Here is a 111,204-nt window from a genome sequence, read left to right on the forward strand (position 1 = left end):
TCCGGCTCGGCGGGGTCTGGCCGCTCGGCGACAGCCCGCCGGTGCTGGTCACCGCACTGGACGACGCGTCGAGCACGTGGACGGAGACCACGGCCGCGCCGGGCGGCGGGGCGCGGCGGGTCTACACCGACGTCGACACGCGGCTGCTGTTCGGCGACCTGCTGGCCCGCCTCCGCCTGCACGAGCGCCGGCGGTCCGCGCTCTCCTGACCGAGCGCTCCCGACCGCGCTCTCCCGACCGCGCCCTCCCGCCGCGCCGTCAGGGGCGGTCGGTCGAGGCGGGGGCAGGGCCGGGCGCGGGCACCGCCCGGGTCGCCGCCCAGCTGGCCAGCAGCGCGAGCGCGTCCGCCGACGGGGTGCCGGGCTCGGCGGTGTAGATCGTCATGCGCAGGTCCGCGGCGTCCTCGGCCGGCAGGTCGAACGTGTGGTAGCTCAGGTCGAGCGTGCCGACCACCGGGTGGCGGAACTGCTTGGCCCCGTTGTGGTGGATGCGCACGTCGTGCGCGGCCCAGCGGACGCGGAACTCCTCGCTGACCGTGGACAGCTCCCCGACCAGCTCCCGCAGGTGCGCGTCGTGCGGGCGGCGCCCGGCCTCCCCCCGCAGCAGCGCCACGGTGGTGCTGGCCGCGCCGGCCCAGTCGGTGTAGAAGTCGCCCGATCGCGGATCGAGGAACTGGAACCGGGCGAAGTTCGCCGGTCCGCGGGCGCTGTCGAACAGCGGGGCGTGCAGCGCCCAGCCGAGGGCGTTGGTCGCCAGGACGTCCAGCCGGCCGTTCGCGACGAGCGCGGCCGAGCCCGTCATCGCGTCGAGCATCCACTGCACCCGGGGGGCGATCCGCGGCCGGGAGCGGCGCTGCGGCGTGGGGGGGGGGGGGGGGGGGGGGGGGGGGGGGGGGGGGGGGGGGGGGGGGGGGGGGGCCCCCCCCCGCCCCCCGCGGCGGCGCGCGCCAGGTTGAACAGGTGGGTGCGCTCGGCCGCGTCGAGCTGCAGCGCGCGGGCGACGGCCTCCAGGACGTCCTCCGAGACGCCGGCGATGTGGCCCTTCTCCAGCCGGGTGTACCAGTCGGTGCTCACCCCGGCGAGGACGGCGACCTCCTCGCGGCGCAGCCCGGGCACCCGCCGCCGCCCGCCGCCGGGCAGCAGGCCGGCCCGCTCGGGCGTGATCCGGGCGCGCCGGGTGGCGAGGAACTCGCGGATGTCGGAGCGGTTGTCCACGCCCGTCGACGGTAGGCCGCGCGGCCCGCGGAGGGAGGTCGAGCCTCTACCCCCGACAGATCCGACCTCCCACGTCTGCGCGGGACGGCGTTCCGTGGTGGGCGTTCCCGACGAGGACCACACCCCCACCCCCGCCGGCGACCGACCCACCCGCACACCCCGAGGAGCACTCCACCCATGCGCGTCAACGCCTACGCCGCCCCCGCCGCCGGGCAGCCCCTGGCCCCGACCACGATCGAGCGCCGCGATGTCGGCGCGAACGACGTCCTCATCGCCATCGAGTACGCCGGCATCTGCCACTCCGACATCCACACCGTCAACGGCGACTGGGGCCCGCAGCCGTTCCCGGTCGTCCCGGGCCACGAGATCGTCGGTGTCGTCGCCGAGGTCGGGGCCGGCGTGACCGGCCACCGCGTCGGCGACCGGGTCGGCGTCGGGTGCATGGTCGACAGTTGCGGCGAGTGCGCGAACTGCCGCGCCGGCGACGAGCAGTACTGCCGGCAGGGCATGGTCCCCACCTACGCCGGCACCGACCGCGACGGCACCACGACCCAGGGCGGCTACTCCACCCACGTCGTCGTCGACGCCGGCTACGTGCTGCGCGTGCCCGACGGTCTCGACCCCGCGGCCGCGGCGCCGCTGCTGTGCGCCGGCATCACCACCTGGTCGCCGCTGCGCCGCTGGGGCGCCGGCCCGGGCCGGCGGGTCGCCGTCGTCGGCCTCGGCGGGCTGGGCCACATGGCCGTCAAGCTCGCGCACGCCCTGGGTGCGGAGGTGACCGTGCTGTCGCAGTCGCTGAAGAAGCAGGAGGACGGCCTGCGCCTGGGCGCCGACGCCTACTACGCCACGAGCGACCCGGAGACCTTCAGCCACCTGGCCGGGCGGTTCGACCTGGTCCTGAACACCGTCAGCGCCGCCGTCGACGTCGACGCGTACCTCTCCCTGCTCGCCGTCGACGGCGCGCTGGTCAACGTCGGCGCGCCCGCCGACCCGCTGAGCCTGAACGCGATGTCGCTGATCGGCGGCCGGCGCACCTTCGCGGGCTCCATGATCGGCGGCATCGCCGCCACCCAGGAGATGCTCGACTTCTGCGCCGAGCACGGCATCGGCGCCGAGGTGGAGGTCGTCCCCGCCGACCGGGTCAACGAGGCCTACGCACGGGTGCTGGCCTCCGACGTCCGGTACCGCTTCGTCATCGACGCCGCCACGCTGGCCTGACCGCCGGCACGTCCGCACCCCGGCCGGTGCCCGCCCGGCCGGTCCCCGAGCCGGGGACCGGCAGGGCGTGGACACCGCTCCCGGCACGGCTGAGGATCACCGCGGACGCCGAGCAGCCGACGCACACGAGGAGAACGCGATGACCGAGCAGGCAGTGGCGAACATCGGGGTGGTCGGCCTCGCCGTGATGGGGTCGAACCTGGCCCGCAACCTCGCCTCGCGCGAGGGCAACACCGTGGCGGTCTACAACCGCACCACCGCCCGCACCGACCAGCTGCTCAGCGAGCACGAGGACCTCGGGTTCGTCGCGGCGCACGACATGGACGCCTTCGTGGCCTCCCTCGCGCGGCCGCGCACGGCGATCGTCATGGTGCAGGCCGGCCGCGGCACCGACGCCGTCATCGAGCAGCTGGCGCAGCGGTTCGAGCCCGGCGACATCATCGTCGACGGCGGCAACGCCGACTTCCACGACACCATCCGCCGCGAGCACGCCCTGCGGGAGCGGGGACTGCACTTCGTCGGCACCGGCATCTCCGGCGGCGAGGAGGGCGCCCTGAACGGGCCGTCGATCATGCCGGGCGGCTCCGACGAGGCGTGGGAGACGCTGGGGCCGATCCTCCGGTCCATCGCCGCCGTCGCCGAGGGCGAGCCGTGCGTGACCCACGTCGGCACCGACGGCGCCGGGCACTTCGTGAAGATGGTCCACAACGGCATCGAGTACGCCGACATGCAGCTCATCGCCGAGTCCTACGACCTGCTGCGCCGGATCGGCGGGCACGAGCCCGACGCGCTCGTCGGCGTCTTCGAGGAGTGGAACCGCGGCGACCTCGAGTCCTACCTGATCGAGATCACCGCCGAGGTGCTCAAGCAGCGGGACGCCGACACCGGCCGCCCGCTGGTCGACGTCATCCGCGACGAGGCCGGCTCCAAGGGCACCGGCGTGTGGACCGTGCAGAACGCCGTCGGCCTCGGGGTCCCCGTCTCCGGCATCGGCGAGGCGGTCTTCGCGCGGGCCGTGTCGTCCAAGCCGGCGCAGCGGGCCGCGGTGCAGCGCAGCGTCGGCGAGCGCCCGGCCCCGGCCCCGGCGCCGGAGGGCTTCGAGGACGACGTCCGCGCGGCGCTGTACGCGTCGAAGGTGGTCGCCTACGCGCAGGGCTTCGACCTCATCGTGGCCGGCGGCCTCGCCTACGACTGGGACATCGACCTCGGCGCGATCGCCCGCATCTGGCGCGGCGGCTGCATCATCCGCGCGCAGTTCCTCAACCGGATCGTCGAGGCCTACCAGCGCGACCCGCAGCTGCCGACGCTGCTGGTCGACCCGTACTTCGCCGACGCGGTGGCGCGGGGCGAGGCCGCCTGGCGGCGGATCGTCGGGATCGCCGCCGCCTCCGGCGTCCCCGCCCCGGGCTTCTCCTCCGCCCTCGCCTACTTCGACTCGCTCGCCTCCGACCGGCTCCCGGCGTCGCTCATCCAGGGGCAGCGGGACTTCTTCGGCGCGCACACCTACCGGCGCATCGACCGGGAAGGCACCTTCCACACGCTGTGGTCGCAGGACCGCCGCGAGGTCGCGCAGGAGCCCTCCACCCACTGACCGGGCGGGGCGGCGGTCACCAGGCGGCGGTCACCAGGCGGCGGTCACCGGGCGGCGGTCGTCAGCCGGCGGTCGTCAGCCGGCGATCGCCGCCCGGGCCGGCGCGGGCACCGGCAGGGACGCCGCGACGACGGTCCCGCCGGCCGCGGGCGTCTCCACCCGCAGCGTCCCGCCGGCGGCCAGCACCGCCCCGGCCGAGCGCAGCAGGTCGGCCGCGGTCACGGGCTCCGCGCCCGACGGGTCGGCGGAGGGCCCGAGCACGAGGAGCACGTCCAGGTGCGCCGTCGACCAGGTGAGCGCCACCGACAGCGAGCCGGCCGCGTCGACGCCCGCAGCCAGCACCTCCTCGACCAGTGCGCGCACCGCGGCCGCGCCGTCCGGCGTCAGCCGCCGCTCCGGGCCGGTGGCGGCGAGGTGCACCGACCCGCCGGCGGCGCGGAAGGCGCCGAGCAGGTCGGTGACGACCACCGCGCCGGTCCGTGGCGCGGGCGCGCCGGTGCGCAGCGCGTCCCACACCGCGCCGCTGGAGACGGTCAGCCCGCGCAGCGCCCGCGCGGCCGCCACCGGGTCCTCGCGCACCAGGTACTCGGCGGCGCGCGCCCGGGCGTGCACCAGGGCCACCTCGCGGACCAGCGCGTCGTGGCCCTGCGGGGTGGACGCGGTGCGGACGTCGGCGGGCTCGGCGGTGGACAGGTCGACCGGCATGGTGCTCCGTTCTCCGTCGGGTCCCCCGGACGGCCGCCCGGAGGGGCCGGGGGACGCGAGCGGCGGGGCCCCCGCGCCCGCGCCGGCGCACCCCGGCACCCGGACAACGGGCCCGGCGGCGGCGAGGGTTCCGCGACGCGCCGGGCGACCCGACAGGATGTGCCCGAGCCCGCCGACCTGGAGGACGCCGTGCCCGACCCCGCCGCCCTGCACGACCTCGACGCCGAGGAGACGGCGGTGGTGGAGGTGGTCCGCCGGTTCGTCGACCGGGAGGTGCGCCCCGTCGTCCGCGAGCTCGAGCACTCCGACACCTACCCGGAGGCGCTGATCGGGCGGATGCGGGAGCTCGGCGTCTTCGGGCTGCTCGTCCCGGAGGAGCACGGCGGGTCCGACGTGTCGGTGCCGTGCTTCGCGGCGGTCACCGAGGAGCTCGCCCGCGGGTGGATGAGCCTGGCCGGCGCGATGGGCGGGCACACCGTCGTCGCCCGGCTGCTGCTCGCGCACGGCACCGACGAGCAGCGGGCGCGGTACCTGCCGCGGATGGCGACCGGCGAGCTGCGGGCCACGATGGCGCTCACCGAGCCCGGCGGCGGCTCGGACCTGCAGGCGATGCGCACCACCGCGCGGCCCGACGGCGACGAGTGGGTGGTCACCGGGTCGAAGACGTGGATCACCAACGCCCGCCGGTCCGGGCTGGTCGCGCTGCTGTGCCGCACCGACCCGGACGCGCGCCCGGCGCACCGCGGCATCAGCGTGCTGCTGGTGGAGAAGGGCCCGGGGTTCACCGTCTCCCGCGACCTGCCCAAGCTCGGCTACAAGGGCGTCGAGAGCTGCGAGCTGTCCTTCGACGGCATGCGGGTGCCCCGCGACGCGGTCCTCGGCGGCGAGCCCGGCCGCGGGTTCGCCCAGATGATGCGCGGGCTGGAGATCGGCCGGATCCAGGTGGCCGCCCGCGCGCTCGGGGTGGGCCGCGCCGCGCTGGAGGACTCGGTGCGCTACGCGCAGGAGCGGGAGAGCTTCGGCCGGCCGATCTGGGAGCACCAGTCGGTGGGCAACCTGCTCGCCGACATGGTCACCCGGCTCACCGCCGCCCGGCAGCTGGTGCTCCACGCCGCCCGCCGCTACGAGGCCGGCGAGCGCGCCGACATGGAGGCCGGGATGGCCAAGCTGTTCGCGTCGGAGACCGCGATGCAGGTGGCGCTCGACGCCGTCCGGGTGCACGGCGGCTACGGCTACTCCACCGAGTTCGACGTCGAGCGCTACTTCCGCGACGCCCCGCTGATGATCGTCGGCGAGGGCACCAACGAGATCCAGCGGACCGTCATCGCCCGCGAGCTGGTCCGCCGCTCCCCGCTGCGCTGACCGCCGGACCCGGGCGCCCGGCGAGCAGCGCCATCGCCGCCGCGCACCCCCAGCCGGTCACGACGACGGGCGTCTCGAGCGGGTCCAGGCCGCCCGGGCGGACGCGGGCGCGCACGGACCGCTCGCTCAGGTAGCCGACCGTCAGGCCGGCGCCGATGCGGCGCAGCACCCAGCGCGCCCGGTCGTCCGGCCCGCGCAGCAGCCGGGCGAGCGCCCACGCCTGCGGCACGAGCAGGTACGGCGGCGCGCTGTAGGCGGTGCCGAACCACAGCCAGTCGTGCACCAGGTGCCCGGGGCTGCCGGTCAGGAACGGGACGTCGAAAGCGCGCCCGCGCCGCAGCGCGACGGCGTGCCCGGCCGCCTGGGCGGCGAGCTGCACCGCGGTGACCACGAGGAGCGGGACCGGCTGCGCCATGCCGCCGGACCGTAGGGCCTCCCGGCCGGTCAGGCGCCGCCCTGCGCCGCGAGCACCCGCGCCGCCTCGCGGGCGGCCTCCGGGTTGGCCACGCCGGCCCGCGAGCCGGCCAGCTTGGCGCGGATGTGCTCGCCGACCGTGATCGGCGGGTAGGGAGACCCGTCGCCGACGCAGGTGGGCAGCGTCTCGATGACCGCGTCGACGTCGCCGTCGTGGAAGAAGGCGGCGCTGCGCCGGCGGGCGATCGTGCCGTCGACGATCGGCGGCTTGACCCGGTGCAGGGTGGACATCCAGCGGTCGTTGGTCCAGCGCGCCATGAGGTCGCCGAGGTTGATCAGCAGGGCGCCGTCGGCGGGCATGACGTCGTGCCAGCCGCCGTCGCGCCCGAGCACCTGCAGGCCGGCCACCTGGTCGGCCCACAGCACCGTGACGATGCCGTAGTCGGTGTGCTCCCCCATGCCGGTCAGGTCGCCGTCGAGCTCGAGCGCGCCGGGCTCCAGGGCGTAGTTGTTCATCCGCAGGACGTCGAGGCTGTGGCCGGTGTAGCCGGCGAAGAAGCCGGCCGGCAGGCCGAGGGCGTCGGCGAACAGCGTGGTGAGCGTGCGGGCCACCCGGGCGGCCTCGGCGCAGTACGCCTCCACCGCCGGGCGGAACGACGGCGCCTCGGCGGGCCACACGTTCTCCGGGTAGTCGGCCTCGGGCAGGTCCAGCCCCGGGAAGTCGGAGACGGCGGCGCCCACGTTGAACGCCTCGAAGAAGTCGTGCATCCGGTTGGCGGGTGCCAGGCCCAGGCTCAGGCTCAGCGACTCCGTCTTGGGCGGGGCGTAGCCGCGGTTGACCTCCGGCGGCGTCCGGTGGCGCTTCTTCACCTCCAGCGGCAGGCCGAAGAACTCGTCGAGCGCGGCGGCGAAGGCGTCGGTGACCGCCTCGGGCACGCCGTGGCCGACCACCTGCACGAAGCCCACGGTGCGGGCGGCCTCGTCGAAGGCGGCGGCCGCGGCGGCGCGCTCCTCCGGGGTGCCGCCGCGCACGTAGGGCGAGACGTCGACGGTCGGGACGGTGAACGGCGTGCTCATGCGGGGTCCTCCTGGGGTGCCGGGGGCGCGTCGGGGGTGACCGCCACCTGCGCCTCGACGCGGGCGAGGAGGGCGGCCTTGTCGGTGTCGTCGAGCCAGCAGGCCTCGACGGCGTTGCGGGTGAGGTCGGCCAGCCGGTCGCGGCGCCAGCCGAGCGCGTGCGCGAGGACGCGGTGGTCGTGCGTCGGGTCGGTGCCGAACATCGGCGGGTCGTCGCTGTCGATGGTCACCAGCAGCCCGGCGTCGACCATCTCGGCGATCCGGCGGTGGCTGCCGTCGCCGCTGCCGGAGTAGCGGCCGATGTCGGAGCTGACGGGGGTGCAGGTGAAGGGCACCCGCTCCTCGACGCAGCGGGCGGTGAGCTCCGGGTCGTCGACGACGTGGTAGCCGTGGTCGACCCGGCTGCAGCCGAGCTCGTCGAGCAGCACCCGGACGTGGTCCGGCGGCCCGGACTCCGAGTGCGCGGTGCGCCGCAGGCCCGAGCGCGCGGCGAGCCGGTAGGCCTCGACGAACCGCCCGGGCGGCCCGTTCACCTCCGCGTAGTCCAGGCCGATGCCGAGCACCTCGTCCACGCGGTGCGCGACCACCTGCTCGACCAGTTCCACGGCCGCCGCACCCGACCGCTCCCGGCAGATGCCGACCAGGAAGCGGGCCTGGATGCCGGTGTCGGCCTCGGCGTCGCGGGCGCCGGCGAGGACGCCCTCGAGGATCGTCGGGTAGGGCACGCCGGGGTGGCCGGGCGGGCTCAGGTGCACCTCGCGGTGGAGGACGCCGTGCGCGGCGCCGCCGGCGGTGAGCGACTCGTAGGTCACCCGGGCGAAGTCGTCGGGGTCACGGATGAGCGAGCCGACGACGTCGAGGACGCGGAGGAACTCCCCGAGGTCCTCGTAGCTGCCGTGCTCGTAGAGCTCCTCGGCCGAGCGGCCGAGCCGCACGCCGTGCTTCCGGGCGAGGTCGAGCACGGTGCCCGGCGCCACGCTGCCGATGAGGTGGCAGTGCAGGCTGACCTTGGGCAGCGCGGCCACCATGGCGTCGATCGCCGGGTCGGCGGGCGTCGGGGTGGAGTGCACGGTCAGGGTCACCGGACGGCCTCCGCGCGGCCGAACCGGCTGAGCACGGCGGCCTCCACGAGCTGCGCGAGCAGGTAGAGCACCAGCGCGGTGACCGTGACGACGACGACCAGCGCCCACACCCGGGCGTTCTGCGAGCGGCCGGCCGCCGAGACGACGGCGTAGCCGATGCCCTTGCCGGTGGCCAGCCACTCGGCGAGCAGGGCGCCGGTGAGCGCGCCGGGCACGGCGATCCGCACCGAGGCGAACAGCGCCGGCAGCGCGGAGGGGAAGCCGACCCGGCGCAGCACCGTCGACGGCGACCCGCCGTAGACCAGCACCAGGTCGCGCATCTGCGGGGTGACCGAGCGCAGGCCCAGCACGATGTTCACCAGCGCCGGGAACAGCACCACGATCGCGCTCATCGTGGCGACGAGGACGTACCCGCGGCCCACGGCGAGGATGAGGATCGGCGCCAGCGCGATGAGCGGGACGGTCTGCAGCACCAGCGCCACCGGCATGACCGCGCCCTCCAGCAGCCGGTAGCGCACCACGACCGCGGCCAGCACGACGGCGGACAGCAGCCCCGCCACGAAGCCGACGCCGGCGTCGAGCAGGGTCTGCCCGAGCAGGGCGCCGATCTCGGCGCGCAGCTCAGCGGAGTCGTCCTCGCCGAACAACGTCGTCCACACCTCCGCCGGCGTCTTGCCGACGTAGGGCGAGACGTCGAAGACCCGCAGCAGCACCGTCCACAGCAGCACGACGACGGCGAGCACCAGCACCGCGGTGCCCACCTGGCGCAGCACCGCGCGCAGCAGCGAGCCGGCCCGCCCGGGCGCGGGCGCCTGGCCGGCGCCGGGCAGCACCGCGGTCACGCCGCCGCCCCGCGCGACCACGGGGTGACCAGCCGGCCGACCAGCCCGAAGGCGGCGTAGAAGGCGCCGGCCACCAGCGCGCAGCCGATGCCCACCGCCCACGCCTGCTCGACGTCGACGTTCTGCTGGGCGATCTTGAGCACCAGCGCGACGCCCCGCTGCACGCCCCCGACGTACTCGCCGAGGATCGCGCCGAGGAAGGCCGCCGGCGCCCCGATCCGCAGCGCGGCCAGCAGCGAGGGCAGCGCGGCGACCGCCTGGACCTTCACCAGCTGGCGCACCCGCCCGCCGCCGAACACGCGGACCACGTCGAGGCTGGCGCGGTCGGCCGAGCGCAGGCCGAGCACCGCCCCCACCACGGTGGTGAAGAAGACCGAGAGGGCCGCGAGCGCGGTGGCCGTGCCCGAGCGCTGCCCCTCGTCGGGGTTGCCGATGACGATGAACAGCACCGGCGCCACCGCCACCAGCGGCACGCAGTAGCTCATGACGGCGACCTGCATGAGCACCGGCTCGGCGACCGGCAGCAGCAGCACGAGCGAGGCGACGACGAGGCCGGCGAGCGTGCCGTAGCCGAAGCCGACCGCGGCCTCCTGCAGCGTCATGCCGAAGTGCAGCGACCAGAACCGCCAGCCGCCGTCGACCGCCGCGCCGGCCACCCCGCCGGGCGTGGGCACGCGGGCGCCCGACAGCACGGTGACCGCCGCCAGCCACCAGACCGCGAGCAGCGCGGCGATGCCGGCCGCCCCGGTCAGCAGGGAGCGCGCCGGCCCGCGGGCGAGGCTCACGCTCACTCGCCCGCCGCCGCGGCGCCGCCGAACAGCAGCTCCGAGGCCCGGTCGTGCAGGGCGTGGAACTCCGGCGTGCGCATCATGTCCGGCGTCCGCGGGCGCGGCAGGTCGACGTCGATGACCTCCTGGACCCGGCCGGGCCGCGCGCTCATCACCGCGACCCGGTCGGACAGGAAGACCGCCTCGGAGATGCCGTGGGTGACCATGAGCGTGGTCGCCGGTTTCTCCGTCCAGATCCGCAGCAGCTCGACGTTCAGCCGCTGCCGGGTCATGTCGTCCAGCGCCCCGAACGGCTCGTCGAGCAGCAGCACCGACGGCCGGACCACCAGCGCGCGGGCGATCGACACCCGCTGCCGCATGCCGCCGGACAGCTGCGCGGGCTTGGCCTTCTCGAACCCCTCGAGGCCGACCAGCCGGATCAGCTCGGCGACGAGCGCGTCGTCGGGCCGCTGCCCCGAGACCTCGAACGGCAGCCGGATGTTGGACACCACCGACCGCCAGGGCAGCAGCGCGGAGTCCTGGAAGGCGATGCCCAGGTCGTGGTCGCGGCGCAGCTGCTGCGGCGTGCGGCCGTCGACCAGCGCCGAGCCCGACGTCGGCTCCTCCAGGCCGGCGAGGATCCGCAGGATCGTGGACTTGCCGCAGCCCGACGGGCCGAGCAGGGACAGGAAGCTGCCCCGGTCGGTCCACAGCGTGGCGTCCTCCAGGGCCTGCACCGTGCGGCGGCCGGTCCGGAACGTCTTGGTCAGGTGGTCGATCCGCACGCCGGTGCCGGTGGAGCCCGCGGCCCCACCGGCACCGGCGCCCGTCGACGTCGTGACGACGTCGGTCATGTCGGGTCTCCCGGACGGGTCGGTCAGGCGGGCAGCTCGGTGAGCTCGGGCTTCTCCTCGAGCAGCTGCTCCAGGAGCGAGAGGTCGAAGAGGTCCTCGGCCGCGATGTCGATGCCGGCGGCCTCGAGCGTGGCCATGTTCTGCTCGATGAGCTCGTCGGTGATCGTGAACAGGCCGTTGGCCTCGACGTCGGGCGTGACGATCAGCCCCGCCTGGACCTCGGACTGCTCGAGCTCCTTGGCCATGTCCAGCTGCAGGTCCGCGCCATACTCCTCGACCGCCAGACGGGCGCCCTCGGCCGGGTCGGCCAGCGCGTCCTGCCAGCCGCGGATCTCCGCCTCCAGGAAGGCCATCACCCGCTCCGGCTCCTCGGCGATCATCCGGTCGGTGGTGATGACCGACTCGGCGACGAAGGGCAGCCCGTTGTCGGCGAAGGGCAGGTTGGTGACCTCGATGCCCTGCGACTGCACGGTGATCGACTCGTTGGTCAGGTAGGCGAGGAAGCCGTCGACCTCGCCGTCGATGAGCGGGGCCGGGTCGTACTCGACCGGCACCTTCTCGACGTCGGCTGGGTCGATGCCGTTGACCTCGAGCAGGGCGTCGAACAGCGTCTCGTTGCCGCCGGCCTGCACGCCGATCCGCTTGCCGACGAGGTCCTGCGGCGTCGCGATGTTCCCCCCGTCGGCCAGCGACAGGATGGTGAACGGGTTCTTCTGGAACTTCGTGCCGACGATCTTGAGCGGCGCGTCCTCTTCCGCGATCACCTGCGCGGTGGAGACGGCGTTGCTCAGGCCGAAGTCGGCGTCCTCGGTGGCCACCAGGGTCTCGATCGCGCCGGGGCCGGGGTCCATCGTCACCGAGGTGAACCCCGCGTCGGTGTAGTGGCCGTTGGTGTCGGCGAAGAACTCGCCGGCGAACTCGGCGTTCTTGATCCAGGACAGCTGCAGGGTCAGCTCGCCGAGGTCCCCGCCTCCCTCGCCGGCGGCCGCGGCGGGCTCGTCGCCGGACCCGCAGGCGGTGAGCGCCAGGACGGCGGCGGTCAGCAGGGCTCCGGCGCGCGCGGCGCGGCGGGGAAGGGGCATGCGGCTCTCCGTCTCTCGGCGGGGCGCCGGTCCGGCGCCCGCTCGGGACGGACGCTAGGAACGGGTCGTTTCGCGGCCGGGCGCGGAGCGTTTCGAGACGGTTAAGACGCGCACCACCCTGCCTGCGGCGCCGTCCCGGCCGACCGGCCACCGTCCGGCGGCGGTGCGGTCACGCCCCGTGACACGCGCCGGGCGGACGCCGCGAACCACGGGGGGACCGGGTGCCGGGCGGGAGCGGCCGTCGCTAGCGTCCGGGCCGCACCGTCGCCGTCCGGGGTCGCGGGGGCCCCCGGCTCTCCCGGAGGGGTCCCCGTGGGCAGGTCGTTCGCGTCCCGTGTCAGCCACCCGCGCCTCAAGTGGGTCGTGCTCGTCGTCTGGCTGGTCCTCGCCGCCGTCGCGGCACCGCTGGCCGGGCGGCTCGCCGACCAGCAGGAGAACGACGTCGCGGCCTGGCTGCCCGCCGAGGCGGAGTCGACCCGGGCGCTGGAGCTGCAGACCGAGCTCGGCTCGGACCCCGACCTCATCCCGGCCGTCGTCGTCTACGAGCGGGCCGCGGGGCTCACCGCCGAGGACGCCGCCGCCGTGCAGGCCGACGTCGAGGCCCTCGGCGGGCTCGAGGCGCTCGACGGCGAGGTGCTCGGCCCGATCCCGTCCGAGGACGGCCAGGCGCTGCAGCTGGTCGTGCCGCTGGACGTCGGGCCCGACGGCTGGGAGGCGATCGCGCCGGTCGTCGACGGCATCCGCGCCGAGGTCTCCGACGGCCCGTCCGGGCTCGACGCCTACGTCACCGGCCCCGCCGGCAGCGCGGCCGACTCGTCGGAGGCCTTCGCCGGCATCGACGGGACGCTGCTGTTCGCGGCCCTCGGCGTCGTCGTCCTGATCCTGTTGCTCACCTACCGCAGCCCGGTGCTGTGGGTGCTGCCGATCTTCTCCGCGGTGATCGCGCTGTTCTGCTCGCAGGCCGTGGTCTACCTGCTCGCCCGGTACGCCGACCTGACGGTCAACGCGCAGAGCGCGAGCATCCTCACCGTCCTGGTGGTCGGCGCGGGCACCGACTACGCGCTGCTGCTGGTCGCCCGCTACCGCGAGGAGCTGCGGCTGCACACCGACCGGCACGAGGCGATGACCGAGGCCGTGCACCGGGCCGGCCCGGCGGTGCTGGCCAGCGGCGGGACCGTCGTCCTCGGGATGCTGTGCCTGGTCGCGGCGGAGATGAACTCCACCGCGGGCCTCGGCCCGGTGGCGGCCATCGGCGTCGCGGTCACCCTCGTGGTGCTCATGACGCTGCTGCCGGCGCTCCTGGTCATCTGCGGGCGGTGGGTGTTCTGGCCGGTGCGGCCCACCTTCGGCAGTGCCGAGCCGAGCGCGACCGGGTTCTGGGCGCGGGTGGGCGCGGCGATCCGGCCGCGGCCGCGGGTCACCTGGGTGGTCACGAGCCTGCTGCTCCTGCTCGCCTGCACCGCCGTCTTCCGCCTGGACCCCAGCGGCCTCACCCAGGCCGAGGGCTTCCGCGGCGAGCCGGAGTCGGTGCAGGGCGACGCGGCGGCCGCCCGCCACTTCCCCGCCGTCGCGGGCAACTCCGTCTACGTCGTGACGACGGCGGACTCCGCCCCGGAGGTCGCGGAGACCGTCGCGGCCGACGACGGCATCGCCGAGGTGCGCGAGCCGCAGGTCGTCGGGGACGACGCACTGGTCGAGGCGTCGCTCGCCGATCCGTTCGACAGCCCGGCGGCCGCGGACACCGTCGAGCGGCTGCGGGTGTCCCTGGACGACGCCGGCGACGGGCAGGCTGTCGTCGGCGGCAACACCGCGCTCAACCTCGACGTGCAGACCGCCTCCCAGCGGGACAACCGGGTGGTCATCCCGCTGATCATGCTCGTGGTGCTCGCCGTGCTCGGGGTGCTGCTGCGGGCGGTCGTGGCGCCGCTGCTGCTCATCGCCACCGTGGTGCTGAGCTTCGGCGCGGCCCTCGGCCTGAGCGCGCTGCTGTTCGACGCGGTCCTCGGCGTCACCGACACCGACAGCTCGTTCCCGCTGTTCGTGTTCGTGTTCCTCGTGGCGCTCGGGATCGACTACAACATCTTCCTGATGACCCGGGTGCGGGAGGAGGCCGTCGACCACGGCACCCGGCGCGCCGCGCTCGTCGGCCTGGCGGCCACCGGCGGGGTGATCACCTCGGCCGGGCTGGTGCTGGCGGCGACGTTCGCGGTGCTCGGCACCCTGCCGCTGACGTTCCTCACCCAGCTGGGCATCGCCGTCGCGCTGGGCGTGCTGCTGGACACGATCATCGTGCGCTCGGTGCTGGTCACGGCGCTCACGCTCGACGTCGGCCGGTGGATGTGGTGGCCCTCCCGGCTGGCCCGGCGGCCCGACGAGCACCCGGACGGGGCCGACGTGCCGCCCGGCGGTGCGGCGGTGCCGGCCGAGCCGGGCACGCCGGTGCGCACCTGACGCCCGCGCGGCCGGCGGAACTCCCCCGCCGGCCGGTCAGCGGCCGGTGTCCTCGGCCGCCGAGGTGGTGGTGATCCAGGCGTCGATCGTCTCCCACCAGCGGTAGAGCCAGTCGGTGAGCTCGGCCTCCCCGCGCGGCACCTCGGCGGCCGGGACGAACCACCAGCGCAGGTGCAGCGTCTTGTCCATGGGCAGCTCGCGCCAGACGTCGCGGACGCTGTCGAGGTGCTCCAGGCCGGTGTGCGCGACCAGGACGACGTCGGCGTGCGGTGCCGCCTGCAGCGCCGCGACGACGCCGCCGGGACGCGGCGGCAGCACGTGCCGCAGGGCCTCCGCGCGGCGCGCCGCCGCCACCAGCCCGCGGTCGCGCAGCCGCTGGATGGCCCGCAGCCGCCGCCCCGGGGTGGCGTTGGCGCCCTCCGGGAAGATCAGCAGCGCGTCCTCCTCGCCCAGGTCGCGGGCGAGGTCGGCGATCGCCCGCTCCGCGCGCTCGCCGGCCCCCGGTCCCGCGGAGACGAAGGAGTTGGGCAGCCGGTTGAGGAAGGTGTCGATGAGCGGGTCGAGCTGGAGGGTGTCCTTGAGGACGATCCGCGGCTGGCGCAGGTGGTCGCGGTTCATCAGTGTGTTGACCAGCAGGAACGAGTCGCCCGGCCCGGCGTGACGGGACAGCACGACCATGGCGTTGGTGGAGCCGGGCACACCGTCGTCGAGGGGTGACCAGGACTCGCCGTCGGTGACCAGCCGCAGGGCGAACAGCCGCTGCGCGGCGCGCATGACGACGTCGAGGAGGATCCTCAGCACGGTGTAGTGCGCCGCCCGCCACCGCCGGGCGCGCACGGCCCGGCCGGCGCCACCGGCCACCCACAGCACCGCGGCGGCGGCCAGGCCGGCCACCTCCATCGCCAGGTAGACCAGCGCGAACGCGAGCAGCCGCAGCGCCCGCAGCCGGCCGGGCAGGAAGAACGAGGCCACCAGCGCGACGACGGCGAGCACCGGCAGCAGGACGACGCCGGCGACGAGCAGGCCGAGCAGGACCGGGCCGGCCACCCGGCGCACGGGGCGCGGCGGCAGCACGTCAGGCCTGCCCGGGGGTGGCGCGCGCCAGGGACCCGGCCGCGGCGGCGCGGGCCCGCTCGATGCGCTCGGGCACCGCCGAGAAGTCGCGGTAGCGCAGGTTGGCCGCGCCGGGCGGGGCGTCGTCGCCGGCGGGCAGCACGTGCACCGTCACCCCGGGCGGCAGGGCGGCGAGGTCGGCGGAGTAGCGGTGCCGGCGGGCGATCTCGAAGGCCACCGTGGCCACCTCCCAGGGCCGTGTGGGCGGGCGCAGCGGGCGGTCGACCCGGCCGACGTGCAGCACGTAGACCGTCCGCGCGCCCAGGGCGACGGCCCGGCCGACGGGGATGCTGTGCACCAGCCCGCCGTCGAGGTGGTGCTCGCCGTCGATCTCCACCGGCGGCAGCAGGCCGGGCACGGCGCAGGAGGCGAGGACGGCGTCGACCAGCGGGCCGTCGGTGAACCACCGCTCGGCGGCCCGCTCGATGCTGGCCGCGACGCACTGGAACGGCACCCGCAGCGCGGCGAAGTCGGCCGGCAGGGAGGACTCGAGCAGCTCGCGCAGCGGCTCGCGCGGGTGCAGGTGGGTGCGGGTGCGCACCAGCGTGCCGACGCGGGCGACCACCGACCCGGCGAACACCCGCTTCGAGGCCAGCTCCTCCCAGACGGCGCGCAGCCGGCCGACGGCGTCCGGCGTGGGGTCGGCGGCGACGAACGCGCCGTTGACCGCGCCCACCGAGGTGCCGACGACGAGGTCGGGCCGGATGCCGGCGTCGAACAGGGCCTGCAGCATGCCGACCTCGGCGGCGCCGAGCACTCCCCCGCCGCCCAGCACGAACGCGGTGCCGCCCCGCTCGTCCGGGCGCTCGGACGGGCGCTCGGACGGGCGCTCGGACGGCGACTCGGGAGGGGGCACGGCCGCATGCTGCCACCGGCGCCGGACGCGCGAGGGGGCGGCCCCGGGAGACCCGGGACCGCCCCCGACGAGCGGTCGTGCGGTGTGTCAGTAGGTGGTGCAGGTGAGGTGAGCCAGGCCCTCCTCGGCCGCCTCGAACGGGTCGAAGGTCGGGTCACCGAAGCGCGGGTCGTGCTCGACGACGAAGTAGCGGGTGCTGCCGCCGCCCGCCGCGAAGATCGACGGGAAGTCGATGTCCCCGCGCCCGACGATCTCGATCCGCCGGTTCAGCTCGGCGTTGAGGTCCTTGACGTGGAACAGCTGGATCCGGTTGCCGTACTCCTCGACCACGTCGACCGGGTCGAGCCCCGCGTAGGCCACCCAGTACAGGTCGAGCTGCGAGACGACGTTCTTCTTCTGCGTGTACTGCATCAGGATGTCGAAGGCGGTGCGCTCGCCGAAGACCCGCGTGAACTCGAAGTCGTGGTTGTGGATCATCAGCGTCTGGCCGGCCTTGCGCGCCTGCTCGCCCACGGCGTCGAGGTACCGCGCGTAGGCGACCCAGTCGGCCTCGGTCGGCAGCGGCTGCATCCACGGGGCACCCGCGCTGCTGCCGGACCCGAAGTACTTGATGCCCAGGACGCGGTTCTCCTCGATGATCCGCGCGATGTCGGCCGGGGCGGTGTGCGTGCCGACGTCGACGTGCCGGGCCGACGCCTTGAGCCCGTACTCGTCGAGCAGGGCCCGGTACTCCTCGGCGGACCAGCCGCTGAGCGTGAACGGCTCGACGTTGCGGTAGCCCATCTCGGCCAGCTGCCGCAGGACCTCCTCGTGCCGCGCCTGCTCACCGGCGCCCCCGCCGATGTAGCCGGCGAAGGTGTAGAGCTGGACGGAGATCTTGCTCAGCGGCACGCCGCGGCCGGCGCACTCGGACGCGCCGGGCGACGTCGTCGGTGGCGCGGCGGTGGCGGTGCCGGCCAGGCCGATGAACAGCACGGCGGACAGGGCGGCCAGGAGCACGGCGCGGGCCGTGGACCGGAGACTTCTCTTCACCTCGGGTGGATCCCTCTCGACGGGTGCAACGGTGCACGTCGTCGCTCGCGGAGCCGACGTCCCGCGCACCCGGGCACCTCGGCCGAGGCGCCCGGGCGGCGGGGTGTCGTCCCCGTCCGCGAGTGGGGCTGTACCCCACGTCACCGAACCTAGCGACACTTGTGCGCTCGCGAAAGCAGAAGTCCGTCATAGCTGCGCACAACCAGGCTCTGCCGATGAGTCCGGGGCCCTGGCGGGGTCGTTCCCGGCGTCGATCCGCGACGAGAGGAGGCCCCGTGTGGGCGAGCGCGCGCCGGCCAGCGCCGGGGAGTTCCTGGCGGCGGTCCACCGGGCCGCCGCACCGGCCGAGCTGCCCGTCCTCCGGCGGCGGCTGGGCCCGGACGACGACGCCGTCGGCATCCGGATGCGCGACCTCTTCGACCTGGCCCGGGCGGCGGCGGACATGCCGCTCGACGAGGTGGCCGTCCTGCTGGGCTCCCCGCTGTACGAGGCCCGGATGGGCGCCCTCTGCGTGCTCGACGTCCGCGCACGCAGGCGGGACACGGACGACGCGCAGCGCCGGCGGCTGTACGACCTCTATCTCGGCCACCACGACCGGATCACGACCTGGGACATGGTCGACCGGGCCGCGCCGAGCGTCGTGGGCCGGTACCTGCTCGGCCGGTCCCCCGCGCCGCTGCACGAGCTGGCGGCCGCGCCCGACCCGCTGCGCCGGCGGACCGCCGTGACCGCGCCGCTCGCCTTCGTCCGCTGGGGCGACGACGCCGCGCTGGCCGAGGTGTTCCCGCTGGCGGCCGTGCTCGCCGGTGATCCCGACCCGCTCGTGCACAAGGCGGTGGGCATCCTGCTCGAGCACGCCGGCGGGCGCGATCCGGAGGCCGTGGCCGCGTTCGTCGCCGAGCACCGCGGGTCGATGCCGCGGCACGCGCTGCGCACCGCCGTCGCGAAGCTCGACGCCGCCGAGCGGGGGCGGCTGCTCGGCTGACGGCGGCCCCCCGGATGATCGGCGGGCCGACCGCCGCACCCCGAGGAGCCGCCGATGTCCGCCGCCACCGAGACCGGCGCCGCCCCCACCTGGTTCGCCGCCGCGCTCGCGCAGGCACCCGAGCGGCGGGAGGTCGAGGTCGACGGCACGCCCGTGCGCTACCGGGCGTGGGGCGAGGCCGGGCGTCCCGGGCTGGTGCTGGTGCACGGCGGCGCGGCCCACTCGGGCTGGTGGGACCACGTCGCCCCGCAGCTGCACTCGCACCGGGTGGTGGCCCTGGACCTCAGCGGCCACGGCGACAGCGGCCGCCGCGCCGCGTACGACATGGGCACGTGGGCGCGGGAGGTCGTGGCCGTGGCGGACGCCGAGCGCCTCGCCCGGCCCGTCGTCCTCGGGCACAGCATGGGTGGCTGGGTGTCCCTCGTGGTCGGCGTGGAGCACCCGGACGCCGTCGCCGGCGTCGCGGTCATCGACTCACCCCTGGTGCGCCGGCCGCCGGAGGAGGAGCAGCTGCGCGACCGGCGCCGGCCGCACCGCACCTACCCGACCGTCGAGGAGGCCGTCGGGCGGTTCCGCACCGTCCCGGCGCAGGACGTGCTGCTCCCCTACGTGCGCGAGCACGTCGCGGCCGACTCGCTGCGCCGGGACGGCGACGGGTGGACCTGGAAGTTCGACCCGCAGCTGTGGGGCTCCCCGCCGCTGCTCACCGAGCTGCTGCCGCGGCTGACGGTCCCGGCGGCGCTGTTCCGCTGCGAGAAGGGGCTCGTGGACCCGCGGATGGCCGCCGAGATGGCGGCCCTGGTGCCCGGCGGCCTGCCGGTCGTCGACCTGCCCGACGCCGGGCACCACCCGATGCTCGACCGCCCGCTCGCGCTGGTCACCGGGATCCGCACCCTGCTCGCGTTCTGGCCGCACCCCGCCTGAGCGCTCAGTCCAGGCAGTACGTGGTGACCTGCGCCGAGCCGACGTCCTGGCGGTCGTAGACGGCGACGAACTCCTGCGCGCGGGTGGCGCTGTCGAAGTAGACGGCCACCCGGGAGTCGGCGGGGTCGAACCCGAGCTGCTCGGCAGCCCCCTGGTCGCAGGACACCGAACCCACGCCGGACCCGGTGTAGCCGAGGAACCCGGCGTACGACGCGGTCTCACCGAGCATGTGCAGGTCCCACGGGGAGTCCGGCGAGCCGACCGCCAGGTACACCGCCCAGACGCTGCTGCCGTGCACCGGCACGACCTCGTCGGGCCAGACGACGCTGGCCGGCATCTCAGCCGGCAACTCCTCTGCTGGCGCCTCCTCGGTCGGCGGCTGCTCCTCGGCGGTCGGCTTCTCCTCCGCCGGCGGTTCGCCCTCCCCGGCGGGTGGCTCCTGCGCCGAGGGGTCGGCGGCCGGCTCTGTCGTCGGCGGAGTCGTCGGGTGAGTCGTCGGGTCAGTCGTCGGGTCGGCGGAGGCCACCGGGCGGTCGTCGGCGGCGGGGACGACGTCGCCCGTGCCGGCGCCCCCACAGCCGGCGAGCAGCACGGCGGCGATCAGGAGCGAGGACGCGAGGGCTGAACGGGACGCGAGGGCGGAGCGGGACACGGCTGGGCCTCCTGGGTCGGTGGGAGGCACGAGGGTCCGGGGACACGTCGGGAGCCGCCATGCCCCGACGGGCGCAGGACTGACGAGCGCGTCCGGCCGCCGTGGGCGACGACTGCCGGAAACGCCGACCCTGCGGGCGGCGACACGGTCCGGGCTGCCGGTGCGCGAGCGTCCCGCGACGGCCGGTCACCGGCCGGACGACGCCTCCTCCGGCGCGCCCACGAGCTCGACCGGCGCCGCGGTCGCGGTGGCCCGGCCGTCGGGGAACGGCGAGTTGCGGCCCAGCAGGCCGAACAGGACGCCGTGCGGCAGCGTCCGAAGGGCCATCGCGGAGGTCCGGTACAGCGGTGAGGGGACGACGACGCGCCGGTTGCGCGCCAGCGCGTCCAGGCCCCGCTCGGCCACCTCCGCGGCGTCGTCGAGTGCCCACGCGGGCATCCGGGCGACGCCCTCGGCCAGCCCGGCGAGCTCCATGAACTCGGTCGGCACGGCACCGGGGCACAGCGCGGTCACCGCCACGTTCGAGGACCGCACCTCGGCGTGGAGTGCCTCGCTGAACGACAGCAGCGCCGCCTTCGTCGCCGCATAGACGGCCATGCGCGGCATCGGGGCGAGGCTGACCAGCGAGCAGACGGTCAGCACCGCCCCGCTGCGCCGCCGCACCATGTCCGGGACGAACCGGGCGCACAGGTCGACGGTGGCCTCGAGGTTCACCCGCACCACGGCGGCGGCGCGCTCGGGCGGCACGGTGACGAGGTCCCCCGTCAGGCCGACACCCGCACTCGTGCACAGGACCGAGATCCGCAGCCCGAGGTCGGCCACCGCGTCCGGCAGCCGGCCGCGGGCGTCCTCGTCGGTGAGGTCGCACGGCAGCGCGTGTACCCGGATACCCGGCCGGGCGAGCCGCTCGGCGAGGTCCTCGAGCCGGTCCCGGCGACGGGCGACGAGCACCACGTCGTGGCCCCGCCCGGCCAGCGCGGTGGCCAGCGCGGCACCGATGCCCGACGACGCCCCCGTGACGAGCGCGGCCGACGGCGGAGGGGCGGACGCCAGGACGCGGCTCATGACCGCGACGGTGCTCCGGGCGCCGGGACCGCGGGAGGGCCCTTCGGCCCGGGACCGGCGTGTCCCCGTCGGCGCGCCGGACGCCGCGGAGGTCAGCCCTCGCGGTGCCCGAAGGTGGTCAGCCGCACGCTCTCGGGGAGCGCCTCGAGGGCCTTGACGAGCTCCTCGGGCAGTTGCGCGCTGACGTCGGTGACCGCGTAGCCGAGTTCGCCGCGCGTGGCCAGCACCTGCCCGTCGACGTTGAGCCCGTGCTCGCCGACGAGCGCGTCGACCCGCGCCAGCACGCCGGGCACGTTGCGGTGCAGCAGCGCGAACCGGTCGGCCGAGGAACCGTGCAGGGCCACGGTGGGCAGGTTGACGCTCAGCGTCGTCGTGCCGGCTCCGGTGTAGTCGACGAGCTTGCCGGCCACGAACCGCCCGATGTCGTGCTGCGCCTCCTGGGTCGACCCGCCGACGTGCGGCGTGAGGATCACGTTGGGCAGCCCGCGCAGCACCGAGGTGAACGGGTCGCCCTGCTCGCGGGGCTCGTCGGGGAAGACGTCGACGGCGGCGCCGGCGATGTGGCCGGACAGGATGTGCTCGCGCAGCGCCTCGTGGTCGACGACGAAGCCGCGGGACAGGTTGAGGAACAGGCTCCGCCGGCGCATGCGCGCGAACTGCTCGGCGCCGAACATGCCGGCGTTCCCGGCCCGCCCGTCGACGTGCAGCGTCACGGTCTCGGCCCGCTCGAGAAGCTCCTCGAGGGTGTCGCAGCGCTCGGCGTTGCCCAGCGCCAGCTTGTCCTCGAGGTCGTAGAACAGCACCCGCATGCCCAGCGCCTCGGCGAGCACCGACAGCTGGCTGCCGATGTTGCCGTAGCCGACGATGCCGAGCGTCCGGCCGCGCACCTCGTGGCTGCCCGACGCCGACTTGTCCCAGGAGCCGGCGTGCAGCGCGCGGTCCCGGTCGACCAGCCGGCGGGCCAGGATGATGATCTCCGCGATCGCCATCTCCACCACGCTGCGGGTGTTGGAGTAGGGCGCGTTGAACACCGCCACCCCGGCGCCGGCGGCGGCGCGCAGGTCGATCTGGTTGGTGCCGATGCAGAAGGCCCCCAGGCCGACCAGGCCCGGGCGGGCGGCGAACACGCGCGCGGTCACCTGCGTCTTCGAGCGGATGCCGAGGAGGTCCACGCCGTCGAGAGCGGCGACGAGGTCGTCCTCGTCCAGCGCGCCGCGCAGCGACTCGACCTCGTACCCGGCCGCGCCGAGCAGGTCGGCCGCCACCGGGTCGATGTTCTCCAGCAGCAGGGCTCTCGGCACGTGCAGGGACCTCCTCGACGCGGGGCCGCCGGCGGACTCCGTCGGCACGAGTATCCCGCCGTCGCCGCGGGGGCCGGGTCGGCGGGGTCGGGCGGGCGGGGTCAGAGGCCGAGGGAGCCCGAGGCCGGCTCGGCCCACCGGCTGGAGGCGTCGTAGGAGCGGACGACGAGCGACCGCCACCGCCCGGTCCGGCTGATCTCCTTCTCCGGCACGCCCTGCGCGTAGGCGGTGGTGGCGAAGCCGCGGCGCAGCGAGTGCGGCGACAGACCCTCGACGGGGACGCCGGCCCGCTCGGCGGCGCGCCGCAGGACGAGGTCGACGCTGCGCGTGGTCAGCGGCGCCTCCCCCAGCCGCGGCGCGCGCCCCTTGCCCACCGACCGGAACAGCGGCCCGGACGTGATGCCCTGCCCCGCGAGGGCGGCCAGCCAGGCCCGCACGGCGCGCACGGGGCAGGTGGTCGCGCGGACCCCCTCGGCCAGCGCGAGGGTCTCCCCGGCGCCCTCCTGGTCGGTCTTGGAGTACCGGATCAGGACGTCGAGGCCGCCGTGCCCGGCCGGGACGACGTCCTCGACGCGCAGGCCGCACAGGTCTGATGCCCGCAGCCCCAGGGCGAAGCCGACCAGCACCAGGGCGCGGTCGCGGGTGCCGGCGAGGGTGTCCGGCAGGTCCTCGACGAGCGCGCGGACGGTGGCGGTGTCGACCGCCCGCGCCCGCCGCGGTCGGTACCCGCTGCGGACGGCGGTGCGGCGGATGCCGGTGAGCGTCCGGCGCACGCCCTCGCTGTCCCCCGGCGGGGTCAGCCCGGCGCGGCGGTGCAGGTCGTTGAGCGCGGACAGCCGGCGGGCGACGTAGCGCGGGCTACGCCCCTCGTCGGCCATCCCGGCCAGCCAGGCCGCGACCGCCAGCGGATCGGCGGGCGGCGCCACGGGCAGCGAGCGGCCCCGGCACCACGCCTCCCAGGCGGCGACGTCGCGCGCGTAGGCGTCGCGCGTCGAGTCGGCGTGCGACGCGTCGACGTACGCGCCGACCGCCGTGAGGTCGCCCGGCAGCAGCGGTCCCCCGCCCGTCCAAGGGGTCACCGCTCGCGTCGTCGGGTCCTCCGTCATCACTTCGCAGAGTAGGTGCTTCTCGGAAGCGATCGCCCGTCGAATCGTCCGTCAATCCGCACGGATGGATGTCCGGCCCATACATCCGTCTATCGTCGTCCGGCATGACGGAGCAGGACGACGCGCAGAACGGAACCCGGTGCGCCTTCCCGGGCTGTCCCGCTCCCCCGCGGCCGCGCGTCCCCGGGCGCAGCGGACCGTCGCCCCGGTTCTGCGACCGGCCCGACCACAACCCCGAGACGGCGCGCACCGCGCGCGCCCGCGCCGCCGGGCGGCGGAACGGCCGGCTCACCGCGACCGCCACGGCGCTGGCCGAGGAGCTGCCGCCCGAGGGCCGGGTCCGGCACCTCGTGGGCCGGTGGGCCGAGGCGACCCGCGAGGCCGCCGAGGCCGCGGAGGCGCAGGCCGCGCTGCTCACCGCCGCCGCCGAGGCCCTCGCGCAGTACCGGGACGAGGCCACCGTCGAGGCGCGGCTCGCCCAGGCGCGGGCCGACGTCGACGGCGCGCACGCGGCCCGGCTGCGCGCCGAAGAGCAGGCCCGCCGCGACGAGCAGCTGCGGGCGGAGGCCGAGGAGGGCCGCCGCGCAGCCGAGAGCGCGGCCGAGGCCGCCCGGGTCGCCGCCGAGGAGGCGGTCACCGCCGCCCGCGAGGACGCCGCCGGCCGGGTCGCCGCCGCCGACGCCGCCCGCGAGGCGGCCGAGGAGCAGCGGGACCGGGCGGAGGCCGCGCGCCGGGCGGCCGAGGAGGAGCGGACGGCGGCGGAGCAGCGCGCCGAGGACGCCGGGTCGGCTGCCCGGGACGCCGAGCGGGAGACGGCGCGGGCGCGGCGGGACGCCGAGGAGGCCCGGGCGCAGGCCGCCCGGGAGCACGACGAGCTGGTCGAGGCCCGCGCCCGGTGGGGCGTCACCGAGCAGACCCTCACCTCCGCCCTGCGGGAGCGGACGGGCGAGCGGGACGAGGCGGCCGCCGCCCGCGACGCGGCACTCGCCGACGCGGCCCGCGCGGGCGAGCGGGCCCGCGACGCGGAGCGCGAGCGGGACGCCGCCCGGCGCGGGGAGCGCGAGGCCCGCGACCGCGCGGCGGAGGCGACGACGCGGGCGGCCGCCGCCGAGCGCGACCTCCGTGACGCGCTGGCGGAGGCCGCCGCGGCCGCGCGGCGCGCCGAGGACGCCGCCCGCCGGGCCACCGACGCCGAGGCGGGCGCCCGGCGGGCGGGCGAGCGGGCCGCCGCGCTCACCGCCGAGGTCGAGGGCCTCCGCGCGCGGCCGGCGGAGCCGGACCCGCCGGACGGCGAGCCGGCCGACTGAGGCGGGTCAGGCCTCCCCGGCGCCCGCTCCCCGCGCCGACCTCCGGGCCGCGGCCAGGTGCCCGGCCGCCGCCGCGCCGAGCACCGCGACGTCGACGGCGACCGTGACGATCGTGGCGCCCTCCGCCGCGTACCCGGCCGCCTCCTCGCCGCTGTAGGCGTGCACGCCCACCGGCACCCCGGCGGCCACGGCCCGCGCGACGATCGACGACAGCACCCCGCGCAGCTCCGCCCGGTGCTCCTCCCCCGCCAGGCCGAGCGAGAGCCCGAGGTCGCCCGGTCCCACGTAGACCCCGTCGAGGCCGTCGACGGCGAGCAGCGCGTCGAGGTCGTCGAGGGCGCTCGCCACCTCCACCATGACGACGACCAGCGGCTCGTCGGCCCCGCCGGACAGCCGCCCGATCGACCGGCCCCCGGCCGGGGCGTACCGGCAGGCGGCGACCACCTCGCGCGCGTGGGCCGCGTCGCGGACGTTGGGGACGATCACCCCGCGTGCGCCGAGGTCGAGCGGGCGGCCGACGTCGGCGAAGTGCGGGCTGCGGGTGCGCACCAGCGGCACGGCGCCCGCCGCCGTCACGGCCGCGGTCACTCCGGGCAGGTCGGCCTCGGTGCCGGCGCCGTGCTGGAGGTCGACGACGACGTGGTCGGCGCCGGTGCGCGCCAGCACCTCGCCGGTCACCGCGCCGGGCAGCAGGCTCCACAGCCCGTGGCTGGCCCGGCCCTCCGCCCACCGCGCCCGCAGGTCCGCCTCGCTCGCCATCCCGGTCCTCCCGTCGTGCCGCGTACGCCGGGGCCGATCCTGCCCGCCGCTCAGAGCAGCCGCGGGTCCACGTGCACCTTGGGCCCCGGCCCGGCACCGGGCGGCCGCTCCCCCGCCAGCACCGCGCCCACCTGCGACAGCCCGACGGTCGCGGCCACCAGCGGGCGCGGGTCGACCTCGCCCACCGCGTAGGCGGCGACGGTGGCGGCCAGCCCCGGAGAGGCCGACAGCACGCCGACGGCGGTGACGTCCCCGAGCGCCAGGTCGCGGGTGTCGATCCGGCTCGGCGTCCCGGCCAGGCCGATGTACACCACGCGGCCTGCGGGCTCCACCCGCTCGAGGGCGAGGGCCGGCAGCGCGGCGGCGGTCGAGGCGTCGACCACGGCGTCGAACGGCAGGTCCGGCAGCGTGCCCGCCGTCCAGGTGTGCGGGAAGCCGAGCGCGCGGGCGAAGGCCAGCGACGCGGGGTCCACCCCGAGCAGGTGCACCTCGGCGCCGGCGGCGCGCAGGAACATCGCGGTGAGCAGCCCGATCGTCCCCGGCCCGAGGACCAGCGCCCGGTCCCCCGGCCCGGCGGCCGCCGCCCGCGCCGCGCGCAGCGCGTTGCCGCCGGGCTCCACGAGCGCGCCGAGGACGGGGTCGACGGCGTCGGGCAAGGGGTGCAGCGAGGACGCCGGGACGGCGAGCTGCTCGGCCAGCGCGCCGGGCCGCCCGCCGCGGATGCCGACCTCCTGGCGCCGCTCGCACACGTGCTGCTGCCCGCGCCGGCAGCGGCGGCAGGTGCCGTCGCCGAGCATCGTGTCGCCGGTGACCCGGCGGCCGAGCCAGGCCGGGTCCACGCCCGCGCCGACCGCCGTCACCCGGCCGCACCACTCGTGGCCCAGCCGCATCGGGTAGGCGGCGTGCCCCTGGTGCAGGTAGGCCATCTCACCGGTGGCGAACTCGACGTCGGTGCCGCAGACGCCGACCCGCTCGACGTCGACCACCACCTCGCCGGGCACGGCGACCGGCACCGGCACCTCCCGCACCGCGCTCTCGCCGGGCCCGGTGAGCACGTGCGCCCGCATGGTCGGACCGGTCACGGCACCACGGTGACCGGCCAGCCGCAGCTGCGGACCAGGCGGGCGGCCAGCGAGCCGGCCAGCCGGTGCGCCGGGCGGGTGGAGGCGCCCACGACGACGACGTCGGCGTGCTGCTGGTCGGCGACGGCGGACAGCTCGCGCATCGGCTCGCCCACCCGCAGCACGAAGGTCACCTCGACGTCGCCCTGCTCGGCGATCCGCCGCGCCTCGGCGCGCAGGTCGTCCTCCGTCGCCTGCCGCGCCTCGAGCGCCGCCTGCACGGCGACGGGGGCGAGCGCGTCCAGGCCGGGGCCGACCGGGCGCAGCGAGCGGACGTGGACGACGACGAGCCGGCCGGACTGGCGGCGGGCGAGGCCGGCGGCGTAGTCGAGCGCGCGCAGCGAGGTCGGCGACTCGTCGACGCCGACCACCACCGCCCCGGGCCCGTCCCCGCGCATCCCGTCCCCCTCCTGCCGGCGGTCAGCCTCCCACCGGGTGCGGACCGGGCGTCAGCCCGGCCCGAGGACGAAGGCGAGCGCGAGCAGCCCCGTGAGCACGCCGGCGGCGGCGAGCGCCGCGACCGGGAGCCCGCCGCCGGGCACGCCGGAGAGGTCGCCGCGGGTGAGCAGCGAGGCGCGGACCTCGCGGTGGCGGCGCCGCGCCCCGGCCCCGGCCGCCACCGCCTGCAGCAGGCCGGCCCCGGCCAGCACGAGGGCGAGCGCGCCTAGCACGGGGGCGGCCAGGCGCCCGGCGCCGACCGCGGCCACCGCCATCGCCAGCGCCGTCCGCCGCCAGGCCAGCGCCGTGCGCTCGGCCTGCAGCCCGCCGTCGGGCACGGGCCCGGGGACGGTGCTCACCGCAGCAGCAGGCCCAGCACGAGCAGCACGCCGGCCGCCGCGGTCCCCGCCGCGAGCACCGGGGTGACCACGGGGGACGGCAGCGGCCGGCCCAGCCGCATCGCCCGCTCGGTCGCCGCCCACCCCCACCACGCCTGCACCGGCGCGAGGACGCCGAGGCCGACGAGCAGCAGCGCGCAGGCCAGCCGCAGCCCCTCGGCGATCGGCACGTCGAGGGCCTCCAGCGCGACGCCCGCCGCCGACAGCGCCAGCGACGTCCGGATCCAGGCCAGTGCCGTGCGCTCGTTGGCCAGGCTGAACCGCGCGTCCGGCTCCTCCCCCACGCCGTAGACCGAGCGCGGGCGCCGGGGCGCGGGGGCGGTCACCGGGTCAGGGTGCCAGCGAGCGGCTGATCACCAGGCGCTGGATCTGGTTGGTGCCCTCGAAGATCTGCATGATCTTCGCCTCCCGCATGTACCGCTCGACCGGGAAGTCGCGGGTGTAGCCGTAGCCGCCGAGCACCTGGACGGCGTCGGTGGTCACCTTCATCGCCGCGTCGGTGGCGACGAGCTTGGCCACGCTGGCCTGCCGGCCGTAGGGGCGGCCGAGGTCGCGGCGGCGGGCGGCGTCGAGGTAGGTGGCGCGGGCGGAGTCGACGGCGGCGGCCATGTCGGCGAGCAGGAAGCCCAGCCCCTGGTGGTCGGCGATCTTGCGCCCGAACGTCGTCCGCTCCTGCGCGTAGCCGACGGCGGCGTCCAGGGCGGCCTGCGCGAGGCCGGTGGCGACGGCGGCGATGCCCAGGCGGCCGGAGTCCAGCGCGGAGAAGGCGATCGACAGGCCCTGGCCCTCGGCGCCGAGCAGCCGGTCGGCCTCCAGCAGGGCGCCGTCCCAGTGCGCCGAGGTGGTCGGGATGGCGGTGAGGCCCATCTTCTCCTCGGGCCGGCCGAAGCTCAGGCCCTCCACCTGCCCGGGCGCGAGGAAGCAGGAGATGCCGCGGGAGCCCTCGCCGGTGCGGGCGAACAGCGCGTAGAAGTCCGCCTTCCCGCCGTGGGTGATCCACGCCTTGGTGCCGGTGACCCGGTAGCCCTGCTCGGTGCGCTCCGCCCGGCAGGCGAGCGCGGCCGCGTCGGAGCCGGCCTGGGGCTCGGACAGCGAGTAGCCGCCGATCTGCTCGCCGGCCAGCATCGCCGGCAGCCACCGCTCGCGCTGGGCGTCGGTGCCGAAGGTGGCCAGCGGGTGGCAGGACAGCCCGTGCACCGAGACGGCGACGGCGACGGCGGCCCAGCGGGCACCGAGCTCCTCGAGCACCTGCAGGTAGACCTCGTAGGGCTGGCCGCCCCCGCCCATCTCCTCCGGGTAGGGCAGGCCGAGCAGCCCCAGCCCGCCGAGGGTGGCGAACAGTCCCTCGGGATAGGTCTCGGCGCGCTCGTGCTCGGTGACCCGCGTCGCGAGCTCCTTGTCGGCGACGTCCCGGACGAGCTCGATCAGGTCCTGCGCCTCGTCGGTGGGCAGCAGACGGTCGACGGCCACGGCGATCCCCTCATCGGTACTGGCGGCGGTGTCCACGGTACCGCTGCGGGGCCGTTCCGGGCGTGCGGGAGGATCGGGGCATGTCGGTGGAGGCGCGGGTGCCGGTGCGCCGCGGCGCCGCGCGGCACGAGGAGCTCCTCGGCCAGCTCGTGCAGGTGCTGCTCGCCGAGGGCTTCGCCTCGCTCACCCTCGACGACCTCGCCGCCCGGCTGCACTGCTCCAAGCGCACCCTCTACGCGCTGGCCGGCAGCAGGGACGAGCTGGTCCGGGTGGCGGTCGTGCACTTCTTCCGCGCCGCGACCGCCCGGGTGGAGGCCGCGCTGGCGCCCCCGCGCCCGCCCGCCGACCGGCTGGTCGCCTACCTCCGGGCGGTGGCCGAGGAGCTCGCGCCGGCGTCGGCCCGCTTCTACGACGACGTCGCCGCCTTCCCGCCGGCCCGGGAGATCTACGAGCGCAACACCCGGGCGGCCGCCGCGCGCGTGCAGGGGATCATCCGCGACGGCGTGGCCGAGGGCGCCTTCCGCGAGGTCGACGCCGCCTTCGCCGCCGACGTCGTCACCGCCGTCATGGTGCGCATCCAGCAGCGGCAGGTGGCCGCGAGCACCGGCCTCGACGACGCCGCCGCCTACGAGCAGCTCACCGGCCTCCTGCTGCGCGGGCTGGCGAAGGAGCCGGGCGCCCGCTGAGTGGCAGCCGCGTTGCGGTCCGCGGCGGTCGCGGGGCTGTCACCGCGCCGCGCGGGGGCCCACCGTGGGGCATGGACCTCGCACGAGTCCCCCGGGCGTTGGGCGCGTACTGGCGCGCGCAGGTGCACCTGTGGGAGGTGTACCTGTCGGCGGACCCGTGGCCGCCCCGGCACCCCGGCGGGGAGCCGCTGCACTGGGCGGGCCGGCGCCTGCGCGGGTCGGTCCTCCCCGGCCCCTGACCGCTCAGCCGGTGAGCTCGGCCAGCTCGACGACGGCGCCCACCAGCTCCTCCCCGTCGAGCAGCACGCGGTCGTTGTGGTCGGCGCCCGGCACCTCGACCCGGCGGTGCAGCGACGCGGCGGCGTCGGCCACCGCCCGGCTCTGCGCCGGCGGCACGACCGTGTCGGCGGCGCCCCAGACCACCGTCGTCGGCACCCGGACGCGGGCCACCTGCCCGGCCACCGGGTAGCGGTCGCGCAGCAGGAGCCGCACCGGCAGGAACGGGTAGTGGTGGGCGCCGGCCGCGGCCAGGTCGGCGAAGGGCGAGCGCAGCACCAGCCCGGCCGGCGGGTGCTCCAGCGCCAGCCCCGTGACCACCCCGCAGCCCAGGCTCTCGCCGTAGTAGAGGAGCCGGTCCCCGCGGACGCCGGCCTCCTCGACCAGCCAGGCCCGCGCCGCCCGCACGTCCAGCGCCAGACCCTCCTCGCTCGGGCTGCCGGGGTTGCCGCCGTAGCCGCGGTAGTCGAACAGCAGCACCGCGAGGCCCGCCGAGGACAGCGCCCGGGCCAGCGGCGCGCGCATGCCGCGGTGCCCGCCGTTGCCGCTGGCCACCAGCACGGTGGCCGCGCCCGCCGGGCCCGGTACGAACCAGGCGCCCAGCGTCAGCCCGTCGGCGGTGGTCAGCTCGACGTCGCGGCCGCCGGGGACCTCGCCGGCCGCCGCGGGCACCGGGCCGTCGTCGGGCAGGTACACCAGCCGGCGCTGGAACGCCCAGAGCAGCCCCACGACCAGAGCACACACGACGGCGACGGCCAGCGCCGCCCGGAGCGCCCGCGGCACTCGCAGCGCCCGGCGCACGCTCAGCCGGCGAGGTCCCGGCTGCGCTGCTCCGTGCCGACCTCGCCGTAGGGGTAGTCGGGCTCGGCGGGGTCGCTGACGGCGTCCAGGCGCGCCGTCTCCTCCGCCGACAGCGCGAGGCCGGCGGCGCCGAGGTTCCCGCGCAGCTGGTCGGTCGTGCGCGCGCCCAGGATCACCGAGCTCACGGCCGGTCGGGCGAGCAGCCAGGCCAGCGCCACCTGCGGCATGGTCGCCCCGCGCGCCTCGGCGACGTCCTGCACCGCCTCGAGCACGTCCCAGGTGCGCGCCCTCGCCGCCACCCGGTCGTAGGCCTCCATGCCGCGGCCGGGGTCCTCGCCGAGCCGGGTCGCGCCCTCGGGCCTCTGGTCGCGGGTGTACTTGCCCGAGAGCCAGCCGCCGCCCAGCGGTCCCCACGGCAGCAGACCCAGCCCGTTGTAGCGGCAGGCCGGCACGATCTCGGCCTCGATGCCGCGCACCAGCAGGCTGTAGGAGGGCTGCAGGGTGACCGGGACGGCGAGGTGCTCGCGCTCGGCGACGTCGACGGCGCGCTGCACCTGCCAGCCGGTGAAGTTCGACAGCCCCGGGTAGCCGACCTTCCCCGCGCGCACCGCGTCGTCGAGGAAGCGCAGCGTCTCCTCCAGCGGCGTGAGCGGGTCCCAGGCGTGCAGCTGGTAGAGGTCGACGTGCTCGACGCCGAGCCGGCGCAGCGAGTCGTCGAGCGCGCGGCGCAGGTGCCGGCGGGAGGTGCCGAGCGCGTTGGCGTCCTCGCCCATCGGGAAGCGGCCCTTGGTGGCGAGCACGACCCGGTCCCGGACGTCGGCGGGCCGGGCGGCCAGCCAGCGCCCGACGATCTCCTCCGAGGCGCCGGCCGAGTAGACGTCGGCGGTGTCGACGAGCGTGCCGCCGGCCTCGGTGAAGACGTCGAGCTGCTCGTGGGCGCCGGCCTCGTCGGTCTCGGCGCCGAAGGTCATCGTGCCCAGGGCGAGGGCCGAGACGGCACAGCCGCTGCGGCCGAGGGTGCGCAGTTCCACCTCCCCAGCAAGCCACACGCGGGCGGGCGCCGCACCTCGCCGCCGGGGCCCCTCGGGGGAGTCCCCCACCGCGCCGCCGCACAGACGGGGGCCGGTTCGGGGGTTCCACCTGATGTCCGCCGGCGGGCGCCGTCGGGAGGCTCGGGTCCCCGAGAGACGCGGACCCGAGAGAAGGCGGAATGAGCACTGCCGAGCTGGTCCTCCCCGAGTGCCCCCGTCCCGAGGACCGGGCGCCCGTACCGCCTCCGCCGCGGCCCCGGCGGGTGCGCCGGTGGCTGGCCGCGCTGCTGGCCCGCCGGGTGCGCCGGCGCGGCATCGACCTGGCCACCCTGCGGGTGCTGCCCCGCGCGGCGACCGTGCCCCTGCGCCGCGACGGCGTCGGCCCGGCGTCCGCTCTCACCGCCCTGGCGGCGCGCGGGCCGGTGCACCGGCTCGAGCTGCCCCTCGACGTCGCCGTCCACCTGGTCACCGGGGCGGCCGAGGCCCGCGCCGTGCTGGCCGACGCCGACGGCTACAGCACCGACGTCCGCCACCTGTTCAGCGGCGACGGCCCCGTCACCGGCGCCGACGTCGGCGGGCTGGGGTTCACCGACCCGCCGGACCACACGCGGCTGCGCCGGCTCGTCGCCCCGGAGTTCACCCGCGCCCGGCTGCAGCGCCTCGTCCCGGTGGTCGAGGGCACCGTCGACCGCGCGCTCGACGCCCTGGAGGCCGCCGGGTCCCCCGCCGACCTCGTCCGGCACGTCGCCACCCCGGTGCCGATGTCGGTGATCGCCGGCCTGCTCGGCCTCGAGGGCGCCGACGAGCAGGTGCTGGCCCGGCTGGCCACCCGCCGCTTCGACGCCACCGGCGGCCCGGCCGGCGCCTTCGGCGCGGTGTCGGCCCAGCGGCGCCTGCTGGCCGAGGCGGTCGCCGCCCAGCGGCGCTCCCCCGGCGACGGGCTCATCGGCCGGATCGTCCGGGAGCAGGGGGAGGCGATCACCGACGACGAGCTGGCCGGCCTCGCCGACGGGCTGGTCACCGGCGGCTTCGAGACGACCGCGTCGACCATCGCCCTCGGCACGGTCGTGCTGCTGCGCGACCCGGCCGCGGCCGCGCTGGTCCGCGAGGGTTCGCCCGCCGACGTCGCGGCGGTGGTCGAGGAGCTGCTGCGGCTGATCGCGGCCGTCTCGGTGGCCTTCCCGCGCTTCGCCCGCCGCGCCACCGTCGTCGGGGGCACCGCCGTGGCGCCGGGCGACGTCGTCCTGGTCTCCCTCGCCGCCGCCGGCCGCGACCCGCGATGGGCCGGGGACTCCCCGGACCGCCTCGACCCGCACCGCGCTCCCCGCGGCGGGCACCTCGCCTTCGGGCACGGCATCCACCGCTGCGTGGGCGCCGAGCTCGCCCGCCTGGAGCTCACCACCGTGCTGCCGGCGCTGCTGCGGCGCTTCCCCGACCTGGCGCTGGCCGTCCCGCCGGAGCGGCTGGCGTTCCGCCGGCTGTCGTTCGTGCACGGCCTGGACGCGCTGCCGCTCGACCTCGGCCGGCGGGCGCGGTGACCGGCGAGGCGCGGGAGCCGGCGTCGGTGGTCGCCGCCCGCCAGCTCGCCGCCGAGGCCCGGTCGCCGCTCCCCCGACGGCTGTCACGGCGCGCCCGGCTGCTGGTGGCGGCGCGCGCGGCCGCCCGTCCGCCCCGTTCCCCAGTCGGGCACACCCCCGGTAGCGTCCGTGACCTGGATCACAGCTCCTGGGGGAGGTCATCGCATGACCACGACGACTCCGACGGCGACCCGGGAGGCCCCGCAGGCTCCACATGAGGACGTCGAGCACGTCGACGTCCTCATCGTGGGCGCCGGGGTCTCCGGGATCGGGGCCGCGCACAGCCTGCGCGAGCGGTTCCCCGACCGCAGCTTCGTGCTCCTGGACACCCAGGACGCGCGCGGCGGCACCTGGTGGACCCACCGCTACCCCGGCGTGCGCTCCGACAGCGACCTGTTCACCTACGGCTACCGGCACAAGCCCTGGCGCGGCCCCTCGATCGCCGCCGGCGGGGAGATCCTCGCCTACCTCGACGAGGTCATCGAGGAGGACGGCCTCGCCCCGCACATCCGCTACCGGCACCGGGTCACCGCCGCCTCGTGGTCGAGCCAGGACGCCCGGTGGACCGTCGAGGTCAGCCGCGAGGACGCCGGCGGGACGGTGCGGATGACCACCGACTTCCTCTGGATGTGCCAGGGCTACTACGACCACGCCAAGCCCTACCGCCCGGACTGGCCCGGCCTCGACGACTACGCCGGCGTGCTGGTGCACCCGCAGTCCTGGCCCGAGGACCTCGACGTCACGGGCAAGCGGGTCGTCGTCATCGGTTCCGGGTCGACGGCGGCCACGCTCATCCCGGCGATCGCGCAGGACGCCGCGCACGTGACGATGCTGCAGCGCTCGCCGTCCTACTTCCTCGCGCCGCCTCTCACCCACGAACTGGCGGTGACCCTGCGGGCGCTGGACATCCCCGAGGACTGGACGCACGAGATCCTCCGCCGCGCGTACTCCGCCCAGTTCGACGAGCTCGCGCGGCTGTCCCACGAGGCGCCCGACGAGCTGCACGCCTTCCTCATGGAGTCGGTCAAGCCGCTCCTGCCCGAGGGCTTCGACGTCGACAAGCACCTCACGCCCCGCTACCGGCCGTGGCAGCAGCGCATCGCGGTCGTCCCGGAGGGCGACCTGTTCGCCGCCCTCCGCGAGGGCCGGGCGTCGATCGTCACCGACACCATCGAGACCTTCACCGAGAAGGGCATCCGGCTCACCTCCGGCGAGGAGCTCGAGGCCGACGTCGTGGTGACGGCCACGGGCTTCGACCTGTCGGCCTTCGGCGGGGTCGCCTTCACCGTGGACGGCGAGCGGGTCGAGTTCCCGGAGCGGGTCACCTGGCGCGGCGTGATGATCAGCGGCGTCCCGAACATGGCCTACGTCTTCGGCTACTTCCGGCACAGCTGGACGCTGCGGGTGGACCTGGTGTGCGACCTGGTCACCCGGGTGTTCGAGCGGATGCGGGAGAAGGGCGCCCGCAGCGTCGTCCCGGAGCTGCGGCCCGAGGACGCCGGCATGCAGATCCGGCCGTGGTCGGACCCGGAGAACTTCAACGCCGGCTACGTCATGCGCTCCCAGCACCTGCTCTTCCGGCAGGGCGACCGCGAGCCGTGGACCCACATGCTCGAGCACGCGCAGGAGGCCGAGGCGCTGCCGAAGGCCGACCTCGACGACGGCTCGCTCGTCTACCGCTGACCCCGACACCCCGCGACCAGGAGGACCCCCGTGCCGGTCGACCCGTCCATCGCCGCCCTGCTCACGATGCTCGAGCAGTCCGGCGCACCGCCGTTGTACGAGGGCACGCCCGAGGCCGGGCGCGCCTACTACCTCTCGCTCACCCGCGACGCCCGCGCGCCCGAGGCCGTCGTGCCGGTGGGCGCCGTCGAGGACCGCACCGTCCCCGGCGCCGCGGGTGACCTGCCCGCCCGCGTGTACCGCCCCGAGGGTGCCGACGGCCCACTGCCGACCGTCGTGTTCCTGCACGGCGGCGGCTGGGTGATCGGCGACCTCGACACCCACGACGACATGGCCCGCAACGTCTGCCGGCACGCCCGCGCCGTGGTCGTCGCCGTCGACTACCGGCTCGCGCCGGAGCACCCGTTCCCCGCCGCCGCCGAGGACGCCGTCGCCTCCGCCCGCTGGATCGCCCAGCACCTCGGCGAGTTCGGCGGCGACGACCGCCTCGCCGTCGCCGGCGACAGCGCCGGCGGCAACCTCGCCGCCGTCGTCGCCCAGGCACTGCGCGACGACGGGACGCCCCTGCTGGCCCAGTTCCTCATCTACCCGGCCGTCGACGCCGAGGGCGAGTACCCGTCGCGCGTGGAGAACGCGAAGGGCTACTTCCTCGAGAAGGACACGATGGACTGGTTCTACGGCCACTACCGCGGCGCGTGGGAGGACGCCCGGGACGCCCGGATGTCGCCGCTGCACCACGCCGACCTCTCCGGCCTGCCGCCGGCGGTCGTGGTCACCGCGGAGTACGACCCGCTGCGCGACGAGGGCGAGGCGTACGGGAGGGCGCTGCAGGCCGCGGGCGGCACCGCGCACGTGCTGCGCTACGACGGGCTGATCCACGGCTTCTTCGACATGGGCGCCGTCTCCCCGGCCGCGCAGGCCGCGATCGAGGAGAGCTGCGCCCGCTTCGGGGAGCTGCTGCACCGCTGAGCGCCGGCCGGCCCGGGCCCCACCGACCCGGGCCGGCCGCGCGTCACACCCCGTACGTGTCGTGGCGGAGCGCGGACTCCGCCCGCTCCTCCGGCGTCATCCGCTCGCCGCGCGCCAGCGTCTCGACGTACTCCTCGCGGGGGCCGCCCGGGGCGAACACCAGCAGCATCGAGGCGCGGTCCCCGCCGCGGAACCGTGCACGCCCCCCTCGGGCACGGACACGGAGTCGCCCGGCCCGGCGGGAACCCACGAGCGGCCGTCGAAGACCTCCACCGAGCCGGACAGCACGGAGAACTGCTCGGAGATCGACCGGTGGACGTGCGGCCCGGGCCCGGACGCCTCCTCGCCGGAGGTCCACCGGTAGAGCCCGAACCGGCCCGCCGTCTGCTCGCCGGTGGCCAGGAACTCGCAGGTCACGCCGGCCGCGGAGACGGTGTCCGGCGGGCGGTCCGCCGGCCGCAGCCAGGCGCTGGCCTCGCCGGTGGTACCGCGGTACAGGTCGGGCGGGTGGTGCCGGTGCAGGGACACGGTCCCTCCTTCCGTCGCCGGCCCATCCTGGCAGCGGCCGCCGCGGCCGGGCTCAGCCCGCGGCGAGCAGGGCACGCTCGCGGTCGGCGTCGAGGTCGACGTCGAGGTCCGGCCAGGAGCCGCGGTCCCGCCGCACCCACTGCAGGGTGTCGCGGGCGGTGTCCTCCACCGGCCGGAAGGCGAGGCCTGCGGCCAGGGCGGCCGAGGAGTCGACGGCCTCCTGCGGGATCTGGTCCTCCGGGAACCACAGCGGGCGCCGCTCCTCCTCGACGCCGGCCAGGGTGCGGCGCAGCGCCTCCTCCCCGACCGGCACGAACTCCACGTCGCCCGGGCTCCCGCCGGCCGCGGCGAGGCAGGCGTCGAGCACGCTCGCCAGGGTCTGCCGCCGCCCGGGGCCGACGGTGTCGAACACCCCGCCGCGGCCGGCGCGCAGCATCGCGACCACCCAGCCGGCGACGTCACGGGCGTCGGAGAACTGCACCGGGCGGGCCGGGTCGCCGGGCACGCACACCCGGCGGTCGCGCCGGCCCGCCAGCGCCTCCGCGATCCGGACCGGCCACCAGGTGAACCGGTCGGAGGGGTCGCGCGGCCCGACCATGATGCCCACCCGTGGTACAAGCACCGGCCCGTCGAAGTGCTCGGCGAGCACCCGCTCGGCCGCGAGCTTGGCCAGCGAGCGCTGCTGCAGCGGGTCGTCGTCGGGCTGTTCCCCGGCGGCGCGCACGGGCGCGATCTCGTCGGGCACGGCCGGCCCGTCCGGCGCGTAGACGCTCATCCCGGACACGTAGCCGTAGGCACCCACCGACCCGGACAGCAGCCGCGCCGTCGCGGCCACCGCGGGCGCCCCGGGCTCGTCGTCGGTGAACGTGTCGAGGACGGCGTCCCACCGCCGGCCGGCGAGCACCCCGAGGTCGCCGCGGCGGTCGCCGGTCAGCACCTCGACGCCGTCGGCCGGCGGGCGGCCCGACCGCGAGAACACCGTCACGGAGTCGCCCGCCGCCACGGCGGCGTCGACCACCGCCGCGCCGAGGAACCCGCCCCCGCCGAGCACCAGGAACCGCACGGACCCACCTCCCGACCGGGCCGGACGGCCCACGCCCCGGCGACTACCCCGTCGCGGGGCGGCACACCTCCCCGGTGACCTGCGGAGCGGTAGCGTCCGCCGGGTGCCGGACCCCGCGACGCAGCGGGCCGGGTCGCGGCGGGACACCCGCCGCCGACTCGACGCCCTGACCTTCGGCCTGTTCACCGTCGCCCTCGGCACGAACATCCCGACCCCGCTGCTGCTGGTCTACCGCCGCACGCTGGGCCTGTCCGACGCCGACCTGACCGCCGTCTTCGGCTGCTACGCGATCGGCCTGATCGCCGCGCTGACCGTGTCGGGCGCGGCGTCGGACCGCTTCGGGCGCCGGGCGCTGGTGCTGCCGTTCGCCGTCGTCGCCGGGCTGGTGTCGCTGCTGTTCCTGCCCGCCGCCGGGTCCCTGCCGCTGCTCTACCTGGCCCGGCTGCTGCAGGGCGTGGTCTCCGGCGTCGTGTTCTCGGTGGCCAACGCCTGGCTGCAGGAGCTCGCCGGGCCGGAGGGGCAGCAGTCGGCGGCCACCCGCGGGGCGGTGTCGACGTCGCTGGGCTTCGCGATCGCCCCCGCGATGAGCGGCGTGCTCGCCCAGTACGGCCCCGCCCCGACGACGCTGCCCTACCTGGTGCACGTGGCCGTGGTCGCCGTCGGCCTGGCCGCGCTGCTCACCGTGCCGGAGACGGTGACCGAGCGGCGCCCCGGCCGGCTGATGACCCTCGGGCTGCCGCCGGAGGCGCGCCGGCCCTTCCGGGCGCTGCTCGCGCCGACCGCCGTCGGGGTGTTCGCGTTCCCCGCGGTCGCGGCGACCCTGCTGCCGCTGCTGGTGGTGCCCGGCGGCGTCGGCCCGGCCTACGCGGGACTGATCGGCGGGCTGGCGCTCGGCGCGAGCGCGGTGGCCGCCCGGGTGGGGCGCGGGATCGCGCGCGGCGGGCCGCTGGGCATGGCGATGGGCTCGGCCGGGCTCGCGGTGAGCGTGCTCGCGATCGTCACCCGTTCCGAGCCGCTGCTGCTGCCGGCGTCGGTGCTGCTGGGCGCCGGGGCCGGCCTGTGCCTGACCGCCGGGCTGACGCTGACCGCCCGCCTCGCCCCGCCGCAGACCCGCGGGGCGATGAACAGCGCGTTCTACGCCTTCGCCTACGCCGGGTTCGGCACCCCGCTGCTGCTGGCGTGGATCGGCGCGGGGGTCGGCGACGTCGCGGCGGTGTCGGCGTTCGCCGTCGTGCCGGCGGCGATCGCCGCCTGGCTGTGGCGGGAGCTGCGGCGGCAGGACCGGGCGGTCAGCGGGGAGCGGTGAGGATGCGCGGGCCGTCCGCGGTGACCGCCACCGTGTGCTCCACGTGCGCGGCGCGGCTGCCGTCGGCGCTGCGCAGCGTCCAACCGTCGGCGTCGACCCGGTAGTCGTCGCTGCCGCCGCCGAGGAACCACGGCTCGATGGCGATGACGAGGCCGGCCGCGAGCCGCACCCCGCGCCCGGCTCGCCCCTCGTTGGGCACGTGCGGCGCCTCGTGCATGGTGCGCCCGACGCCGTGGCCGCCCTGGTCGGTGTTGATGCCGACGCCGCCGGCCCGCCCGACGGCGCCGATCGCGGCCGAGACGTCGCCGACCCGGTTGCCGACCACCGCCGCGGCGATCCCGGCGGCCAGCGCCCGCTCCGCGGTGGCGAGCAGCGCGAGGTCCTCCGGCCGGGGCGTGCCCACGGGGAAGGTGATGGCCGCGTCACCCACCCAGCCGTCGAGGGTGGCGCCGGCATCCACGCTGAGCAGGTCGCCGTCCTCCAGCGGCAGCGTCGTCGGGATGCCGTGCAGCGCGACGTCGTTGACCGACAGGCACACCACCCCGGGGAACGGCGGGGTCGTCGGCAGCGGCGCGTAGCCGAGGAACGGCGAGGTGGCGCCGGCGTCGGCGAGCACGTCGCGGGCCACCTGGTCGAGCTGGGTGAGGCGGACGCCGGGGACGGCGGCGGCCCGGACGGCGGCGAGCATGTCGGCCACCACCGCGCCCGCGGCACGCATCGCCTCCAGCTCGCCGGGGGTGCGCAGCTCGATCACGGTTCTCTCCTCCGTCGGGGGCCCGGCGACCGCCGGTATGACTATCCCGGTATTAGTATCACGGCATGGTCCGCCCCCCGCTGAGCCCCCAGGAGCGCGAGCGCGGCCGCCGGCTGGGCGCCCTGCTGCGCGCCGCCCGCGGCAGCCGCCCACCGGCCGAGGTCGCCGCGGCGTCCGGGGTGAGCCTGGAGGCGCTGCGCAAGATCGAGTCCGGGCGGGTGCCCACCCCGGCGTTCTTCACCGTGGCCGCGCTCGCCGGCGCAGTCGGCCTGCCCCTCGACGAGCTCGCCGCCGCGCTGGCCGGGGAGCTGGTCCCGGACCGCGGGAGCGCCCTGTCCGCCTGAGGCGTGTGAGAGTGGCGGCATGCACCTGCTGCTCGAGTACACCCTCGCCGACGACTACCTGGAACGCCGGGCAGCGCTGCGCGAGGAGCACCTCGCGCTGGCCCGGGCGGCCCACGAGCGCGGCGAGCTCCTGCTGGCCGGCGCGCTGCCCGACCCCTACGACCGCGCGCTGCTGGTGTGGGACGCCGACCGGGAGACCGTCGAGCGCTTCGCCGCGAGCGACCCCTACGTGCTGCGGGGCCTGGTGACGTCCTGGTCGGTGCGGCCGTGGAACGTGGTCGTCGGCGGGGCCGGGGCGTGAGCGGCTTCCCGACCGTCGCGGAGCTCGCGGCGGAGGAGGACGAGCTGCAGCTGGACCGGTTCACCAACGACGACGCCTGGGAGCTCGGGTCGGCGCTGGTGGCCGCGGCCCGCCGCGCGGACGCGCCGGTCGCCGTCGAGGTCGCCCGCAACGGGCACCGGCTGTTCTCCGCCGCGCTGACCGGCGCGACGCCGGACAACGCCGACTGGATCGAGCGCAAGGCCCGGGTGGTGCACCGGTTCGGGCACGCCTCGTTGTACGTCCGGCAGACGTGGATCGAGCGCGGCACCACGTTCGAGGAGTCCTCGGGCCTGGACCCGCGCCTCTACGCCGCGCACGGCGGGGCCGTCCCGCTCGTCGTCCGCGGGGTCGGGCCGGTCGGCGTCGTCGTCGTGTCGGGGCTGCCGCAGCTGGAGGACCACCGCATGGTGGTCGCCGCGCTGCGCGCCCACCTCGGCCGGTGACCGCGCCGGGCGACCCCTCGGGGCGGCTGGTCGGGGCCGTGCACGCGGTCAAGCTGCGCGGCAACCGGGCGCTGTCGGCCTGGGCCCGCGACCGGGGCTGGACGACGACGGCGCTCGGCTACCCCGGCTACGCGGCCGGCGGCCGGGCGCGGGTGCGCGGGCGGCTGCTGCTCGCCCCGGCCCGCACCGCGCCCGAGGCCCGGCGCGACCTGCCCGGCTGGCGGCGCCTGTTCACCCTCGAGCAGCCCTTCGGCGAGATCGACGTCGAGCTCGCCGGCAGCCGGGTCCGCGCCCGCGCCGACGAGGCGGGCCTGCTCGACGTCCCGCTGCCGGCCGTGCTGCCGCCCGGCCGCGCCGACGCGCTGCTGCACGTCGGCGGGCGCCCGCCGGTGGCCGCACCCGTCTACGTCGCCGCCCCCGACGCCGGCCGTGGGATCGTGTGCGACATCGACGACACCGTCTGGATCACCGGCATCCGGCACCCCCTCCGCGCGGCCTGGCGCACCTTCGCCGGCAACAGCGCGACCCGCCGGCCCGTCGCCGGGATGGCCGCACTGCTCACCCGGGTCGCCCGGGAGCACCCGCACTCCCCCGTCGTCTACCTGAGCAACGGCCCGTGGAACCTGGCCGGCGCGATCACCGCGTTCCTGGAGCGCAACGGCTTCCCCGCCGGGGCGCTGCTGCTCACCGACTGGGGCATCGGCCCGCGCGCGTGGTTCCGCAGCGGCCGGGCGCACAAGCGCGGCTCCCTGGAGCGGGTGGCCGCCGACCTGCCGGGCGTGCGCTGGTTCCTCGTCGGCGACGACGGCGAGCACGACCCGGAGATCTACCGCGACTTCGCCGCCGCCCATCCCGGCCGCGTCGTGGCGATCGCGCTGCGCACCACCGCCCCCGCCGGCACGCCGTCGCCGGAGACCGGCGAGCGGGCCGGCGAGCGGGTCGGCGACGTCCCCGTCGTGCGGGCCGGCGACGGCCGCGCCCTGGCCGGCCTGCTCGAGCGGGCCGGCGTCCTCTCCCCGATCGGAGTCCGGTGACCGCCCTCGACACCCCGCTGCGCAACTGGGCGGGCAACCTCACCTACCGCGCCGCCCGGGTGCACCGGCCGCGCACCCTCGCCGAGCTGCAGGAGGCCGTCGCCGGTGCCCCGCGGGTGAAGGCGCTGGGCTCGCGGCACTGCTTCAACGACATCGCCGACACCGACGCCGACCTCGTGGTGCTCGACGACCTCGACGTCCGCGTCGAGCTCGCGCGGGCCGAGCCCGACGGCTCCGGCGTCCTGTGGGTGCCCGGCGGCATGCCCTACAGCCGGCTGGTGCCCGAGCTCGCCCGGCACGGGCGGGCGCTGCACAACCTGGCATCGCTGCCGCACATCACGATCGCCGGGGCCACCGCCACCGGCACCCACGGCTCGGGCAGCCGCAACGGGTCCCTGGCCACCTCGGTCGCCGGGCTGGAGCTGGTGCGCTCCGACGGCGAGGTCGTCGTCCTCGGCGAGGACTCCCCCGACCTGCCGGGCGCGGTGGTGCACCTCGGCGCGCTCGGCGTGGTCACCCGGGTGGCGCTGCGCTTCCAGCCGACCTTCTCCGTGCGCACGAACGTCTACCTCGACCTCACCTGGGACCGGCTGTTCGCCGACCTCCCCGGGGTCACCGGCGCCGCCTACAGCGTCAGCGTGTTCACCGACTGGCACCGGGTCACCTCGGTGTGGGTCAAGTCGCGCACCGACGAGCTCGACGCCGCCGCTCCCGAGGACTTCTTCGGCGCGCGGGCGGCCACCGAGCCGACGCACATGCTGCGCGACACCCCGATCGAGAACCTCACCGACCAGCTCGACCTGCCCGGTGAGTGGCACGAGCGGCTGCCGCACTTCCGCGCCGAGTTCACCCCGAGCCACGGCGACGAGCTGCAGAGCGAGTACTTCGTGCCGGCCGAGCACGGGCGGGCCGCCTGCGAGGCGATGCGGGCCCTCGCCGACCGGGTCGCGCCACTGCTGCAGGTCAGCGAGATCCGCACGATCGCCGGCGACGACCTCTGGCTGAGCCCGGCCACCGGCGGCGACGTCCTGGCGCTGCACTTCACCTGGCTGCCCGACGAGCCGGCCGTCACCGCGCTGCTGCCGGAGATCGAGGCGGCGCTGCGCCCGTTCGGCGCCCGCCCGCACTGGGGGAAGCTGTTCACCACCGGCGCCGCCGAGCTGGCGGACCGCTACCGGCGGATGGGCGACTTCCGCGACCTGGTCGGCCGCCTCGACCCGCGCGGCGCGTTCCGCAACGCCTACCTGGAGCGCACGGTCCTCGGCTGAGCGCGGGCCCACCCGGCCGCGCCCGCCCAGCCGGCCGCCCGGCCGGGCTCAGCCGAGCTCGGCCAGCCGCCGGGCGAGGAAGTCCCGCTCGACGGCGTTGCCGGTGAGCAGCAGCGCCTCCCCGTAGGCCTCGCGCGCCTCGGCGACCCGGCCGAGGCGGCGGAGCAGGTCGGCGCGGGCGGCGGGGAGGTAGCCGTAGCCGGCCAGCTGCGGCTCGGCGGCGAGCGCGTCGAGGGCGGCGAGCCCCGCCGCCGGCCCCGAGGCGAAGCCGACGGCGACCGCGCGGTTGAGCGCCACCACCGGCGAGGGCCACACCGAGGTGAGCACGCCGTAGAGCGCCACGATCTCGCGCCAGTCGGTGTCGGCCCAGGTGGGCGACTCGGCGTGCACGGCGGCGATCGCGGCCTGCAGCGCGTACCGCGACGGCGGGCGGGCCCGCAGCGCCTCCCGCACCAGCGCCACGCCCTCGGCGATCGCGGCGCCGTCCCACCGGGCGCGGTCCTGCTCCTCGAGCAGCAGCAGCCGGCCGTCGTCGGCGGTGCGGGTGTCGCGGCGGGCGTCGGTGAGCAGCAGCAGCGCCAGCAGGCCCGCCACCGCGGGATCGCCGGGCAGCAGGCCGCGCAGCATCCGGCACAGCTGCAGCGCCCGCTCGACCAGGTCGCGGCGCACGAGCTCCTCGCCGGCCGGGACGGTGTGCCCGGTGGTGAAGAGCAGGTGGACGACGGCGAGGACGGCGTCGACCCGGGCGGGCAGTTCGGCCGGCGGGGGCACCCGGTAGGGGATGCGCGCGATGGCGATCTTCTTCTTCGCGCGGGTGAGCCGGGCAGCCATCGTCGGCTCGCTGACGAGGAAGGCGCGGGCCACCTCGGCGGTGGTCAGGCCGCACAGCAGCCGCAGCGTGAGCGCCACCTGCGCCGGCCGGTCGAGCGCGGGGTGGCAGCAGGTGACGACGAGCCGCAGCCGGTCGTCGGGGTAGCCGTGTGCGCCGTCGTCGCGGGGGTCGGGGGCGACCTCCTCCTCGACCAGCAGCGGCAGGTGCCGGCGCTCGACGCCGGAGTGCCGCAGCACGTTGAGCGCCCGGCGGCGGGCGACGGTGGTGAGCCAGGCGCCCGGCCGCGCGGGCACCCCGGCGGTGCGCCACTCCGTGAGCGCGGCGGCGAAGGCCTCTTGCACGCACTCCTCGGCGACGTCGAGGTCGCGGGTGACGCGCACCGTCGCGGCGAGCACGAAGGCCCACTCGCGACGGTGCGCGTCGGCGACCGCGGCGGCGACGGCGTCGGCGTCCGGGTCGGCGGTCACGGTGGTCGGCTCAGTCGAACACCATGACCGGCCGGACCTCGACGCCGCCGAAGCGGGCCGGCACGGTGCGCGCGACGGCGAGCGCGGTGTCGAGGTCGGGGGCGTCGATGACGTAGTAGCCGCCGAGCGCCTCCTTGGTCTCCACGAAGGGCCCGTCGGTGACGTCGCCGCCGCGGACGCTCGTGGCGGTGGGCGTCGGCTCCAGCGCCTCGCCGCCGAGGATCTTGGCGCCGAGCTGCTCGACGCCGGCGGAGAAGCGGTCGTGCTCCTGGTAGATCTCGCCCATGACCTCGGGGGTCGCCGTGGCGTAGGACGCCTCGTCCTCGTAGATCAGGATCATGTAGCGGCTCATCTGCGCCTCCTGCGCTCGGGGAGCCCGCCTCTCGGGCCCTCCACCTCTCCGACACGCAGCACCGCACCAGATCGACAGGTCGCCGGGAAGATCTTCCCCAGCGCCTCTACCGGACGGGCGACCCGTCCGGACGGCGACACGCCGGACGGCCAGGTCGAGGGCAGGTAACGACAAGCGGACGCCGACGTTCCGCACTTTTCTGCCAGTGCGATCACGGGACGGGTCTCCGTAACGTCACTGTCAGCAGCCAGGGCGTACCCGTCCGTCACAGCGGACGACGCCTCACCCCGACTCCCGAGGAGCTTCCCGTGTACTCCTTCTCGCGCCCCCACCTCAGCCTCGTCGCCGACGGCCCCGCCCTCGCCTACGACGAGACCGACTTCGGCTACGACGCCGAGGACGTGTACGACGACTACGAGGTCGCGGCGGACGCCCCCGCCGAGCAGTCCCCGCTGTCCTTCTGGGCCGACACCACCGAGGGCGGCTCGGCCGCCTGGCGCCTCGACGCCCTGTGCGCCGAGACCGACCCCGAGGCCTTCTTCCCGGAGAAGGGCGGCTCCACCCGCGAGGCCAAGCGCGTGTGCACCGGCTGCACCGTGCGCGCCGAGTGCCTGGAGTTCGCCCTCGCCAACGACGAGCGCTTCGGCATCTGGGGCGGCCTGTCCGAGCGCGAGCGCCGCCGGGTGCGCCTCGAGCGCCGCGAGCGTCTCAGCGCCTGACGGTCCGCCGCCCGGACCGCCGGGCGCCCGCCGCGGCGCTCGGCATGATGCCCGCATGGCCGAGGTCGTCCTGTTCCACCACGCGCTCGGGCTGACCCCCGGCGTCACCGCGTTCGCCGACGACCTGCGGGCCGCCGGCCACACGGTCCACACCCCCGACCTGTTCGAGGGCCGCACCTTCGACACGGTCGACTCCGGCGTCGGGCACGCCCGGGCGACCGGCTCCGGCGAGCTGCTGGACCGCGGGGCGGCCGCCGTCGCGGACCTCCCGGCGGAACTCGTCTACGCCGGCATGTCGCTCGGGGTGCTCCCCGCGCAGAGCCTGGCGCAGACCCGCCCCGGCGCGCGTGGCGCGGTGCTCCTCTACTCCTGCCTCCCGGCCGAGGAGTTCGGCGCGTGGCCGGCCGGCGTCCCCGTGCAGGTGCACGGCATGGACGCCGACCCGCTGTTCGTCGACGACGGCGACCTCGACGCCGCACGCGCGCTGGCCGCGTCCACGGCCGACGCCGAGCTGTTCACCTACCCCGGCGACCAGCACTACTTCGCCGACCGCACGCTGCCCTCCTACGACCCGGACGCCGCGACGCTGCTCCTGCGCCGGGTCCTCGACCTGCTGGCGCGGTGACCTCCCCGGAGGCGACCGCCGCGCGCGTGCGGGCGGTCCTCGACATCCCGCTGCACCGGCACCTGGGCATGCGGCTGCGCGACCCGGCCGACCCGACCGCCGGCATCTGGTTCCCCGTCGACGCGGCCGCGCAGAACCAGGCCGCGCTGCTGCACGGCGGCGTCGTCTACACCTTCCTCGACGTCGCGGCGTTCCTCGCGCTGCTGCCGCAGCTGGCCGACACCGAGCACGCCGTCACCCACGACCTCACCGCCTCGCTGCTGCGGCCGGTGCCGGCGGGCGCGCGCGTCGACGTCACCGGCACGGTGCTGCGCCGCGGGCGGGCGGTGGCGTTCCTGCGGTCCGAGGCGACCGTCGACGGCGTCCTCGTCGCCTCGGCGCAGGTCACCAAGAGCGTCGTCCCGGCCGGCTGAGCCCGCCCCGGCCTCGCCGCGAGGTGCCCGACCTCGCGCTGCGGGGCGAGGCCGGGCACCGCGGCGCGCGGTCCGGTCAGCGAGGTCCGGTCAGCGGGCCGCGGTCACCACAGCGACATCGAGCGGCGGAAGATCCCCGCGACGTCGTCCTCGGTGACCTCCTTCGGGCAGGTGGCCAGCAGCCGCTGCTGCTTCATCGTGCCCTCGACCAGGTCGCCGACGTCGCCGTCGCCGAAGCCGACCGCGCCCACCCCGTTCGGGATGTCGATGTCGCGCATCAGGTCGGTGAGCACGGTGGGCAGGAACTCCGAGGGGTCGTCGGGCTGCCCGGCGTTCGGCGCGAGCAGCTGCGCGGCGCGCACGTGCCGCTCGGGCGAGGCGTCGAAGGTGAACCGGAACGCCTCCGGCGCGGTCAGCGCCACCGACATCCCGTGCGGCACCATCGGCTCGTCGGCCGGGTAGTCCTTGGGGTGGAAGTCCTTCACCTGCCCGGCGATCGGGTAGGCGTTGGCGTGCGGGATGTGCACGCCGGCGTTGCCGAAGCCCATGCCGGCGAAGGTGGCCGCCATCGCCATGTCCGCGCGGGCCTGCGTGTCGTCGCCGTGCCGCACCGCCCGCCGGAACGAGCCGGCCAGCAGCGACAAGGCCTTCTCCGACCACATGTCCGAGATCGGGTTGGACCCGCAGTAGGGCACCCGCTGCTCGGGCGCCTTGCGGTCGTAGGTCGTGTACCAGCGCGCGGTGTAGCTCTCCAGCGCGTGGCAGAGGATGTCCATCCCCGACGCCGCCGTGACGCCGGCCGGCTGGGTGAGCGTCAGGTCGGGGTCGATGACGGCGAGGGTGGGCCGCAGCCGCGCGTGGCTGATGCCGGTCTTCACCCGCTGGGCGATCACGTCCATCACGCAGATCGTCGTGCTCTCCGACCCGGTGCCCGTCGTGGTCGGGACGGCGACCAGCGGCCGCAGCGGCTCGCTCGGTGCCTGCCCCTTCCCGACCGGCACGTTGACGTAGTCCATGAGCTCGCCGGGGTTCGTGGTGAGCAGGTTGATCGCCTTGGCGGTGTCGATGCTCGAGCCGCCGCCGACGGCCACGAACGCGTCCCACGGCCCGGACGAGCGGGCGTCCTCGATGGCCTGGGTGAGGCTGACGTCGGTGGGCTCGACGTGCACGCCGTCGTACACCCACGCCTCGATGCCGAAGCGGCCCATCTGGTCGGCCACCCGCTGCGGCAGGCCGGTGGCCGCCACCCCCGGGTCGGTCACCACGAGCACCCGCCGCACGCCGTAGCGGCTGAGGTCGTAGCCGATCTCGTCGGACGCCCCGCTGCCGAACTTGAGCTGCGGCGCGCCGTAGGTGAAGACGGACTCGGGGCTGGTCATGACGCGCTCCTCGGCTGGGCGGCGGATCCGGTTGCAGGGATCGTTGCACCCGCCTTGTGGCCGGGACCACAGCGCGGCAGGGTCGGGGTCGGGTGCACCCCGCAACCGTTTCCCCGTCTGCCCATGGAGGCCAGCCGTGACCGCAGAGCCCGAGACCACCGTCCCCTCCCTCGAGGAGCTCCTCGCCGACTCGCCCACCAACTGGGGCAAGTGGGGCGACGACGACGAGGTCGGCTCGCTGAACTACCTCGGCCCCGAGCAGGTGCTCGCCGCCGTCGGGCTCGTCCAGCAGGGCAAGGTCTTCACGCTGCAGCGGCTGATCGGCGACCCGAAGGGCGACCCGGTCTGGCCCGGCCGCACGCCGGCCGAGCGCACCCAGATCCTCGACGAGTCCACCTGGGACTCCCCCGACGCGCCGCAGTACCCCGGCGGCCTGCACTACGCCGACGACAAGATCAACGCGTTCCTGCAGGGCTCCACGCAGTACGACGGGCTCGGCCACGTCTGGTACGGCGGCAAGATCTGGAACGGCTACGACGCGCGGACGACGATCGGCGGCCTGGACAAGGCCAGCGTCGAGCCGATCGCCCAGCGCGGCGTCGTCGGCCGGGCGGTGCTGCTCGACATGGCCCGCTTCCGCGGCAAGCCCACGCTCGACAAGGGCGAGACCTTCACCCACGAGGACCTCGTGGCCTGCGCGCAGGCGCAGGGCACCGAGATCCGCAAGCGGGACATCCTGGTCATCCGCACCAACTTCCTGCAGCTGTTCTTCGAGCAGGGCGAGGGCTTCTACGAGGGCTTCAACGAGCCGGGCCTGGTCTACAGCCCCGAGCTCGTGCAGTGGTTCCAGGACATGGAGATCCCGAACCTGGTCACCGACACAATCGCCAACGAGGTCACCACCGACCCGAACAACGGCGTCGCACTGGTGCTGCACAACGCGCTCATGCGCAACCTCGGCGTCACGCTCACCGAGATCGCCGACCTCGAGGCACTCGCCGCCGACTGCGCCGAGGACGGCCAGTACGACGGCCTCTACGTCGCCGCGCCGCTCAAGGTGCACCAGGGCAGTGGCTCCCCGGTCAACCCCGTCGTCCTCAAGTGAGCCCGTCGTGAGCGGCTACGACGACCGGCCCTGGCTGTCCCTCTACGGCGGGCAGCCGGCCGACTACGACATCGAGTTCGCCGACGCGCTGTCGATGTTCCGCGCGGGCGTGGAGCGCGACCCCGACGGCGTCGCCCTGCAGTACTTCGACGGCGCCGTTCCCCGCCGGGAGCTCGACGAGACGACCGACGCGATGGCGGCCGGCCTGCTCGCCAACGGGTTCTCCCCCGGCGACCGGCTGGCGGTCTACCTGCAGAACGTGCCGCAGTTCGTCATGGCGATGGTGGCCACCTGGAAGGCCGGCGGCGTCATGGTGTCGATCAACCCCATGAGCCGGACGCGGGAGCTGTCCTACCTGCTCGCCGACTCCGGGGCGACGGTGCTGCTGTGCCTGGACACCCTCTACGACGAGGTCGCGCGCGACGTCGTCCCGGGCACCGACGTCCGGCTGGTGCTCACCACCAGCGGGCTGGACCTGCAGACCCGCGACGACGAGCGGCTGTTCGCCGGGGTCACCCGGCAGCGGCACGAGGGCACCACGGACCTGCTGGAGTTCGTCGAGCAGCACCGCGGGCAGACCCCGCCCGCGGCCGCGCTCGGGCCCGACGACGTCGCGTTCCTGACCTACACGTCGGGGACGACGGGCGTGCCCAAGGGGGCGATGAACACCCACCGCAACGTCTGCTTCACCGCGCAGGTCTACCGCGACTGGACCCACGCCGGCCGGGACGGCTCGATCTTCGGGATCGCTCCGCTGTTCCACATCACCGGCCTGATCGGGCACGTCGCGGTGAGCATGCTGGTGCCGCAGACGCTGGTGCTCGCCTACCGCTTCGAGCCGCAGGTGGTGCTCGACGCGTTCCTCGAGCACCGGCCGGCGTTCACCATCGGGGCGATCACCGCGTTCAGCGCGCTGCTCAACGCCCCGGGTTTCACCAAGGCGCACTTCGAGTCGTTCACGTCGATCTACTCCGGCGGCGCGGCGATCTCCCCGGCCGCCGAGCGCGGGTTCCTCGAGGCCACCGGCCGTCAGGTGCACAACGCCTACGGCCTCACGGAGACGACGTCGCCGATGACGGTGACGCCGTTCGGGTCGCCGTCGCCGGTGGACCCGACGTCGGGCGCGCTGTCGGTGGGCGTCCCGGCGCCGAACACGATCGTGCGGATCCAGGACGACGACGGCGCGGACGTGCCGCTGGGCGAGGTCGGCGAGATCGTGGCCGACGGCCCGCAGGTGGTGGCCGGCTACTGGGGCAAGCCCGAGGAGACGGCGGCCAACCTGCCCGGCGGGGCCCTGAAGAGCGGCGACGTCGGCTTCATGGACCCGCAGGGCTGGGTGTTCATCGTCGACCGCAAGAAGGACATGATCAACGCGTCGGGCTACAAGGTGTGGCCACGCGAGGTCGAGGACGTCCTGGCCGAGCACCCCGCCGTCCGGGAGTCCGCCGTCGTCGGCGTCCCGGACGAGAAGCGCGGGGAGACGGTCAAGGCGTTCGTCAGCCTCAAGCCGGGCGCGAGCGCGACGCCCGACGAGCTGATCGCGCACTGCCGGGAGCGGATGGCCGCCTACAAGTACCCGCGCAGCGTCGTGCTCCTCGACGAGCTGCCGAAGACGGTCACCGGCAAGATCCTGCGCCGCGAGCTGCGCGGGACGTGAGGTGCGGCCGGGCCCCCGCCGCGGCGGGGGCCCGGCCGGCCCCGCGCGGTCGATGCTGCACGGTCAGCTCCGCACGTTCTCCGTCCAGACGTCCCAGCCCAGCCGCGCGACGAGCGCGCTGACCACGACGAGGAAGACGGCGCGGATGAAGCCGGTGCCGCGGCTGGTCGCCGTCCGGGAGCCGAGGTAGCCGCCGACCACGTTGGCCGCGGCGAGCAGCAGCCCGAGCCCCCACACCACCGAGCCGTGCGGCACGAAGAACGTCAGCGCGCCGAGGTTCGTGGCGACGTTGACGATCTTCGCCTTGGCGCTGGCGTGCAGGAAGTCGTAGCCCAGCAGCGAGACCAGGGCGAACACGAGGAACGAGCCGGTGCCGGGGCCCAGCACGCCGTCGTAGAACCCGATGACCGCGCCGATCGCGAGCGCGGTGCCGGCGTGCCGGCGGCCCGTGTGCCGCAGCGCCGTCACCTCGCCGAGCGCGGGCCGGAACGCGGTGAACAGCGCGATCCCGACCAGCGCGACGACGATCACCGGCTTGAACACGCTCGCCGGCAGCAGCGCCGCCACCGACGCGCCGCCGAACGAGCCGGCCAGCGCGACCGCGGCCATGGGCAGCGCGGTGCGCAGGTCGGGGTGCACCCGGCGCTGGTAGGTGACCGCGCTGGTGGTGGTGCCGAACACCGAGGCGAGCTTGTTGGTGGCCAGCGCCTGCACCGGCGCCAGCCCCGGCACCAGCAGCAGCGCCGGCAGCTGGATGAGGCCCCCGCCGCCCACGACGGCGTCGACCCACCCCGCGGCCAGCGCCGCCACCAGCACCAGGGCCAGCAGCGACGGCGTCAGCCCCTCCGGGAGGAACCCCCCGCTCACCCGGCGCGCAGGCGCTCGGCGGTCATCTCCCGCACCTCGGCGTAGCGCTCGCGCACCCCCGGCGTCACGTCGGCCTCGTGCACCTCGGTGCCCGGCCGCGCCCACTCCGGCGGGGCGTCGGCGCCCGACAGCACCCAGGCCGCCTGGCGGGCTGCGCCGTCGGCCACGTACTCCCCCGGCGGCGGCACGAGCACCGGCACCCCGAGGACGGCCGGGGCGATCGCCCGCACCGCCTCCGAGCGGGCGCCGCCGCCGACCAGCAGCACCCGGCGGACCTCCGCCCCGGTGGCGCGGACGGCGTCGAGTCCGTCGGCCAGGCCGCACAGCAGCCCCTCGACCGCGGCGCGCGCGAGGTGCGCCGGGGTGGAGGTGCCGAGCGTCAGGCCGTGCAGGGCGCCGGTCGACGTCGGGCGGTCGGGCGTGCGCTCGCCCTCCAGGTAGGGCACCAGCGTCAGCCCGCCGGCGCCGGCCGGGGCCGACAGGGCGAGCCGGGACAGCTCGTCGTGGTCGACGCCCAGCAGCCGCGCGGTGGCGTCCAGGACGCGGGCGGCGTTGAGCGTGGCCACCAGCGGCAGGTAGCGGCCGGTGGCGTCGGCGAACCCGGCGACCGCGCCGGTCGCGTCGGCGGCCGGGACCTCCGACACGATCGACACGACGCCGGAGGTGCCCACCGACAGCACGACGTCGCCGGGCTCGGCGGCCAGGCCCAGCGCCGCTGCGGCGTTGTCGCCGGTGCCCGGGCCCAGCGTGGCGCCCGTGGTGGACGTGCCCGCGGACTCCGCGGGCCCGAGCACCCGCGGCAGCGCCGGGGTGCGGCCGAAGGCGCGCTCGAGCAGGTCGGGGCGGTACTCCCCCGTCGCCGCCGACCAGTAGCCGGTGCCGCTCGCATCGCCGCGGTCGGTGACCAGCGCGGCGAGGCCCGGCCGGCCGGCCAGCACCCAGGTCAGCCAGTCGTGCGGCAGGCAGACCGCGGCGGTGCGCTCCGCGTTGGCCGGCTCGTGCTCGGCCAGCCAGCGCAGCTTGGTGACGGTGAACGACGCCACCGGCACGAGACCGACGGCGTCGGCCCACGCCTGCGGGCCGCCGAGCTCACGGGTGAGGTCGGCGGCCGCGCCGGCGGAGCGGGTGTCGTTCCAGAGCAGGGCGTCCCGCACGACCGAGCCGTCCTCGTCGAGGCAGACCATGCCGTGCTGCTGGCCGCCGACGGCGACCGCGGCGACGTCGTCGAGACCGCCGGCCTGCGCCACCGCCTGCTCCAGCGCGGCCGCCCAGGCCGCGGGGGCCACCTCGGTGCCCTCGGGGTGCGGCGCCCGGCCCTCGCGGACGAGGGTGCCGGAGTCGGCGTCCCGGACGACGACCTTGCAGGCCTGGGTCGAGGTGTCGACCCCCGCGACCAGAGGCATCAGCGGGCGCCGAGGAGGTGCTCGACGGCCAGCTGCGACAGGCGGACCTGGCCGCCGCGGCGCGCACCGGCGGCGTCGGCGTCGAAGTCCTCGAACGCCGAGCGGTCGGCGAGCAGCTGCTCGTAGGACTCGCCGTCGCCGAGGGTCGGCTGCGCGAGCTCCGGCACGGCGGCGTCGGCGAGGGCCTCCTGGACCTCCGGGTCGGCGCGGAACGCGGCGGCCCGCTCCTTGAGCAGCAGGTAGGTGCGCATGTTGGCCGCGGCCGACTCCCAGACGCCCTTGAGGTCCTCGGTGCGCAGCGGCTTGTAGTCGAAGTGGCGGGGGCCGTCGTAGGCCGGGCCGCCGTTCGGGCCGCCGTGCTCGAGCAGGTCGACGGTGGCGAAGGCGCTGAGCACGTCGCCGTGGCCGAAGACCAGGTCCTGGTCGTACTTGATGCCGTGCTGGCCGTTGAGGTCGATGTGGAAGAGCTTGCCCTGCCACAGCGCCTGCGCGATGCCGTGCGTGTAGTTCAGGCCGGCCATCTGCTCGTGCCCGACCTCGGGGTTCACGCCCACCAGGTCGGCGTGCTGCAGGGTGGTGATGAAGGCGATCGCGTGCCCGATGGTGGGCAGGAAGATGTCGCCGCGGGGCTCGTTGGGCTTGGGCTCCAGGGCGAAGCGCAGGCCGTAGCCGCGGTCCTCGGAGTACTGGGCCAGGGTGTCGATGCCCTCGCGGTAGCGGTCCAGCGCCGCCGACAGGTCCTTGGCCCCGTCGACCTCGGCGCCCTCGCGGCCGCCCCACAGGACGTAGGTCTTGGCGCCGAGCTCGGCGGCCAGGTCCATGTTGCGCATGATCTTGCGCAGCGCGAACCGGCGGACGCCGCGGTCGTTGGCGGTGAGGCCGCCCTCCTTGAACACCGGGTGGGTGAACAGGTTGGTGGTGGCCATCGGCACGACGAGCCCGGTGTCGGCCAGCGCCTGCTTGAACCGCTCGATGATCTTCGTGCGCTCGGCGTCGCCGGTGCCGAAGGGGATCAGGTCGTCGTCGTGGAAGGTGACGCCGTAGGCGCCCATCTCCGCCAGCTTCTCGACGCTCTCCACCGGGTCGATCGCCGGGCGGGTGGCCTCGCCGAACGGGTCGCGGGCGTTCCAGCCCACGGTCCACAGACCGAAGCTGAACTTGTCCTCGCGGGTGGGCTGGTTCGCCATGGGGTTCCTTCCGCTGGGCACGGGGTGCTCGTCCGGGTGACGTGGGCCACCGCTTTTGTGCTGCCGTAGAACATAAACGACGGACGCCGCTAGCCTCAACCCGTGTCCGACGGCCGTACCCCCAGCGGTGCCCGGCAGTCGACCCTGCGCGCGACCAACCTGGGGCTGGTCCTGCGCGCCGTCTGCGCCGACCCCGGCGAGCTGTCCCGGGCCGGCGTCGCCGCGGCCCTCGGCACCACCCGGGGGACGGCGGCCCGGCTGGTCGACGACCTCGTCGCCGGCGGCCTGCTCGACGAGGTGGAGCGCGGGCCCGCCGCCCGCCGCGGCCGCCCCGCCACCCCCCTGGCGCCCGGCTCGCGGCCCGCGGGCCTGGGCATGCAGGTCGATGCCGGCCTGGTCGCCGTCCGGGTGCTCGACCTGCGCGGCCGGGTGCTCGCGGAGCGGCTGCGCGAGGAGGACCTGCGCGACAGCGACCCGGCCGCCGCGCTGTCGCTGCTGGGCGGGCTGGCCGCCGACGTGCTGGGCGCGCTGCCCGCGGGCACCCGCGTCGTCGGGGCGGGGCTGGCGCTGCCCGGCCTGGTCGACGCCGGCCGCGGGCTGCTGCTGCGCGCACCGAACCTGCGCTGGTCGCGGGTGTGCCCGGCCGAGCTGCTGGCCGGCGCGCTCCCGGCGGACCTGGTGCCGGCGCTGGGCAACGAGGCCGACCTGGCCGCGCGCAGCGTCGCCGAGGACGCGCCGGGGCGCCCCGGGCCGCACCGCGACTTCGTCTACCTGTCCGGCCAGATCGGCATCGGCGGCGCCGCGGTGCTGGGTGGGCGGGTGATGACCGGCAGCTCGGGCTGGGCCGGCGAGATCGGGCACGTCTGCGTCGACCCCGCCGGACCGGCGTGCCCGTGCGGGTCCACCGGCTGTCTGGAGCGCTACGCCGGCCGGCTGGCGCTGCTCGCCGCGGCCGGGGTGCCCGCCGACGCCGGCCCCGGCGAGCTGCGCACCCGCGCGGAGGCCGGCGACCCGGCCGCGCGGGCGGCGGTCGACGGCGCCGCGTGGGCGCTGGGCGTGGCCCTGGCCGGGGTGGTGAACGTCCTCGACATCCCGACCGTCGTGCTCGGCGGGCACCTCGCCGAGCTCACCGGCCTGCTGCGCCCGCGCCTGGAGGAGCACCTGGCCCGCCGGGTGCTGTCGGCCCGCTGGCGGCGGCCGGTGGTCGACGCCGGCGGTGCGGTGCCGGCCGCGGGGGCCACGGGCGCGGCGCTCCGGGCCCTCGACGCGGTGCTCGAGGACCCGGTGCGCTGGCTGCCGGCCTGAGCGGACCGGCCCCGGGGCTCAGCCCTGGTAGTTGACGTGCACGTGGTCGTAGTGGTTGGCGGTCACGCCGCCGCGGTCCTCCATGCGCGACCACGAGCCGCCCGGCGAGGACAGCATCCGCTGCTCCCAGATGAGGTAGTCGACGCCGAGCTCGGACCAGTGGTCGATGTGGTACTGCACGATCGCGTCGCCGAGGGCGGCGTCGGACATGACCATGTAGTCCAGCGCGAGGCCCGACGGGTGCCCGCCCGGGTCGGCCGCGCTGGGCCGGGTGCCGCCGAGGGTGATCGAGGCGGCGCCGGGCACGTTGCTCACCACGGCGTCGGCCGCGGCCTGCACCACCGACCGCACCGGGCCGGAGGTGTTGCTGATCCGGGCCACCCGGGAGGCGGTCGTCCCGGTGGCGGACGACGACGCCGACGACGAGGCGGACGACGAGGACGCGGACGACGACGCGGCGGCGGACTCCTGCTCGGCCTCCGCGGCGGCGGCCGCCTCGGCTGCGGCGGCCTCCGCGGCGGCGGCGGCCTCGGCGGCGACGCGGGCGGCCTCGGCCTCGGCGGCGAGCCGGGCGGCCTCGGCGGCCTGGGCGTCGCGGACGGCCTGGTCGGCGCCGGCCTGCGCCTGCTGGGCGGCGGTCTCGGCGGCCTCGCGGCTGCCGCGGCTCGCGGCGACCTGGCCGAGCTCCGCGATGTCCTGCGGCTGCACCGTCTGCGGCTCGGTGGCGGCGGGGCCGGTGGCGGCCGACAGCCCGAGCGCCTGGGCGACGCTCAGCGACTCCGACGTGCCGGCCTGCGCCTCGGCGGCCGGGTCGGGGGTGAGCAGCAGGTTGGCGGCCAGCGCGCCGGCCGCGGCGACGCCGAGCAGCAGCCCGGGGCGGCGGACGGCGGAGCGGCGGGCGGCGGGGCGGGCGGCGCGGCGGGCGGTCCGGCCGGCGCCGCGGGGCGCGGCGGGGACGGCGATCTCCGCGGTGGGGGCGGCCGGCTCCGGCGTGCGGATCTCGGCGGTGGGGGCGTCCATGCGGGGCTGTGCTCCAGGGGTGCGGCCACGCGGCCCGGTGGCGGGCACGGCGTGGCGGATGTGCGGGCGGCTCCGGCGGTCCGCGAGACGCGGTCGGCCGGCGACCGGCGTCCGGGCGGGGCCGGGCGGTCGCGGGACCGGCGTCGGGGACGGCCGGGGCGGTCAGATCCGGGGGCGCACCCCGGTGCGGCGGAGCCGGCGCGGGGGTGGTGCGGTCGTGCTGAGGGCGCGCGCCATCCGGCGGCTCTCCGTTCTCCCGATGGCCGCCTACCGGGTCAGCTGACGGGTTCGGGCGGGAAGCAGCCCTACCTGCGGGCGGACGGTGTCCGGCCCCGCGGGATTCACCCCAGTGGTGCGGTGGGTCCCCGGCTCGCCCCGGAGGGCGACTCGGCGGCATCCGCCCGGACTCCCCGGACGGGGACGTGACGACCGGTCGGACGGCGCCACGGTAGACGTCGTTATCGCCCCGTGACAATCTCGCGCCGGTCCGGCGTGACGAGTGTCGCGCGCGTCGTCGGCGTGTCGCCTCGCGTCCCGCGGACCCAGCCCTCGGGCTCAGCCCTCGTCGGGCTCGTTCTCGTCCGGCTCGTTCTCGTCCGGCTCGTTCTCGTCCGGCTCGTTCTCGTCCGACTCGTTCTCGTCGGGCTCGTTCTGGTCCTCGCCGCTGGAGCCGCCAGAGCCGCCCTCGTCCTGCTCGACACCGTCCCCGCCGCCTCCGCCGCCGCCCTCGCCCCCACAGGCGGCGGTGACCGGGACGAGGGCCGCGAGGGCCAGACCGACCAGGGCCGCGCGCAGGCGCGCGACCCCCCGGCGCTGCAGCGACACGGGATCCTCCTCGTTCAGCCGAGCAGACGGCGCAGGCAGTCGGCCTGCGTGCGCACCGACCAGACGGCCAGCCGGGCGGGCAGCGTGACGGCGGACCGGGCCACCCGGACGCCGAAGGCGAGGAGGTCGGCGTACTCGGCCGGGCGGGGCGCCGCCGCCCGGGGAGTCGCCGCGCGCGGGGACGCGGGGGCCGGCTCGGGCTCGTCGTCGCCGGGGTCCGCGTCGTCCTCCGGGGCGCCCGCGGCCCCGGCGTCCGGTGCGGCCGCGCCCCGGGCCTCGACGGGGGCCCCGACCTGGGCATCGGCCTGGGCCTCGGGCGGCGCCTCGGGCACCAGCAGGTCGAAGGCGGTGCGCCGGCGGGGGTCGCGCAGCGAGGCGAAGGACGGGATCTCGGGCGAGGCGGGCCCGCCGTCGTCCTCGGAGGGCAGCGGCAGCTGCGCCGGCGGCTCGGGCACGACGCGGCGGATGGCGGTCACCAGCCCCGGCCCGAGGCCCGGCACGGCGGCGAGTTCCCGGCGGGACAGGCCGGCGAGCGCGGCGACGTCGGTGATGCCGGCGCGGGTCAGCGCGGTGACCGCGCGGGTGGGCAGGTCCAGCGTCGCGATCGTCCCCGCCGGCGCGCCCGGCGACCTGGTCGGCATGGCGGAGGACCCTAGTCGGCGCCGGTCAGCCGGCCGCACCGGTGTCCGGGCCGGGCGTACCCGCCGACGACGGACCGGACGGGCCCGCCGACGGGGCGGACGACGAGCCCGGGGACCCCGGCGACGTCGGCGCGGGGGCCTCCGGCTCCGACGGCGCGGGCTCCGACGGCGCGGGCTCCACCGGCTCGGACGACTCCGGTGCCGTCGGCGCCGGGGCCTCCGGCTGGGTCGGCGAGGGCTCCACCGGGTCCGAGGGGGCGGGAGCGGACTCCTCCGGCGCCGGCGCCGACTCCCCCGGCGCCGACCCGGCCGGCGCGGACTCCCCGGCCCCCGACGGCGCGGTGCCGGTGTCCGCCGGCTGCGACGGGGCGGGCCCCGGCGGCGTGGTCGCGGACGGGGCCGCCGGCGCGGTCGCCGACCCGCTGCCCGGGGCGGCGGTGTCCGACGGCGCCGGCTCCCGCGCCGGTGCGGTGTCCTCGGCGGGCGCCGGCCCGGCCGGGGACCCGGCGGCGGGCGGTGCGGCCGCGACGGACAGGGTGACGCGGTCGCCGGCCCGCAGCGGGACGCCGACGGGGTCGAGCGCCGCGACGGTGCCCGGCGCGACCGCCGTCGTCTGCTCGGTCTCCCGGGAGACGGTGAGGCCGAGGGCGGTGAGGTCGGCGGCGACGTCCTCGACCGGCCGGCCCACGTGGTCGCCGGCGGTCAGCACGACCGACGAGGCCGCGGCGGCGCTCCCGCCCGACGGCGTCGAGGACTCGGCGGCCTGCGCCGGGGCCTGCCCGCCGCCGGAGCCGCCGGGCCACAGCACCACGGCGAGCAGGCCGGCGAGCACCAGCGCGAGGACCGGCGCCAGCAGCAGGACGCCGCGGCGCCGGCTGGGCGGCTCCCGCACGTCGTCGCCGGCCGGCAGGAGGGCGGGCACCGGGCTGGTCGGCGGGCCCGCCCCGACGGCGGTCGAGCCGGAGGTCTCCTCGATGGTCTCCTGCACCGCGGTGAGGAAGGCGTCGGCGTCGGCCGGCCGCTCGGCGGGGTCCTTCACCAGCGCCGCGCCGATGAGGGAGCGCACGACCGGCGGCACGTCCTCGGGCAGCGGCTCGGGCTGCTCGCGCACCTGCTTGAGCGCCACGGCGACCGGGTTGGTGCCCTCGAAGGGCGCGTGGCCGGTGAGCGACTCGTAGCCGACCAGGCCGAGCGCGTAGACGTCGCTGGCCGGGCTGACCCGCCCGCCGGCGGCCTGCTCCGGCGACATGTAGCGCGCGGTGCCGATGACCTGCCCGGTGCCGGTGAGCGGCACGCTCTCGGCCGACCAGGCGATGCCGAAGTCGGTGAGCTTCACCCCGCCGTCGGGACGCACGAGGATGTTGGCCGGCTTGACGTCGCGGTGCACGAGGCCCGCGCGGTGCGCCTCGGCGAGGCCGGCCGCCGTCTGCTCGAGCACGGACAGGGCGGCGCCGGGCTCCAGCGGGCCGTCGGCCGACAGCAGCGCCGACAGCGGCGCCCCCTCGACCAGCTCCATCACCAGGTAGGCGAGGGACTCGCCGGTGTCGGCGTCGCGGGTCTCCCCGTAGTCGAGGACCGCGGCGATGTTCGGGTGGCTCAGCGCGGCGGCGTGCCGGGCCTCGCAGCGGAAGCGCTCGAGGAACACCGGGTCGTCGGCGTACTCGCTGCGCAGGACCTTGACCGCGACCGGCCGCTCCAGCAGCACGTCGCGGCCGCGCCACACCTGGCCCATGCCGCCGCTGGCGATCGGCTCCTGCAGCTCGTAGCGGTCCCCCAGCGTCTGCCGCCCGGTGCCCAGCGAGGTCACGTCCCGTGCTCCGTCCCGTCCGCGTGCGCGGGCCAGCTGCCCGCCTCCGTCGACTCCCCCCGGGAGCGGCCCGGCGACGGCGATGCCGCCGCGAGCGCTCCAGGAGGGGTGCCCGGACCGCACCGTCCCCAACCACCGACCCCGGTCACAGGCCTCGACCACCCGGGTGGCCCGAGCGGGAGAGGGCTCGCCCCGGAGCCCTCCGTCCGCCACGATCCGCACAGTTCCGCGGCAACGGCGCCGCGGCCGTCCCGGAGGTCGCCCATGGACTCGGCACTCGGCACCGTCGCCCTGCCCGCCGCGCTGGCGGTGATCATGTTCGGCCTCGGGCTGTCGCTGACCGTCGACGACTTCGCCCGGGTCACCCGCCGCCCGAAGGCGGCCGTCGTCGCCCTGGGGCTGCAGGTGCTCGTGCTGCCCGCGCTGTGCTTCGGGCTGGTGGCGCTCGCCGGGCTGGAGCCGGTGCTCGCCGTCGGCATGGTGCTGCTCGCCGCCTCCCCCGGCGGCACGACGGCCAACCTGTTCAGCCACCTGTTCCGCGGCGACGTCGCGCTCAACGTCTCGCTGACGGCGGTCAACTCGCTGCTCGCCGTCGTCACGCTGCCGCTGCTGACCAACCTCGCGGTCACCGTCTTCGACCCGGCCGGCGCCGAGTCGATCGGCCTGCAGTTCGGCAAGACGCTGCAGGTGTTCGCCGTCGTCCTGGTGCCGGTGGCGCTGGGCATGCTCGTGCGGCGCGCGGCCCCGGCCTTCGCCGACCGCATGGACCGCCCGGTGCGCGTCCTGTCGGCCGTGGTGCTCGCCCTGGTCATCGTCGGCACCGTGCTGGCCGAGCGGGAGGACGTCGGCGACTACCTGCGCCAGGTCGGCCTCGTGGCGCTCGCCTTCTGCCTGCTGAGCCTGCTGCTCGGGTTCGCGGTGCCGCGCGCGCTGGGCATCGGCCACCGCCAGGCGGTCGCCTGCTGCTTCGAGATCGGCGTGCACAACAGCACGCTGGCCATCGCGGTGGCGATCAGCGTGCTCGGCAGCGTGGAGCTCGCGATCCCGGCCGCCGTCTACGGGGTGCTGATGTTCCCGGTGGCGGCGGTGGTCGGCTGGCTGGTCAGCCGGCGGGCCCCCGACCGGGAGGCGCAGCCGGCCTGAGCGGTCAGCCCCCCGGGCCGCGCCAGCGCAGCACCTCCAGCGCCGCCGCGACGCCGAGGACGTTGTCGGCCAGCGGGCGGGGCAGCAGCTCCTCGGCGCGCGCCAGCCGGCGCAGCACGGTGTTGCGGTGGGTCCACAGCCGCTCGGCGGTACGGGAGGCGTTGCCCAGCTCCTGCACGTAGGTGTGCACCGTCCGGCGCACCTCGGCGTCGGCGGTGAGCAGCCCGCCGAGGGTGTCGGCGAGGAACTCGTCGACGGCGGCCGGCTCGGCGGTGAGCAGCGCGACGAGCTGCACGTCCTCGTAGCGGGCGGCCTGCTGCGGCGAGGTCAGCCGGGCGAGCATCCGCTGGGTGGTCGCGGCGTCGAGGTGGCTGCGCCGGAAGCCCTCGACGTCGCGGCCGGGCCGGCCGACGGCGACCCGCACGCCCGGCGTCCCCGCCAGCGACGCCGTCAGGTCGGCCACCCGCGGCGCGGTGCCCACCGGCAGCCACACCCACAGCGCCGCGGCGCTGGCCACCACGGTCAGCCGCCGCGGCGCCCCGGCCGCGCGGGTGAGCGCCTCGGCCGCGGCCTCCAGGTCCTCGGGCCCGGCGGTGCCGGATCCCGACCAGACGACGGCGGCGGTGTGCGGGCCGGTGAGCCCGTAGCCGAGCTGGGCCTCCGCGCGGGCGCGGGCGATCGGCGCGCCCTCCAGCAGCAGCGCCACCGTGGCCCGGCGCTCGGCGTGCCCGCCGCGGGTGAGCTCGGCGCGCTCGGCCACCATCCGCTCGGAGACGGCGGCGACCATGTCGTCGATGAACGCGGTGATCGACAGCGCCGAGACGTCGAGCAGCTCGCGCAGCTCCGCCGGGTCGGCCGTGAGCTGGAAGCAGATCTCCATCCACCGCCGCCAGGCCACGCCCTGGGCGGTCCGGTAGGCGTCCAGCCCGCTCTGGTCCAGCCCGCGGCGCACCAGGTCGCGGGAGGCCTCGAGCACCTCCGGGCCGAGGTTGGCCGGCACCCGGCGGCCCGGGTGCTGCACGTTGGCCGCCGCCCAGTGCAGCAGGTTGGCCAGGTTCGCCCGCCGGGTCGCCTCGGCGAGCACCGGGTCCTCGGCCACCGGGCGCATCCGGTCGCTGCCGAGCGCCGCCGCGTGCAGCTCCTCGATCCACTCGGCCCGGGGATCCAGCGCCGCCTCCGCACCGCGCCGGAAGAGCTCCCGGGTGCGCTCGGACACCCGGGGCCAGTCGTCGCTCACCGGTGCATCGTGCACCACGCGGCCCATGACGGGGTGCACGTCGTCCTAGCGGGCGGTGGCCTGCGCCACGGATGGTCGGTACCAGGCACACGTCCGTCCCCGGGGAGAGCCACCGCATGACCACCAGCCAGCCACCGCTGCAGACGCCGGTCGAGCACCTCGACGTGCTGATCGTCGGCGCCGGGATCTCCGGCATCGGCGCCGGCCGGTACCTGACCACGGAGCTGCCGGCGAAGAGCTTCGCGATCCTCGAGGCCCGCGGCGCCTCGGGCGGCACCTGGGACCTGTTCCGCTACCCCGGCATCCGCTCGGACTCCGACCTGTCGACGTTCGGGTACGAGTTCAAGCCGTGGCGCGACCGGCAGTCGATCGCCGACGCCCCCAAGATCCTCGCCTACCTGCGCGAGACGGCCACCGAGAACGGCCTCGACGAGCGGATCCGCTACCACCACCGGGTGCTGGCGGTGTCCTGGTCGAGCGCCGACGCCCGGTGGACGGTCGACGTCGAGCGCACCGACACCGGCGAGCGGCTGCGGCTCACCGCCGGTTGGGTGTTCTGCGCCGGCGGCTACTACCGCTACGACGAGGGCTTCACGCCGGTGTTCGAGGGCCGCGACCGGTTCCGCGGCGAGATCGTGCACCCGCAGTTCTGGCCCGAGGACCTCGACCTGACCGGCAAGCGGGTCGTCGTCGTCGGCAGCGGCGCGACCGCCGTGACGATCGTGCCGGCCATCGCGGGCACCGCCGCGCACGTGACGATGCTGCAGCGCACGCCCACCTACGTGCTGCCCGTCCCCCGCGAGGACCCGATCGCGGCGCGGCTGCGGCGCTGGTTCGGCGACGAGCGCGCGCACGCGCTCGTCCGCCGCAAGAACATCGCCCAGCAGCGCGCCATCTACCGGTTCGCGCAGAAGCACCCGAAGGCCGCCCGCAAGGCGATCCGATGGGTCAACACCAAGCAGCTCCCCGCGGGCTTCGACGTCGACACGCACTTCAACCCGCCCTACGACCCGTGGGACCAGCGGCTGTGCGCCGTCCCCAACGGCGACCTGTTCCGCGCGATCCGCGAGGGGCAGGCGGACGTCGTCACCGACCGGATCGCGACCTTCGACGAGACCGGCATCCGGCTCGCCTCGGGCGGGCACCTCGACGCCGACGTGATCGTCACCGCGACCGGCCTGTCGGTGCAGGCGTTCGGCGGGGTCGCGATCACGGTCGACGGCGAGCCGGTGACGCTGTCGGACACCGTCGCCTACAAGGGCATGATGCTGTCCGGGGTGCCCAACCTGGCCTTCGCGATCGGCTACACCAACTCGTCCTGGACGCTGAAGATCGGGTTGCTCTGCGAGCACTTCGTCCGGCTGCTGCGCCACATGGACGAGCGCGGCCTCGACACCGCGCGGCCGGTCCTCGCCGACCCGGGCATGCCCACCCGGCCCTTCCTCGACTTCGCCGCCGGCTACATCCAGCGCGCGGTCGCCCAGCTGCCCCGCCAGGGGGACCGCATGCCGTGGCTGACCTCGATGGACTACTCCGACGACGTCAAGCTGCTCCGGGCCGACAGCGTGGTCGACCCGGAGCTCCGGCTCACCTCCTCGCGCGACCGCCTGACGCGGCCGGCCGCGGCGGTGGGCGCGTGACCGCCACCGAGGCGCCCCGCGCCACCGAGGACGACCTCTTCGCCGACCTGCCGGCCGGCCCGCGGATCTGCCACCGCCTCGACGGTCCCGAGGACGGCGAGCCGCTGCTGCTGGTCGCCGGCCTCGGGCTGGACCTCACCTCGTGGCCGCGGCGGATGGTCGACGGGTTCGCCGCCCGCGGCTTCCGCGTGGTCCGGCTGGACAACCGCGACGCCGGCCGGTCCAGCCGGATCGCCACCCCGCCGCCCGGGCGCACCCGCCAGTTGCTGGCCCGCCCGCGCCCCGACGCCTACGACCTCACCGACATGGCCGCCGACACCGTCGGCCTGCTCGACGCCCTCGGCATCGCCCGCGTGCACCTGGTCGGCATGTCGATGGGCGGGATGATCAGCCAGGTGGTCGCGGCCCGGCACCCGCACCGGGTGGCCAGCCTGACGTCGATCTTCTCCACCACCGGGCACCGCCGGGTGGGCCAGCCGGCCCGCTCGACGATCCTGCGGCTCGCGAAGGCCGCGCCGCGCACCGTCGAGGAGTCCGTCGAGCGGCACCTGGCGATGCTGGCGCACATCGGCGGTCCCGGCTTCCCGCCCGACGACGACCTCGAGCGCGCCTGGGCCACCGCGGTGTGGGAGCGCGTCGGCGGCGCCCGGTCGCAGGAGGTGGCCCGCCAGATCGGCGCCATCCAGGCCTCCGGCGACCGCACGCCGGAGCTCGCCGGCATCACCGCCCCGACGCTGGTGGTGCACGGCGACGTCGACCGGATGGTCCACCCCAGCGGCGGGCGGGCCACCGCCGACGCCATCGCCGGCGCCCGGCACGTGGAGATCCCCGGTATGGGCCACCACCTGGCGCCCGGGGTCGTCGACCGGCTCGTCGAGCTCACCACCGACCTCGCCCGCGGAGCGGGCCGCACCGACACCGCCCGGAGTGCGGGCGCCCAGCGAACGGGAGAGAACCGATGAGCAGCGTGCGCGGCAAGGTCGCCGTCGTCACCGGCGCCGGGTCCGGCATCGGCCGGCAGCTGGCCTTCGAGCTGGCGAAGCGGGGCGCGCGCCTCGCGCTGTCCGACGTCGACGAGCTCGGCCTCGGCCAGACCGCCGACCGGGCGAAGGCGCTGGGCGCCCAGGTGCACACCGCCCGCGTCGACGTCAGCGACCGGGACGCCGTGGTCGCGTACGCCGACGCGGTGGCCGCCCACTTCGGCGTGGTGCACCAGGTCTACAACAACGCCGGCATCTCCGGCGGCGGCCGCTCGGTGCTCGACACCGAGTGGGAGACCTACGACCGCACGGTCGGGGTCAACCTGTTCGGCGTCATCCACGGCACGAAGGCGTTCCTGCCGCACCTCGTCGCGTCCGGCGACGGGCACGTGGTGAACGTGTCGAGCCTCAACGGGTTCATGGCGCAGCCGACGCTGTCGGCGTACTGCGCGAGCAAGTTCGCCGTGCGCGGGTTCACCGAGGTGGTGCGCAGCGAGATGGTCGCCGGCGGCCACCCGGTGCAGGTGACCGTGGTGCACCCGGGCGGGGTGAAGACCAACATCGCCTCGTCGACGGCCCGGGAGGCGCAGGCGCAGGGCATCGAGCTGTCGGCCGCCGAGGTCGCCCGCCAGCGGGTGTACGACGAGAAGCTGCTGAAGATGCCGGCCGAGCAGGCGGCGCGAATCGTCGTCGACGGCGTCGAGGCCGGGAAGCCGCGGGTGCGGGTGGGCAGGGACGCCGTGCTCGTCGACCGGCTGGTGCGCCTGCTGCCGGCGCGCTACCCGGTGCTGGCGGCCTGGTACGACCGCAAGCTGTTCGGCAGCCGCTGAGCCGGGGCCGCCACGCGGCTCAGCCCGCGTCGGCCCAGGACCGCACGACCGCGACGTCGAGCGGGAAGTCCAGCGGGAAGCCCCCGAACAGCAGCCGCCCGGCCGTTGCCGCGGCGGCGCGGACCTCGCCGGCCACCCGGTCGGCGAGGTCCGCCGGCGTGTGCACGACCACCTCGTCGTGCAGGAAGAACACCAGGTGGGGGCGCTGGTGCACCGACCCCTCCCCCAGGCGCCACAGCCGGTTGCGCAGGTCGGCGAGCCAGCACAGCGCCCACTCCGCGCCGGTGCCCTGGACGACGAAGTTGCGGGTGAACCGGCCCCACGCGCGGCGGGCCCGGTCGGAGTCGCGGCCGCCGGGCTCGGGCGCCTCGCCGAGGTCGGCCGAGCGCTCCGCCCACGCGGCGCCGGGCAGCGGGGAGCCGCGGCCGAGCAGCGTCTGCACGACCGCGCCGCGCTCGCCGGCCCGCGCCGCGTCCTCCACCAGGCCGATCGCCCGCGGGTAGCGGCGGGCCAGCCGCGGCATCATCCGCCCGCTCTCGCCGCGGGTGCCGCCGTACAGCGCGCCGAGCACCCCGACCTTCGCCTCGGCGCGGGTGGCGACCACGCCGGCGGCGACCATCCCGGCGTAGAGGTCGCGGTCGCGGGCCGCCTCGGCGAGCGCGGCGTCGCGGCTCATCCCGGCGAGCACCCGCGGCTCGAGCTGGGCGACGTCGGCCACGACCAGCGACCACCCGTCGTCGGCCACGGCCGCGGGGCGCACCTGTACCGGCACCGACAGGGCGCCCCCGCCGTGCGAGGCCCAGCGGCCGGTGACCACCCCGCCGGGCAGGAACACCGGCCGGAACCGCCCGTCGCGCACCCAGGTGTCCAGCCACGCCCAGCCGTTGGCCGCGAGCAGCCGGGCCAGCCGCTTGTACTCCAGCAGCGGCGGCACCACGGGGTGGTCGATGCGCTCCAGCGTCCAGGAGCGGGTGTCCTCGACGGGGAGGCCGGCCGTCTGCAGCGCGCGCAGCACCGCGGCCGGGGAGTCGGGGTTGAGGTCGGGGGCGCGCAGCGCGGCGCGCACCTCGCCGGCCAGCCGCTCCAGCACCGGCGGCCGCAGCCCGGCCGGCGGGCGGTCGCCGAGCAGGCCGGTGAGCAGCCGGGCGTGCTCGTCGGCGCGCCAGGGCAGGCCGGCCCAGGTCATCTCCGCAGCGGCCAGCGCGCCGGAGGACTCGGCGGCGGCGAGCAGGCCGAGCCGGCCCCCGTGCGCCGACGCGGCGAGGGCGGCCGACTGGCGGCGCAGCTCGGCGGCCGGGTCGAGCCGGTCGGCCGGGTCCTCGAGCGGGAACAGCGCCGGGTCGCCGCCGGCGCGGGGCTCCAGCGCCGCCCAGCCCGCCGCGTCGCCGCCGGCGAGCAGCGCCGGGTCGGCCAGCGGCGAGCGGCGCAGCAGGGCGCCGGTCAGCCGCAGGTCGGTGCAGCGCTCCACCCGCACGCCGGCGTCGAGCAGCGCCGGGTACCAGCGCGTCGTGTCGTCCCAGACCCAGCGGACCGTGCCCCCGCCCTCCCGGGCGGCGACCCAGGACGGCAGCTCGTCGGCGGGCACCCGGGTGGCGGGGCCGGGGGTGCCGTCGGGCGCGCAGTCGACGGCGACGGCGTCCCCGCCGTCGCGGCGCAGCAGCACCCGGTCCACCGCCCCAGTCTCGCCGAGGACACCGACGCCGCCGGGGAGGCGGCGGGCACACTGGGAGGCGTGCCCGCCGTCCCCGCCGCCCTGCGCCGGGGTGTGGTGCGCCTGCTCAACACCTCAGGCGGGCGGGTGCTGGTGCTCGCCGGCGAGGTCGACGCCGCCGCCGTCGAGGCGTTCTGGCGCTGCTACGGCCGGGAGCCGGTGCGGGTCGACGTCGTCGACGCCCGCTCGGTGACCGCGCTGTCGCCGTCGGGCCGCGAGCTGCTCACCGACACCCTCGACCGGGCGGAGTGGACCGGGCGGCCGGTGGCGCTGCGCCCCTCCCCCGCCGTCAGCCGCGCGCTGCCGGCGCGCTGACCTGCGCGCCGGACCCCTCCGCGGCCCGCATCGCCGCCAGGTGCGCGTGCACGAGCGTCACCACCAGGGCGCCCTCGCCCACCGCCGAGGCCACCCGCTTGACCGAGCCGGCCCGCACGTCGCCAGCGGCGAACACCCCGGGCGTGCTGGTCTCCAGCGGCGCGGGCGGGCGCTCGAGCGGCCAGGCGGGCGTGACGCCGTCGGCGAGCAGCGCGCTGCCGGTGAGCAGGAAGCCCCAGCGGTCGCGGGCGAGCGTGCCGGCGAGCCAGTCCGTGCGCGGCTCGCTGCCGATGAGGACGAACAGCACGCCCTCCTCCGTCGTCTCCTCACCGCTGTCGAGGTCGCGCAGCACCACCGACTCGAGGAAGTCGGTGCCGCTGCCGCCGGTCACCTGCACCCGGTAGCGGATGTCGACGCGGGGCAGTGCCTCCAGCTCGCGGATCAGGTAGTCCGACATCGTCTCGGTGAGCGTGGCCCGCCGGACGAGCACGGTGACCCGGTCCGCGTAGCCGGCCAGGTAGACCGCCGCCTGCCCGGCGGAGTTGCCCCCGCCGACGACGAACACGTGCCGGCCGCGCATCGCCGGCGCCTCGGTGACCGCCGCGCCGTAGAAGACGCCCCGCCCGGTCAGCGCCTCGAGCTCGGGCACCCCGAGCCGGCGCCAGCTCGCGCCGGTGGCCACCACCACGGTGCGCGCGCACGCCGTCGTCCCGTCGCTGAGCGCGACGCGGTGCAGCCCGTCGGCGGTGGTCTCCAGCCCGCTGCCCTGGCGCATGAAGTGGAACCGGGCGCCGAAGGCCCACGCCTGCTGGTAGGCGCTGAAGGCCAGCCGGCTGCCGCTGATCCCGGTGGGGAACCCGGGGTAGTTGCGGATCAGCGAGCTGGTGCCGGCCTGCCCGCCGATCGCCTCGCCCTCCACCACCAGCGTCGACAGGCCCTCCGAGGCGGCGTACACGCTCGCGCCGAGGCCGGCCGGGCCGGACCCGAGCACGAGGACGTCGGAGACGACGTCGGCGTCCAGCGGCGTGAACAGGCCGAAGGCGTCGGCGATCTCGAGGTCGGTGGGGTCCTGCAGGACGACCGGCTCGCGGGTGAACCGGATGCTCACCACCGGCAGCCTCGGCTCGGTGAGACCGAGCGCGGCCAGCGCCTCGGTGCCGGCCCGGGAGCCGGCGTCGAGGAAGCCGAGCGGGATGCGGTTGCGGGAGAAGCTGTCCCGCAGCTGCTGCGAGCGCGGCGACCACTGCTCGCCGATCACCCGCACCGCCTGGAACCCGCCGGACCTCCGCGAGGACCACTCCTCGAGCACCTCGGTGACCAGCCGGTGGAACTCCTCGTCGCCGCGGACCTGCGGCGCGGTGAGCCAGCGGTCGAGCTGCCCGACGGTCAGCGCGTCGAAGATCGGCCGCGCGGTGTCCCAGGCGCCCCACCGGACCAGCGCGACCGAGACCGCGCCGGGCGTGCGCGTGTGCAGGGCGCGCAGCTCGGCGAGGCCGTCGGGGTCGGCGTCGCCGAACCCGCCGAGGAGGACGGCGACCGGCGGCCCGTCGCCGGTCAGCGTCGCGGCGGCCTCCTCCGGGGAGGCGCAGGAGCGCACCTCGTAGTCGCCGCCGTAGCGCCGGGTCAGCTCGGCGGTGGTGGTGCCGCGGACGTCGTTGTCGCGGGTGACGACGAGCAGGCAGGCCTCGCGCTCGCCGCTCACGGCCGGTGCCTCCCCGGTGCGGGCGCCAGGCGCCAGCCGGCGGCGCCGGTCCCCGCGATGGCGGCGGCGACGACGACCAGCGCCCACGCCGAGGGCCGGTCCCACCCGACGTCGCCGGCGTGCACCGCCACGACCGCCAGGACCAGGACGCCGAAGACGGTGTAGGCGACGGCGGCGGTCCGCAGCCGCTCGAGGTCGCCGGCGAGCGCGGCCAGCGCGGTGGCGACGCCGAAGGCGATCAGCCAGGCGCCGACCACCCGCGCGGTGAACGGGGTCAGCGGCCAGGGCCACAGCGCCGTGGTGTCGGCGGGGGCGACCGACAGCAGCGCACCCACGGCGAGCAGCACGACCGACTCCGCGCCGAGGCCGGCCCGAAGCGGGACCGGGACCGGCGCGCGGCGCGGCGGGTCGGTGCCCGGCGCGCGCTCCTGCAGCACGAGGACGACGGCCATCGCCACCGGGATGAGGACGTAGACGCCGGTCCAGAACCAGGCGGCGCCGCGGGCGAGCAGCGGCGCGTCGGCGAACTCCGGCTGCAGGTGCAGGCGGTCGAGGTGCACGAGCGTGGCGACCAGGGTCAGCAGCGTGAAGACCAGGATCGTCAGCACCGCCACCCGGCTGCGCGCCCACACCGGGTCGCGCAGCGACAGCAGCACCAGGGTGAACCCGGCGGCGTAGCCCGCGCCGAGGAAGGCGGCGGTGGCCGGCGGGGCGATGGTCCAGGCGAACACGTCCGCCGTCCGGCCGGGCTGGACGAGCAGGGCGAGGACGGCCAGCGCGGTCAGCACGCAGAACACCCGGAGCAGGGCGCGCATGGCGGGGAGCAGCTCGCGGCGGCGGTCGGCCGCCGGGCGCACGGTGGTGGTGGCTGGGTCCACCAGGACCTCCGACGTCGGTGCCTCCCCGTGCGGCGCCCATTGGAGCACCGCCGCGCGCGGCTGTCACCGGCATTCCGGACGCCCGCCCGCGCCACGCCGGGGCGGACACGCGCGACCCCGCCGGGCCTGTCGGCGCGACCGCCCCCGGCCCTAGGCTCCGGGTCCCGGGAGCGGCCGCGGGGCCGCCCGTCGCGGGAGGCGCCATGACCGGGCCCGGTCCCGACCCGGCCGCACCGATCGGCACGCCGGACCGCCGGCTGCGGGTCTTCGTGTCCTCGACGCTCACCGAGCTCGCCGCCGAGCGGGCCGCCGTCCGGGCCGCGGTCACCTCGCTGCGGCTGACCCCGGTGATGTTCGAGCTGGGCGCCCGCCCGCATCCCCCGCGCGACCTCTACCGCGCCTACCTGCGGCAGAGCGACGTCTTCGTCGGCCTGTACGGCGACAGCTACGGCTGGGTGGCGCCCGGGATGGCGGTGTCGGGGATCGAGGACGAGTTCGACCTGTCCGACGGGCTGCCGCGGCTGCTGTACGTGCGCGACCCGGCACCCGGCCGCGACCCCCGGCTGGCCGCGCTGGTCGAGCGGATGCAGGCCACCGGCGGGGCCTCGACGGTGCCGTTCGGCGACCCCGCGCGGCTCGGCGAGCAGGTCGCCGACGACCTCGCCGTCCTGCTCACCGAGCGCTTCGCGGCCCGCCCGGCGCCCGGGGCGCCGGTGCCCGGGCTCGCCCCGGGGTGGCTGCCGGAGCCGCCGACGCCGCTGGTCGACCGCGGGACGGAGCTCGCCCTGCTCACCGGGCTGCTGCGGGCTCCGGAGGTGCGGCTGGTGACGCTCACCGGCCCGGGCGGGATCGGCAAGACGCGGCTGGCGCTGGCCGGCGCCGGGGCGGTGCGGGCGGAGCGGGACGGCGTCTGGTTCGTCGACCTGGCGCCGGTCCGGGACGCCGCCGGGGTGCCGGTCGCCGTCGCCGGGGTCCTCGGGGTGCGGCCGGAGGGCGCCCGCCCGCTGGTCGACGTCGTCGCCGAGCGGCTCGCGGGGGTGTCGGCGCTGCTCGTGCTCGACAACGCCGAGCAGGTGTCCGGCGTCGCGCCGGTCCTCGCCGCGCTGCTGGAGCGCTGCCCGCGGCTGGACCTGCTGGTGACCAGCCGCAGCGTGCTCGGCCTGCGCGGCGAGACCGACGTGCCGCTGCAGCCGCTCCCGGTGCCCGCGCCCGGCGCCCCGGACCCGGCGGCGCCGGCGGTGGAGCTGTTCACCGCCCGCGCCCGGGCCGCCGACCCCTCGTTCACCGCCGAGGGCGAGGACGCGGCCGCCGTCGGCGAGCTGGTGCGCCGGCTGGAGGGGCTGCCGCTGGCGATCGAGCTGGCCGCGGCGCGGGTGCGGGTGCTGCCGCCGCGGGCGCTGCTGCGCCGGCTGCGCAGCGCGCTGGACCTGCGGGCGCCGGTGGCCGACCTGCCCGACCGCCAGCGCACCCTGCGGGCCACCCTGGAGTGGAGCCACGAGCTGCTCGGCGCCGAGGAGCGGCTGGTGCTGGCCCGGCTGTCGGTGTGCACCGGCGGCTGCACGCTGGACACCGCCGAGGCGGTCGCCGCGGTGGACGGCGACGTCGACGTCGTGGAGGCGCTGTCGGCGCTGGTGGCGCAGAGCCTCGTCGCCCCCGGGGACGCCGCCGACGGCGAGCCGCGGTTCCGCATGCTCGACGTGGTGCGCGCCTTCGCCGCCGAGCGGCTGCGCGAGCTCCGGGAGGAGGACGCGGCCCGCGAGCGGCTGGCCCGCCACCTCACCGGCGTGGCCGAGTCGGCGGCCGCCGGGCTGGCCGGGCGGGACCGGGCGACGTGGCTGGCCCGCCTGGAGGCCGAGGCCGACGACCTCGAGGCCACGCTGGAGTGGGCGGTGGCCGCCGACCGCGCCGAGCTCGTCGTCGGCCTGGCCGCGCCGCTGGCCCGGTGGTGGTGGGCGCGCGGCCGGCTCGCGGCCATGTCCGACCTCGCCGACCGCACGGCCGCGCTGCCCTCGGCCCGCCGGCTCTCCCCCGCCGCGGCGGCGTCGCTGCGCTGGGCCTGCGGCAGCACCGCGATCGCGATGGGGCGGCCGGCGGACGCCGTGCCGCAGCTGACCGGGCTGGTGGCCGAGGCGCGCGAGCTGGGCGACCCGTGGCTGCTCGCCCAGGGCCTGACGCTGCTGGCGATGACCCGCCCGCCGGAGGACCCGTCGCTGCGCCCGCAGCTGGAGGAGGCCGAGGCCGCGGCGCGGGCCAGCGGCGACCCGTGGGCGGTCGGCTTCACGCTCGTGCCGCTCGGCGACGTCGACCTGCTGGCCGGCGACGTGCCCGCCGCGACCACCCGGCACACCGAGGCACTGGCGGCCGCGCGGGCGAGCCGCGACGACCACCTCGCCGCCGCCGTCCTGGACCAGCTCGGCCTCGACGCGCTGCTGGGCGGCGACCCGGACGGCGCCGCGGCACACCTGCGGGAGGCCGCCGCGCTGCACCGGGCGCTCGCCGACCGGGAGGGCCTCGCGAACTGCCTGGAGGCGCTGGCCGGGGTGGCGCTGCTGACCGGCCGGCCGGAGGAGGCGGCCCGCCTCGCGGGCTCCGCCGACGCGACCCGGCGGCTGCTGGGCCTGCGGGTGTGGCCGTTCCTGCGCCCGCTGGCCGCGCAGCTCGCCGCGGCCGTGGACGCCGCGCTGGGCCCGGAGCGGGCCGCCGCCGAGCGGGCGGCCGGGGCCCGGCGGGACGGGTGGGCGGCGCTGGAGGACGCGCTGGGGGGCAGTGGCTGAGGACACGGTGCGGTCCACCGCCCGTTCACCCGGACGTGTCCGCGGCGCAACCTGCCGCGGGGAGCGTGGGACGCGGCCGAGACGACGACGTCCCCACCCCGAGGTCCCCCTGGAGACGCCATGACCCCGCCGATGACCCAGCACGCCACCCCCGTGACCCGAGCCCGCGCCCTGCTGCGCCGGCTCGACGCCTACACGCTCGAGGTGTTCAACCCGGGCGCGCCCTACCGCCCCCGCCGCGACCGGGGCTGACCGCCCTCAGGGGCGCGTGCGCAGCCCCCGGAAGGCCGTCGTCACCAGCGCGTCGGCGAGGTCGTCGGCCGAGAGGCTGCCGCCGGGCCGGTACCACTCGGTGAGCGAGTTGACCGTGCCGAACAGCAGCCGGCTGGTGACGGCGGGGTCGACGTCGGGTCGCACGTCGCCCTCCTCCTCGGCGGCGCGGACCAGGTCGGTGACGACCCGGTCGAACTCCCGCCGCCGGGCGAGGGCCGCCTCCTCGACCGCGGAGTTGCCGCGCACCCGCAGCAGCAGGGTGACGAACGGCAGCTCCGCGGCGAGCACCCGGACTGAGCCGCGCACCACGTGCTCCAGCCGGTCGATGGCCCGCCCGGTGACCGCCCCCGGCTCCGCGGTGACCGCGAACAGCGCGTCCAGCGCCCGGTCCAGCGCCATCCGCAGCAGCTCGACCTTGCTCGGCACGTGGTGGTAGATCGCCGACTTGGTGACCCCGAGCCGCGCGGCCAGCTCCTCCATGCTCGTGGCGTCGTAGCCGCGCTCGTTGAACACCGCGACGGCGACGTCGAGCAGGCTGTCGAGCGAGTGCCCGGGCCGTCCCCGGCGGACCCGCACCTGCGTCACGCGCGCTCCCGCCGGTCGGTCATCCGCTGCAGCTTGCCCATGGAGCGGGGCAGCGTCTCGGGGTCGACGACGAGCACCTCGATGCTCGTGCCGACGGTGTCCTTGACGCCCGTCGTCACCTCGGCGGCGGCCTGCTCGCGGCGCTCGGGCGGGCAGTCCGGGCGGGCCTCCACGCGCACCACGAGGTGGTCCATCCGCCCGCGGGTGGTGAGCTCCATCGCGAAGTGCGGCGCGAGCCCCGGCGTGCGCAGCACGACCTCCTCGATCTGCGTCGGGAAGAGGTTCACCCCGCGCAGGATGATCATGTCGTCGGTGCGGCCGGTGACCTTTTCCATGCGGCGCATGCCCGGGCGCGCGGTGCCGGGCAGCAGCCGGGTGAGGTCGCGGGTGCGGTAGCGCACGACCGGCATCGCCTCCTTGGTGAGCGAGGTGAACACCAGCTCGCCCACCTCGCCCTCGGGCAGCACCTCGCCGGTGATCGGGTCGATGACCTCCGGGTAGAAGTGGTCCTCCCACACGTGCAGGCCGTCCTTGGTCTCCACGCACTCCTGCGCCACGCCCGGGCCCATGACCTCCGACAGCCCGTAGATGTCGACGGCCTGGATGTCGAGCCGCTCCTCCATCTCCCGGCGCATCTGCTCCGTCCACGGCTCGGCGCCGAAGATGCCGATCTGCAGGCTGGAGGCACGCGGGTCGAGGCCCTGCTTCTCGAACTCGTCGATCACGGTGAGCATGTAGCTGGGCGTCACCATGATCACGCGGGGCGCGAAGTCGGTGATCAGCTGCACCTGGCGGGGCGTCATGCCGCCGGACACGGGGACCACGGTGCAGCCCAGCGCCTCGGCGCCGTAGTGGGCGCCCAGACCGCCGGTGAACAGGCCGTACCCGTAGGCGTTGTGCAGGACGTCGCCGGGCCGCCCGCCGGCGGCGCGGATGGACCGCGCCATGACGGCGCCCCAGGTCTCCAGGTCGCGCCCGGTGTAGCCGACGACGGTCGGCCGGCCGGTGGTGCCGCTCGAGGCGTGCACGCGGCGCACCTGCTCGCGCGGGACGGCGAACATGCCGAAGGGGTAGTTCTCCCGCAGGTCGGCCTTGCTCGTGGTGGGGAACCGCGCGAGGTCGGCGAGCTCGCGGCAGTCGTCGGGGTGGACGCCGGCCTCGTCGAACGCGCGCCGGTAGTGCGGCACGTTGGCGTAGGCGTGCCGCAGCGACTCCCGCAGCCGCTCGAGCTGCACCGCCCGCAGCTCGTCGACGCCCATGCGCTCGGCCGGGTCGAGGGTGGCGGGGTCGGGGGCCTCGCCCAGCCGCCGCAGATCGCCGGTCGCCGTCGTCATGCCTGCCTCCTCGTCGGCCTAGCACCGATCGCGCCGCTTGTGTCGTGCAGCACGCTGCGGCACACTATTACCGACCGCACGGTCAGTAAATAGCTCGAGGGGAGACCCGATGTCCGCGCCGACGCTCGACCGGCCCGCGGTGGACGAGACCGCCCTGCAGGCCCAGTTCGACGCCACGATCGCGGCCGACCACCGCGTCGAGCCGCGCGACTGGATGCCCGAGGGCTACCGGAAGACGCTGGTGCGCCAGATCGCCCAGCACGCGCACTCGGAGATCATCGGGATGCAGCCCGAGGGCGACTGGCTGCTGGCCGCCCCGAGCCTGCGCCGCAAGGCGGTGCTGCTGGCCAAGGTCCAGGACGAGGCCGGCCACGGGCTGTACCTGTACTCCGCGGCCGAGACGCTGGGCGCCGACCGGGCCGACCTCACCGACAAGCTCATCGAGGGCCGGCAGAAGTACAGCTCGATCTTCAACTACCCGACGCTCACCTACGCCGACGTCGGCGTCATCGGCTGGCTGGTCGACGGCGCGGCCATCTGCAACCAGGTGCCGCTGTGCCGCTCCTCCTACGGGCCCTACGCCCGGGCGATGATCCGCGTCTGCAAGGAGGAGTCGTTCCACCAGCGGCAGGGCTACGAGCTGCTGATGACGATGATGCGCGGCACCCCCGAGCAGCGGGCCATGGTGCAGGACGCCGTCGACCGCTGGTGGTGGCCCTCGCTGATGATGTTCGGCCCGCCCGACGACGACAGCCCCAACTCGGCGCAGTCGATGGCGTGGGGCATCAAGCGGCACAGCAACGACGAGCTGCGGCAGCGCTACGTAGACATGTCGGTGCCGCAGGCGCAGGTGCTCGGCGTGACGCTGCCCGACCCCGACCTGCGGTGGGACGAGGAGTCGGGGCACTGGCGCTCCGGCCCCATCGACTGGGCGGAGTTCAAGCGGGTGATCTCCGGGGAGGGCCCGTGCAACGCCGAGCGGATCGCCCGCCGCCGCGCGGCCCGCGACGACAACGCCTGGGTGACCGAGGCCGCGACGGCCTACGCCGCGAAGCACGCCGAGGGGCACGCGGGGGCCGTCGCGTGAGCACCGACGTCACCGCCGAGGGCGGGCACGGCGCCGTCCCCACCGGACCCGAGGTGCCGGTCGAGCCGCGCCCGCGCGCGGTGAGGCGGGACTGGCCGCTGTACGAGGTGTTCGTGCGCGGCAAGCGCGGCTTGAACCACGTGCACGTCGGCTCGCTGCACGCGCCCGACGACGAGATGGCCGTGCACGCGGCCCGCGACCTCTACACGCGGCGCAACGAGGGCGTGAGCATCTGGGTGGTGAAGGCGGCCGACATCACCGCGTCGAGCCCCGACGAGAAGGACCCGATGTTCGCCCCGAGCGGCGACAAGGTCTACCGCCACCCGACGTTCTACGAGATCCCGGAGAACGTCCCCCACATGTGAGCGGGCCCTGTTGGCCTTTGTAGCGCTATTGGCCCCAGGGAGGGCAGGCATGCACGAGGAGACCGTCTACGACGCGCTGACCAACGCGCACGACGACGCCGGGCACTGGGCGTTCGGCACCGGCTTCGACGAGCCGCTGGCCGGCGTCGACACCACCGTCCCCGACGGCGTCGACCCCGCCGACCTCGGCGTCTACTGCCTGATGCTCGGCGACGACGCCCTCGTGCTCGCGCAGCGGCTCACGCAGTGGATGACCAACGCGCCGGAGCTCGAGGAGGAGGTCGCCCTCGGCAACACCGGCCTGGACCTGCTCGGCCAGGCCCGGCTGCTGCTGGCCCGCGCGGGCTCGGCCGGCGTCCTCGGCCGCTCACGGTCGCTGGCGACGGCGTCGATCCCCGACGAGGACGCGCTCGCCTACTTCCGCGACGCCGACGAGTTCCGCAACACCGGCCTGGTGGCGGCCGAGAACGGCGACTTCGCGCGGACGATGGTGCGGCTGCTGGTCGCGTCCACCGTGCGGCTGGCCGTGTTCGCCCGGCTGCGGGAGTCCCGCGACCCGGTGCTCGCGGCCATCGCCGCCAAGGGCGTGCACGAGCTGGCCTACCACCGCGACCACGCCGCCCGCTGGGTGCTGCGCCTGGGCGACGGCACGCCCGAGTCGCACCGCCGCGCGCAGGACGGCGTCGCCGCGGTCTGGCCGCTGATGGCCGACCTGTTCACCGCCACCGACGTCGAGGCCCGGCTGGTCGCCGCGGGCGTCGCCGTCGACCCGGCCGCCGTCCGCGACGAGGTGCGCGAGGTGCTCACCACCGTGCTGGAGCGGGCCACCCTGACCGTGCCGCCGTGGCCGGACGACGTCGCCCCGCGCGGCCGGGAGGGGCGGCACGGCGAGGAGCTGACGGCGCTGCTCGCGACGCTCCAGGGCCTGGCGCGCCAGCACCCGGCGGCGACCTGGTGAGCGCCGTGATCGCCGACCCGCGCGCCGTCGCGGAGACCGTCACCGACCCCGAGCTGCCGGCGCTGACGCTCGCCGACCTGGGCGTGCTCCGCGACGTCCGGGTGCACGACGGCACCGTCGTCGTCGACATCACCCCCACCTACTCCGGCTGCCCGGCGATGGGCGTCATGCGCGCCGACCTGCTGCACGCGCTGCACTCGGCCGGGTTCGACGACGTCGAGGTGCGCACCGTCCTGTCGCCGGCCTGGTCCACCGACTGGATCAGCGACGACGGCCGCCGCAAGCTCGCCGAGGCCGGCATCGCCCCGCCGGGCCCCGCCCCCGAGCGCACCGCCGGGCCCGTGCCGCTGCAGCTCGGGCCTCCCCGCCGGACGGCGTCCTGCCCGCTGTGCGGGTCGGCCGACACCGAGCAGATCAGCGAGTTCGGGGCGACGGCGTGCAAGGCGCTGCGCCAGTGCCGCAGCTGCCGGGAGCCGTTCGAGCACGTGAAGGAGATCTGATGAGCGCGCCCCCGCGCCGCCGGCCGCAGTTCCACCCGCTGACCGTCGCCGGCGTCGAGCGGCTCACCGACGACGCCGTCGCCGTCACCTTCGACGTGCCCACCGAGCTGGCCGAGGACTACGCCTTCCGGCCCGGGCAGGCGCTGACGCTCCGGCGGGTGGACGGCGACCGCGACGAGCGCCGCTCTTACTCCATCTGCGCGCCGGTGGGCGCCGCGCCGCGGGTCGGCGTCCGCGAGGTGCCCGGCGGCTTCTTCTCCTCCTGGCTGGTGCACGAGGTGCGCCCGGGCGACGCCATCGAGGTGCTGCCGCCGTCGGGGACCTTCACCGCCGACCTGTCGACGCCGGCCGACCACGTCTTCGTCGTCGCCGGCTCCGGCATCACGCCCGCGCTGTCGCTGGCGAGCACGGTGCTGCGCGACGGCGAGTCGACCGTCACCGTCTTCTACGGCAACCGCCGCACCAACACCGTCATGTTCGCCGACGAGCTCGCCGACCTGAAGGACGCCCACGGCCCCCGGCTGCAACTGGTGCACGTGCTCTCCCGCGAGCCGCGCGACGCCGAGCTGACCAGCGGCCGGCTCGACGGCGACCGGCTGCGCAGCCTGGTGTCGAACCTGGTCGAGGTGGAGCGGGTGGACCACTGGTGGCTGTGCGGGCCGCACGGGATGGTCACCGACGCCCGCGCGCTGCTGGCCGAGCTCGGCGTCCCGGCCGAGCGGGTGCACCAGGAGCTGTTCTTCGTCGACGACGTCCCGCCGGAGCCGGTGCGCGGCGACGACCGGACGGTCGAGGGGCCGAGCAGCCAGGTGACCGTCGTCCTCGACGGGCGGTCCACCACGCTGGCGCTGCCGCGGGGGGAGACCGTGCTCGACTCCGCCCAGCGGGTGCGCTCGGACCTGCCGTTCGCCTGCAAGGGCGGCGTGTGCGGCACCTGCCGCGCGCGGGTCACCGACGGCGAGGTGGAGATGCGGCGCAACTACGCGCTGGAGCCGCGCGAGGTCGAGGCCGGGTACGTGCTCACGTGCCAGACGCTGCCGCGTTCCGACGCCGTCACCGTCGACTTCGACGCCTGAGGCCGTGCGGCCGCCCGCCGTCGGCGACGTCGCCGTGCTCGACGTCGTCGTCACCGGGGCGATGACGGTCGACTTCGACCGGCTGGGCCCGGTGCACCCCGTCTACGCCACGTACTCCATGGCGAAGCACTTCGAGGAGGCCGGCCGGGTGCTCCTGCTGCGTCACCTGGAACCGGGCGAGGCGGCGGTCGGCACGGCGGTGTCGGTGGAGCACCTGGCGCCGGCCTGGCCCGGCGACCGGGTGCGGGTGACCGCCACGTGCACCGCGGTGGAGGGCAACCGGGTCACCTGCGCCTGCCGGGCGGAGGACGCGGCGGGCCGGGAGCTCGGCCGCGGCACCACCGGGCAGGCGGTGCTGGCCGAGGAGGTCCTCGCCGCCCGCCTCACCCGGCCGCCGGGCTAGCGGTCGCCGCGCACCACGTGGACGGCGGCCTCCTCGGCGGAGGCCGCGCCGCCGTCGATGCCGAGGTCGTCGGCCAGGAGCTCGTCCTCGCCGTCGACCACGCCGTCGTCGTCGAGGTCGGCCAGCCGGCCGGCGCGGGCGTCGCCCACCTCGTCGTCGCGCAGCTCGCCGTCGCCGCCGGCGAGGTCGCCGAGCTCGTCCCCGTCGTCGTCCCCGGAGCCGTCGGGCAGCTCGCGGGCGAGCCGGCCGTCGAGGCCCTCGCCGGAGGCCTCCTCGCGGTCGGTGGTGCCCCACTCCTGCACGCCCCAGGGCCGCTCGGGCGGGGACCAGCCGGTGTCGAGCGGGTCGTCGCCGTCCTCCAGCGTGTCCTCCCGCTCGAGCAGACCGGTGGCCTCCTCGGGGTCGGTGCCGTCGGTGCCGTAGCTCTCGCGGTCCACGCCTGTCTCCTCGGGGTGCGGTCGGGACGGACGGCGCTGTCCGGGGCGCCCACCCTGCCACGCGCGGTGCCGCCCACGGGAGGCCCGTCGCACTCACCCGACCTCGCCGCGCGGTGTCCGACCTCGCGCTGCGGGGCGAGGTCGGGCACCACGGCGCGAGGCCGGGTGAGGGCGGTGTGACGGAGCGAGCAGCCCCGCATGCGGCACCGACCGCGCCCGCGGCCGGACACTGGAGGCGAGCCCACCTCCCAGGAGACCCCGTGGACACGTCGCTGACCGAACTGCACGAGCACTACGCCCGGCGGGTCGAAGCCGCCGTCGCCGAGGACCGGATGGACCTCGTGCGGGAGCTGTACGAGGACTACTTCGACGAGGCGCTGCGCCGCCTGCTGGCGACGACCGCCACCGCCTGAACCGCCGCCTGACCCGGCGGCGGCGGGCCGCCTGAGCCGCCGGCCTCAGCGCGGCGCCGCGCCCTCCAGCACCCGGTGCGGATCGGCGTCGGCGGCCAGTGCGGCGAGCCGATCCCGGACGGCGGGCGTCGGCGTCCGGGCCAGCACGTCGGGCACCGCGGCGAAGCCGTGCGCGGGCTCCCGGCCGCCCAGGTCGGCGCCGAACGCGGCCGCGACGTCGTCGGTGCAGGCGCGGGTGGCCGCGCGGTCCTCGCTGCCGGCGCCGCCGGTCACGAGCACCGCCAGCCGCGCGTCGCGGTGGCAGACCGCGCTCGGCCGCTCGGGCACCCACCCGAGCGCACCGCCGAGTAGCCGCAGCTCCACCGTGCGGGGGCGGCTGCCGCGCACCGCCCGCAGCACGGCGCCGGCGCCGTCGTCGGGCAGCCGGTCGGCCAGCAGCGAGGAGCCCGGGTCCGTCACCTGCTGCGGCGTGGCCAGCCCGGCCGGGCCGCGCGGCGCGATCTCGGAGTCCAGCGGCCGGCCGCCGGCGGCCAGCGGGCCGAGCAGCCCGTCGAGCACGGCGACGCCGTCCTCCGGGTCCCCCGCCCAGGCGAAGCGCACGGCCACGCCGCCCTCCCCCTGCCGCGGCCGGGACAGCACCAGCGAGGTGCCGGCCTGCGCGGGCAGCGTCGCGGTCCAGGCGCGCCAGGCGTCGAGCACCCGCGCGGCGTCCCCGGGCGCCCAGCGCAGCTGCCCGCCGTAGCGCGGCCCCGCGGCGAGCAGGTCCAGCTCGACGGCGGTGACCACGCCCAGCGCCGCACCGCCGCCGCGCAGGCCCCAGAACAGCTCCGGCTCGTCGTCCGGCGTCACCCGGCGCAGCGCGCCGTCGCCGGTGACCACCTCGACGGCGCGGACGCGGTCGGCGGCCAGCCCGTACGTGCGCGCGAGCGGGCCGACGCCGCCGCCGGTGACCGTGTCCGCCACCCGCTCGGAGGCCGAGCCACCGGTCAGCGGCGTGAGGCCGTGCCGGCCGGCCACACCGGCGAGCTCGCGCCAGCTCACCCCCGCCCCCACCCGGGCCCAGCCGGCCGGGGAGACGGTGACCTGCGCGAGCCGGTCGGGATCGACGGTCAGCCGCCGCGCCGGCCCGCCGGGACGGCCGGGCCTCCCGGCTGCGCCCGGCCCGCCGGACCGGCCCGGCCCCCGGACGGCGAGCGCCACCCCGTGCCGGCCGGCCAGCCGCACGGCGGCGACGACGTCGGACACCTCGGCGACCTGGACCATCGCGCCGGCGGCGCCGGCCCCCTCGGTCAGCCGGGCGCCGTGCGACAGGCGGGAGCGCAGCGTCGCGGTCAGGTCGGGCGGCAGGGCGGGCGGGGCGGCGGTCGCGGACGTCACTGTCTCTCCAGGGTGCAGGGGTGCGGTGCGGGGAGAGCGTCGGCCGCCGTCCTTGGTGTGTCCTTGGTGCGCGCTTGGGTGCCTGCTCACGGGCGCGGACCCGGAGGTCACGGAACGGACGAGGGACGCAGCGGAGGGCACCACGCGCGGGTTCCGGAACCTAGGCTGCGCCGCGATGTCCGCGACCTCGTTCCGCGTGCTCGGCCCCGTGGAGGTCCGGCGCGACGGCTCCCTCCTCGCCCCCCAGTCCCCCAAGCACCGGGCGGTGCTCGCCGCGCTGCTCCTCGACCCCGGCCGCACGGTGCCGGTCGACCTGCTCGTCGACCGGGTGTGGAGCGGCAACCCGCCCGCCGCGGTGTCGGCGACGCTGCAGTCGATCGTGTCCCGGCTGCGCCGCGAGCTCGAGCCCGACGTGACCGGCGGCCGCTGGACGGTGCTGGTCACCCGGGAGCCCGGCTACCGGCTGGAGGTGGCGCCGGAGGACGTCGACGCCGTCCGGTTCGTGCAGCTCCTGCGCACCGCCCGCGACCTCGCCGCCCGCGACGAGCCGGCGGCCGCCCGCGAGGCGGTCACCGAGGGCCTGGCGCTGTGGCGGGGCCCGGCCTACGCCGACGTGTCGGCGACGTTCGCCGCCGAGGAGTCCGAGCGGCTGGAGCAGCTGCGGCTGGCCGCCCGCGAGCTCGCCGCCGAGCTGGACCTGCGGCTGGGCCGGCACGCCGAGATCGTCGACGACGTCCGGGAGCTGCTGCGCGCCGAGCCGCTGCGCGAGGGCCTGCGCGGCTCGCTGATGCTCGCGCTGTACCGCTGCGGCCGGCAGGCGGAGGCCCTGGAGGTCTATGAGGAGGGGCGGCGGCTGCTCGCCGACGGCCTCGGCGTCGACCCCGGCCGGCCGCTGCAGTCGCTCTACGCGCAGATCCTCCGGCAGGACCCGGCGCTGGCCGGGTCGGGCACGGTCCGGCCGGCGCCCGCCGCGGCCCCGGAGCCCGCACCGGCCCCCGAGCGGCCCGCCGCCCGCCCGCTGCCGCCGCTGCCGGTCCCGCTGACGGCGTTCGTCGGCCGGGAGCGCGAGCTCGCGCAGCTCGGCGCCGCGCTGGCCGGCCCGCGGCTGGTCACGCTCGTCGGACCCGGTGGCAGCGGCAAGACGCGGCTGGCGCTGGAGGCCGCCCGCCGCCGCCCGGCCGGGGCGCCGCCGGCGGTGCTGGTGGAGCTGGCCGGCGTCACCGACCCCGACCTGGTGGCCGCGCAGGTGGCCGGCGTCCTCGGCGTCACCCTCGCCGGCGGCGACCCGCTCGGCGCGGTCGCCACCGCGCTGCAGGACCGGCCGCTGCTGCTGGTCCTCGACAACTGCGAGCACGTGGTGGAGGCGGCGGCGACCGCCTGCGCGGAGCTGCTGCCGCGCTGCCCCGAGCTGCGGGTGCTGGCCACCTCGCGGGAGCCGCTGGGCCTGCCCGGCGAGGCGGTGCTGCCCTGCGGGCCCATGCCGGCCGGCGCCCCGGGGAGCGACGCCGAGCAGCTGTTCCTCGACCGCGCCCGGCTGGTCGCCCCGCACCTGGCCGACCCGTCGGAGGACGACCTGCGGCAGGTCCGCGAGCTGGTGGCCGCCCTGGACGGGCTGCCGCTGGCCGTCGAGCTGGCCGCCGCCTGCCTGACCACGCTGCCGCTGGCGGAGGTGGCCGGCCGGGTCGACGACCGGTTCGCGCTGCTGTCCGGCGGCTGGCGCACCGCCGTGCCGCACCAGCGCACGCTCGCGGCCACCGTGCAGTGGAGCGTCGACCTGCTCTCCCCGCCCGAGCTCGCCGTCTACCGCGCCGTCGCCGTGCTGCCGGGCACGTTCGGGCCCGACCTGGTCGAGGCCGTGGCCGGTCCCGAGGTCGACGGCGGCGCGCTGGAGCTGCTGCGGGTGCTGGTGGCCAAGTCGCTGGTGGAGCTCGACCACGGCGCCGGGCGCTACCGGATGCTCGAGACGCTGCGCCAGTACGCCGAGCAGGGCCTCGACGACGCCTCCGGCCGGCGGCTGCGCGACCGGCTCACCCGCTTCGCCGTCGACCTGACCGAGCGGCTCGAGCCCACGCTGCGCCGTCCCGAGTGGACCGCCAGCGCCCGCCGGCTCGACGCCGAGCAGCCCGCCCTGCGCGCCGCGCTCGGGCACGCGCTGGCCACCGGGCAGGGCGAGGCCGCGCTGCGGATCGGGTCGGCGCTGTCGTGGTGGTGGTACCGCCGCGGGCACGTGGCCGAGGGCCGCCGCTGGCTGGCCGCCGCCCTGGACGCGACCCCGGGCGCGCCGGCGTCCGTGCGCAGCGGCGCGCTGCTCGGCGACGCGCTGCTGGCCTACCTGTCCGGGGACGTCGCCTCGATCTGGGCGCGCACCAACGAGATCGTCGACGTCGCCGACGACGGGTCCGACGGCGTGCTGGCCCTCGCGCTGGTGCTGCGCGGCTTCGTGCGGGCCCTGCTCGGCCAGGCCGACCCCGACGGGCAGACGCCCAAGGACATCGCCCGCGGCCTCGAGCTCGCGCAGGCGTCGGGCATCGAGTGGGTGCAGGCCGAGATCGCGATGACGCTCGGCCAGTTCTCCCGCGTGGCCGGGGACGTCCCGGGCGCGCTGGAGCACCTCGGCCGGGCCGAGCAGCTCGCGCTGGGGCTGGGTCACTCGTGGGCGCACTCGTCGGTGCTGTGGATCCGGGCGAAGGTGCTCACGGACGCCGGCCGCGCGGACGAGGCGCTGGCCGACCTGTGGCGGATGGTCGACCTGACCCACCGCGAGGGCGACGCCACCGGCACCCTGGCGGGGCTGCTCGCCGCGGTCGGCGCGGCCACGGCGTCCGGCGACGCGTGGGCCGGCGGGGTGCTGCTCGGCGCGGTGCAGGCCAACGCCCGGCTGGTCGGCTACGACCCGCTGCGGATGGACCCGATGGACGGGCAGCGCTACGTGGCCGCCACCCAGGCGGCGCTGCCGGCCGACGACCTGGTGGCCGCGCAGGCCGAGGGCGCGGCGCTGGACGCGGGCGGTGCGGTGGCGCTGGTCGGCCGGCTGGCGGGCGCGACCGTCTGAGTCACGGGCGCAGCCCGGCGTAGAGCCGGGCGAGGTCGGGCAGCTGGTGGTGGGCGTTGAGGCCGCTGGGGTTGGGCAGCACCCAGGTCTGCGCCCCCGCCAGCGACTCCTCCTGCCGGCCCCACCCGGCGCGCGGGCGGCCGGTGGCCAGCCGCCAGGCGGTGACGCCGAGGACCGCCAGCACCCGCGGCCGGTACTCCGCCACCAGGGCGGTGAGCGACCGCAGCCCGTCGCGCAGCTCCTCGGGCGTGAGCTCGGCGGCGGTGCGGGTGGGCCGGTCGGCGAGGTTGGTGACGCCGAGGCCGTACCGCGGCAGCTCGCCGTCCTCCTCCGGCGCCAGCCGCCGCGGCGTGAGCCCGGCCAGGTGCAGCGCCGGCCAGAACCGGTTGCCCGGCCGGGCGAAGTGGTGGCCCCGCTCGGCCGACAGCAGCGACGGGTTGATCCCGCAGAACAGGACGTCGAGGCCGGGGGCGACGACGTCGCGCAGCGGCTTGGCCCGCGCTCCGGTCCCCATGCCCGGGGAGTCTCCCCGCGCGGGCGCCTGCGAGCATCGCCCGGTGCGGGGACGGGGGGATGCGGCGCTGCCGCGCGAGGTGGGCGTGCTGGCCGTCGTCGCGTTCGTCGTGGCGCTGGGGTTCGGCATCGTCGCCCCGGCGATCCCGCTGTTCACCCGCGCCTTCGGCGTGGGGACGACGGCCGTCGGGCTCGCGGTGAGCGCCTTCGCCTTCTTCCGCTTCGTCTCGGCGTTCGGCGGCGGGTCGCTGGTCGAGCGGCTCGGCGAGCGGGTGGTGCTGGCGTCCGGCCTGGCGATCGTCGCGCTGACCACCGGCGCGGCGGGCCTGGCGACGTCGTTCCCGGTGTTCCTCGTGCTGCGCGCCGCGGGCGGGGTGGGCAGCGCGATGTTCACCGTCGCGGCGCTGGCGCTGCTGCTGCGGGTGGCGCCGCCGACCCACCGCGGCCGCGCCGCCGCCACCTACCAGGGCGGCTTCATCCTCGGCGGCATCGCGGGGCCGGCGGCCGGCGGGCTGCTCACCGAGGTGTCGCCGCGGCTGCCGTTCTTCCTCTACGCGGCGGCCCTGCTGGTGGCCGGCGCCGTCGCGCTCGTCCTGCTCCGCGCCCCGGCCGGCGCGCCCGCCCCGGCTCCCGATCCGACCGCGCCGGACGCCCTGCCGCTGCGCGCGGCGCTGCGCTCGCGGGCCTACGTGGCGGCGCTGGTCGCCAACCTCGGCGTCGGCTGGGTGCTGTTCGGGGTGCGCAACTCGCTGGTGCCGCTGTACGTGACCGAGGAGCTGGGCCGCGGCGCCGCCTGGGCCGGGGCGGGCCTGCTGGCGGGCTCGGCGGCACAGGCGCTGGCGCTGCTGCGCTCGGGCCGGCTGGCCGACACCTGGGGACGGCGGCCGGCGCTCCTGCTCGGGTCGGCCACCGGCACCGCGGCGCTGGCGCTGCTCGTGCTGCCCCCGCAGACCGGCGTCTTCCTGCTCTCGATGGCCACCTATGGCCTGGCCGCGGCGCTGCTGGCCAGCGTGCCGGCGGCGCTGGTGGGCGACGTGAGCCCCGCCCGCGGCGGCCGGGTGGTGGCGGTGTTCCAGATGTCGGCCGACCTGGGCGCCGTCGCCGGGCCGCTGGTGGCCGGCTGGCTGACCGACGTCGCCTCCTACCAGGTGGCGTTCGGGGTCAGCACCGCGGTGGTGGCCGCCGGACTCGTGGCGGCCCTGGCCCTCCCGCGGCGCTGACCCCGGACGGGGTCCCGGCCGACCCGGGTCAGCGCAGCCGCAGCACCTCCTGCGCCCGGGCCGCCATGCCGGCCTCGCCGAGGGCGTTGGGGTGCACGATCACCGCGTTGGTGCCCTGCAGCACCGGCTCCACCCAGCGCACGCCCAGCGGCGCGCACGCGTCCCGGCCCTCGGAGACCTGCGCGAGGTCGACGAAGGTCACGCCGGTCTCCCGCGCCGCGCGCGCGACGGCGTCGTTGAGGGTCGCCTGCAGCGAGCGCAGGTAGGGGACGTCGCCGGTGGCCACCTGCATGCGGTCGAAGCAGCCGCCGGACGCCGGGAGGATCCACGGGTAGCCGAGGATCGCCACCCGCGCCCGCGGGGCCGCCTCGCGCACCGCGCTCAGCGCCCGCACCAGCGCCGGGTAGGTGGTGGTGCGCACCGTGTCCTCGAAGGAGCTGCCGTAGGTGTCGCGGCAGGGGCTGCCCTGGCCGAGCGTGAGCAGGCCGGCGGCGGAGCAGCGCAGGATCGACTGGATGAACACGCCGCTGTCGTTGCCGCCGATGGTCATGGTGACCAGGTCGGTCTCCGCCGACAGCGCCTCCAGCTGCGGCGGCACGCCCGGGTGCTGCGCCTCGAAGTAGTCGTTCGTGTCGGCGCCGCCGCAGGTGACGTCGGTCAGCCGGGCGCCGATCGCCTGCGCCAGCACGTGCGGGTAGTTGCGGGTCGACCGCAGGCACTGCGGCGCGGCGGTGGGGTCCGGCGGCAGGACCCCGGACGCCGCGCTGTAGGAGTCCCCGAGGGCGACGTAGTCCAGGGGCTCGCGCGGCGGCGGGGCGGCCGCCGCGGGCGGGACCAGGAGGACGACGCCGGCGAGGGCGGCGAACAGGACGGCGATCAGGCGGCGCAAGCGGACCACTCCATCGGGGCCGAGGGACGACGACGCCGTGCTCAACGACGGCGACCCGATCGGGTGACGGCGCTCACCTCCCGACCGCGTCGAGACCGGCGGTGTCGACCCCGGTGTCGACACCGGCGGCGGCCAGCACCTCGCGCGCCCGGACGTCGAGCCGCTCCTGCGTCAGCCCGGGCTCCCGCAGCTCCGCGTACGCCGCGGCGAGCACCGCGTTCGGCACGGTGAACTCCAGCGCGATGCCGTCGGGGTCGCGCAGGTTGAGGTGCCAGCCGAAGGGCATCTCCCGGATCGGCGTGTACGTCGCGCCCATGGCCGCCAGCTGCGCCTCCCGGGCCCGCAGCTCCGCCAGGGAGCCGCAGGCGAGGCCGACGTGGTCGAGGCCGGTGCGCCGCTCGTCGAAGCGGCCGCCCGCACCCCCGTTGAGGGCCAGCGACAGCGTGAACCCGCTGGCCGGGTGGACGAGCACCCGCACGGTCCCGAAGTCGGCCAGCCGGAGCAGGCCGAGCAGCTCGCCGTAGAAGCGCTGGCTCGCGTCGAGGTCGGTCACCGTGAGGGTCAGGTGGTCGACGGCGGGGGCGGTCACCGGGCGCCCCGCGGCGGCCGCGGCAGCGGGTACAGCGGCGCCCCGAACAGGCGCGCGAGACACCTCAGCTGCAGCGTGAGCGGCGATAGGGTCCGGCCCGGTGTCGTGGTCATGGCGTCCTCCCGAGGGTCTCCTGCCGGACGAGCGTGCGGCCGGCGGGCGAGCGGTCGCGTCGGGGAGAACCCCCGACCTCGTGGGCCGCGCGGCGGAGGTCGGCCGCCTCGACCGGCTCCTGGACGGCGCCCGCTCGGGCCGCGCCGGGCTGCTCGTGGTCGAGGGCGGGCCCGGCGTCGGCAAGACCGCCCTGCTGCGCTCCGCGACCGCCCGAGCGACGGGCTTCGGCCGGGTCTCCGCCCGCGGCATCGAGTCCGACGCGGCGCTGCCGCACGCCGTCCTCGGCGAGCTGCTGACGCCGCTGCGGCCGCTGCTCGGGGAGGTCCCGGCCGGCCAGGCGGCCGCGCTGGCCGCCGCCCTCGGCTGGGGCCCGGCCGGCGTCCCGGGCGACCGGCACCTCGTCGCCGCGGGCACCCTGTCTCTGCTCGCCGCGGCCGCCGCGGAGGCCCCGCTGCTGGTGACCGTCGACGACCTCCAGTGGGCCGATCCGCAGTCGGCCGGGGCCGTCCTGTTCGCCGCGCGCCGGATGCACGCCGACCGGGTCGCCGTCGTCGTCACCCGGCGCCCCGGGCCGGAGCCCGTCGCCGGCGACGACGTCCTGCGCCTGGCCGACCTCGGCCCCGACGCCGTCCCGGACCTGCTGGCCGACACCGTCGCCGGGCCGGTCGCCCGCCGGCTCGCCGCCCGGCTCGGCGGCAACCCGCTCGCGCTCCGGGAGGTGGCCGCGGCGCTGTCCCCGGCACAGCGGTCCGGTGCGGAGCCGCTGCCCGCCGAGCTGCCGGCCGGCCCGGGGCTCTCCGGCGCGTTCGGGCCCGAGCTGGCCGCACTGCCCGCGGGCGCGCGGCAGGCGGTGCTGTTGGTGGCCGCCTCCCAGGACGGCCGCGCCGCCACGGTGGCCGCCGCCCTGGCCCGGGCGGGGCTGGACGCCGACGCGGCCCTCGACGAGGCCGAGCGGCGCGGCGTCCTCGTGCGGTCCGGCGGGGTGCTCGACCTGCGGCACCCGCTGCTGCGCGGCCTCGCGTGGGGCCGGGCCTCCCCGGCGGAGCGGCGCCGCGCGCACCGGCTGCTCGCCGAGGCCACTCCCGACGGCGACGAGGTCGCCCGCACCTGGCACCGGGCGCTGGCCACCACCGGCCCCGACGAGGCCCTGGCCGGCGAGCTCGCGGCCGTGGCCGGCCGGGCGCGGGAGCGCCGCGGCTTCGCCGCCTCCTCGGCCGCCCTGGAGCGGGCCGCCGCGCTCACCGGCGACGCCGCCCGCGCCGCCGCGCTGCTCGCCGGGGCCGTCCGGGACGCGGCGCTCGGCGGGGACGCGGCGCGCGCCCGCTCCCTGGGGGACGCCGTCCTGCGGGGCCCGGCCGCCCCGGCCGTCCGCGGCGAGGTGCTGGCCGTGCTCGGCCGGGTCGAGCAGGACACCGGCTCGGTGCCCGCCGCCCGCGACCTGCTCGAGGCCGCGGCCGGGCTCGCGGAGGGCCGCACCGCGATCTGGGCGCTCACCGACCTCGCCGTCGTCGGGCACCGGCTGGGTGACGTCGCCGGCATCCGGGCGGCGGCCCGGCGCGCGGCCGCCGTCGCGGACGACGCCGACCCGCTGCAGCGCGCGCTCGCCGCGTGGGTCGCCGGGCTCGCCGCGGTGTCCGGAGGGGACCCCGACGCCGGCCGGGCGCTGCTGCAGCGGTCGGTGCGCACGATGGAGGAGACGGCGGGGCTGCGCGCGGAGGCCCGGCTGCTCCCCCTGCTGGTGCTGGCCGTCGGGTGGGTCGCCGACCCCCTGACCCTCGTGCCGGTGGTCGAGCGGCGGGTGCGCGAGGCGCGGGCCGCCGGGGCGCTCGGGGTCCTGGTCGCGGTGCTGGCGATGACCGCGCACGGCCGGGTGCAGCTGCTCGGCGACCACGCGGGCGCCTTCGCCGACGCCGGGGAGTCCGTCGAGCTCGCCGAACAGCTGGGGTACGTCGCGGACGCCGCGCCGGCGCACGAGCTGCTCGCCTGGGAGTACGCCGCCCGCGGACGGCACGACGACGCCGAGCGGCACCTCGGGCGGGCCCGCGAGCTCGTCGTCCGGGCCGGGACGGCCGGCGTCGCCGCGCACCTCGCCCTGTCCGCCGCCGCCTGCGCGCTGTGCCGCGGGGACCTCGTCACGACGGCGCGGCTGCTGGAGGAGCGGCTGGCCGCCGACGGCGGCAGCGGCGCGCTCGGCGAACCGCTCGGGGTGGCGCCGCTGCTGGTGGAGGCGTGGACGGGGCTCGGGCGGCGGGCCGAGGCCGCCGGGCTCGCCGCCGACTACGCCGCCGTGTCGCGCTCCCCCTCCCCGGCCACCGCGGCGCTCGTGACCCGCTGCCGCGCCCTGACCTGCCCCGACGACGACGCGGCGGTCACCCTGTTCCGGGACGCGCTGGCCGCGCACGCCGCCGGGCCCGACCGGTTCGAGGAGCCGCACACCCGGCTGCTGCTCGGCGAGCGGCTGCGCCGGGCCGGCCGCCGGGTGGCCGCCCGCGAGGAGCTCGCCGCGGCCGCCGACGCGTTCGCGGCGATGGAGCTGACGGCCTGGGCCCGGCGGGCGGAGGAGGAGCTGCGGGCCACCGGGCGGACCGCGCGGCCCCGCCGGCCGCTGCCGGAGGAGCCGCTGACCCCGCAGGAGGTGCGGATCGCCGCGCTGGCGGCCGGCGGCGCCTCCAACCGCGAGATCGCCGCGGAGCTGTTCCTCAGTCCGAAGACCGTGGAGCACCACCTGACCGGCGTCTACCGCAAGCGGGGCCTGCGCTCCCGCGTCCAGCTGGCCCGGCTGTTCCCGCCCGGCTGAGCGCCGGGCCGGAGGGTGCCCGGGGGGACGGTCAGCGGGGCGTCCCGCCGAGCCGGCCGGAGAGGCGCTCGACCGCCTCGTCGACCCGGCGCGGCTGCTCGCCCGGAGCCAGGGGCACCGGCGGCGTCAGCACCCACAGGGCGGCGTAGAGGACGATCCCGGCGCCGCCGGCGAGGGTCAGCGCGACGAACAGGACGCGCCACAGCACCGTGTCGACGCCGGTGTAGTCGGCGAGGCCGGCGCTGACGCCGCCGAGCATCGCGCCGGACCGGGCGCGGCGGAGCTCGCGGCGGGGGGTCGGGGGGAGGGCGGTCTGCGGTGTCGATGTCATGTCCCGAGCCTGCCGCCGGGCGCACCGGCGGGGTATCCGGCGATCCCCTGGACCGACCCGGGTCCGCGCGCTCCGGGGATGCCCGGGCGCTCCCCCGACGGGACACTCCGTCCATGGCCGACGCCTCCGGCACCGGCGTCGCGCACGACGCCTCGTCCCCCCACCGGATCCCGCCCCGGGGCTGGCTCCAGGTGCTGCGCCGGTCGCTGCGCCAGGCGTTCGGCGAGCGGCTGATGGTGCAGGTGTCCGCCGTCGCCTTCTTCGCGCTGCTGTCGATCGCGCCGGTGCTGGTGACGGCGCTGTCGATCTACGGCGCCCTCAACTCCCCCGCCTCGGCGCTGCGCCAGCTCTCGGACATGGCCGCGGTGCTGCCCGACGACCTCGAGCCGCTCGTCGCCGACCAGCTCACCACGATCACCACCGCGTCCGGCCAGGTGCTCACCCTCCGCGGGCTCACCGGGCTGGCGGCCGCGCTGTGGACGGCGACGACGGCGGCCACCTACCTGGTCGACGCGCTGACGCTGGCCTACCACGAGCGCGAGACCCGGGGCGTGCTGCGCCGCAGCGGGCTGGGCCTCCTCCTCGTGCTGGGCGGGGCGGTGCTACTGGGTGCGGCCATCGCCGTGCGCGGGCTGGTGGCGTCGGTCCTGTCCGCCGCGCCCCGCGCGGTGCGGGACCTGGAGCCGCTGCTGGTCTGGGCCGGCGTCGCCGCGCTCATGGTGGTGGTGTGCGCGGTGCTCTACCGGGTCGGTCCCGACCGGCGGCAGGCGCGGTGGCGGTGGATCAGCGGGGGTGCGGTGCTGGCGACCGGCCTGTGGGTGGCGACGTCGCTGGCGCTGTTCGCCTACGTGCAGGGCCTCGGCGACTACACCGCGACCTACGGCTCCCTGGCCGGCGTGGCGATCAGCATGGTGTGGCTGTGGCTGAGCGTGTTCCTGGTCGTGCTCGGCGCGGTGGTCAACGCCGAGGCCGAGCGGCAGACCGGGCGGGACTCGACCGTCGGGCCCGACCGGCCGCTGGGCGAGCGGGGCGCCGTCGTCGCCGACAGCGCCCCGCCCTACCCGGAGGACGCCTGAGCGATCAGGAGGAGGCCACCTGCGGGGCCACCTCGGTGCCGAGCAGCTCGATGCCGCGCAGCAGGTCGGCGTGGGCGAGCCGGGGGTTGGTCATCTGGATCGAGACCCGGTCGACGCCGCCGAGCTGGCCGGAGATGCGCACCAGCTTCTCGGCCACGGTGTCCGGGTCACCCATGAAGAAGGCCCCGTTCGGCCCGCTGGTGGCGTCGAACTGGGCACGGGTCGGCGGGGCGAAGCCGCGCTCGCGGGAGACCTTCGTGAACATCTCGTGCCAGCCCGGGTACACGGTGTCGGCGGCGGCCTTCGTGCTGTCGGCGACGAAGCCGAAGACGTGCAGCCCCACTTGCAGCCGCTCGGGCGCGTGGCCGGCCCGCTCGCCGGCCTGGCGGTAGAGGTCGACGAGCGGCGCGAACTGGCGGGGCTCGCCGCCGATGATCGCGACCATCAGCGGCAGGCCGAGCAGCCCGGCGCGGACGAAGGACGTCGGGGTGCCGCCGACGCCGACCCACACCGGCAGCGGGGCCTGCAGCGGGCGCGGGTAGACGCCCTGGCCGGTGAGCGCGGGGCGGTGCCGGCCCGACCAGGTGACCCGCTCGGACTCGCGGATGCGCAGGAGCAGGTCGAGCTTCTCGTCGAACAGCTCGTCGTAGTCGGCCAGCGACAGGCCGAACAGCGGGAACGCCTCGGTGAACGAGCCGCGGCCGACGACGAGGTCGATGCGGCCCCGGCTGATCAGGTCGAGCGTGGCGAACTGCTGGAAGACGCGGACCGGGTCGGCGGCCGAGAGCACGGTGACGGCGCTGCCGAGCCGGATGCGCGAGGTGCGGGCGGCCGCGGCGGCGAGGATGACCGGCGGCGCGGAGTCGTAGTACTCGGGGCGGTGGTGCTCGCCGATGCCGAAGGAGTACAGACCCACCCGGTCGGCGGTCTCGATCTCCTCGAGCAGGTCGGCCATGCGCTCCTCGGGCCCGACGGCCCGCCCGGTGGACGGGTCCGTCACCGCCGCCACGAAGCTGTCGACGCCCAGGTGCACGGCGCTCCTCCTCCGGTCGCGCGGGGCACCCGCCCCGCTGTCGTCAAACGTTCAACCACAGTGAACCAGGGTGGTGTCCCGGACCTTCCCCGGAGACGACGGCGCCCCTCCGGCCGGGGGAGCCGGAGGGGCGCGTCGGGCAGTCGAGAGGCCGCGACGGAGAGGGTCAGAAGCCGGCCTGGCTGACCCCGTACTCGGCCTGCTCAGCGGTGAAGCCCTCGAACTCCAGCTGCTGGACGAGCCCGGACCGCGAGAACGAGGTGAACTCGAGGTACTCGCGCGCCGACTGGGCGGCCTGGTCGTTCCAGTCGACACCCAGGCTGTCGACCGCCCAGGTCGCATCGGCGGTCGAGTAGCCCTCGAACTCCAGCTGCTCGATGAGCCCGGACCGCGAGAACGACGTGAACGCGAGGTAGTCGCTCGCCGACCCCTGCGCGTTCCGCTGCCCCATCGTCAGGTCCGGCACCGGAGCCGGAGCCGGCACAGGTGCAGGTGCAGGTGCCGGTGCAGGTGCAGGTGCGGTCGTGCGGGTTCCGGTGGGGGCCGGCGCCGGGACGGTCGCGGAGGGCGTCGGCACGGTGGTCGGGGCGACGACGTCGGCCTGCGATGCCGGGGCGGAGGGGGTGGTCGGCACGGGCGCCGAGGTCGTCGTCACGGACGCACTGGAGCCGGAGGCCGCCGAGGTGGTGCCGGCGTCCTTCCCCGGGCTGACCGCCGCACCGAGCACGGCCAGCGCCAGCACCCCCGCGGGGATGGCGTAGCGCTTGCGCCGGTACCAGGGAGCGGTCGACGCCGACGGTCCCGTGCCGGTCGGGACGGGCGGCTGCCACGCGCCGGGCGGCCCCGCGGGAGGCGGCGGGAGGGGCGGGGTACCGAACTGCTGCGTCGCCCAGCCGTGCGGCGGCGCGCCGAACTGGTGTGCTCCCCCGGGCTGGTGTGGCGCCCCCGGGTGCTGCGGTGCGCCGAACGACTGCGGCGCAGTGAACGGCGGCGCGCCGAACGGCGGCGGCGGTGCGTGGGGCGGCAGCGGGGGGAAGGCGGCCGTCGGCCGGTCGTCCGCCGTCGGCACAGGTCCCGGCGGGGCGTCCTGTGGAGCGCCGTCGTACTGGGGCCACGCCCCGTCGTGCTGTGTCACCTGAGGACTCCTGCGTCGTCGAGGACCGCCACATCTGCGTTCCCGCCGAGTATCGGAACGCGGGGTGCGTCCTTGACCCCAGTCAGGCGCGGACCCGAGTCCTGCTCCCCGGAGACGACGGCGCCCCTCCGGCCGGGGGAGCCGGAGGGGCGCGTCGGGCAGTGCGGTGGAGCGACGTGCGGTGGAGCGACGTGCGGTCAGGCGGCGTGCGTGCGGGCGTCGTCGTCCGCGCGCGGGCGCGGCACCGCCGGGCGGTCCTGCCGTCCGGCCCGCAGGCCGGCGAGGTGCCAGGAGGTGCAGTCGGGGCAGCTGGCGATCCAGACGTGCCGGGGGTGGCGGTGGCAGACGGCGCGGTCGGCCGCGGGAGCGGCCGGGGTGCTGGTCATGGCGCGTTCTTCCTGTGCCGCCCCGTCGGGCGGCTCGTGACTCGTGGGACGGCTGGTGCAACGCCGTCACCCGTCCGGGGCATCCGGGATGTGCCCGACGACACCGCCACCAGCCGATTCGGCGACACCTGACAAGGTGCGTCTCACCCTTCGTGATCAGCGGTGGGCGACCGGACGGCCGGATGGGCCGATCCTTCCCGCATGTCCGCTCGACTCGTCGCTGCCGGCACCGCCGCCGGCCAGCAGCCGTGGTCCCGGCCGGCTCCCGTCCAGGAGCAGCCCTGGTGGCGCTCGGCCGTCGTCTACCAGGTCTACCTGCGCTCGTTCGCCGACGGCAACGGCGACGGCATCGGAGACGTGGCCGGCCTGCGCGCCCGCCTGCCCTACCTCTCGTGGCTGGGCGTCGACGCGCTGTGGATCAACCCGCACTACCCCTCGGGTGGCGCGGACGGCGGCTACGACGTCGTGGACTACCGGGCGGTCGACCCCGAGTACGGCGACGTGTCCGACGTCGAGGCCCTGGTGGCGGACGCGCGGAAGCTCGGCCTGCGGGTCGTGCTCGACGTCGTGCCCAACCACACCTCCGACCAGCACCCCTGGTTCCAGGCGGCGCTGGCCGACCCGGACTGCCCCGAGGCGTCGCGCTACCACTTCCGGCCGCCGTCGGAGGAGCCGCCGAACAACTGGCGCTCCCTGTTCGGCGGGCCGGCCTGGTCACGCACCCCGGACGGCCGCTGGTACCTGCACCTGTTCGCGCCCGAGCAGCCCGACCTCAACTGGCGCGACCCGGTCGTGGCCGACGACTTCGAGCGGACCCTGCGCTTCTGGCTCGACCGCGGCGTGAGCGGCTTCCGCGTCGACGTCGCCTACGGCCTCCACAAGGACGCCGGGCTGCGCGACAACCCCGGCACCTACTCCCCCACCCTGTTCGGGCACGGCCCCGAGCAGGCCATGACCTGGAACCAGCCCGAGGTCCACGACGTGTGGCGCCGCTGGCGCGCGGTCTGCGACGAGTACCCGGACACCATGCTGGTCGGCGAGGTGTGCCTGGCCGACCTCGACGAGGTCGCCCTGTACTCCCGGCCCGACGAGCTGCACCAGTCGCTGTCGTTCCGGCTGCTCAAGTCCCGGTGGGAGACCACCGCCTTCACCGAGGCGATCGGCAGCGCCCTGGACGCCTTCGGCAAGGTCGGCGCCCCGGTGTCGTGGGTGCTCGGCAACCACGACAAGGACCGGATGGTCACCCGCTTCGGCGGCGGCGAGACCGGCCTGGCGCGCGCCCGCGCCGCGGCCCTGCTGCTGCTGTCGCTGCCCGGCTCGGCCTACGTCTACGCCGGCGACGAGCTGGGCCTGCCCCAGGCGCACGTCCCCGACGAGGCCAAGCAGGACCCGATCTTCCACCGCAGCAACGGCGAGCGCGCCGGCCGCGACGGCTGCCGCGTCCCCATGCCGTGGAACGCCACCCCCGGCATCGGCTTCTCCCCCGCCCGCGCGGCGAGGCCGTGGCTGCCGGTGCCGGCCGAGTGGCGGCAGTACGCCGTCTCCCGGCAGACCCGCGACTCCTCCTCGATGCTGCACCTCTACCGCGAGGCGCTCGCGGTCCGCGCCGAGCAGCCGGCGCTGGGCACCGGCGAGGCCACGGTCAGCAGCCGCGGCGACGTGCTCACCGTCCGGTGCACCGGTGAGGGGCGCACGGTCCGCTGCGTGGTCAACATGGGCAGCGAGCCGGTGCTGGTGCGCTCCCGCGGGCGGGTGCTGCTGGAGTCCGGCCCGGGCGTGCACACCTCGGCCCGCTCGGTGGCGCTCCCGCCGGACACGGCCGTCTGGATCGCCGAGGACTGAGCCGAGGACTGAGCCGAGGACCGGCCCGCAGACTGGCGGCGTGACCCCCACGCGCTGCCCCTGCGGATCCGGCCTGCCCTACGCGGACGACTGCGGCCGCCTCCACGACGGGAGCGCGGCCGCGGCCACCGCCGAGCAGCTCATGCGCTCGCGCTACAGCGCCTTCGCCGTCGGCGATCCCGCCTACCTGCTCGCCACCTGGGACCCGGCCACCCGGCCGCGCACGCTCGAACTCGACCCGGGCGTGCGCTGGACCGGCCTGGAGGTGCTCGCCACCACCGGCGGCGGGCTGTTCGACGCCGAGGGCACGGTCACCTTCCGCGCGCACGCGCGCGCCGGTGGGCAGGACACCGTGCAGGCCGAGCACAGCCGCTTCCGCCGGCGGGACGGCCGCTGGGTGTACGTCGACGGCGACCCGGCCTGAGCGGCCCGGGCCCGAGCGCCCCGGCCGGGCGGCCCGGCCGGGGCGGTCACCGCCAGCGGTACTCCAGCTCCGGCCGCCCGGCACCGCCGTAGCGGGGCACCCGGTCGACCAGGCCCGTCTCGGCCAGGTACTCGAGATAGCGGCGGGCGGTGATCCGCGAGGCGCCGATGAGCTCCGCCGTCTCCGCCGCCGACACCCCGGGCGCCCGGCGCACCGCGGCCACCACCGCGTCGAGGGTCTCCCGGCCCATCCCCTTGGGCAGCGGCGCCGACCGCGACGGGCGCACGGCGCCCAGCACCCGGTCGATCTCCGCCTGCCCGGCCGCCTCCCCGCCGGCCCGCAGCTGCGCGCGGTAGGCGGCGTAGGCCTCCAGCCGGTCGCGCAGCGCCGGGTAGGTGAACGGCTTGAGCAGGTACCCGACGACGCCGTGCACCGCCGCCGCCCGCACGGTGGCGAGCTCCCGGGCGGAGGTGACGGCGAGGACGTCGACGTCGGCGCCGGCCGCCCGGATCCGCCGGCACAGCTCCAGGCCCGAGGCGTCGGGCAGGTGCAGGTCGAGCAGCACCAAGTCGACGGCGGTGCGCGACAGGGCGTCGAGCGCGGCGGCGCCGGTGCCCGCGACCGCCACGGCGGTGAACCCCGCGGTGCGCTCGACGTAGGCGCGGTGGGCCTCGGCCGCGACCGGCTCGTCCTCGACCACGAGCACCCGCACCGGCGCCGGCCCGCCCACGGTGCCGGTCGCGCTGCCCGTCACAGGGCCACCTCGGCGGGCACGGCCAGCGGCAGCGAGACGGTGAACTCCGCGCCCGGGCCGGGCCGCACGGTCACCGTGCCGCCGTGCCGGTGCACCGCCTGCCGCACCAGCGCCAGGCCCAGCCCGCGGCCGAGCCCGTCGGGCGCGCCGGCGTCGTCCTTGGTCGAGTAGCCGCGCCGGAAGGCCTCGGCCGCCTCCTCCGCGCTCAGCCCCGGGCCGCTGTCCTCGACCCGGATCTCCAGGCAGTCGCCGTCGACGGCCAGCCCCACGGCCACCTCCCGCGGCGGCTCCCCCGACAGCGCGGCGTCGATGGCGTTGTCCAGCAGGTTGCCCACGATCGTCACCAGGTCGCCGGCGGGCAGCCCGGTGACGCCGACCGCGGTGCCGGGGTCGACCTCGAGCGCCACGCCGCGCTCGGCGGCGGTGGCCGCCTTGCCCAGCAGCAGCGCGGCGAGCACCGGCTCCTCGACGGCGCCGACGACCCGGTCGGTGAGCTCCTGGGCCGAGGCCAGCGAGGCGGTCGCGAACTCGACCGCCTCGGCGCTGCGCCCGAGCTCCACCAGCGACACGGTGGTGTGCAGCCGGTTGGCCGCCTCGTGCGCCTGCGCCCGGAGCGACTCGGCGAAGGCCCGCACGCTGTCGCGCTCGCCGGCCAGCGCCTGCAGCTCGGTGTGGTCGCGCAGGGTCACCACCGAGCCGTCGCCGAGGCCGGGCGTGCGGGTGGGCATCCGGCTGACGAGCAGCACGCGCTCGTCGGTCAGGTGCACCTCGTCGACGCCGCGGCGCGGGTCGGCCAGCGCGGCGGCCAGCTCGCCGGGCAGCCCCAGGTCGGCCACCGGGCGGCCGGCCGGGTCGCCGGCCAGGCCGAGCAGGCGGCGCGCCTCGTCGTTGGCCAGCTCGACCCGGCCCCGCCCGTCGACGAGCAGCAGCCCCTCCCGCACGGCGTGCAGCACCGCCTCGTGGTGCTCGAGCATCCGGGCGAGCGTGGCGGCGTCCAGGCCGCCGGTCTGGCGCCGCAGCCGGCGGGCCACCGCGGCGCTGCCCAGGCCGCCGACGGCGAGGGTCACCGCGGCGGTGCCGAGGATGCCGGGGACGGCGTCGGCGAGGTCGGCGGCCACGACGTCGACGGTGAGCCCGGCCGACACCAGCGCCACGACGTCGCCGTCGGCGTCGAACACCGGGCCGGTGGCCCGGACCGACGGGCCGAGCGTGCCGGTGTAGGTCTCGGTGAACGTCGTGCCGGCCAGCGCCGGCCCGACCGTGCCGAGGAAGGGCCGGCCGATCTCCTGCGGGTCGGGGTGGGTGAACCGCGTGCGGTCCGGCGCCATGACGGTGACGAAGGACAGGCCGGTGTCGGCGCGCACCTGCTCCACGAACGGCTGCAGCACCGCCGTCGGGTCCCCGCCGGTGACGGCGTCGGCCACGAGCGGGGAGTCGGCGAGGCTCTCCACGACGGCCGTGGTGCGCTGCTCGGCCCCGCGCTGCAGCGCCGCGCGGGCGTCGCGCCAGGCGACGAACGCCGCGGCCGCCACCACGGTCAGCAGCACCAGCGCCTGCAGCGCCAGCAGCTGCCGGGCCAGGCTGCCGCCCGTGCGGCGGCGGGGCAGGAGGCGGGGCACGCCCGAGAGTGTCCCGCGCCCGCGGCTGCGACGTGGCTCACGTACGCAATGAACACATGGGTGACGGCGGTCACGGGGTCCGGCCCACTGGTACCCGACCGTCCCGACGTCTCCCCCAGGAGCAGACATGGCAGCTGGCACCGCGGCCGGCGACACCCCGGCGCGCACCAGGCGCGACCGCACCCACTGGCTCTACATCGCCGTCATCGCCGCCGTCGCCCTCGGCATCGCCGTCGGCCTGGTGTTCCCCGAGTTCGCCGTCGGCCTGAAGTGGATCGGGACGGCGTTCGTCGCGCTGATCAAGATGCTGATCGCGCCGGTCATCTTCTGCACGATCGTCCTGGGCATCGGGTCGATCCGGCAGGCGGCGAAGGTGGGCCGGGTCGGCGGGCTGGCGCTCGGCTACTTCCTGCTCATGTCCACGGTGGCGCTGGCCATCGGCCTCGTCGTCGGCAACGTGCTGCACCCGGGCGACGGGCTGGCGCTGTCCGACGAGCTGCGCGGCCGGGGCTCCGAGCTCGCCGAGACCGCCGAGGAGAGCGGCGGCACCACCGACTTCCTGCTCGGCCTGGTCCCCACGACGCTGCTGTCGTCGCTGACCGACGGCTCGGTGCTGCAGGCGCTGCTCGTGGCGCTGCTCGTCGGGTTCGCCATCCAGGCGATGGGCCGCGCCGGCGAGCCGCTCCTGCGGGGCATCGGGCACCTGCAGAAGCTGGTCTTCCGCGTCCTGGCGATGATCATGTGGGTGGCGCCGATCGGTGCGTTCGGCGCGATCGCGGCCGTCGTCGGCGAGACCGGCGTCGACGCGCTGAAGAGCCTCGCGGTGATCATGCTCGGCTTCTACGCCACCTGCGCCGTCTTCGTCTTCGTCGTCCTCGGGCTGCTCCTGCGGCTGGCGGCGAAGGTGAACATCTTCTCGCTGCTCAGGTACCTGGGCCGGGAGTTCCTGCTCATCGTCTCGACGTCGTCGTCGGAGACGGCGCTGCCGCGGCTGATCGCCAAGATGGAGCACGCCGGCGTGAGCAAGCCGGTCGCCGGGATCGTCGTGCCGACCGGCTACTCGTTCAACCTCGACGGCACCGCCATCTACCTGACGATGGCCTCGCTGTTCATCGCCGAGGCGCTGGGCGACCCGCTGTCGGTCGGCGAGCAGGTCGGCCTGCTGGCCTTCATGATCATCGCCTCGAAGGGCGCGGCCGGGGTCACCGGTGCGGGCCTGGCCACCCTCGCCGGCGGCCTGTCGGCGCACCGCCCCGACCTGCTCGACGGCGTCGGGCTCATCGTCGGCATCGACCGGTTCATGTCCGAGGCCCGCGCGGTCACCAACTTCGCCGGCAACGCCGTCGCCACCGTCCTGGTGGCCGGCTGGACCCGCGAGCTGGACCGCGAGCAGCTCTCGGCGGCGCTGTCCGGTCAGGTGCCCTTCGACGAGGCGACGATGCTCGACGACGACCACGGCGACCTGCCCGCCGACGCCACGAACGCCGGCCCCGGCCGGCGCGACGCGCAGGCCGAGCTGCGGCAGGAGGCGCTCTCCTCGACCCGCTGAGCGGGCCCTCCCGGTCACACCCCCGACCGCATCCCCGACCACACCCCCGACCCCGGCCGCGCGCCGGAGCCGGGGGTGTGGTCGTCTGCGGCGGTGGCAGCCCCCCTCGACGTGGTCGTCGCCGGCGCCGGGCCGGCCGGGCTGTCGGCGGCGGCCGCGTGCGCCGCGGCGGGGCTGTCGACGGCGCTGGTCGCCCCCGCGGTGCGGCCCTGGCCGGCCACCTACTGCCTGTGGGCCGACGAGCTCGACGCCGCGGCCGGACCGCTCGGCCTCGATCCGGCCGCGGCGCGGACGACCATGGCCGCCCGGTACTCCCCCACCGTCGTCCGGACGGCGTCCGGCGGCGAACGGGAGCTGACCCGCGGCTACGCCCGGCTGCGCAACGACGCCGTGCACGCCGCCCTGCTCGACCGGTTCACCGCCGCCGGCGGGCGGCTGGTGACCGGCCGGGTCCGCGGCCTGCTCGACGACGACGGCGGCGAGGTCGCCGTCCTCGCCGACGGCACCCGGCTGGCCGCCCGCACCGTGCTCGACGCGCGGGGCGGCGGGCCCGCGACCGCGCAGCAGCGGGCGTGGGGCGAGGTGGTCGCCGGGCCCGTGCCGGACCTGGTGCCGCCCGACGGCGCCCTGTTCATGGACTGGACGGCGCTGGCCGCCCCCGGTGCTCCCCCGGCGTTCCTCTACGGCCTGCCCCTCGACGACGGCACCGTGCTGCTCGAGGCCACCTCCCTGGCCGCCCGGCCGCCGCTGCCGCTGGCGGACCTGCGCGAGCGGCTCGCCGCCCTGCTGGCGGCGCACGGGCTGCGGCCGGCCGGCGGGGCCGAGCGGGTGGCCATCCCGCTCGACGCCGCCCCGCGCCCGACCGGCCCCGGCACCCCGCTGGGCGCCGCCGCCGGGCTGGTGCACCCGGCCACCGGCTACAGCGTGGCGGCGTCGCTGCGCCTGGGCCCGCGGGTGGCCGCGGCGCTGGCCGCGGGCCGCGACCCGCGCCCGGTGGTGCGCGCCGCGCGCCCGCGGGCCACCGCGGCGCTGCTGGGCCTCGGCCTGGAGGTGCTGCTGCCCATGGACGCCACGGCCACCGACGCGTTCTTCGGCGCCTTCTTCACGCTCCCCGAGCAGGCGTGGGCGCCCTACCTGGACGCCGGATCGCCGCCGTCCGCCGTCGCCGGGACGATGGCCCGGGTGTTCGGGGCGCTGTCGCCGGCGCAGCGGGCCCGGCTGCTGCGCGGCGTCGCGGGCGGGACCGCGGCCCGGCTGGTGGCGGGGCTCAGGCGGGCGCGGGCGGCGGCGTCGGGTCGATGACCGCGGCGTGCTCCGGGAGCACCCCGGTGCGCCGCCGCTGACGCAGCAGGTACCAGCCCAGGCCCACCGCGACGATCGCGCCGATGAACACCGGCGCGGCCCACTGCAGGTACCAGTGCTGCTCGCCGGTGGCGTTGTAGACCTCCCGCCGCGGCCAGGCGAGGTTGACCGCCATCCCGGCGCCCCACAGCACCGCCAGCACGTTCACCGGCAGGCCCCAGCGGCCCAGCGAGAAGCGCCCCGGCGCCGGGCGCCACCGGCCGCGCAGGCGGGCGACCAGCATCGGGCCGGTCACCAGCAGGTACGCCAGGTAGATCATCACCACGGCGATGCTGGTGAGGGCGGTGAAGACCTGCGGCTGGCGGACGTTGAGCAGCAGCACGCCGATGGCCAGCACCCCGACGACGACGGCGGGGACGACCGGCGTGCGCCGCCGCGGGTCGACGTGCGCCAGGCGGGCCGACGCCGGCAGCGCGTTGTCCCGCGCCATCGCGAAGGTCATCCGGATCGCCGCGGTGTGCACGGCGAGGCAGCACACGGTGACCGCGACGACGATGCAGACGAGGAACGCCTTGCCCAGCCCCGTGCCGGCCACCGAGAGCAGCACGTACTGCAGCCCGCCCCCGCTGCTGGCCAGTTGCGGGTCGGCGAGGCTCGGGGCGGCCATCAGGCCGAACAGCAGGATCAGCCCGCCGAGCACGAAGGAGGCGGTGATCGCCCGCAGGATCGCCCGCGGCGCGGTGCGGCCCGGGTCGATGGTCTCCTCGCCGAGCGAGCTGGCGGTGTCGAAGCCGTACATGACGTAGCCCGACGCGAGCGCGGCCACGAGGAAGGCGCCGAGGTAGCCCAGCGACTGTCCCTCGCCGCGGCCGGCGGTGTCGAACAGGACGTCCTGCGGGCCGCGGGTGATCGCCAGCGCCAGCACGACGACGATGAGCACGGCGGCCACGAGCTCGATGAACACCCCGGTGCTGTTGATCCGCGCCATCAGCCGCACGCCGAAGGCGTTGATGAGCGTGGTGACGGTGATGAGCAGCCCGCCGAGCAGCACCGCGTTGACGGCGACGTCGTAGGTGCCGGTGCCGTCACCGACCACCTGGAAGCCGGACCACAGCTGCGGCAGCGTGATCTGGTACGCCAGCGCGGTCGCGGCGAGGGTGACCACCGAGGCGGTGAGCATCACCCAGCCGGCCAGCCACGACGTCGTCGCGCTGCCGAGGCGCTTGGTCCAGTTGTAGAGCGAGCCGGCCACCGGGTAGCGGGCGGCCAGCTCGGCGAAGCACAGCGCGACCATCAGCTGGCCGGCGAAGACCATCGGCCAGGACCACACGTAGGCCGGGCCCCCGGCGCCGAAGCCGAAGTAGAAGAGCTGGAACGTGCCGGTGAGGATCGAGATGTAGCTGACGCCGGCGGCGAAGCTGGAGAACCGGCCGATGCTGCGGTCCAGGTGCTGCCGGTAGCCGAACTCCGCGAGCTGGGGGTCGCCGTCGTCCGAGGGGCGCACGGTGGGGGCCTTCCGGGGAGGGGGTGCGGGCGCTCCACTGTGGCGGACGGCGCGGTCCCCGGCGACCCGGGGACCGCGCCGCGCTCGTCAGCCGGCCGAGGGGGCGAACTGGGCCCGGGCCGCCGCCTCGCCGCCGGCGACCTCCTCGGGCGTGGCGGTGCCCGACGCCGTCACGGTGGCCACCCAGGCGTCGATCGAGGCGGCGTTGGCCGCGCGCACCCCCTCGCTGCCCTCCCACGCCACCGGGTCGCCGACGTCCTCGCCGTCGACGTGCAGCGCGAGGCCCAGCAGCGCGACGTCCCAGCCGGGGCCGACGAACAGCGCGCCGGCGCCGCTGCCGGCGAACGCGGCGGGCACGGTGTGCTCCAGCTCCAGCGCGGTGCCCTGCCCCGCCGCGGCGAGCCGGACCGTGACCACGCTGACCGGCCCGCCCCAGGTGAGCACGAGCGTGGAGGGCGGGGTGCACTCGCGGATCTCGCCGTCGGCGTTGCCCTCGACGGCGAAGCTGCCGCCCTGCCGGAGGTCGCCGCTGACCGGGGCGAACCAGCGGGCCAGCCGCGCGGGGTCGGTGACGGCGTCCCACACGTCGGCGACGTCGGCCGGGTACTCGCGGCGCAGGCGGACGGCGATCAGCTCGTCGTCCCCGGCGCCCTCCCGGGCGACGGCGCGGGCGGTCTCGGCGATCTCGGTCAGCAGGTCTCTCACGGTTCCTCCTCGGGCGGGGTGTCCTGGGGTGGGGTGTCCTGGGGTGGGGCGTCCCGGGGTGGGGCGTCCCGGGGCGCGGCGCGGCGCTCGCGCTTCCCCCGGGCGAGCTCGGTGGCGAGTGCGTCGAGGTGCCGGTCCCAGGTACGGCGGAACCGCTCGAGCCACCGGTCGACGTCCTGCAGCGGCGCGGGCTCGACGGCGTAGAGCCGCCGCGCGCCCTCGGCCCGGACCCGGGCGAAGCCGTTCTCCCGCAGCACCCGCAGGTGCTGGGAGACACCGGGCTGGGAGATGCCGAACTCGCGGCGGACGACGGCGGTGACCTCCCCGGCCGACAGCTCGCCGTCGGCCAGGAGCTCGAGGATCCGCCGCCGGACCGGGTCGCCCAGGACGTCGAACGCGTGCACCTCCACACTGTTTCACTGCCGACTGATATCAGTCAATGCTTATGTGCATCCGGGCAGGCCGGGACGCCGCTACCCTCCCGGCCGGTGAGCGCCCCGTCCCCCGGCCCCCTGGCCGCGCTGCTGCGCCGGCTCCGCGAGCGGGCGGCGCTCAGCCAGGAGGAGCTCGCCGCGCGGGCCGGCCTGACGGGCAAGGCGATCGGCGCGCTGGAGCGCGGCGAGCGGCGCCGCCCCCACCCGCACACGCTGCGGGCACTGGGCGACGCGCTCGGCCTCGACGACGCCGAGCGCGCCGAGCTGGCCGCGGCCGCCCGCCCGGACGCCGCGGACCCCGCGCCGCCGCCCGGCCTGCCGGTGCCCGCCGCGCCGCTGGTGGGGCGCGACGCCGAGCTGCCGGAGGTCACGGCGCTGCTGCGGTCGGGGACCACCCGGCTGCTCACGCTCACCGGCCCGGGCGGCGTCGGGAAGACGACGCTGGCCCTGGCGGCGGCCCGGGTGCTGGCCCCCGGGTTCCCCGGCGGCGTCGCGGTGGTGGAGCTCGCGCCGGTGCGGGAGGCGCGGTCGGTGCTGCCCGAGCTCGCCCGCGTGCTCGGCGGCCGGCAGCCGGCCGGTCCGGCGGCCGACGCGGTCGCCGCGCGCCTGGGCGACCGGCGCTGCCTCGTGGTCCTGGACAACGTCGAGCACGTGCTGGACGCCGCGCCCGAGGTCGCCGCGCTGCTGGCCCGCTGCCCCGGCCTGACCGTGCTCGCCACCAGCCGGGCCGCGCTGCGCGTGCGGGCCGAGCGCGAGTACCCGCTCGGCCCCCTGCCGGTCCCCGCCCGCGCGGACGCCGGCACCGTCGCCGCCTCCCCCGCCGCCCGGCTGTTCCTCGACCGGGCGGCCGCCGCGGGCCGGCCGCTGTCCCTGGACGACGGGACCGCGGCCGACGTCGCCGCGATCTGCCGGCGCCTCGACGGCCTGCCGCTGGCGCTGGAGCTCGCCGCCGCGCACGCCCGCTACCTGCCGCCGTCGGCGCTGCTCGGCCGGCTCGACGACGCCCTCGGCCGCAGCCGCTCGCGCGACCTGCCGGAGCGGCAGCGGACGATGGCCGCCGCGCTCGACTGGAGCCACGACCTGCTCACCGCCGGCGAGCAGGCGCTGCTGCGCCGGCTGTCGGTCCTCGCCGGCGGCTTCGACCTCGACCTGGCACGGGCGGTGTCGGGCGGGGAGGACGCCGTCGTCGCGCTCGAGGGGCTGGTCGAGCAGTCGCTGGTCGTCGCCGAGGGAGGGCCGCACGCGCGCTACCGCCTGCTGGAGCCGGTGCGCCAGTACGCCGCAGCGCGGCTGGCCGCGTCCGGGGAGGCGGACGCCGTCGCCGACCGCGCCGTCGCGGCGGTGCTCGCCCTGGCCGAGGGGGCGCGCACCGGGCTGCCCGGCGCGGAGCAGGGCGCGTGGCTCGACCGGCTGGAGCGCGAGCACGGCACCCTCGGCGTCGCCCTCGGCCGGCTGACCGCGTCGGGCCGCGCCGCCGACGTCGCCGCGCTCATGGAGGCGACCTGGCTCTACTGGGCGGTGCGCGGCAACGCCGCCGAGGGCCTGCGGTGGCTCGGCCGGGTGTCCCCCGACGGGCTCGCCCCCGACGACGGAGCCAGGCTGCTGCTGGCGACGGCGGCGCTCCGGTACGCCGCAGGCGACGTCCCCGGCACGCGGGAGGCGGCCGCCGCGGCGGCCCGGACCGCGGACGCTCCCGACCTGCGCTCGCTCGCGCTGGTGCTCACCGGCTCGGCCGCCGTCTTCACCGGCGACCTCGACGCCGCCGCGGCCGAGCTCGACGAGGCGCTCCGGCTGGCGGAGGCGAGCGGGCAGGCGTGGGCACGGGCGCACGCGGTGACCGCCCGCGGGCAGCTGCTGCTGCGCGCCGGGGAACTCGGCGGGGGCACGGCCGAGCTCGCCCGGGCGGAGGGGCTCGCCCGGGAGCTGGGCAGCCCGTTCACGCTGGCCACGGTGCTCAACGTGCAGGCCTCCCTCGCCTGGCTGGCCGGCGACGGCGACGCGGCGCTGGCTCGGTGGACGGAGGCCGCGGTGCTCGCCGCCGAGGTGCGCACCACTTGGACGCTCGCCTACACGCTGCCCGGGCTGGCCGCCGTCGCCGCCGCCCGCGGGCGCCCGGAGCTGGCGGCCCGGCTGTTCGCGGCCGGATCGGCGACGGCGGAGGCGGCGGCGGTCGCGGTGGCGTTCCCGCCCGACGTCGAGCTCGCCGCGCAGGTGCTGCCGGAGGTGCGCGCGGCGCTGGGTGCGGAGGCGTTCGGGCGGGCCTGGGACGCCGGCCGGCTGCTGCGCCCGGAGGACGTCCCGGCCCTGGTCCGGGACCTCGGCCCGGGACCTCGGCCCGGAGCCCGGCCCGGAGTTCAGCGGGTCCCGCGCACCCGGCTGACGTAGCGGCGGTACCGGCCGGCTAACACGGTGCGCAGCAGGACCCGGACCGGCCACGGGACGACGTGCAGCATCATCTCCCGCTCCTCGGGGTCGCACTCCTCCAGCAGCGCGCCGAACAGCAGCGGCAGGTGTCGCGCCGCCATCTGGCCCTTGCCGTGCTCGCCGAGCTGCGACCACTCCTCCTGCGTCACGTGCCGCCGGGCGAGCGGGAGAATCTCGCGCTCCTCCTCCTCGAGGTGGACGAGCAGGACCTCGCGCAGCGCGTCGACCGTGCCGGCCACCTCCTCGGCGACGGCGGGGCGGGCCTCGGCCTCCCAGCGGTCCAGGGCCGGCCCGAGCGCCTCCGTCAGCCGCTCGACCTCGGCGTGCTGCTCCTCCATCCGCCCGATCAGCGCGGCGTCGGGCGGGCAGCGCTCGAGCAGCTTGGGCCAGAGCAGGTCGTCCTCGGCGGTGTGGTGCAGGTGCAGGCCCTGCAGGAACATCCGGGTGTGCGCGGCGAGCACGGCGGCGCGGGCGGTGTCGCCGGGCGCCACGGCCCGCACGAGCCCGGGGACGAGCCGCAGCTCGCGGCGGAAGGCGCGGTGGACCACGTACATGTCACGGACGTCGGCCATCGGGACGGCGGGGGCGGGAGCGGTGTGCGTCATGGCGTCGAGCCTGTCGGCGGCGGCCGGCACGACCCACCCACAGCGCCCCCACAGCGGACCCACGACCAACCCACGGCACCCCGGCGGGTCGACATGGCGACAGCTCGATCCGCCGACACCTCGATCCGCCGACACCTCGACCCGGCGACACCTCGACGTCCCGACTCGGCGACGTCCCGACACGGCGACCGGTCGACAGCGCGACACGGCGACACCTCGACGCACCCGCACCCGAGGACGGGCGGCGTGAGCCAGGACGCCCCCGAGGTCGCGCTGACCCGGGCCGAGCTGCGGGCGGTCGCGGGCTTCGCTGCGGCGTGCGCCCGTCCCGCCCTCGCCCGCTTCGAGCGGGACCGGCCGGACGACCCGCGCCCCCGCGCCGCGGTCGACGCCGCGCAGGCCTTCGCCGACGGGGCCGAGCGCACGACGGCGCTGCGCGACGCCGCCTGGGCCGCGCAGCGGGCGGCGACCGCCGCTCGGGAGGCCGGGCAGCCCGCCGCCGCCGAGGCCGCCCGGTCCGCGATGGCCGCGGCCGGCGCGGCCTTCCTGCACCCGATCGCCCGGGCCACCCAGGTCGCCCACGTCCTGGGCTCCGCCGCGCACGCCGCCCGCGCGGCCGAGCTCGACGGCAACGACCCCGCCGCCGTCCTCGACCGCGCCCGGCGCACCGCCGGGCCCGTCGTCGCGGGCGTGCTGCGCCGCTACCCGCCCGCCCCGGCCGGCGGCGGGCGGGTCGGCGCGCTCGTCCGGGAGCTGGACGGCTCCCTGCGGTAGGCGCCCCGCGGGGGGCTCAGTGCTCCGAGGCGTGGTGGTGGAACCGCCGCCACGGGTGGCGCCGCGCCGTCGGCGCCGCGGGCACCGGCGGGGGTTCAGCCGGCGCCGTGGCGGCGCTCGCCGTCGCCCCGGCAGGCGGCGCCTCCCGGCGCGGCGGGCGCACCCGGTCGGCCAGCCGCTCGCGGCTGAGCTGGTGCTGCAGCCCCATGGGGTCGCAGCGGTGCCCGCGGGCGGCGACGTCGTGCTGCGCCTCCCACTGGGCGATGAGCTTCTCCTCCGCCGTCATCTCCCGGCGCCGGCCGTCACCCGAGCCCGGCGTGCTGGACCTGGTCATGGCGCTCCTCCCTGCTGCCGCCCGGTCCCGGGCCGGGCGTCGTCCCGTGCGTCGTCCCCTGCGGGCGCACGACGGTCACCGGGCACGACGCCGCCCGCAGCACCGACGTCGCCACCGACCCGGGGAGCCGCCCGCGCGCGGCGCCGCGGCCACGGGCGCCGACCACGAGCAGCGCGGCCCCCTCCGCGGCGTCCAGCAGCGCGTCCACCGGCGCCCGGTGCACCGCGCGGCACTCCACCGGCACGCCCGCGGGCACCCCGGCCGCGGCGACGTCGTCGGCCAGCGCCTGCCGCACCGCCGCCTCGTAGTCGGCCACCGGCGGCACGTAGCCGCACTCCCAGGTGGCCGGCCGCGGCGCGGTGGTCAGGCTCCACGCCCGCACCACGAGCAGCGGCAGCCCGGCCCGCGCGGCGAGCGCGCCGGCCCAGGCCAGCGCCGTCCGGGCGCAGGCCGACCCGTCCACCCCGACGACGATCCCGGCGTCGAGCCCCGGCGTCGTGTCCACGGCAGCGCACCTCCCGGCGGGTCGGCGTCCGGCCCCCGTCCCAGTGCAGCCCTCCCCGACCGCGGGCGGCAGGGCCGGAGGTCCCTGCCGCACCGGTCAGACCTCCTCGGCCTCCAGCTGCCCCGTCGCCCGCTGCACCGAGCCGGCCACGACCACGACGACCACCAGCGCGGCCAGCGCGCCGATGACGGCGACGGCCGGCAGGTCCAGCAGCGCGTCGAGGCCGGCCACCACCGCCGCGGCCAGCGGCCACCACCACCCGCGGCGCACGTCGCCGGTCATCGCCGACGCCGTCACGCTCGCCGACGCCAGGTACAGCGCCACGCCTCCCGCGACGAGCAGCCGCGTGCCCGGCGGCACGGCGCCGGCCTCGACGACGGCCAGCTCGATCCCCGCGCCCACGGTCGCCAGCGCCAGCGTCAGCGGCAGGTGCCCGAAGACGTAGACGTCGAGGGCGTGCGTAGCGCGCGGCTCCCCGGACTCGTCGAGCAGGCGCTTGGCGCGCGCCCCGGCGAGGTCGAAGTAGCTCCACCACAGCGCCGCGGCGAGCACGAAGGCCAGCGCCGCCACGACGACCGAGTTCGCCGTCCACTTCGCGTCGTAGAGGCCGTGCGCCACGGCCGCCACCGGCTCGCCGAGCACGAGGATGACGAAGAGCGCGAACCGCTCCGGCAGGTGCTCGACGTGCACCGGCACCTCGGCCGAGGTCCGCGTCGCGAGCAGCGGTACCAGCGCCTCGACGAGCACCGCGGCGAGCCAGAACGCGTAGGCGGCCGGCCGCGGCACCGCCAGCGACACCGCCCAGAACGCCGCACCGGCGGCCGCGCCGGTCAGGTACAGCCGGGTGATCGGCCGGGCGTCGGGCACGTGCACGTGCGCGCGGCGGTACTGCAGCAGCAGCAGGCCGCGGAGCACGAGCTGGCAGACGACGAAGACGGTGGCGCGCTCGCCCGTGGCCTCCGACGCCGAGGCCGCCAGCCCCACGACGGCGGCCATGCTGGCCAGCTTGTAGACCCGGTAGACGACGTCGTCGTGGTCGAAGCGGTTGGCGTAGAGCGTGGAGCTCACCCACGACCACCACACCGCGCCGAAGAGCCCCGCGAAGACGAGGTAGCCGTGCACCGTGACGTCCTCGCGCAGCGCCTTGGCCAGCTCGGTCAGGACCAGGACGAAGGCCAGGTCGAAGAACAGCTCCAGCTTGGACGCCGAGCGGTTGTCGTCGGTGCGCAGCTCCGGCGGCCGGACGGCGTCGGAGCGGCCGGTGAGGCGGTCGACCAGGCGCCGGCCCGGGCCCTGCTCGGTCATGCGTTCCCCCTCGTGGACGTCGGCGCCGGGCGCTCAGGGCGCGGCGGGAGCGTCCGCGGCCGGCGTCGACCGGCTGAGCTTGCGCCAGATCCAGCT

The 111,204-nt window shown here is 77.0% G+C and carries 113 protein-coding genes and 1 riboswitch (2 of these 114 running past the window's edge); of the genes, 50 read left to right on the plus strand and 63 right to left on the minus strand.

The annotated features are described in order from the left end of the window. Positions 1-209 carry the 3' portion of a nucleoside hydrolase gene (locus ACI78R_RS09955; protein WP_457040588.1) on the plus strand. Its footprint begins 673 nt before the window's first position, so only the last 209 of its 882 coding nucleotides appear in the window; its start codon lies off the left edge, out of view; the stop codon is at positions 207-209. Between the two features lie 49 nt (positions 210-258). Here the strand turns inward: ACI78R_RS09955 and ACI78R_RS09960 are convergent, their stop codons facing one another. Then, positions 259-801, minus strand: coding sequence for an MmyB family transcriptional regulator (locus tag ACI78R_RS09960; RefSeq protein WP_457040589.1), 543 nt, complete (start codon positions 799-801; stop codon positions 259-261). After that, complete coding sequence (locus ACI78R_RS09965; protein WP_457040590.1) at positions 798-1,370, minus strand: helix-turn-helix domain-containing protein; 573 nt, start codon at positions 1,368-1,370, stop codon at positions 798-800. The genes ACI78R_RS09960 and ACI78R_RS09965 overlap by 4 nt, the downstream gene beginning before the upstream one ends. Positions 1,371-1,391: 21 nt before the next feature. Between ACI78R_RS09965 and ACI78R_RS09970 the strand changes: the two genes are divergently transcribed. Both ACI78R_RS09970 and gndA read left to right on the plus strand, forming a co-directional pair. Beyond that, complete coding sequence (locus ACI78R_RS09970; protein ID WP_457040591.1) at positions 1,392-2,432, plus strand: NAD(P)-dependent alcohol dehydrogenase; 1,041 nt, start codon at positions 1,392-1,394, stop codon at positions 2,430-2,432. A gap of 139 nt (positions 2,433-2,571) precedes the next feature. Further along, the gene (gene gndA / locus ACI78R_RS09975; protein WP_457040592.1) at positions 2,572-4,023 is read left to right on the plus strand and encodes an NADP-dependent phosphogluconate dehydrogenase; all 1,452 of its coding nucleotides are present in this window, start codon (positions 2,572-2,574) and stop codon (positions 4,021-4,023) included. Between the two features lie 75 nt (positions 4,024-4,098). Here gndA and ACI78R_RS09980 read toward each other — a convergent pair whose 3' ends face one another. Beyond that, positions 4,099-4,728, minus strand: a complete 630-nt coding sequence (locus ACI78R_RS09980; protein WP_457040593.1) for a hypothetical protein — start codon at positions 4,726-4,728, stop codon at positions 4,099-4,101. Positions 4,729-4,887: 159 nt separating this feature from the next. On the opposite strand from ACI78R_RS09980, the gene ACI78R_RS09985 reads away from it, so the two are divergent. Beyond that, positions 4,888-6,090, plus strand: coding sequence for an acyl-CoA dehydrogenase family protein (locus tag ACI78R_RS09985; protein WP_336026905.1), 1,203 nt, complete (start codon positions 4,888-4,890; stop codon positions 6,088-6,090). Here ACI78R_RS09985 and ACI78R_RS09990 read toward each other — a convergent pair. From ACI78R_RS09990 to ACI78R_RS10020, 7 genes are read right to left on the minus strand one after another with little or no spacing between them, the layout of a single operon-like run. Further along, positions 6,050-6,505 (minus strand): hypothetical protein, encoded by a 456-nt coding sequence (locus tag ACI78R_RS09990; RefSeq protein ID WP_457040594.1) that lies wholly within the window; start codon positions 6,503-6,505, stop codon positions 6,050-6,052. The two genes, ACI78R_RS09985 and ACI78R_RS09990, sit on opposite strands and share 41 nt — an antisense overlap. Positions 6,506-6,534: 29 nt before the next feature. After that, entirely contained in the window at positions 6,535-7,581 is a 1,047-nt protein-coding gene (locus ACI78R_RS09995) for an isopenicillin N synthase family dioxygenase (RefSeq protein ID WP_454553528.1), read from the minus strand. After that, positions 7,578-8,663 (minus strand): adenosine deaminase, encoded by a 1,086-nt coding sequence (add, locus tag ACI78R_RS10000; RefSeq protein WP_457040595.1) that lies wholly within the window; start codon positions 8,661-8,663, stop codon positions 7,578-7,580. The genes ACI78R_RS09995 and add overlap by 4 nt, the downstream gene beginning before the upstream one ends. Continuing rightward, positions 8,660-9,505, minus strand: coding sequence for an ABC transporter permease (locus ACI78R_RS10005; protein WP_457040596.1), 846 nt, complete (start codon positions 9,503-9,505; stop codon positions 8,660-8,662). The genes add and ACI78R_RS10005 overlap by 4 nt, the downstream gene beginning before the upstream one ends. Further along, complete coding sequence (locus ACI78R_RS10010; RefSeq protein ID WP_073419975.1) at positions 9,502-10,290, minus strand: ABC transporter permease; 789 nt, start codon at positions 10,288-10,290, stop codon at positions 9,502-9,504. The genes ACI78R_RS10005 and ACI78R_RS10010 overlap by 4 nt, the downstream gene beginning before the upstream one ends. Positions 10,291-10,292: 2 nt before the next feature. Then, positions 10,293-11,126, minus strand: a complete 834-nt coding sequence (locus tag ACI78R_RS10015) for an ABC transporter ATP-binding protein (RefSeq protein WP_073419976.1) — start codon at positions 11,124-11,126, stop codon at positions 10,293-10,295. Between the two features lie 23 nt (positions 11,127-11,149). Next, positions 11,150-12,208 carry an ABC transporter substrate-binding protein gene (locus tag ACI78R_RS10020; protein WP_073419977.1) on the minus strand — a complete coding sequence of 353 codons (1,059 nt, stop codon included), beginning with the start codon at positions 12,206-12,208 and terminating at the stop codon, positions 11,150-11,152. Positions 12,209-12,520: 312 nt separating this feature from the next. Between ACI78R_RS10020 and ACI78R_RS10025 the strand changes: the two genes are divergently transcribed. Further along, entirely contained in the window at positions 12,521-14,659 is a 2,139-nt protein-coding gene (locus ACI78R_RS10025; protein WP_457040597.1) for an MMPL family transporter, read from the plus strand. Positions 14,660-14,695: 36 nt separating this feature from the next. On the opposite strand, the gene ACI78R_RS10030 is transcribed toward ACI78R_RS10025, so the two are convergent. From ACI78R_RS10030 to ACI78R_RS10040, 3 genes are all read right to left on the minus strand, one after another. Further along, positions 14,696-15,733: a lysophospholipid acyltransferase family protein gene (locus tag ACI78R_RS10030; protein ID WP_457040598.1), complete on the minus strand. Its 1,038-nt coding sequence runs from the start codon at positions 15,731-15,733 to the stop codon at positions 14,696-14,698. A 1-nt stretch (position 15,734) separates the two neighbouring features. After that, complete coding sequence (locus ACI78R_RS10035) at positions 15,735-16,628, minus strand: patatin-like phospholipase family protein (protein WP_457040599.1); 894 nt, start codon at positions 16,626-16,628, stop codon at positions 15,735-15,737. Between the two features lie 87 nt (positions 16,629-16,715). Next, a complete protein-coding gene (locus ACI78R_RS10040; RefSeq protein WP_457040600.1) occupies positions 16,716-17,660 on the minus strand; it encodes a sugar phosphate isomerase/epimerase family protein in 945 nt (314 codons plus the stop codon). 277 nt (positions 17,661-17,937) lie between these two features. Between ACI78R_RS10040 and ACI78R_RS10045 the strand changes: the two genes are divergently transcribed. Beyond that, on the plus strand, positions 17,938-18,645 hold the full coding sequence (locus ACI78R_RS10045) for a DNA alkylation repair protein (RefSeq protein ID WP_457040601.1): 708 nt from the start codon (positions 17,938-17,940) through the stop codon (positions 18,643-18,645). A gap of 54 nt (positions 18,646-18,699) precedes the next feature. Continuing rightward, positions 18,700-19,569 carry an alpha/beta fold hydrolase gene (locus tag ACI78R_RS10050; protein ID WP_457040602.1) on the plus strand — a complete coding sequence of 290 codons (870 nt, stop codon included), beginning with the start codon at positions 18,700-18,702 and terminating at the stop codon, positions 19,567-19,569. Between the two features lie 4 nt (positions 19,570-19,573). On the opposite strand, the gene ACI78R_RS10055 is transcribed toward ACI78R_RS10050, so the two are convergent. The 4 genes from ACI78R_RS10055 to ACI78R_RS10070 form a co-directional block, all read right to left on the minus strand. Next, on the minus strand, positions 19,574-20,221 hold the full coding sequence (locus tag ACI78R_RS10055) for a hypothetical protein (protein WP_457040603.1): 648 nt from the start codon (positions 20,219-20,221) through the stop codon (positions 19,574-19,576). 186 nt (positions 20,222-20,407) lie between these two features. Continuing rightward, entirely contained in the window at positions 20,408-21,286 is an 879-nt protein-coding gene (locus tag ACI78R_RS10060; protein ID WP_457040604.1) for an SDR family NAD(P)-dependent oxidoreductase, read from the minus strand. Between the two features lie 92 nt (positions 21,287-21,378). Further along, entirely contained in the window at positions 21,379-22,587 is a 1,209-nt protein-coding gene (gene serA, locus ACI78R_RS10065; protein WP_457040605.1) for a phosphoglycerate dehydrogenase, read from the minus strand. Between the two features lie 101 nt (positions 22,588-22,688). Further along, the gene (locus ACI78R_RS10070) at positions 22,689-23,666 is read right to left on the minus strand and encodes a site-specific integrase (RefSeq protein WP_457040606.1); all 978 of its coding nucleotides are present in this window, start codon (positions 23,664-23,666) and stop codon (positions 22,689-22,691) included. A gap of 131 nt (positions 23,667-23,797) precedes the next feature. Between ACI78R_RS10070 and ACI78R_RS10075 the strand changes: the two genes are divergently transcribed. Then, on the plus strand, positions 23,798-25,000 hold the full coding sequence (locus ACI78R_RS10075; RefSeq protein WP_457040607.1) for a hypothetical protein: 1,203 nt from the start codon (positions 23,798-23,800) through the stop codon (positions 24,998-25,000). Between the two features lie 6 nt (positions 25,001-25,006). Here the strand turns inward: ACI78R_RS10075 and ACI78R_RS10080 are convergent, their stop codons facing one another. From ACI78R_RS10080 to ACI78R_RS10105, 6 genes are read right to left on the minus strand one after another with little or no spacing between them, the layout of a single operon-like run. Then, on the minus strand, positions 25,007-25,759 hold the full coding sequence (locus ACI78R_RS10080; RefSeq protein WP_457040608.1) for an HpcH/HpaI aldolase family protein: 753 nt from the start codon (positions 25,757-25,759) through the stop codon (positions 25,007-25,009). A 50-nt stretch (positions 25,760-25,809) separates the two neighbouring features. Further along, positions 25,810-26,841 carry a zinc-dependent alcohol dehydrogenase gene (locus ACI78R_RS10085; RefSeq protein WP_457040609.1) on the minus strand — a complete coding sequence of 344 codons (1,032 nt, stop codon included), beginning with the start codon at positions 26,839-26,841 and terminating at the stop codon, positions 25,810-25,812. Beyond that, positions 26,838-27,278, minus strand: a complete 441-nt coding sequence (locus ACI78R_RS10090) for a universal stress protein (RefSeq protein ID WP_073419986.1) — start codon at positions 27,276-27,278, stop codon at positions 26,838-26,840. The genes ACI78R_RS10085 and ACI78R_RS10090 overlap by 4 nt, the downstream gene beginning before the upstream one ends. Before the next feature lie 51 nt (positions 27,279-27,329). Further along, the gene (locus ACI78R_RS10095) at positions 27,330-27,677 is read right to left on the minus strand and encodes a DUF202 domain-containing protein (protein ID WP_336026938.1); all 348 of its coding nucleotides are present in this window, start codon (positions 27,675-27,677) and stop codon (positions 27,330-27,332) included. Continuing rightward, positions 27,674-28,042 (minus strand): YidH family protein, encoded by a 369-nt coding sequence (locus tag ACI78R_RS10100; protein ID WP_073419988.1) that lies wholly within the window; start codon positions 28,040-28,042, stop codon positions 27,674-27,676. The genes ACI78R_RS10095 and ACI78R_RS10100 overlap by 4 nt, the downstream gene beginning before the upstream one ends. 4 nt (positions 28,043-28,046) lie before the next feature. Continuing rightward, positions 28,047-29,186: an acyl-CoA dehydrogenase family protein gene (locus tag ACI78R_RS10105; protein WP_336026942.1), complete on the minus strand. Its 1,140-nt coding sequence runs from the start codon at positions 29,184-29,186 to the stop codon at positions 28,047-28,049. Positions 29,187-29,266: 80 nt separating this feature from the next. Between ACI78R_RS10105 and ACI78R_RS10110 the strand changes: the two genes are divergently transcribed. Next, a complete protein-coding gene (locus ACI78R_RS10110; RefSeq protein ID WP_457040610.1) occupies positions 29,267-29,872 on the plus strand; it encodes a TetR/AcrR family transcriptional regulator in 606 nt (201 codons plus the stop codon). Between the two features lie 71 nt (positions 29,873-29,943). Beyond that, the gene (locus tag ACI78R_RS10115; protein WP_457040611.1) at positions 29,944-30,111 is read left to right on the plus strand and encodes a hypothetical protein; all 168 of its coding nucleotides are present in this window, start codon (positions 29,944-29,946) and stop codon (positions 30,109-30,111) included. Positions 30,112-30,115: 4 nt separating this feature from the next. Here ACI78R_RS10115 and ACI78R_RS10120 read toward each other — a convergent pair whose 3' ends face one another. Continuing rightward, positions 30,116-30,892, minus strand: a complete 777-nt coding sequence (locus tag ACI78R_RS10120) for an alpha/beta hydrolase (protein ID WP_457040612.1) — start codon at positions 30,890-30,892, stop codon at positions 30,116-30,118. A gap of 59 nt (positions 30,893-30,951) precedes the next feature. Beyond that, positions 30,952-31,980 carry an aldo/keto reductase gene (locus ACI78R_RS10125; RefSeq protein ID WP_457040613.1) on the minus strand — a complete coding sequence of 343 codons (1,029 nt, stop codon included), beginning with the start codon at positions 31,978-31,980 and terminating at the stop codon, positions 30,952-30,954. A gap of 179 nt (positions 31,981-32,159) precedes the next feature. Between ACI78R_RS10125 and ACI78R_RS10130 the strand changes: the two genes are divergently transcribed. From ACI78R_RS10130 to ACI78R_RS10140, 3 genes are all read left to right on the plus strand, one after another. Then, the gene (locus ACI78R_RS10130) at positions 32,160-33,518 is read left to right on the plus strand and encodes a cytochrome P450 (RefSeq protein ID WP_457040614.1); all 1,359 of its coding nucleotides are present in this window, start codon (positions 32,160-32,162) and stop codon (positions 33,516-33,518) included. Between the two features lie 204 nt (positions 33,519-33,722). Further along, on the plus strand, positions 33,723-35,240 hold the full coding sequence (locus tag ACI78R_RS10135) for a flavin-containing monooxygenase (protein WP_457040615.1): 1,518 nt from the start codon (positions 33,723-33,725) through the stop codon (positions 35,238-35,240). A 30-nt stretch (positions 35,241-35,270) separates the two neighbouring features. After that, on the plus strand, positions 35,271-36,209 hold the full coding sequence (locus ACI78R_RS10140; protein WP_457040616.1) for an alpha/beta hydrolase: 939 nt from the start codon (positions 35,271-35,273) through the stop codon (positions 36,207-36,209). A gap of 43 nt (positions 36,210-36,252) precedes the next feature. On the opposite strand, the gene ACI78R_RS10145 is transcribed toward ACI78R_RS10140, so the two are convergent. Next, the gene (locus ACI78R_RS10145; protein WP_457040617.1) at positions 36,253-36,378 is read right to left on the minus strand and encodes a hypothetical protein; all 126 of its coding nucleotides are present in this window, start codon (positions 36,376-36,378) and stop codon (positions 36,253-36,255) included. A gap of 411 nt (positions 36,379-36,789) precedes the next feature. Beyond that, positions 36,790-37,800, minus strand: coding sequence for a hypothetical protein (locus ACI78R_RS10150; protein WP_457040618.1), 1,011 nt, complete (start codon positions 37,798-37,800; stop codon positions 36,790-36,792). A gap of 103 nt (positions 37,801-37,903) precedes the next feature. Here ACI78R_RS10150 and ACI78R_RS10155 point away from each other — a divergent pair, with 103 nt between their 5' ends. Continuing rightward, complete coding sequence (locus ACI78R_RS10155) at positions 37,904-39,106, plus strand: MFS transporter (RefSeq protein WP_457040619.1); 1,203 nt, start codon at positions 37,904-37,906, stop codon at positions 39,104-39,106. Here ACI78R_RS10155 and map read toward each other — a convergent pair. Beyond that, entirely contained in the window at positions 39,090-39,860 is a 771-nt protein-coding gene (map, locus tag ACI78R_RS10160) for a type I methionyl aminopeptidase (RefSeq protein ID WP_457040620.1), read from the minus strand. The two genes, ACI78R_RS10155 and map, sit on opposite strands and share 17 nt — an antisense overlap. A 65-nt stretch (positions 39,861-39,925) precedes the next feature. On the opposite strand from map, the gene ACI78R_RS10165 reads away from it, so the two are divergent. Genes ACI78R_RS10165 through ACI78R_RS10185 form a run of 5 tightly spaced genes read left to right on the plus strand, consistent with a single transcriptional unit; the run spans position 39,926 to position 43,271 of the window. Next, positions 39,926-40,204 carry a helix-turn-helix domain-containing protein gene (locus ACI78R_RS10165; protein ID WP_457040621.1) on the plus strand — a complete coding sequence of 93 codons (279 nt, stop codon included), beginning with the start codon at positions 39,926-39,928 and terminating at the stop codon, positions 40,202-40,204. 19 nt (positions 40,205-40,223) lie between these two features. Continuing rightward, on the plus strand, positions 40,224-40,505 hold the full coding sequence (locus ACI78R_RS10170) for a YciI-like protein (RefSeq protein ID WP_457040622.1): 282 nt from the start codon (positions 40,224-40,226) through the stop codon (positions 40,503-40,505). After that, positions 40,502-40,969, plus strand: coding sequence for a heme-degrading domain-containing protein (locus tag ACI78R_RS10175; protein ID WP_336026968.1), 468 nt, complete (start codon positions 40,502-40,504; stop codon positions 40,967-40,969). The genes ACI78R_RS10170 and ACI78R_RS10175 overlap by 4 nt, the downstream gene beginning before the upstream one ends. Next, positions 40,966-42,003, plus strand: a complete 1,038-nt coding sequence (locus ACI78R_RS10180) for an App1 family protein (protein ID WP_457040623.1) — start codon at positions 40,966-40,968, stop codon at positions 42,001-42,003. Before ACI78R_RS10175 ends, ACI78R_RS10180 begins: the two co-directional genes overlap by 4 nt. Next, entirely contained in the window at positions 42,000-43,271 is a 1,272-nt protein-coding gene (locus ACI78R_RS10185; RefSeq protein WP_457040624.1) for a D-arabinono-1,4-lactone oxidase, read from the plus strand. Before ACI78R_RS10180 ends, ACI78R_RS10185 begins: the two co-directional genes overlap by 4 nt. 48 nt (positions 43,272-43,319) lie before the next feature. Here the strand turns inward: ACI78R_RS10185 and ACI78R_RS10190 are convergent, their stop codons facing one another. Together ACI78R_RS10190 and ACI78R_RS10195 are read right to left on the minus strand one after the other, a co-directional pair. Continuing rightward, on the minus strand, positions 43,320-44,570 hold the full coding sequence (locus ACI78R_RS10190) for an RNA polymerase sigma factor (RefSeq protein WP_457040625.1): 1,251 nt from the start codon (positions 44,568-44,570) through the stop codon (positions 43,320-43,322). Positions 44,571-44,580: 10 nt separating this feature from the next. Next, a complete protein-coding gene (locus ACI78R_RS10195) occupies positions 44,581-44,922 on the minus strand; it encodes a YciI family protein (RefSeq protein WP_073420002.1) in 342 nt (113 codons plus the stop codon). Between the two features lie 308 nt (positions 44,923-45,230). Between ACI78R_RS10195 and ACI78R_RS10200 the strand changes: the two genes are divergently transcribed. Genes ACI78R_RS10200 through ACI78R_RS10210 form a run of 3 tightly spaced genes read left to right on the plus strand, consistent with a single transcriptional unit; the run spans position 45,231 to position 46,679 of the window. After that, a complete protein-coding gene (locus ACI78R_RS10200) occupies positions 45,231-45,641 on the plus strand; it encodes a WhiB family transcriptional regulator (protein WP_457040626.1) in 411 nt (136 codons plus the stop codon). A 55-nt stretch (positions 45,642-45,696) separates the two neighbouring features. Beyond that, entirely contained in the window at positions 45,697-46,266 is a 570-nt protein-coding gene (locus ACI78R_RS10205) for a dienelactone hydrolase family protein (protein ID WP_457040627.1), read from the plus strand. After that, complete coding sequence (locus ACI78R_RS10210) at positions 46,263-46,679, plus strand: PaaI family thioesterase (RefSeq protein WP_457040628.1); 417 nt, start codon at positions 46,263-46,265, stop codon at positions 46,677-46,679. The genes ACI78R_RS10205 and ACI78R_RS10210 overlap by 4 nt, the downstream gene beginning before the upstream one ends. Before the next feature lie 104 nt (positions 46,680-46,783). On the opposite strand, the gene ACI78R_RS10215 is transcribed toward ACI78R_RS10210, so the two are convergent. Next, entirely contained in the window at positions 46,784-48,058 is a 1,275-nt protein-coding gene (locus tag ACI78R_RS10215) for a hydroxyacid-oxoacid transhydrogenase (protein ID WP_457040629.1), read from the minus strand. A gap of 136 nt (positions 48,059-48,194) precedes the next feature. Between ACI78R_RS10215 and ACI78R_RS10220 the strand changes: the two genes are divergently transcribed. Further along, positions 48,195-49,163: a cyclase family protein gene (locus tag ACI78R_RS10220; RefSeq protein WP_457040630.1), complete on the plus strand. Its 969-nt coding sequence runs from the start codon at positions 48,195-48,197 to the stop codon at positions 49,161-49,163. Between the two features lie 7 nt (positions 49,164-49,170). Continuing rightward, positions 49,171-50,820, plus strand: a complete 1,650-nt coding sequence (locus ACI78R_RS10225) for an AMP-binding protein (protein ID WP_073420008.1) — start codon at positions 49,171-49,173, stop codon at positions 50,818-50,820. 63 nt (positions 50,821-50,883) lie between these two features. Here ACI78R_RS10225 and ACI78R_RS10230 read toward each other — a convergent pair whose 3' ends face one another. Genes ACI78R_RS10230 through xylA form a run of 3 tightly spaced genes read right to left on the minus strand, consistent with a single transcriptional unit; the run spans position 50,884 to position 54,298 of the window. Further along, positions 50,884-51,687, minus strand: coding sequence for a sulfite exporter TauE/SafE family protein (locus ACI78R_RS10230; protein ID WP_457040631.1), 804 nt, complete (start codon positions 51,685-51,687; stop codon positions 50,884-50,886). Next, positions 51,684-53,090, minus strand: coding sequence for a xylulokinase (gene xylB / locus ACI78R_RS10235; RefSeq protein WP_457040632.1), 1,407 nt, complete (start codon positions 53,088-53,090; stop codon positions 51,684-51,686). Before xylB ends, ACI78R_RS10230 begins: the two co-directional genes overlap by 4 nt. After that, positions 53,090-54,298 carry a xylose isomerase gene (gene xylA / locus ACI78R_RS10240; RefSeq protein ID WP_457040633.1) on the minus strand — a complete coding sequence of 403 codons (1,209 nt, stop codon included), beginning with the start codon at positions 54,296-54,298 and terminating at the stop codon, positions 53,090-53,092. Before xylA ends, xylB begins: the two co-directional genes overlap by 1 nt. Positions 54,299-54,379: 81 nt before the next feature. Here xylA and ACI78R_RS10245 point away from each other — a divergent pair, with 81 nt between their 5' ends. After that, positions 54,380-55,582: an ROK family transcriptional regulator gene (locus tag ACI78R_RS10245; protein ID WP_457040634.1), complete on the plus strand. Its 1,203-nt coding sequence runs from the start codon at positions 54,380-54,382 to the stop codon at positions 55,580-55,582. Between the two features lie 18 nt (positions 55,583-55,600). On the opposite strand, the gene ACI78R_RS10250 is transcribed toward ACI78R_RS10245, so the two are convergent. The 4 genes from ACI78R_RS10250 to ACI78R_RS10265 form a co-directional block, all read right to left on the minus strand. Then, positions 55,601-56,602, minus strand: coding sequence for a hypothetical protein (locus ACI78R_RS10250; RefSeq protein WP_457040635.1), 1,002 nt, complete (start codon positions 56,600-56,602; stop codon positions 55,601-55,603). Between the two features lie 248 nt (positions 56,603-56,850). Beyond that, a riboswitch (cyclic di-AMP (ydaO/yuaA leader) is annotated at positions 56,851-57,005 on the minus strand. 152 nt (positions 57,006-57,157) lie between these two features. Then, positions 57,158-57,427, minus strand: coding sequence for a hypothetical protein (locus ACI78R_RS10255; RefSeq protein WP_457040636.1), 270 nt, complete (start codon positions 57,425-57,427; stop codon positions 57,158-57,160). Between the two features lie 14 nt (positions 57,428-57,441). After that, positions 57,442-58,068, minus strand: coding sequence for a DNA-directed RNA polymerase subunit alpha C-terminal domain-containing protein (locus tag ACI78R_RS10260; protein WP_457040637.1), 627 nt, complete (start codon positions 58,066-58,068; stop codon positions 57,442-57,444). A gap of 25 nt (positions 58,069-58,093) precedes the next feature. Continuing rightward, the gene (locus ACI78R_RS10265) at positions 58,094-59,875 is read right to left on the minus strand and encodes a protein kinase domain-containing protein (RefSeq protein ID WP_457040638.1); all 1,782 of its coding nucleotides are present in this window, start codon (positions 59,873-59,875) and stop codon (positions 58,094-58,096) included. A 264-nt stretch (positions 59,876-60,139) separates the two neighbouring features. On the opposite strand from ACI78R_RS10265, the gene ACI78R_RS10270 reads away from it, so the two are divergent. Continuing rightward, positions 60,140-61,018 carry a bile acid:sodium symporter family protein gene (locus tag ACI78R_RS10270; RefSeq protein WP_457040639.1) on the plus strand — a complete coding sequence of 293 codons (879 nt, stop codon included), beginning with the start codon at positions 60,140-60,142 and terminating at the stop codon, positions 61,016-61,018. A gap of 4 nt (positions 61,019-61,022) precedes the next feature. Here ACI78R_RS10270 and ACI78R_RS10275 read toward each other — a convergent pair whose 3' ends face one another. Then, the gene (locus ACI78R_RS10275; RefSeq protein WP_457040640.1) at positions 61,023-62,255 is read right to left on the minus strand and encodes a PucR family transcriptional regulator; all 1,233 of its coding nucleotides are present in this window, start codon (positions 62,253-62,255) and stop codon (positions 61,023-61,025) included. Positions 62,256-62,371: 116 nt separating this feature from the next. Here ACI78R_RS10275 and ACI78R_RS10280 point away from each other — a divergent pair, with 116 nt between their 5' ends. From ACI78R_RS10280 to ACI78R_RS10290, 3 genes are read left to right on the plus strand one after another with little or no spacing between them, the layout of a single operon-like run. Further along, positions 62,372-63,895, plus strand: a complete 1,524-nt coding sequence (locus ACI78R_RS10280) for a flavin-containing monooxygenase (RefSeq protein WP_457040641.1) — start codon at positions 62,372-62,374, stop codon at positions 63,893-63,895. After that, complete coding sequence (locus ACI78R_RS10285; protein WP_457040642.1) at positions 63,892-64,857, plus strand: alpha/beta fold hydrolase; 966 nt, start codon at positions 63,892-63,894, stop codon at positions 64,855-64,857. Before ACI78R_RS10280 ends, ACI78R_RS10285 begins: the two co-directional genes overlap by 4 nt. Next, positions 64,854-65,705 (plus strand): SDR family NAD(P)-dependent oxidoreductase, encoded by an 852-nt coding sequence (locus tag ACI78R_RS10290; RefSeq protein WP_457040643.1) that lies wholly within the window; start codon positions 64,854-64,856, stop codon positions 65,703-65,705. The genes ACI78R_RS10285 and ACI78R_RS10290 overlap by 4 nt, the downstream gene beginning before the upstream one ends. Positions 65,706-65,724: 19 nt before the next feature. Here the strand turns inward: ACI78R_RS10290 and ACI78R_RS10295 are convergent, their stop codons facing one another. Beyond that, positions 65,725-67,377 (minus strand): bifunctional 3'-5' exonuclease/DNA polymerase, encoded by a 1,653-nt coding sequence (locus tag ACI78R_RS10295; protein WP_457040644.1) that lies wholly within the window; start codon positions 67,375-67,377, stop codon positions 65,725-65,727. 60 nt (positions 67,378-67,437) lie between these two features. Here ACI78R_RS10295 and ACI78R_RS10300 point away from each other — a divergent pair, with 60 nt between their 5' ends. Further along, complete coding sequence (locus tag ACI78R_RS10300; RefSeq protein ID WP_073420021.1) at positions 67,438-67,731, plus strand: hypothetical protein; 294 nt, start codon at positions 67,438-67,440, stop codon at positions 67,729-67,731. On the opposite strand, the gene ACI78R_RS10305 is transcribed toward ACI78R_RS10300, so the two are convergent. Both ACI78R_RS10305 and ACI78R_RS10310 read right to left on the minus strand, forming a co-directional pair. Then, complete coding sequence (locus tag ACI78R_RS10305) at positions 67,706-69,433, minus strand: FAD-dependent oxidoreductase (protein WP_457040645.1); 1,728 nt, start codon at positions 69,431-69,433, stop codon at positions 67,706-67,708. The genes ACI78R_RS10300 and ACI78R_RS10305 overlap by 26 nt on opposite strands. Continuing rightward, entirely contained in the window at positions 69,430-70,311 is an 882-nt protein-coding gene (locus tag ACI78R_RS10310) for a hypothetical protein (protein WP_457040646.1), read from the minus strand. The genes ACI78R_RS10305 and ACI78R_RS10310 overlap by 4 nt, the downstream gene beginning before the upstream one ends. Before the next feature lie 203 nt (positions 70,312-70,514). Between ACI78R_RS10310 and ACI78R_RS10315 the strand changes: the two genes are divergently transcribed. Together ACI78R_RS10315 and ACI78R_RS10320 are read left to right on the plus strand one after the other, a co-directional pair. Then, the gene (locus ACI78R_RS10315) at positions 70,515-73,085 is read left to right on the plus strand and encodes an ATP-binding protein (protein WP_457040647.1); all 2,571 of its coding nucleotides are present in this window, start codon (positions 70,515-70,517) and stop codon (positions 73,083-73,085) included. A 120-nt stretch (positions 73,086-73,205) separates the two neighbouring features. Beyond that, positions 73,206-73,337: a hypothetical protein gene (locus ACI78R_RS10320; RefSeq protein WP_281248075.1), complete on the plus strand. Its 132-nt coding sequence runs from the start codon at positions 73,206-73,208 to the stop codon at positions 73,335-73,337. 6 nt (positions 73,338-73,343) lie between these two features. Here the strand turns inward: ACI78R_RS10320 and ACI78R_RS10325 are convergent, their stop codons facing one another. Beyond that, positions 73,344-73,943 (minus strand): TetR/AcrR family transcriptional regulator, encoded by a 600-nt coding sequence (locus tag ACI78R_RS10325; protein ID WP_336027024.1) that lies wholly within the window; start codon positions 73,941-73,943, stop codon positions 73,344-73,346. Continuing rightward, positions 73,940-75,277 (minus strand): phenylacetate--CoA ligase PaaK, encoded by a 1,338-nt coding sequence (gene paaK / locus ACI78R_RS10330; protein WP_457040648.1) that lies wholly within the window; start codon positions 75,275-75,277, stop codon positions 73,940-73,942. The genes ACI78R_RS10325 and paaK overlap by 4 nt, the downstream gene beginning before the upstream one ends. Before the next feature lie 109 nt (positions 75,278-75,386). On the opposite strand from paaK, the gene paaA reads away from it, so the two are divergent. From paaA to ACI78R_RS10360, 6 genes are read left to right on the plus strand one after another with little or no spacing between them, the layout of a single operon-like run. Continuing rightward, on the plus strand, positions 75,387-76,364 hold the full coding sequence (gene paaA / locus ACI78R_RS10335) for a 1,2-phenylacetyl-CoA epoxidase subunit PaaA (protein WP_457040649.1): 978 nt from the start codon (positions 75,387-75,389) through the stop codon (positions 76,362-76,364). Then, on the plus strand, positions 76,361-76,729 hold the full coding sequence (gene paaB / locus ACI78R_RS10340; protein WP_342742277.1) for a 1,2-phenylacetyl-CoA epoxidase subunit PaaB: 369 nt from the start codon (positions 76,361-76,363) through the stop codon (positions 76,727-76,729). The genes paaA and paaB overlap by 4 nt, the downstream gene beginning before the upstream one ends. 49 nt (positions 76,730-76,778) lie before the next feature. Next, a complete protein-coding gene (paaC, locus tag ACI78R_RS10345; RefSeq protein WP_457040650.1) occupies positions 76,779-77,687 on the plus strand; it encodes a 1,2-phenylacetyl-CoA epoxidase subunit PaaC in 909 nt (302 codons plus the stop codon). Then, entirely contained in the window at positions 77,684-78,187 is a 504-nt protein-coding gene (gene paaD, locus ACI78R_RS10350; protein ID WP_457040651.1) for a 1,2-phenylacetyl-CoA epoxidase subunit PaaD, read from the plus strand. Before paaC ends, paaD begins: the two co-directional genes overlap by 4 nt. Further along, a complete protein-coding gene (gene paaE, locus ACI78R_RS10355) occupies positions 78,187-79,263 on the plus strand; it encodes a 1,2-phenylacetyl-CoA epoxidase subunit PaaE (RefSeq protein WP_457040652.1) in 1,077 nt (358 codons plus the stop codon). The genes paaD and paaE overlap by 1 nt, the downstream gene beginning before the upstream one ends. A gap of 4 nt (positions 79,264-79,267) precedes the next feature. Further along, positions 79,268-79,666 (plus strand): thioesterase family protein, encoded by a 399-nt coding sequence (locus tag ACI78R_RS10360; RefSeq protein WP_457040653.1) that lies wholly within the window; start codon positions 79,268-79,270, stop codon positions 79,664-79,666. Here the strand turns inward: ACI78R_RS10360 and ACI78R_RS10365 are convergent. Beyond that, a complete protein-coding gene (locus tag ACI78R_RS10365; protein WP_073420029.1) occupies positions 79,663-80,103 on the minus strand; it encodes a DUF5709 domain-containing protein in 441 nt (146 codons plus the stop codon). The two genes, ACI78R_RS10360 and ACI78R_RS10365, sit on opposite strands and share 4 nt — an antisense overlap. A 260-nt stretch (positions 80,104-80,363) precedes the next feature. Here ACI78R_RS10365 and ACI78R_RS10370 point away from each other — a divergent pair, with 260 nt between their 5' ends. Beyond that, positions 80,364-80,516: a hypothetical protein gene (locus ACI78R_RS10370; protein ID WP_175562833.1), complete on the plus strand. Its 153-nt coding sequence runs from the start codon at positions 80,364-80,366 to the stop codon at positions 80,514-80,516. A 45-nt stretch (positions 80,517-80,561) separates the two neighbouring features. On the opposite strand, the gene ACI78R_RS10375 is transcribed toward ACI78R_RS10370, so the two are convergent. Further along, positions 80,562-81,893 carry an FAD-binding oxidoreductase gene (locus tag ACI78R_RS10375; RefSeq protein ID WP_457040654.1) on the minus strand — a complete coding sequence of 444 codons (1,332 nt, stop codon included), beginning with the start codon at positions 81,891-81,893 and terminating at the stop codon, positions 80,562-80,564. A gap of 175 nt (positions 81,894-82,068) precedes the next feature. On the opposite strand from ACI78R_RS10375, the gene ACI78R_RS10380 reads away from it, so the two are divergent. Further along, positions 82,069-84,945: a BTAD domain-containing putative transcriptional regulator gene (locus tag ACI78R_RS10380; protein WP_457040655.1), complete on the plus strand. Its 2,877-nt coding sequence runs from the start codon at positions 82,069-82,071 to the stop codon at positions 84,943-84,945. A 1-nt stretch (position 84,946) separates the two neighbouring features. On the opposite strand, the gene mug is transcribed toward ACI78R_RS10380, so the two are convergent. Continuing rightward, positions 84,947-85,459, minus strand: coding sequence for a G/U mismatch-specific DNA glycosylase (gene mug, locus ACI78R_RS10385; RefSeq protein WP_073420032.1), 513 nt, complete (start codon positions 85,457-85,459; stop codon positions 84,947-84,949). 43 nt (positions 85,460-85,502) lie between these two features. Here mug and ACI78R_RS10390 point away from each other — a divergent pair, with 43 nt between their 5' ends. Next, positions 85,503-86,678 (plus strand): MFS transporter, encoded by a 1,176-nt coding sequence (locus tag ACI78R_RS10390; protein ID WP_454555821.1) that lies wholly within the window; start codon positions 85,503-85,505, stop codon positions 86,676-86,678. A 28-nt stretch (positions 86,679-86,706) separates the two neighbouring features. Here ACI78R_RS10390 and ACI78R_RS10395 read toward each other — a convergent pair whose 3' ends face one another. Further along, a complete protein-coding gene (locus tag ACI78R_RS10395) occupies positions 86,707-87,567 on the minus strand; it encodes an SGNH/GDSL hydrolase family protein (RefSeq protein WP_457040656.1) in 861 nt (286 codons plus the stop codon). Positions 87,568-87,640: 73 nt separating this feature from the next. Beyond that, positions 87,641-88,156 carry a VOC family protein gene (locus ACI78R_RS10400; protein ID WP_457040657.1) on the minus strand — a complete coding sequence of 172 codons (516 nt, stop codon included), beginning with the start codon at positions 88,154-88,156 and terminating at the stop codon, positions 87,641-87,643. Positions 88,157-88,349: 193 nt separating this feature from the next. On the opposite strand from ACI78R_RS10400, the gene ACI78R_RS10405 reads away from it, so the two are divergent. Next, on the plus strand, positions 88,350-91,067 hold the full coding sequence (locus ACI78R_RS10405) for an AAA family ATPase (protein WP_457040658.1): 2,718 nt from the start codon (positions 88,350-88,352) through the stop codon (positions 91,065-91,067). Between the two features lie 31 nt (positions 91,068-91,098). Here the strand turns inward: ACI78R_RS10405 and ACI78R_RS10410 are convergent, their stop codons facing one another. Further along, entirely contained in the window at positions 91,099-91,398 is a 300-nt protein-coding gene (locus ACI78R_RS10410; protein WP_073420035.1) for a PspC domain-containing protein, read from the minus strand. Positions 91,399-91,511: 113 nt separating this feature from the next. Between ACI78R_RS10410 and ACI78R_RS10415 the strand changes: the two genes are divergently transcribed. Then, the gene (locus ACI78R_RS10415; protein ID WP_073420036.1) at positions 91,512-92,474 is read left to right on the plus strand and encodes a YihY/virulence factor BrkB family protein; all 963 of its coding nucleotides are present in this window, start codon (positions 91,512-91,514) and stop codon (positions 92,472-92,474) included. Positions 92,475-92,478: 4 nt separating this feature from the next. Here the strand turns inward: ACI78R_RS10415 and ACI78R_RS10420 are convergent, their stop codons facing one another. Then, entirely contained in the window at positions 92,479-93,507 is a 1,029-nt protein-coding gene (locus ACI78R_RS10420; protein WP_457040659.1) for an LLM class flavin-dependent oxidoreductase, read from the minus strand. A gap of 166 nt (positions 93,508-93,673) precedes the next feature. Beyond that, complete coding sequence (locus ACI78R_RS10425; protein WP_457040660.1) at positions 93,674-93,958, minus strand: Ltp family lipoprotein; 285 nt, start codon at positions 93,956-93,958, stop codon at positions 93,674-93,676. 73 nt (positions 93,959-94,031) lie between these two features. Between ACI78R_RS10425 and ACI78R_RS10430 the strand changes: the two genes are divergently transcribed. Beyond that, on the plus strand, positions 94,032-94,268 hold the full coding sequence (locus tag ACI78R_RS10430; protein ID WP_457040661.1) for a hypothetical protein: 237 nt from the start codon (positions 94,032-94,034) through the stop codon (positions 94,266-94,268). Between the two features lie 571 nt (positions 94,269-94,839). On the opposite strand, the gene ACI78R_RS10435 is transcribed toward ACI78R_RS10430, so the two are convergent. After that, entirely contained in the window at positions 94,840-95,028 is a 189-nt protein-coding gene (locus ACI78R_RS10435; protein WP_457040662.1) for a hypothetical protein, read from the minus strand. A 201-nt stretch (positions 95,029-95,229) separates the two neighbouring features. On the opposite strand from ACI78R_RS10435, the gene ACI78R_RS10440 reads away from it, so the two are divergent. Next, a complete protein-coding gene (locus tag ACI78R_RS10440; RefSeq protein WP_457040663.1) occupies positions 95,230-96,870 on the plus strand; it encodes a glycoside hydrolase family 13 protein in 1,641 nt (546 codons plus the stop codon). 40 nt (positions 96,871-96,910) lie between these two features. Beyond that, complete coding sequence (locus ACI78R_RS10445; protein ID WP_457040664.1) at positions 96,911-97,294, plus strand: YchJ family protein; 384 nt, start codon at positions 96,911-96,913, stop codon at positions 97,292-97,294. Positions 97,295-97,340: 46 nt separating this feature from the next. Here ACI78R_RS10445 and ACI78R_RS10450 read toward each other — a convergent pair whose 3' ends face one another. Then, positions 97,341-98,048, minus strand: coding sequence for a response regulator (locus tag ACI78R_RS10450; protein ID WP_457040665.1), 708 nt, complete (start codon positions 98,046-98,048; stop codon positions 97,341-97,343). Beyond that, positions 98,045-99,667: a sensor histidine kinase gene (locus ACI78R_RS10455; protein WP_457040666.1), complete on the minus strand. Its 1,623-nt coding sequence runs from the start codon at positions 99,665-99,667 to the stop codon at positions 98,045-98,047. Before ACI78R_RS10455 ends, ACI78R_RS10450 begins: the two co-directional genes overlap by 4 nt. Before the next feature lie 127 nt (positions 99,668-99,794). On the opposite strand from ACI78R_RS10455, the gene ACI78R_RS10460 reads away from it, so the two are divergent. Continuing rightward, a complete protein-coding gene (locus ACI78R_RS10460) occupies positions 99,795-101,216 on the plus strand; it encodes a cation:dicarboxylate symporter family transporter (protein ID WP_073420043.1) in 1,422 nt (473 codons plus the stop codon). 93 nt (positions 101,217-101,309) lie between these two features. Then, on the plus strand, positions 101,310-102,518 hold the full coding sequence (locus ACI78R_RS10465) for a lycopene cyclase family protein (protein WP_457040667.1): 1,209 nt from the start codon (positions 101,310-101,312) through the stop codon (positions 102,516-102,518). On the opposite strand, the gene ACI78R_RS10470 is transcribed toward ACI78R_RS10465, so the two are convergent. The 3 genes from ACI78R_RS10470 to ACI78R_RS10480 form a co-directional block, all read right to left on the minus strand. After that, a complete protein-coding gene (locus ACI78R_RS10470; protein WP_073420045.1) occupies positions 102,484-104,022 on the minus strand; it encodes an APC family permease in 1,539 nt (512 codons plus the stop codon). The two genes, ACI78R_RS10465 and ACI78R_RS10470, sit on opposite strands and share 35 nt — an antisense overlap. 87 nt (positions 104,023-104,109) lie before the next feature. Then, complete coding sequence (locus tag ACI78R_RS10475) at positions 104,110-104,727, minus strand: SRPBCC family protein (RefSeq protein ID WP_073420046.1); 618 nt, start codon at positions 104,725-104,727, stop codon at positions 104,110-104,112. Beyond that, positions 104,724-105,131, minus strand: a complete 408-nt coding sequence (locus ACI78R_RS10480; protein ID WP_457040668.1) for an ArsR/SmtB family transcription factor — start codon at positions 105,129-105,131, stop codon at positions 104,724-104,726. Before ACI78R_RS10480 ends, ACI78R_RS10475 begins: the two co-directional genes overlap by 4 nt. 84 nt (positions 105,132-105,215) lie before the next feature. Here ACI78R_RS10480 and ACI78R_RS10485 point away from each other — a divergent pair, with 84 nt between their 5' ends. Beyond that, positions 105,216-107,546, plus strand: coding sequence for an ATP-binding protein (locus tag ACI78R_RS10485; protein ID WP_457040669.1), 2,331 nt, complete (start codon positions 105,216-105,218; stop codon positions 107,544-107,546). On the opposite strand, the gene ACI78R_RS10490 is transcribed toward ACI78R_RS10485, so the two are convergent. Further along, complete coding sequence (locus tag ACI78R_RS10490) at positions 107,516-108,190, minus strand: hemerythrin domain-containing protein (protein ID WP_457040670.1); 675 nt, start codon at positions 108,188-108,190, stop codon at positions 107,516-107,518. The genes ACI78R_RS10485 and ACI78R_RS10490 overlap by 31 nt on opposite strands. A gap of 246 nt (positions 108,191-108,436) precedes the next feature. Between ACI78R_RS10490 and ACI78R_RS10495 the strand changes: the two genes are divergently transcribed. Further along, a complete protein-coding gene (locus ACI78R_RS10495; protein ID WP_457040671.1) occupies positions 108,437-108,964 on the plus strand; it encodes a putative immunity protein in 528 nt (175 codons plus the stop codon). Between the two features lie 16 nt (positions 108,965-108,980). Here the strand turns inward: ACI78R_RS10495 and ACI78R_RS10500 are convergent, their stop codons facing one another. The 4 genes from ACI78R_RS10500 to ACI78R_RS10515 form a co-directional block, all read right to left on the minus strand. Further along, positions 108,981-109,298, minus strand: coding sequence for a hypothetical protein (locus tag ACI78R_RS10500; RefSeq protein ID WP_457040672.1), 318 nt, complete (start codon positions 109,296-109,298; stop codon positions 108,981-108,983). Further along, the gene (locus ACI78R_RS10505; protein ID WP_457040673.1) at positions 109,267-109,803 is read right to left on the minus strand and encodes a universal stress protein; all 537 of its coding nucleotides are present in this window, start codon (positions 109,801-109,803) and stop codon (positions 109,267-109,269) included. Before ACI78R_RS10505 ends, ACI78R_RS10500 begins: the two co-directional genes overlap by 32 nt. A 96-nt stretch (positions 109,804-109,899) precedes the next feature. Then, entirely contained in the window at positions 109,900-111,108 is a 1,209-nt protein-coding gene (locus ACI78R_RS10510) for a low temperature requirement protein A (protein WP_457040674.1), read from the minus strand. Positions 111,109-111,141: 33 nt separating this feature from the next. Next, positions 111,142-111,204 carry the 3' portion of a potassium channel family protein gene (locus ACI78R_RS10515; RefSeq protein WP_457040675.1) on the minus strand. The gene runs 1,722 nt beyond the window's last position, so only the last 63 of its 1,785 coding nucleotides appear in the window; the start codon falls outside the window, past its right edge; its stop codon occupies positions 111,142-111,144.

This window comes from Geodermatophilus sp. SYSU D01106 (genome assembly GCF_054049995.1).

Bases quoted from the DNA above. Each gene is read 5' to 3' on its own strand.
- paaA (WP_457040649.1), top strand. From the start codon at position 75,387: ATGTCCGCGCCGACGCTCGACCGGCCCGCGGTGGACGAGACCGCCCTG.
- ACI78R_RS10290 (WP_457040643.1), top strand. From the start codon at position 64,854: ATGAGCAGCGTGCGCGGCAAGGTCGCCGTCGTCACCGGCGCCGGGTCC.
- ACI78R_RS10060 (WP_457040604.1), bottom strand. From the start codon at position 21,286: ATGAGCCGCGTCCTGGCGTCCGCCCCTCCGCCGTCGGCCGCGCTCGTC.
- ACI78R_RS10130 (WP_457040614.1), top strand. From the start codon at position 32,160: ATGAGCACTGCCGAGCTGGTCCTCCCCGAGTGCCCCCGTCCCGAGGAC.
- ACI78R_RS10015 (WP_073419976.1), bottom strand. From the start codon at position 11,126: ATGACCGACGTCGTCACGACGTCGACGGGCGCCGGTGCCGGTGGGGCC.
- ACI78R_RS10415 (WP_073420036.1), top strand. From the start codon at position 91,512: ATGGCCGACGCCTCCGGCACCGGCGTCGCGCACGACGCCTCGTCCCCC.
- ACI78R_RS10440 (WP_457040663.1), top strand. From the start codon at position 95,230: ATGTCCGCTCGACTCGTCGCTGCCGGCACCGCCGCCGGCCAGCAGCCG.
- gndA (WP_457040592.1), top strand. From the start codon at position 2,572: ATGACCGAGCAGGCAGTGGCGAACATCGGGGTGGTCGGCCTCGCCGTG.
- paaK (WP_457040648.1), bottom strand. From the start codon at position 75,277: ATGACGACGGCGACCGGCGATCTGCGGCGGCTGGGCGAGGCCCCCGAC.
- ACI78R_RS09990 (WP_457040594.1), bottom strand. From the start codon at position 6,505: ATGGCGCAGCCGGTCCCGCTCCTCGTGGTCACCGCGGTGCAGCTCGCC.
- ACI78R_RS09970 (WP_457040591.1), top strand. From the start codon at position 1,392: ATGCGCGTCAACGCCTACGCCGCCCCCGCCGCCGGGCAGCCCCTGGCC.
- ACI78R_RS10020 (WP_073419977.1), bottom strand. From the start codon at position 12,208: ATGCCCCTTCCCCGCCGCGCCGCGCGCGCCGGAGCCCTGCTGACCGCC.
- ACI78R_RS10250 (WP_457040635.1), bottom strand. From the start codon at position 56,602: ATGGACGCCCCCACCGCCGAGATCCGCACGCCGGAGCCGGCCGCCCCC.
- ACI78R_RS10315 (WP_457040647.1), top strand. From the start codon at position 70,515: ATGACCGGGCCCGGTCCCGACCCGGCCGCACCGATCGGCACGCCGGAC.
- ACI78R_RS09960 (WP_457040589.1), bottom strand. From the start codon at position 801: ATGACGGGCTCGGCCGCGCTCGTCGCGAACGGCCGGCTGGACGTCCTG.
- ACI78R_RS10280 (WP_457040641.1), top strand. From the start codon at position 62,372: ATGACCACCAGCCAGCCACCGCTGCAGACGCCGGTCGAGCACCTCGAC.
- ACI78R_RS10490 (WP_457040670.1), bottom strand. From the start codon at position 108,190: ATGACGCACACCGCTCCCGCCCCCGCCGTCCCGATGGCCGACGTCCGT.
- paaE (WP_457040652.1), top strand. From the start codon at position 78,187: ATGAGCGCGCCCCCGCGCCGCCGGCCGCAGTTCCACCCGCTGACCGTC.
- ACI78R_RS10205 (WP_457040627.1), top strand. From the start codon at position 45,697: ATGGCCGAGGTCGTCCTGTTCCACCACGCGCTCGGGCTGACCCCCGGC.
- ACI78R_RS10435 (WP_457040662.1), bottom strand. From the start codon at position 95,028: ATGACCAGCACCCCGGCCGCTCCCGCGGCCGACCGCGCCGTCTGCCAC.
- ACI78R_RS10110 (WP_457040610.1), top strand. From the start codon at position 29,267: ATGTCGGTGGAGGCGCGGGTGCCGGTGCGCCGCGGCGCCGCGCGGCAC.
- ACI78R_RS10460 (WP_073420043.1), top strand. From the start codon at position 99,795: ATGGCAGCTGGCACCGCGGCCGGCGACACCCCGGCGCGCACCAGGCGC.
- ACI78R_RS10270 (WP_457040639.1), top strand. From the start codon at position 60,140: ATGGACTCGGCACTCGGCACCGTCGCCCTGCCCGCCGCGCTGGCGGTG.
- ACI78R_RS10135 (WP_457040615.1), top strand. From the start codon at position 33,723: ATGACCACGACGACTCCGACGGCGACCCGGGAGGCCCCGCAGGCTCCA.
- ACI78R_RS10165 (WP_457040621.1), top strand. From the start codon at position 39,926: ATGGTCCGCCCCCCGCTGAGCCCCCAGGAGCGCGAGCGCGGCCGCCGG.
- ACI78R_RS10080 (WP_457040608.1), bottom strand. From the start codon at position 25,759: ATGGCGAGCGAGGCGGACCTGCGGGCGCGGTGGGCGGAGGGCCGGGCC.
- ACI78R_RS10425 (WP_457040660.1), bottom strand. From the start codon at position 93,958: ATGGGGCAGCGGAACGCGCAGGGGTCGGCGAGCGACTACCTCGCGTTC.
- ACI78R_RS09980 (WP_457040593.1), bottom strand. From the start codon at position 4,728: ATGCCGGTCGACCTGTCCACCGCCGAGCCCGCCGACGTCCGCACCGCG.
- ACI78R_RS10195 (WP_073420002.1), bottom strand. From the start codon at position 44,922: ATGAGCCGCTACATGATCCTGATCTACGAGGACGAGGCGTCCTACGCC.
- xylB (WP_457040632.1), bottom strand. From the start codon at position 53,090: ATGCCTCTGGTCGCGGGGGTCGACACCTCGACCCAGGCCTGCAAGGTC.
- ACI78R_RS10050 (WP_457040602.1), top strand. From the start codon at position 18,700: ATGTCCGCCGCCACCGAGACCGGCGCCGCCCCCACCTGGTTCGCCGCC.
- paaC (WP_457040650.1), top strand. From the start codon at position 76,779: ATGCACGAGGAGACCGTCTACGACGCGCTGACCAACGCGCACGACGAC.
- ACI78R_RS10090 (WP_073419986.1), bottom strand. From the start codon at position 27,278: ATGCGCGGGGACGGGCCCGGGGCGGTGGTGGTCGGCGTCGACGAGTCG.
- mug (WP_073420032.1), bottom strand. From the start codon at position 85,459: ATGGGGACCGGAGCGCGGGCCAAGCCGCTGCGCGACGTCGTCGCCCCC.
- ACI78R_RS10075 (WP_457040607.1), top strand. From the start codon at position 23,798: ATGACGGAGCAGGACGACGCGCAGAACGGAACCCGGTGCGCCTTCCCG.
- ACI78R_RS10510 (WP_457040674.1), bottom strand. From the start codon at position 111,108: ATGACCGAGCAGGGCCCGGGCCGGCGCCTGGTCGACCGCCTCACCGGC.
- ACI78R_RS10170 (WP_457040622.1), top strand. From the start codon at position 40,224: ATGCACCTGCTGCTCGAGTACACCCTCGCCGACGACTACCTGGAACGC.
- ACI78R_RS10260 (WP_457040637.1), bottom strand. From the start codon at position 58,068: ATGCCGACCAGGTCGCCGGGCGCGCCGGCGGGGACGATCGCGACGCTG.
- ACI78R_RS10320 (WP_281248075.1), top strand. From the start codon at position 73,206: ATGACCCCGCCGATGACCCAGCACGCCACCCCCGTGACCCGAGCCCGC.
- ACI78R_RS10145 (WP_457040617.1), bottom strand. From the start codon at position 36,378: ATGCTGCTGGTGTTCGCCCCGGGCGGCCCCCGCGAGGAGTACGTCGAG.
- ACI78R_RS10380 (WP_457040655.1), top strand. From the start codon at position 82,069: ATGTCCGCGACCTCGTTCCGCGTGCTCGGCCCCGTGGAGGTCCGGCGC.
- ACI78R_RS10215 (WP_457040629.1), bottom strand. From the start codon at position 48,058: ATGACCAGCCCCGAGTCCGTCTTCACCTACGGCGCGCCGCAGCTCAAG.
- ACI78R_RS09995 (WP_454553528.1), bottom strand. From the start codon at position 7,581: ATGAGCACGCCGTTCACCGTCCCGACCGTCGACGTCTCGCCCTACGTG.
- ACI78R_RS10115 (WP_457040611.1), top strand. From the start codon at position 29,944: ATGGACCTCGCACGAGTCCCCCGGGCGTTGGGCGCGTACTGGCGCGCG.
- ACI78R_RS10410 (WP_073420035.1), bottom strand. From the start codon at position 91,398: ATGACATCGACACCGCAGACCGCCCTCCCCCCGACCCCCCGCCGCGAG.
- ACI78R_RS10500 (WP_457040672.1), bottom strand. From the start codon at position 109,298: ATGACCAGGTCCAGCACGCCGGGCTCGGGTGACGGCCGGCGCCGGGAG.